This is a genomic window from Halalkalicoccus tibetensis, from assembly GCF_037996645.1.
Taxonomy (GTDB): domain Archaea; phylum Halobacteriota; class Halobacteria; order Halobacteriales; family Halalkalicoccaceae; genus Halalkalicoccus; species Halalkalicoccus tibetensis.
Window position 1 is genome coordinate 272,563 of the sequence record NZ_JBBMXV010000003.1, and the last position, 107,355, is coordinate 379,917.

The 107,355-nt window shown below is 66.9% G+C and carries 117 protein-coding genes, 4 tRNA genes and 1 pseudogene (2 of these 122 cut by a window edge); 66 read left to right on the forward strand and 56 right to left on the reverse strand.

Annotation, left to right across the window (positions count from 1 at the left end; all coding sequences use genetic code 11):
* The 4 genes and pseudogenes from WOA58_RS09875 to WOA58_RS19065 all read right to left on the reverse strand — a co-directional run.
* Window positions 1-290: the 5' end (the start) of a class I SAM-dependent methyltransferase gene (locus WOA58_RS09875; RefSeq protein WP_340604027.1), read on the reverse strand. Its footprint begins 772 nt before the window's first position; the window shows 290 of its 1,062 coding nt (coding positions 1-290); it begins with the start codon at window positions 288-290; its stop codon lies off the left edge, out of view.
* Complete coding sequence (locus WOA58_RS09880) at window positions 287-1,402, reverse strand: 60S ribosomal export protein NMD3 (RefSeq protein WP_340604028.1); 1,116 nt, start codon at window positions 1,400-1,402, stop codon at window positions 287-289. The genes WOA58_RS09875 and WOA58_RS09880 overlap by 4 nt, the downstream gene beginning before the upstream one ends.
* A gap of 41 nt (window positions 1,403-1,443) precedes the next feature.
* Window positions 1,444-2,148 carry a cupredoxin domain-containing protein gene (locus WOA58_RS09885; protein WP_340604029.1) on the reverse strand — a complete coding sequence of 235 codons (705 nt, stop codon included), beginning with the start codon at window positions 2,146-2,148 and terminating at the stop codon, window positions 1,444-1,446.
* A gap of 91 nt (window positions 2,149-2,239) precedes the next feature.
* A pseudogene (locus WOA58_RS19065) lies at window positions 2,240-3,130 on the reverse strand (NAD-dependent epimerase/dehydratase family protein).
* Window positions 3,131-3,233: 103 nt separating this feature from the next.
* Between WOA58_RS19065 and htpX the strand changes: the two are divergent.
* The 5 genes from htpX to WOA58_RS09920 all read left to right on the forward strand — a co-directional run bounded on the left by htpX (window position 3,234) and on the right by WOA58_RS09920 (window position 6,735).
* Complete coding sequence (gene htpX / locus WOA58_RS09900; RefSeq protein WP_340604032.1) at window positions 3,234-4,109, forward strand: zinc metalloprotease HtpX; 876 nt, start codon at window positions 3,234-3,236, stop codon at window positions 4,107-4,109.
* Window positions 4,110-4,163: 54 nt separating this feature from the next.
* Window positions 4,164-4,556 (forward strand): SHOCT domain-containing protein, encoded by a 393-nt coding sequence (locus WOA58_RS09905; protein ID WP_340604033.1) that lies wholly within the window; start codon window positions 4,164-4,166, stop codon window positions 4,554-4,556.
* Between the two features lie 39 nt (window positions 4,557-4,595).
* Window positions 4,596-5,201, forward strand: coding sequence for a PspA-associated protein PspAB (gene pspAB / locus WOA58_RS09910; protein ID WP_340604034.1), 606 nt, complete (start codon window positions 4,596-4,598; stop codon window positions 5,199-5,201).
* Window positions 5,202-5,322: 121 nt separating this feature from the next.
* Window positions 5,323-6,357 carry a DNA repair and recombination protein RadA gene (gene radA, locus WOA58_RS09915; RefSeq protein ID WP_340604035.1) on the forward strand — a complete coding sequence of 345 codons (1,035 nt, stop codon included), beginning with the start codon at window positions 5,323-5,325 and terminating at the stop codon, window positions 6,355-6,357.
* 60 nt (window positions 6,358-6,417) lie between these two features.
* Window positions 6,418-6,735 (forward strand): 2Fe-2S iron-sulfur cluster-binding protein, encoded by a 318-nt coding sequence (locus WOA58_RS09920; protein ID WP_340604036.1) that lies wholly within the window; start codon window positions 6,418-6,420, stop codon window positions 6,733-6,735.
* Here the strand turns inward: WOA58_RS09920 and WOA58_RS09925 are convergent.
* Together WOA58_RS09925 and WOA58_RS09930 are read right to left on the reverse strand one after the other, a co-directional pair.
* On the reverse strand, window positions 6,732-7,151 hold the full coding sequence (locus WOA58_RS09925; protein WP_340604037.1) for an iron-sulfur cluster assembly scaffold protein: 420 nt from the start codon (window positions 7,149-7,151) through the stop codon (window positions 6,732-6,734). The two genes, WOA58_RS09920 and WOA58_RS09925, sit on opposite strands and share 4 nt — an antisense overlap.
* 45 nt (window positions 7,152-7,196) lie before the next feature.
* Window positions 7,197-8,417: an outer membrane protein assembly factor BamB family protein gene (locus WOA58_RS09930; protein WP_340604038.1), complete on the reverse strand. Its 1,221-nt coding sequence runs from the start codon at window positions 8,415-8,417 to the stop codon at window positions 7,197-7,199.
* A gap of 95 nt (window positions 8,418-8,512) precedes the next feature.
* Here WOA58_RS09930 and WOA58_RS09935 point away from each other — a divergent pair, with 95 nt between their 5' ends.
* Window positions 8,513-8,707 (forward strand): hypothetical protein, encoded by a 195-nt coding sequence (locus tag WOA58_RS09935; RefSeq protein WP_340604039.1) that lies wholly within the window; start codon window positions 8,513-8,515, stop codon window positions 8,705-8,707.
* A gap of 134 nt (window positions 8,708-8,841) precedes the next feature.
* On the opposite strand, the gene WOA58_RS09940 is transcribed toward WOA58_RS09935, so the two are convergent.
* The 3 genes from WOA58_RS09940 to WOA58_RS09950 form a co-directional block, all read right to left on the reverse strand.
* Window positions 8,842-10,083, reverse strand: a complete 1,242-nt coding sequence (locus tag WOA58_RS09940; protein ID WP_340604591.1) for an aminotransferase class V-fold PLP-dependent enzyme — start codon at window positions 10,081-10,083, stop codon at window positions 8,842-8,844.
* A 74-nt stretch (window positions 10,084-10,157) separates the two neighbouring features.
* A complete protein-coding gene (locus WOA58_RS09945; RefSeq protein WP_340604040.1) occupies window positions 10,158-10,448 on the reverse strand; it encodes a DUF424 domain-containing protein in 291 nt (96 codons plus the stop codon).
* A complete protein-coding gene (locus WOA58_RS09950; RefSeq protein ID WP_340604041.1) occupies window positions 10,445-11,182 on the reverse strand; it encodes a tetratricopeptide repeat protein in 738 nt (245 codons plus the stop codon). The genes WOA58_RS09945 and WOA58_RS09950 overlap by 4 nt, the downstream gene beginning before the upstream one ends.
* A gap of 262 nt (window positions 11,183-11,444) precedes the next feature.
* Here WOA58_RS09950 and thpR point away from each other — a divergent pair, with 262 nt between their 5' ends.
* From thpR to WOA58_RS10000, 10 genes are all read left to right on the forward strand, one after another.
* Complete coding sequence (thpR, locus tag WOA58_RS09955) at window positions 11,445-11,999, forward strand: RNA 2',3'-cyclic phosphodiesterase (RefSeq protein ID WP_340604042.1); 555 nt, start codon at window positions 11,445-11,447, stop codon at window positions 11,997-11,999.
* Window positions 12,000-12,078: 79 nt separating this feature from the next.
* Window positions 12,079-12,375 carry a DUF7563 family protein gene (locus WOA58_RS09960; RefSeq protein ID WP_340604043.1) on the forward strand — a complete coding sequence of 99 codons (297 nt, stop codon included), beginning with the start codon at window positions 12,079-12,081 and terminating at the stop codon, window positions 12,373-12,375.
* Window positions 12,376-12,423: 48 nt separating this feature from the next.
* Complete coding sequence (locus WOA58_RS09965) at window positions 12,424-12,576, forward strand: 50S ribosomal protein L39e (protein ID WP_340604044.1); 153 nt, start codon at window positions 12,424-12,426, stop codon at window positions 12,574-12,576.
* Window positions 12,576-12,854 carry a 50S ribosomal protein L31e gene (locus WOA58_RS09970; protein WP_340604045.1) on the forward strand — a complete coding sequence of 93 codons (279 nt, stop codon included), beginning with the start codon at window positions 12,576-12,578 and terminating at the stop codon, window positions 12,852-12,854. Before WOA58_RS09965 ends, WOA58_RS09970 begins: the two co-directional genes overlap by 1 nt.
* On the forward strand, window positions 12,854-13,519 hold the full coding sequence (locus WOA58_RS09975; protein WP_340604046.1) for a translation initiation factor IF-6: 666 nt from the start codon (window positions 12,854-12,856) through the stop codon (window positions 13,517-13,519). The genes WOA58_RS09970 and WOA58_RS09975 overlap by 1 nt, the downstream gene beginning before the upstream one ends.
* Window positions 13,520-13,595: 76 nt before the next feature.
* The gene (gene pfdA / locus WOA58_RS09980) at window positions 13,596-14,048 is read left to right on the forward strand and encodes a prefoldin subunit alpha (RefSeq protein ID WP_390220953.1); all 453 of its coding nucleotides are present in this window, start codon (window positions 13,596-13,598) and stop codon (window positions 14,046-14,048) included.
* A gap of 4 nt (window positions 14,049-14,052) precedes the next feature.
* Complete coding sequence (gene ftsY / locus WOA58_RS09985; RefSeq protein WP_340604048.1) at window positions 14,053-15,288, forward strand: signal recognition particle-docking protein FtsY; 1,236 nt, start codon at window positions 14,053-14,055, stop codon at window positions 15,286-15,288.
* Window positions 15,289-15,374: 86 nt separating this feature from the next.
* Entirely contained in the window at window positions 15,375-16,907 is a 1,533-nt protein-coding gene (locus WOA58_RS09990; RefSeq protein ID WP_340604049.1) for a flippase, read from the forward strand.
* 90 nt (window positions 16,908-16,997) lie between these two features.
* Window positions 16,998-18,983, forward strand: a complete 1,986-nt coding sequence (locus tag WOA58_RS09995) for a polysaccharide lyase domain-containing protein (RefSeq protein WP_340604050.1) — start codon at window positions 16,998-17,000, stop codon at window positions 18,981-18,983.
* A gap of 214 nt (window positions 18,984-19,197) precedes the next feature.
* A complete protein-coding gene (locus WOA58_RS10000) occupies window positions 19,198-21,114 on the forward strand; it encodes a hypothetical protein (protein WP_340604051.1) in 1,917 nt (638 codons plus the stop codon).
* On the opposite strand, the gene WOA58_RS10005 is transcribed toward WOA58_RS10000, so the two are convergent.
* Window positions 21,095-21,688, reverse strand: coding sequence for a class I SAM-dependent methyltransferase (locus WOA58_RS10005; RefSeq protein ID WP_340604052.1), 594 nt, complete (start codon window positions 21,686-21,688; stop codon window positions 21,095-21,097). The two genes, WOA58_RS10000 and WOA58_RS10005, sit on opposite strands and share 20 nt — an antisense overlap.
* A 518-nt stretch (window positions 21,689-22,206) precedes the next feature.
* Between WOA58_RS10005 and WOA58_RS10010 the strand changes: the two genes are divergently transcribed.
* Both WOA58_RS10010 and WOA58_RS10015 read left to right on the forward strand, forming a co-directional pair.
* Window positions 22,207-23,592: a signal recognition particle protein Srp54 gene (locus tag WOA58_RS10010; protein WP_340604053.1), complete on the forward strand. Its 1,386-nt coding sequence runs from the start codon at window positions 22,207-22,209 to the stop codon at window positions 23,590-23,592.
* Between the two features lie 47 nt (window positions 23,593-23,639).
* A complete protein-coding gene (locus WOA58_RS10015; protein ID WP_340604054.1) occupies window positions 23,640-24,542 on the forward strand; it encodes an esterase/lipase family protein in 903 nt (300 codons plus the stop codon).
* 7 nt (window positions 24,543-24,549) lie between these two features.
* Here WOA58_RS10015 and WOA58_RS10020 read toward each other — a convergent pair whose 3' ends face one another.
* Both WOA58_RS10020 and WOA58_RS10025 read right to left on the reverse strand, forming a co-directional pair.
* Window positions 24,550-24,957: an RNA-binding domain-containing protein gene (locus WOA58_RS10020; protein ID WP_340604055.1), complete on the reverse strand. Its 408-nt coding sequence runs from the start codon at window positions 24,955-24,957 to the stop codon at window positions 24,550-24,552.
* On the reverse strand, window positions 24,954-25,499 hold the full coding sequence (locus WOA58_RS10025) for an AAA family ATPase (RefSeq protein WP_340604056.1): 546 nt from the start codon (window positions 25,497-25,499) through the stop codon (window positions 24,954-24,956). Before WOA58_RS10025 ends, WOA58_RS10020 begins: the two co-directional genes overlap by 4 nt.
* A 94-nt stretch (window positions 25,500-25,593) precedes the next feature.
* Here WOA58_RS10025 and WOA58_RS10030 point away from each other — a divergent pair.
* A tRNA-Arg gene (locus tag WOA58_RS10030) sits at window positions 25,594-25,697 on the forward strand.
* A gap of 291 nt (window positions 25,698-25,988) precedes the next feature.
* Here the strand turns inward: WOA58_RS10030 and WOA58_RS10035 are convergent.
* Window positions 25,989-26,651 (reverse strand): helix-hairpin-helix domain-containing protein, encoded by a 663-nt coding sequence (locus tag WOA58_RS10035; protein WP_340604057.1) that lies wholly within the window; start codon window positions 26,649-26,651, stop codon window positions 25,989-25,991.
* A 179-nt stretch (window positions 26,652-26,830) separates the two neighbouring features.
* Here WOA58_RS10035 and pyrE point away from each other — a divergent pair, with 179 nt between their 5' ends.
* The 3 genes from pyrE to WOA58_RS10050 all read left to right on the forward strand — a co-directional run bounded on the left by pyrE (window position 26,831) and on the right by WOA58_RS10050 (window position 28,443).
* Window positions 26,831-27,349, forward strand: a complete 519-nt coding sequence (gene pyrE, locus WOA58_RS10040) for an orotate phosphoribosyltransferase (RefSeq protein ID WP_340604058.1) — start codon at window positions 26,831-26,833, stop codon at window positions 27,347-27,349.
* Window positions 27,350-27,422: 73 nt separating this feature from the next.
* The gene (locus WOA58_RS10045; protein ID WP_340604059.1) at window positions 27,423-28,136 is read left to right on the forward strand and encodes a phosphoribosyltransferase family protein; all 714 of its coding nucleotides are present in this window, start codon (window positions 27,423-27,425) and stop codon (window positions 28,134-28,136) included.
* Between the two features lie 61 nt (window positions 28,137-28,197).
* Window positions 28,198-28,443 carry a glutathione S-transferase N-terminal domain-containing protein gene (locus WOA58_RS10050; protein ID WP_340604060.1) on the forward strand — a complete coding sequence of 82 codons (246 nt, stop codon included), beginning with the start codon at window positions 28,198-28,200 and terminating at the stop codon, window positions 28,441-28,443.
* Here WOA58_RS10050 and WOA58_RS10055 read toward each other — a convergent pair.
* On the reverse strand, window positions 28,440-29,408 hold the full coding sequence (locus WOA58_RS10055) for a transcriptional regulator (RefSeq protein WP_340604061.1): 969 nt from the start codon (window positions 29,406-29,408) through the stop codon (window positions 28,440-28,442). The genes WOA58_RS10050 and WOA58_RS10055 overlap by 4 nt on opposite strands.
* A 147-nt stretch (window positions 29,409-29,555) precedes the next feature.
* Between WOA58_RS10055 and WOA58_RS10060 the strand changes: the two genes are divergently transcribed.
* Complete coding sequence (locus WOA58_RS10060) at window positions 29,556-30,824, forward strand: tRNA(Ile)(2)-agmatinylcytidine synthase (RefSeq protein ID WP_340604062.1); 1,269 nt, start codon at window positions 29,556-29,558, stop codon at window positions 30,822-30,824.
* 6 nt (window positions 30,825-30,830) lie between these two features.
* Here the strand turns inward: WOA58_RS10060 and WOA58_RS10065 are convergent, their stop codons facing one another.
* Complete coding sequence (locus WOA58_RS10065) at window positions 30,831-31,145, reverse strand: hypothetical protein (RefSeq protein ID WP_340604063.1); 315 nt, start codon at window positions 31,143-31,145, stop codon at window positions 30,831-30,833.
* Between the two features lie 219 nt (window positions 31,146-31,364).
* Here WOA58_RS10065 and WOA58_RS10070 point away from each other — a divergent pair, with 219 nt between their 5' ends.
* From WOA58_RS10070 to WOA58_RS10080, 3 genes are read left to right on the forward strand one after another with little or no spacing between them, the layout of a single operon-like run.
* Complete coding sequence (locus WOA58_RS10070; protein WP_340604064.1) at window positions 31,365-32,279, forward strand: ABC transporter ATP-binding protein; 915 nt, start codon at window positions 31,365-31,367, stop codon at window positions 32,277-32,279.
* The gene (locus WOA58_RS10075; protein WP_340604065.1) at window positions 32,276-33,133 is read left to right on the forward strand and encodes an ABC transporter permease; all 858 of its coding nucleotides are present in this window, start codon (window positions 32,276-32,278) and stop codon (window positions 33,131-33,133) included. Before WOA58_RS10070 ends, WOA58_RS10075 begins: the two co-directional genes overlap by 4 nt.
* A gap of 31 nt (window positions 33,134-33,164) precedes the next feature.
* Window positions 33,165-33,344, forward strand: coding sequence for a hypothetical protein (locus WOA58_RS10080; protein ID WP_340604066.1), 180 nt, complete (start codon window positions 33,165-33,167; stop codon window positions 33,342-33,344).
* Here the strand turns inward: WOA58_RS10080 and WOA58_RS10085 are convergent.
* From WOA58_RS10085 to WOA58_RS10095, 3 genes are all read right to left on the reverse strand, one after another.
* Entirely contained in the window at window positions 33,335-34,573 is a 1,239-nt protein-coding gene (locus WOA58_RS10085; protein ID WP_340604067.1) for an NRAMP family divalent metal transporter, read from the reverse strand. The two genes, WOA58_RS10080 and WOA58_RS10085, sit on opposite strands and share 10 nt — an antisense overlap.
* A 71-nt stretch (window positions 34,574-34,644) precedes the next feature.
* Window positions 34,645-35,745 carry a threonine synthase gene (locus WOA58_RS10090; protein ID WP_340604068.1) on the reverse strand — a complete coding sequence of 367 codons (1,101 nt, stop codon included), beginning with the start codon at window positions 35,743-35,745 and terminating at the stop codon, window positions 34,645-34,647.
* Complete coding sequence (locus WOA58_RS10095; RefSeq protein ID WP_340604069.1) at window positions 35,745-36,701, reverse strand: succinylglutamate desuccinylase/aspartoacylase family protein; 957 nt, start codon at window positions 36,699-36,701, stop codon at window positions 35,745-35,747. Before WOA58_RS10095 ends, WOA58_RS10090 begins: the two co-directional genes overlap by 1 nt.
* Before the next feature lie 129 nt (window positions 36,702-36,830).
* Between WOA58_RS10095 and WOA58_RS10100 the strand changes: the two genes are divergently transcribed.
* The 7 genes from WOA58_RS10100 to WOA58_RS10130 all read left to right on the forward strand — a co-directional run bounded on the left by WOA58_RS10100 (window position 36,831) and on the right by WOA58_RS10130 (window position 40,831).
* Window positions 36,831-37,106: a DUF7536 family protein gene (locus WOA58_RS10100; protein WP_340604070.1), complete on the forward strand. Its 276-nt coding sequence runs from the start codon at window positions 36,831-36,833 to the stop codon at window positions 37,104-37,106.
* A 42-nt stretch (window positions 37,107-37,148) separates the two neighbouring features.
* Complete coding sequence (citZ, locus tag WOA58_RS10105; RefSeq protein ID WP_340604071.1) at window positions 37,149-38,285, forward strand: citrate synthase; 1,137 nt, start codon at window positions 37,149-37,151, stop codon at window positions 38,283-38,285.
* A 27-nt stretch (window positions 38,286-38,312) separates the two neighbouring features.
* Window positions 38,313-38,699 (forward strand): gamma-glutamylcyclotransferase family protein, encoded by a 387-nt coding sequence (locus WOA58_RS10110; protein WP_340604072.1) that lies wholly within the window; start codon window positions 38,313-38,315, stop codon window positions 38,697-38,699.
* Between the two features lie 193 nt (window positions 38,700-38,892).
* Window positions 38,893-40,104 carry a threonine ammonia-lyase gene (gene ilvA, locus WOA58_RS10115; protein WP_340604073.1) on the forward strand — a complete coding sequence of 404 codons (1,212 nt, stop codon included), beginning with the start codon at window positions 38,893-38,895 and terminating at the stop codon, window positions 40,102-40,104.
* Between the two features lie 31 nt (window positions 40,105-40,135).
* Window positions 40,136-40,516 (forward strand): RidA family protein, encoded by a 381-nt coding sequence (locus WOA58_RS10120; protein WP_340604074.1) that lies wholly within the window; start codon window positions 40,136-40,138, stop codon window positions 40,514-40,516.
* The gene (locus WOA58_RS10125) at window positions 40,516-40,722 is read left to right on the forward strand and encodes a hypothetical protein (RefSeq protein ID WP_340604075.1); all 207 of its coding nucleotides are present in this window, start codon (window positions 40,516-40,518) and stop codon (window positions 40,720-40,722) included. Before WOA58_RS10120 ends, WOA58_RS10125 begins: the two co-directional genes overlap by 1 nt.
* Window positions 40,723-40,749: 27 nt before the next feature.
* A tRNA-Ser gene (locus WOA58_RS10130) sits at window positions 40,750-40,831 on the forward strand.
* Between the two features lie 144 nt (window positions 40,832-40,975).
* Here the strand turns inward: WOA58_RS10130 and WOA58_RS10135 are convergent.
* On the reverse strand, window positions 40,976-41,185 hold the full coding sequence (locus tag WOA58_RS10135) for a hypothetical protein (RefSeq protein ID WP_340604076.1): 210 nt from the start codon (window positions 41,183-41,185) through the stop codon (window positions 40,976-40,978).
* Complete coding sequence (locus WOA58_RS10140) at window positions 41,178-41,345, reverse strand: hypothetical protein (protein ID WP_340604077.1); 168 nt, start codon at window positions 41,343-41,345, stop codon at window positions 41,178-41,180. The genes WOA58_RS10135 and WOA58_RS10140 overlap by 8 nt, the downstream gene beginning before the upstream one ends.
* A 299-nt stretch (window positions 41,346-41,644) precedes the next feature.
* Here WOA58_RS10140 and WOA58_RS10145 point away from each other — a divergent pair, with 299 nt between their 5' ends.
* Entirely contained in the window at window positions 41,645-44,221 is a 2,577-nt protein-coding gene (locus WOA58_RS10145; protein WP_340604078.1) for a PAS domain-containing sensor histidine kinase, read from the forward strand.
* Window positions 44,222-44,476: 255 nt separating this feature from the next.
* A complete protein-coding gene (locus WOA58_RS10150) occupies window positions 44,477-44,791 on the forward strand; it encodes a helix-turn-helix transcriptional regulator (RefSeq protein WP_340604079.1) in 315 nt (104 codons plus the stop codon).
* Window positions 44,792-44,833: 42 nt separating this feature from the next.
* On the opposite strand, the gene WOA58_RS10155 is transcribed toward WOA58_RS10150, so the two are convergent.
* The 4 genes from WOA58_RS10155 to WOA58_RS10170 form a co-directional block, all read right to left on the reverse strand.
* Entirely contained in the window at window positions 44,834-46,471 is a 1,638-nt protein-coding gene (locus WOA58_RS10155; RefSeq protein ID WP_340604592.1) for an alkaline phosphatase family protein, read from the reverse strand.
* Between the two features lie 70 nt (window positions 46,472-46,541).
* Window positions 46,542-48,545 carry a hypothetical protein gene (locus WOA58_RS10160; protein ID WP_340604080.1) on the reverse strand — a complete coding sequence of 668 codons (2,004 nt, stop codon included), beginning with the start codon at window positions 48,543-48,545 and terminating at the stop codon, window positions 46,542-46,544.
* 43 nt (window positions 48,546-48,588) lie between these two features.
* A complete protein-coding gene (locus WOA58_RS10165; protein ID WP_340604081.1) occupies window positions 48,589-49,356 on the reverse strand; it encodes a polysaccharide deacetylase family protein in 768 nt (255 codons plus the stop codon).
* Window positions 49,353-50,177 carry an LpxD N-terminal domain-containing protein gene (locus WOA58_RS10170; RefSeq protein ID WP_340604082.1) on the reverse strand — a complete coding sequence of 275 codons (825 nt, stop codon included), beginning with the start codon at window positions 50,175-50,177 and terminating at the stop codon, window positions 49,353-49,355. Before WOA58_RS10170 ends, WOA58_RS10165 begins: the two co-directional genes overlap by 4 nt.
* A gap of 170 nt (window positions 50,178-50,347) precedes the next feature.
* Between WOA58_RS10170 and WOA58_RS10175 the strand changes: the two genes are divergently transcribed.
* Window positions 50,348-51,310, forward strand: a complete 963-nt coding sequence (locus WOA58_RS10175) for a glycosyltransferase family 2 protein (protein ID WP_340604083.1) — start codon at window positions 50,348-50,350, stop codon at window positions 51,308-51,310.
* A gap of 92 nt (window positions 51,311-51,402) precedes the next feature.
* Here WOA58_RS10175 and WOA58_RS10180 read toward each other — a convergent pair whose 3' ends face one another.
* A complete protein-coding gene (locus tag WOA58_RS10180; RefSeq protein WP_340604084.1) occupies window positions 51,403-52,494 on the reverse strand; it encodes a hypothetical protein in 1,092 nt (363 codons plus the stop codon).
* A 144-nt stretch (window positions 52,495-52,638) separates the two neighbouring features.
* Window positions 52,639-53,697, reverse strand: coding sequence for a hypothetical protein (locus tag WOA58_RS10185; RefSeq protein WP_340604085.1), 1,059 nt, complete (start codon window positions 53,695-53,697; stop codon window positions 52,639-52,641).
* 206 nt (window positions 53,698-53,903) lie between these two features.
* Between WOA58_RS10185 and WOA58_RS10190 the strand changes: the two genes are divergently transcribed.
* From WOA58_RS10190 to WOA58_RS10205, 4 genes are all read left to right on the forward strand, one after another.
* Window positions 53,904-55,043 carry a polysaccharide deacetylase family protein gene (locus WOA58_RS10190; protein ID WP_340604086.1) on the forward strand — a complete coding sequence of 380 codons (1,140 nt, stop codon included), beginning with the start codon at window positions 53,904-53,906 and terminating at the stop codon, window positions 55,041-55,043.
* A gap of 94 nt (window positions 55,044-55,137) precedes the next feature.
* Window positions 55,138-56,013: a winged helix-turn-helix transcriptional regulator gene (locus tag WOA58_RS10195; RefSeq protein WP_340604087.1), complete on the forward strand. Its 876-nt coding sequence runs from the start codon at window positions 55,138-55,140 to the stop codon at window positions 56,011-56,013.
* Window positions 56,014-56,212: 199 nt separating this feature from the next.
* Complete coding sequence (locus WOA58_RS10200) at window positions 56,213-57,286, forward strand: hybrid sensor histidine kinase/response regulator (RefSeq protein WP_340604088.1); 1,074 nt, start codon at window positions 56,213-56,215, stop codon at window positions 57,284-57,286.
* A gap of 81 nt (window positions 57,287-57,367) precedes the next feature.
* Complete coding sequence (locus WOA58_RS10205; RefSeq protein WP_340604089.1) at window positions 57,368-58,603, forward strand: glycosyltransferase; 1,236 nt, start codon at window positions 57,368-57,370, stop codon at window positions 58,601-58,603.
* A 112-nt stretch (window positions 58,604-58,715) separates the two neighbouring features.
* Here WOA58_RS10205 and WOA58_RS10210 read toward each other — a convergent pair whose 3' ends face one another.
* The gene (locus WOA58_RS10210; RefSeq protein WP_340604090.1) at window positions 58,716-59,207 is read right to left on the reverse strand and encodes a hypothetical protein; all 492 of its coding nucleotides are present in this window, start codon (window positions 59,205-59,207) and stop codon (window positions 58,716-58,718) included.
* Window positions 59,208-59,543: 336 nt separating this feature from the next.
* On the opposite strand from WOA58_RS10210, the gene WOA58_RS10215 reads away from it, so the two are divergent.
* On the forward strand, window positions 59,544-60,722 hold the full coding sequence (locus WOA58_RS10215; protein ID WP_340604091.1) for a helix-turn-helix transcriptional regulator: 1,179 nt from the start codon (window positions 59,544-59,546) through the stop codon (window positions 60,720-60,722).
* A 10-nt stretch (window positions 60,723-60,732) separates the two neighbouring features.
* Here WOA58_RS10215 and WOA58_RS10220 read toward each other — a convergent pair whose 3' ends face one another.
* Window positions 60,733-61,722 carry a DUF1616 domain-containing protein gene (locus tag WOA58_RS10220; protein WP_340604092.1) on the reverse strand — a complete coding sequence of 330 codons (990 nt, stop codon included), beginning with the start codon at window positions 61,720-61,722 and terminating at the stop codon, window positions 60,733-60,735.
* 303 nt (window positions 61,723-62,025) lie between these two features.
* On the opposite strand from WOA58_RS10220, the gene WOA58_RS10225 reads away from it, so the two are divergent.
* The 10 genes from WOA58_RS10225 to glmS all read left to right on the forward strand — a co-directional run bounded on the left by WOA58_RS10225 (window position 62,026) and on the right by glmS (window position 73,008).
* Entirely contained in the window at window positions 62,026-63,114 is a 1,089-nt protein-coding gene (locus WOA58_RS10225) for a DegT/DnrJ/EryC1/StrS family aminotransferase (protein WP_340604093.1), read from the forward strand.
* Entirely contained in the window at window positions 63,107-64,084 is a 978-nt protein-coding gene (locus tag WOA58_RS10230) for a Gfo/Idh/MocA family oxidoreductase (RefSeq protein ID WP_340604094.1), read from the forward strand. Before WOA58_RS10225 ends, WOA58_RS10230 begins: the two co-directional genes overlap by 8 nt.
* Before the next feature lie 122 nt (window positions 64,085-64,206).
* Entirely contained in the window at window positions 64,207-64,800 is a 594-nt protein-coding gene (locus WOA58_RS10235; RefSeq protein WP_340604095.1) for an acyltransferase, read from the forward strand.
* A complete protein-coding gene (locus tag WOA58_RS10240; RefSeq protein ID WP_340604096.1) occupies window positions 64,793-66,184 on the forward strand; it encodes a nucleotide sugar dehydrogenase in 1,392 nt (463 codons plus the stop codon). The genes WOA58_RS10235 and WOA58_RS10240 overlap by 8 nt, the downstream gene beginning before the upstream one ends.
* Window positions 66,177-67,472, forward strand: a complete 1,296-nt coding sequence (locus WOA58_RS10245) for a nucleotide sugar dehydrogenase (RefSeq protein WP_340604097.1) — start codon at window positions 66,177-66,179, stop codon at window positions 67,470-67,472. The genes WOA58_RS10240 and WOA58_RS10245 overlap by 8 nt, the downstream gene beginning before the upstream one ends.
* Entirely contained in the window at window positions 67,453-68,502 is a 1,050-nt protein-coding gene (locus WOA58_RS10250) for a DUF354 domain-containing protein (RefSeq protein ID WP_340604098.1), read from the forward strand. Before WOA58_RS10245 ends, WOA58_RS10250 begins: the two co-directional genes overlap by 20 nt.
* Complete coding sequence (locus WOA58_RS10255; protein ID WP_340604099.1) at window positions 68,489-69,409, forward strand: glycosyltransferase; 921 nt, start codon at window positions 68,489-68,491, stop codon at window positions 69,407-69,409. Before WOA58_RS10250 ends, WOA58_RS10255 begins: the two co-directional genes overlap by 14 nt.
* Before the next feature lie 294 nt (window positions 69,410-69,703).
* Window positions 69,704-70,279: a DUF7344 domain-containing protein gene (locus tag WOA58_RS10260; protein WP_340604100.1), complete on the forward strand. Its 576-nt coding sequence runs from the start codon at window positions 69,704-69,706 to the stop codon at window positions 70,277-70,279.
* A gap of 17 nt (window positions 70,280-70,296) precedes the next feature.
* A complete protein-coding gene (locus WOA58_RS19070; RefSeq protein WP_390220879.1) occupies window positions 70,297-70,857 on the forward strand; it encodes a helix-turn-helix transcriptional regulator in 561 nt (186 codons plus the stop codon).
* 339 nt (window positions 70,858-71,196) lie between these two features.
* Window positions 71,197-73,008, forward strand: a complete 1,812-nt coding sequence (gene glmS / locus WOA58_RS10270) for a glutamine--fructose-6-phosphate transaminase (isomerizing) (RefSeq protein ID WP_340604101.1) — start codon at window positions 71,197-71,199, stop codon at window positions 73,006-73,008.
* Between the two features lie 358 nt (window positions 73,009-73,366).
* Here glmS and WOA58_RS10275 read toward each other — a convergent pair whose 3' ends face one another.
* Window positions 73,367-74,068, reverse strand: a complete 702-nt coding sequence (locus tag WOA58_RS10275) for a hypothetical protein (RefSeq protein ID WP_340604102.1) — start codon at window positions 74,066-74,068, stop codon at window positions 73,367-73,369.
* A 195-nt stretch (window positions 74,069-74,263) separates the two neighbouring features.
* On the opposite strand from WOA58_RS10275, the gene WOA58_RS10280 reads away from it, so the two are divergent.
* Window positions 74,264-75,580, forward strand: a complete 1,317-nt coding sequence (locus WOA58_RS10280; protein WP_340604103.1) for a CapA family protein — start codon at window positions 74,264-74,266, stop codon at window positions 75,578-75,580.
* A gap of 7 nt (window positions 75,581-75,587) precedes the next feature.
* Here WOA58_RS10280 and WOA58_RS10285 read toward each other — a convergent pair whose 3' ends face one another.
* The 3 genes from WOA58_RS10285 to glmM all read right to left on the reverse strand — a co-directional run bounded on the left by WOA58_RS10285 (window position 75,588) and on the right by glmM (window position 79,834).
* The gene (locus tag WOA58_RS10285; RefSeq protein WP_340604104.1) at window positions 75,588-77,186 is read right to left on the reverse strand and encodes an oligosaccharide flippase family protein; all 1,599 of its coding nucleotides are present in this window, start codon (window positions 77,184-77,186) and stop codon (window positions 75,588-75,590) included.
* Window positions 77,187-77,238: 52 nt separating this feature from the next.
* Entirely contained in the window at window positions 77,239-78,420 is a 1,182-nt protein-coding gene (gene glmU, locus WOA58_RS10290; protein ID WP_340604105.1) for a bifunctional sugar-1-phosphate nucleotidylyltransferase/acetyltransferase, read from the reverse strand.
* A gap of 79 nt (window positions 78,421-78,499) precedes the next feature.
* Complete coding sequence (gene glmM / locus WOA58_RS10295; protein ID WP_340604106.1) at window positions 78,500-79,834, reverse strand: phosphoglucosamine mutase; 1,335 nt, start codon at window positions 79,832-79,834, stop codon at window positions 78,500-78,502.
* Between the two features lie 241 nt (window positions 79,835-80,075).
* On the opposite strand from glmM, the gene WOA58_RS10300 reads away from it, so the two are divergent.
* Window positions 80,076-80,291 carry a hypothetical protein gene (locus tag WOA58_RS10300; protein WP_340604107.1) on the forward strand — a complete coding sequence of 72 codons (216 nt, stop codon included), beginning with the start codon at window positions 80,076-80,078 and terminating at the stop codon, window positions 80,289-80,291.
* A gap of 100 nt (window positions 80,292-80,391) precedes the next feature.
* Here the strand turns inward: WOA58_RS10300 and WOA58_RS10305 are convergent, their stop codons facing one another.
* The 3 genes from WOA58_RS10305 to WOA58_RS10315 form a co-directional block, all read right to left on the reverse strand.
* Complete coding sequence (locus WOA58_RS10305; RefSeq protein WP_340604108.1) at window positions 80,392-81,006, reverse strand: DUF420 domain-containing protein; 615 nt, start codon at window positions 81,004-81,006, stop codon at window positions 80,392-80,394.
* Window positions 81,007-81,075: 69 nt separating this feature from the next.
* Complete coding sequence (locus WOA58_RS10310) at window positions 81,076-81,390, reverse strand: HalOD1 output domain-containing protein (RefSeq protein WP_340604109.1); 315 nt, start codon at window positions 81,388-81,390, stop codon at window positions 81,076-81,078.
* A gap of 195 nt (window positions 81,391-81,585) precedes the next feature.
* Window positions 81,586-81,658 (reverse strand) — tRNA-Pro (locus tag WOA58_RS10315).
* 68 nt (window positions 81,659-81,726) lie between these two features.
* On the opposite strand from WOA58_RS10315, the gene WOA58_RS10320 reads away from it, so the two are divergent.
* Together WOA58_RS10320 and WOA58_RS10325 are read left to right on the forward strand one after the other, a co-directional pair.
* Complete coding sequence (locus WOA58_RS10320) at window positions 81,727-81,990, forward strand: pro-sigmaK processing inhibitor BofA family protein (RefSeq protein ID WP_340604110.1); 264 nt, start codon at window positions 81,727-81,729, stop codon at window positions 81,988-81,990.
* Between the two features lie 158 nt (window positions 81,991-82,148).
* Entirely contained in the window at window positions 82,149-82,277 is a 129-nt protein-coding gene (locus tag WOA58_RS10325) for a hypothetical protein (RefSeq protein WP_340604111.1), read from the forward strand.
* 8 nt (window positions 82,278-82,285) lie between these two features.
* On the opposite strand, the gene WOA58_RS10330 is transcribed toward WOA58_RS10325, so the two are convergent.
* Window positions 82,286-84,337 carry a DEAD/DEAH box helicase gene (locus WOA58_RS10330; protein WP_340604112.1) on the reverse strand — a complete coding sequence of 684 codons (2,052 nt, stop codon included), beginning with the start codon at window positions 84,335-84,337 and terminating at the stop codon, window positions 82,286-82,288.
* Window positions 84,338-84,381: 44 nt separating this feature from the next.
* Window positions 84,382-84,753 (reverse strand): cupin domain-containing protein, encoded by a 372-nt coding sequence (locus tag WOA58_RS10335; RefSeq protein WP_340604113.1) that lies wholly within the window; start codon window positions 84,751-84,753, stop codon window positions 84,382-84,384.
* A 78-nt stretch (window positions 84,754-84,831) separates the two neighbouring features.
* Between WOA58_RS10335 and WOA58_RS10340 the strand changes: the two genes are divergently transcribed.
* Together WOA58_RS10340 and WOA58_RS10345 are read left to right on the forward strand one after the other, a co-directional pair.
* Entirely contained in the window at window positions 84,832-85,740 is a 909-nt protein-coding gene (locus tag WOA58_RS10340; protein WP_340604115.1) for a universal stress protein, read from the forward strand.
* Window positions 85,741-85,792: 52 nt separating this feature from the next.
* The gene (locus WOA58_RS10345) at window positions 85,793-87,043 is read left to right on the forward strand and encodes a M50 family metallopeptidase (RefSeq protein WP_340604116.1); all 1,251 of its coding nucleotides are present in this window, start codon (window positions 85,793-85,795) and stop codon (window positions 87,041-87,043) included.
* Window positions 87,044-87,059: 16 nt separating this feature from the next.
* On the opposite strand, the gene WOA58_RS10350 is transcribed toward WOA58_RS10345, so the two are convergent.
* Window positions 87,060-87,491: an Hsp20/alpha crystallin family protein gene (locus WOA58_RS10350; RefSeq protein WP_340604117.1), complete on the reverse strand. Its 432-nt coding sequence runs from the start codon at window positions 87,489-87,491 to the stop codon at window positions 87,060-87,062.
* A gap of 129 nt (window positions 87,492-87,620) precedes the next feature.
* Between WOA58_RS10350 and WOA58_RS10355 the strand changes: the two genes are divergently transcribed.
* Window positions 87,621-87,749, forward strand: coding sequence for a phosphohydrolase (locus tag WOA58_RS10355; protein WP_340604118.1), 129 nt, complete (start codon window positions 87,621-87,623; stop codon window positions 87,747-87,749).
* A 95-nt stretch (window positions 87,750-87,844) separates the two neighbouring features.
* Here WOA58_RS10355 and WOA58_RS10360 read toward each other — a convergent pair whose 3' ends face one another.
* Complete coding sequence (locus WOA58_RS10360) at window positions 87,845-88,603, reverse strand: TrkA C-terminal domain-containing protein (RefSeq protein ID WP_340604119.1); 759 nt, start codon at window positions 88,601-88,603, stop codon at window positions 87,845-87,847.
* A gap of 282 nt (window positions 88,604-88,885) precedes the next feature.
* A tRNA-His gene (locus WOA58_RS10365) sits at window positions 88,886-88,958 on the reverse strand.
* Window positions 88,959-89,041: 83 nt separating this feature from the next.
* Between WOA58_RS10365 and WOA58_RS10370 the strand changes: the two genes are divergently transcribed.
* Entirely contained in the window at window positions 89,042-89,497 is a 456-nt protein-coding gene (locus WOA58_RS10370) for a DUF5814 domain-containing protein (RefSeq protein WP_340604120.1), read from the forward strand.
* Here WOA58_RS10370 and WOA58_RS10375 read toward each other — a convergent pair.
* From WOA58_RS10375 to WOA58_RS10400, 6 genes are all read right to left on the reverse strand, one after another.
* Window positions 89,494-89,910 (reverse strand): ribbon-helix-helix protein, CopG family, encoded by a 417-nt coding sequence (locus WOA58_RS10375; RefSeq protein WP_340604121.1) that lies wholly within the window; start codon window positions 89,908-89,910, stop codon window positions 89,494-89,496. The genes WOA58_RS10370 and WOA58_RS10375 overlap by 4 nt on opposite strands.
* A gap of 53 nt (window positions 89,911-89,963) precedes the next feature.
* Entirely contained in the window at window positions 89,964-90,182 is a 219-nt protein-coding gene (locus tag WOA58_RS10380; RefSeq protein WP_340604122.1) for a hypothetical protein, read from the reverse strand.
* Between the two features lie 80 nt (window positions 90,183-90,262).
* Window positions 90,263-90,880, reverse strand: coding sequence for an RPA family protein (locus tag WOA58_RS10385; protein WP_340604123.1), 618 nt, complete (start codon window positions 90,878-90,880; stop codon window positions 90,263-90,265).
* Window positions 90,881-91,810: a replication factor A gene (locus WOA58_RS10390; RefSeq protein ID WP_340604124.1), complete on the reverse strand. Its 930-nt coding sequence runs from the start codon at window positions 91,808-91,810 to the stop codon at window positions 90,881-90,883.
* A 92-nt stretch (window positions 91,811-91,902) separates the two neighbouring features.
* Window positions 91,903-92,679, reverse strand: a complete 777-nt coding sequence (locus WOA58_RS10395) for a superoxide dismutase (RefSeq protein ID WP_340604125.1) — start codon at window positions 92,677-92,679, stop codon at window positions 91,903-91,905.
* 2 nt (window positions 92,680-92,681) lie between these two features.
* A complete protein-coding gene (locus WOA58_RS10400; protein WP_340604126.1) occupies window positions 92,682-93,284 on the reverse strand; it encodes a superoxide dismutase in 603 nt (200 codons plus the stop codon).
* A 104-nt stretch (window positions 93,285-93,388) separates the two neighbouring features.
* On the opposite strand from WOA58_RS10400, the gene WOA58_RS10405 reads away from it, so the two are divergent.
* Together WOA58_RS10405 and WOA58_RS10410 are read left to right on the forward strand one after the other, a co-directional pair.
* Window positions 93,389-93,673 (forward strand): DUF7091 family protein, encoded by a 285-nt coding sequence (locus WOA58_RS10405; protein ID WP_340604127.1) that lies wholly within the window; start codon window positions 93,389-93,391, stop codon window positions 93,671-93,673.
* 495 nt (window positions 93,674-94,168) lie between these two features.
* On the forward strand, window positions 94,169-94,474 hold the full coding sequence (locus tag WOA58_RS10410; RefSeq protein ID WP_340604128.1) for a hypothetical protein: 306 nt from the start codon (window positions 94,169-94,171) through the stop codon (window positions 94,472-94,474).
* 277 nt (window positions 94,475-94,751) lie between these two features.
* On the opposite strand, the gene WOA58_RS10415 is transcribed toward WOA58_RS10410, so the two are convergent.
* The 4 genes from WOA58_RS10415 to WOA58_RS10430 all read right to left on the reverse strand — a co-directional run bounded on the left by WOA58_RS10415 (window position 94,752) and on the right by WOA58_RS10430 (window position 97,855).
* Window positions 94,752-95,558, reverse strand: coding sequence for an alpha/beta fold hydrolase (locus tag WOA58_RS10415; protein ID WP_340604129.1), 807 nt, complete (start codon window positions 95,556-95,558; stop codon window positions 94,752-94,754).
* A 163-nt stretch (window positions 95,559-95,721) separates the two neighbouring features.
* Entirely contained in the window at window positions 95,722-96,198 is a 477-nt protein-coding gene (locus tag WOA58_RS10420; protein WP_340604130.1) for a Tfx family DNA-binding protein, read from the reverse strand.
* A gap of 10 nt (window positions 96,199-96,208) precedes the next feature.
* A complete protein-coding gene (locus tag WOA58_RS10425) occupies window positions 96,209-96,679 on the reverse strand; it encodes a TRAM domain-containing protein (protein WP_340604131.1) in 471 nt (156 codons plus the stop codon).
* Between the two features lie 183 nt (window positions 96,680-96,862).
* Window positions 96,863-97,855, reverse strand: a complete 993-nt coding sequence (locus WOA58_RS10430) for a radical SAM protein (RefSeq protein WP_340604132.1) — start codon at window positions 97,853-97,855, stop codon at window positions 96,863-96,865.
* Window positions 97,856-97,990: 135 nt separating this feature from the next.
* On the opposite strand from WOA58_RS10430, the gene WOA58_RS10435 reads away from it, so the two are divergent.
* Entirely contained in the window at window positions 97,991-99,007 is a 1,017-nt protein-coding gene (locus WOA58_RS10435; protein ID WP_340604133.1) for a zinc-dependent alcohol dehydrogenase family protein, read from the forward strand.
* Between the two features lie 47 nt (window positions 99,008-99,054).
* A complete protein-coding gene (locus tag WOA58_RS10440) occupies window positions 99,055-100,140 on the forward strand; it encodes a DUF373 family protein (RefSeq protein WP_340604134.1) in 1,086 nt (361 codons plus the stop codon).
* Window positions 100,141-100,144: 4 nt separating this feature from the next.
* On the opposite strand, the gene WOA58_RS10445 is transcribed toward WOA58_RS10440, so the two are convergent.
* Window positions 100,145-100,447, reverse strand: a complete 303-nt coding sequence (locus WOA58_RS10445; protein ID WP_340604135.1) for a hypothetical protein — start codon at window positions 100,445-100,447, stop codon at window positions 100,145-100,147.
* A 57-nt stretch (window positions 100,448-100,504) separates the two neighbouring features.
* Entirely contained in the window at window positions 100,505-101,347 is an 843-nt protein-coding gene (locus tag WOA58_RS10450; protein ID WP_340604136.1) for a polyprenyl synthetase family protein, read from the reverse strand.
* A gap of 89 nt (window positions 101,348-101,436) precedes the next feature.
* On the opposite strand from WOA58_RS10450, the gene WOA58_RS10455 reads away from it, so the two are divergent.
* Complete coding sequence (locus WOA58_RS10455; RefSeq protein WP_340604137.1) at window positions 101,437-102,189, forward strand: YqjF family protein; 753 nt, start codon at window positions 101,437-101,439, stop codon at window positions 102,187-102,189.
* A 77-nt stretch (window positions 102,190-102,266) separates the two neighbouring features.
* On the opposite strand, the gene WOA58_RS10460 is transcribed toward WOA58_RS10455, so the two are convergent.
* Complete coding sequence (locus tag WOA58_RS10460; RefSeq protein ID WP_340604138.1) at window positions 102,267-102,905, reverse strand: hypothetical protein; 639 nt, start codon at window positions 102,903-102,905, stop codon at window positions 102,267-102,269.
* A gap of 86 nt (window positions 102,906-102,991) precedes the next feature.
* Here WOA58_RS10460 and WOA58_RS10465 point away from each other — a divergent pair, with 86 nt between their 5' ends.
* Window positions 102,992-104,272 (forward strand): cation:proton antiporter, encoded by a 1,281-nt coding sequence (locus WOA58_RS10465; RefSeq protein ID WP_340604139.1) that lies wholly within the window; start codon window positions 102,992-102,994, stop codon window positions 104,270-104,272.
* Window positions 104,273-104,383: 111 nt separating this feature from the next.
* Entirely contained in the window at window positions 104,384-104,941 is a 558-nt protein-coding gene (locus WOA58_RS10470; protein ID WP_340604140.1) for a cupin domain-containing protein, read from the forward strand.
* A 111-nt stretch (window positions 104,942-105,052) separates the two neighbouring features.
* Here the strand turns inward: WOA58_RS10470 and WOA58_RS10475 are convergent, their stop codons facing one another.
* The 3 genes from WOA58_RS10475 to WOA58_RS10485 all read right to left on the reverse strand — a co-directional run.
* Window positions 105,053-105,862 carry an alpha/beta fold hydrolase gene (locus tag WOA58_RS10475; protein ID WP_340604141.1) on the reverse strand — a complete coding sequence of 270 codons (810 nt, stop codon included), beginning with the start codon at window positions 105,860-105,862 and terminating at the stop codon, window positions 105,053-105,055.
* Between the two features lie 171 nt (window positions 105,863-106,033).
* Entirely contained in the window at window positions 106,034-106,987 is a 954-nt protein-coding gene (locus WOA58_RS10480) for an electron transfer flavoprotein subunit alpha/FixB family protein (protein ID WP_340604142.1), read from the reverse strand.
* A 58-nt stretch (window positions 106,988-107,045) separates the two neighbouring features.
* Window positions 107,046-107,355, reverse strand: partial view of an electron transfer flavoprotein subunit beta/FixA family protein gene (locus WOA58_RS10485; RefSeq protein WP_340604143.1) — the 3' portion only. Its footprint extends 467 nt past the window's final position; only the last 310 of its 777 coding nucleotides appear in the window; the start codon falls outside the window, past its right edge — the gene reads right to left on this strand; it ends in the stop codon at window positions 107,046-107,048.

The window sequence follows — 107,355 nt, forward strand, 5'->3', positions numbered from 1 at the left end:
CTCCCGATCACGGCCCACGAGCCGGGGACCCGTTCGATCTCCGCGTCGCTCCAGCCCTGCTCGGCGAGCAGGTCCTCCAACCCGGGCGCGCGTACCTCGGGCTCGGGCTGGCGGATCACCTCGTGGACATCGGTTTCCGTGGGGGGATGGGTCACGGGCAGGGCGAGCGCCCCCTCGCCCGCCTCGCGGACCGTCCGGGACTCGTCGTAGACTCCCTCCTCGCGGAGCGCGGCGATCGCCCGCTCGCCCTCGGGTTTGGGGACGATCGCCGCGAGCGGGTCGTCGCTCATTCCGGCCCGTCCTCGGGGACGGCGTGCAGCCCGGCGCGGCTCTTCAGCACCGAGACGGTTCCCGTCTCCGTCTCGAGGAAGTCGGGTCGGGGGATCGTTTTCGACTCGTAGGTCTCGGGGTCGAGCACCTGGACCGCCCGCTCGTCCTCGACCGAGACGAGGGTCGTTCGCTGGGCGTCGTCGATCCGGCCGAGCCGGCGCGCGTCGGGCGAGTCCCCGTCCTCGAAGCCCGACTCGTAGCGCCCGCCGGTCGCGAGCCGGCGGCCCTTCACGGTGCCCCGTGCGCTCCTGACCAGCACCGGCCCGTCGCCGTCCTCGGGGTCGATGACGTCGCCCCTGGTGAAGGGCGGCAGACGGACCGCGTAGGTAACCCGGTAGACCTCGTTGCCGTCCTCGTCCTCGGTGACGAGCGTCTCGGAGCTCTCGAAGCCCCCGCCGAAGCGGTTGACCAGTCGCTGGGAGATCTTCTTGCCGATGTTGGTGGTCGAGACCTTCACGTCGACGCCGTCGTCGGTCTCGGTGATCTCGGTGACGAAGGCGTCCCGGTCGCCCGTCGCCTCCATCTCCTCGACGACGGTATGGGAGATCTCCTTTGCGGCCTCGCGCTCCTCCTTCGTGGGCGTCCGGTCGCTCGCGCGGAGCTGGACGACGCTCGCGTAGTAGCTGCCGGCGATCCGGCCACAGCGCGTGCAGGTCTCGCGCGCGATCGTGGTCGGGACGACGACGTGTTCCTCGATCGGCTCGCCGCGAACCACACCGGTAAAGAAGGAGTGCATCCGGATCGTGTTCTGGTCGACCTGTTCGGGCTCGACCTGCCAGGCGATCGACTCGGCGTCGAGATGTACCCCCAGCGACTCGCTGACGGCGTCGATCGCCACGTCGGTGTAGTCCTCGGCGCCGACGTCGACCCAGCGGTTGCCCCGATGAACGGCGCCACACTGTGCACACACCCGGACCGTCAGCTTCTCGGGCGCGTCGACGAGCTCGAAGTCCTCGAAGTAGCAGGCGTCACAGAGCCCCGTCTCGCCGGCGGCGGGCGCGCCCGGCAGCTCCGGACGATCGCCGCCCTCGACGGGGTCGCCACAGCGAGGGCAGAAGGCTGATCGGCTCATACCCGAGCTACCCGTTTGAATCGGTTAAGCGTCGCGCTCCGTCAGGAGAGCTGTGGCAGCTTGCTCTCCGGGGCGATCTCGTCCCAGCTCACCCGCCCGCGATCGAGGACGCAGTCGGGATCGAGCGCCGGGTCGTCGAGCACCGTCGCTGCGGTGAAGATCGGCCCGCGTAGCTCCCCCGGCTCGACGTCGGCGACGGGCGTCGCGCCCGGTCCGGTCGCCGACCCGGCGACGATCCGTCCGACGTGGCCGAACGCCTCGTGTGGCCCGCAGTGGAAGTCGTAGACCCCCTCCTCCTCGAACGTGTAGAGCCAGTAGGCCCCGCCCGCGAGCACCGGCGAGGAGAACGGCGGAACGCCGTCGGGGACCCGCTGGGTCATCCCCGGCGCCGGGTGGTAGGCCGTCACCGAGCGATGGGGCGTCGTGAGGTCGAACCGGACGGTGTCGCCCGGCTCGATGGCCAGCCCCGTCGGCTCGAAGTAGAACTCCGGTATCTCCCCGCCCTCCCGGGGCCGGATCAGCGCCTCGACCGTGTGATCGACCCCGACCGGCGCCTCGACGTCCGCCTCCAGCGCGCTGAACCCGAAGACCGGATGGATGCCGTCGCCGGAGATCAGCTCGGCCGGGGGCCCCTCCTGGCCCGCCGATGCCGTGGTCCCCAGCCCCACGAGCACGGTCCTCGCCCCGAGCGCCCGCAGCACCTGTCGCCGTTCGGTTCTCCCGCCAGTCAACTGGCTGTCACACATGGCCAGAGACCTCTCTACGCGTAGTAAATCAACATTTATCACGAATGGACCACGCGTAACGTATCGGTCGAAACGGTCGTCTACCGATAGTTCACTCGACGAGCGCTATCGAGACCTCCTCGTCGGCGGCCTCGCTCCAGGAGTGCTCGGGCTCCCAGCTGAGGGTTTCGCGGGCTTTCTCCGTCGAGAAGGCCGCCTCGTCGCCCGAGAGATCGCACTGCTCGGGAAGCTCCCCGAAGAACTCCTTGATCGCCTCCGTGGTCGGGCGGTCGAGGTAGTTCTCGTCGGCGACCGCGAGGAACGCCTCGTGGCCCGAGAGGTCGCTTTCGAGCGCCGCGACGACCATTCCGGCCACGTCCCGCGCGTCGACGTACGACCAGAAGTTGCCCGCGCCGTCGGCGAGGTCACGGCCCTCCCGGCAGTGGTACTGCCCCGGAGCCTGGATCCACGAGGGGCGGATCGAGGCGACCGGGACGTCGTATCAGCGGGCGACGGACTTCCCGACCTCCTCGCCGACGACCTTCGAGAGCCCGTAAGGGTCCTCCGGGCGAAGCGGGTGTTCCTCGGTGATCGGCAGGGAGTCGGGCAGGAACGGCTCCGCCGCGAAGGGGAACCCGTAGGTGCTCTCGCTGGAGGCCCAGACGATCCTCGCGCCCACCTTTCCGGCCGCCGTGAGGGTGTGATACGTGCTCATGGCGTTCGTCTCGAAGACCCGTCCCTCGGGGTGGCGCGTCGGGGAGGGATAGGCCGCGAAGTGGACGACGGCCTCGGGGTCGAACTCGGCCATCAGGTCGAGCGCCTCGGCGCGCTCGGTCAGGTCGGCCTCGCGGAACTCGATTCCCTCTTTCCCCTGGGCCTGCCAGCCCGGATGCGAGAGGTCGACGCAGACGACTCGCCAGCCCTCGCGCGCCAGTCGGTCGACGACCCATCTCCCCGCGTGACCCAGCCCCCCGGTGACGATCGCGACGTTTCCGTTCTTCATAGTTTCCGCTTCGGGCTCCGGGGCGCCGTCACAAAGCGTTACGGACGGCGGTGTCGTGAGCGAAATACTCAACCCTTTAGATGTTCGGGACCGTAACGCGGGTATGCAGTGGCAAACGGACTGGGGTCTGCGCGGCCGAATGGTCTTCACCGGCTTCCTGCTGTTCGCCCTCTACATCGTGTTCGCGGGGCTGTTGGTCGCGTACTTCGGCAACATCGTCCCCATGCTCGTCATGCTGGGCGGGTTCTCGCTGGTGCAGTACTACTTCAGCGACACCCTCGCGCTCAAGAGCATGGGCGCGCGAACGGTGGACGAGAACGAGTATCCCGAGCTCCACGACACGATCACGCGCCTCTCGCGGCAGGCCGACCTGCCCAAGCCGACGGTTGCAGTGACGGACTCGCGGGTGCCAAACGCCTTCGCGGCCGGACGTAACCAGAAGAACGCCACCGTCTGCGTTACTACTGGTATCCTGCAGGCGCTCTCCGAGGAGGAGCTGGAGGGCGTGCTCGCCCACGAGCTGGCCCACATCAAGAACCGCGACGTGATGGTCATGACCATCGCCTCGTTCCTCTCGACGCTCGCCTTCATCGTCGTGCGCTGGGGCTGGCTGTTCAGCGGCGGCGGCGACGCGCGCAACCAGGCGCCCGTCTGGGTGGCGATCCTCGTCTCGCTGGTGGTCTGGGTGATCAGCTTCCTGCTCATTCGTGCGCTCTCGCGCTACCGTGAGTACAGCGCGGATCGGGGCGCAGCGATGATCACCGGCAAACCGAGCGCCCTCGCGAGCGCCCTGATGACCATCTCCGGGCGCATGGACAAGGTGCCAAAGGAGGACATGCGCGAGCAGGCCGAGATGAACGCGTTCTTCATCATCCCGATCCGCTCGGGCTTCATCGGCAAGATCGCGAGCACCCACCCATCGACCGAGAACCGCATCGAGAAACTCCGCGACCTCGAACGCGAGCTCGAGACGGCCTGATCGACGACGGGATCGGGAGAAACGTTTTGTTCGTCGACTGCCATCTACGTCTGGATGAGCCTCGGAACCTGGGCCAAGGAAAACCCGATCTTGGCGATCGTGGCGATCGTCTTCGGTGCCGGTATCCTCACCACGGGGATGGTGTTCGGGACCGGCCTGCTGATCGTTCTCGCGGCCGAGGCGCCGTTCGTGCTGCTCGTTCTGTTGTTCGTCGCGCTTCTGGCCGTCGGTCTCGCCGTCCGATCGGGGCTGGCGCTCGGTGGCGAGGACGAGGAGGACGAGGAACTCGATCCGTTGACCGAGCTCGAGCGACGATACGTCCGCGGCGAGATCACCGAGGAGGAGTTCGAACACCGCCTCTCGACGCTTCTGGACGCCGAGGAACGGGCGGGGCGGGACGCCGAGCTCGAAGCCGGCCACGAGTACGCGCTCGAAACCGAGCGGTAGGCCGGCGAGCCTTTGTATCGCGGGGGACATGCAGTCGACATGGGCTTCATGGACACCGTCCGCGCCATCTTCGGCAACAGCGCGGAGCACGACGCCACGCGCGAGGCCGACCCCGAGGACCTCTTCGGGATGAGCACGGCCTACATGACGATGGAGGCGGACCTCGACTACCCCAACGAGGGGACCGCCGCGCTCTGTTTCTCGAGCGTCGACAGCACCGACTTCGAGGACACCCTCCGGGAGGTCCGGGACATCCTCGAGGCCGGCGAGGCGGAGACCGGCACCGGCGCCTCGATCCGCATGGACCAACAGGGCTACCACTGGGTCGTCCTCGAGGACTCGGACCCGGAGGACCTCGTCACCAGCATCCACTTCGCGGCCGACACGTTCATCGAGCGGGGCTACGGCTCGCGGCTGCTGGCGGCGCTGTTCGCCTTCGAGAACGACTCGCGGCACGTCTACTGGGTGTACTCCTTCCGTCGCGGCGCCTACTACCCCTTCGCGCCCGAGCGCGGGCGCGAGCGCGATCAGTCGACCGAGTTCAAGCTCCAGAGCGTGCTCGACGGCGAGCTCGGCGTCGAGGACGACACCTCCTACTGGTATCCGATGTGGCCCGACTCGCCGCGCAAGCATCCCTGGGAGTGAGCGCCCCCGATACGCCTTGAACGCTCGGTCCGATCCGCATCGATCCCCACGCCCGCATGCATCTTCACTTCCACCACCCTGTTAACGAGACTTTATACGGGTATGGGAACAAGGGAGGAGTATGGCAGCAGAACCAGACCTCGAAGACCTCCCCGGCGTCGGCCCCGCAACCGCGGAGAAGCTCATCGACAACGGTTACGACTCCTACACCGGGCTCGCGGTCGCGAGCCCCGCGGAGCTCTCGAACACCGCGGACGTCGGCGAGTCGAGCGCGGCGGACATCATCCGCGCCGCCCGCGAGGCCGCGGACGTCGGCGGCTTCGAGACCGGCTCGTCGGTGCTCGAACGCCGCGAGCGCATCGGCAAGCTCTCCTGGCAGGTCCCCGAGGTCGACGAGATGCTCGGCGGCGGCGTCGAGACCCAGTCGATCACGGAGGTCTACGGGGAGTTCGGTGCCGGCAAGTCCCAGGTCACCCACCAGCTCGCGGTGAACGTCCAGCTACCCAGCGAGCAGGGCGGCCTCGAGGGCAGCGCGATCTTCATCGACAGCGAGGACACCTTCCGCCCCGAGCGGATCGACGACATGGTCCGCGGGCTCGAGGACGACGTCCTCGAGGCGATGCTCGCCGACCGCGAGATCGAGGGCGGCGCGGGCGACGAGGCCGCGCTCGACGCGCTCGTCGAGGACGTTCTGGACAAGATCCACGTCGCGAAGGCGTTCAACTCCAACCACCAGATGTTGCTGGCCGAGAAGGCAAAGGAGCTCGTCGCCGACAACGAGGACTCCGAGTGGCCCGTCCGACTGGTCTGTGTCGACTCGCTGACCGCACACTTCCGCGCGGAGTACGTCGGCCGTGGCCAGCTCGCGGAACGCCAGCAGAAGCTCAACAAACACCTCCACGACCTCTCGCGGATCGCCGACCTCTACAACACCGCGATCCTCGTGACCAACCAGGTCGCCTCGAACCCCGACTCGTTCTTCGGCGACCCGACCCAGCCCATCGGCGGGAACATCCTCGGCCACAAGTCGACCTTCCGGATGTATCTGCGCAAATCGAAGGGCAACAAGCGGATCGTCCGCCTCGTCGACGCGCCGAACCTCGCCGACGGCGAGTCGGTCATGCGCGTCGAGGGCGCCGGTCTGAAGCCCGAGTAATCCTGTTCCTTTTCCGGTCCCCGCCGACGAATACGTGAACCCGCGGCCCCTTCACGGGGTATGGCCCACGAGATCACCCTGGAGTGGCCCGACGACCGCGAGGAAGCGTTTCCGGTCGAGGAGAACGAGACGGTCCTCGAGGCCGCGGCCCGGGCGGGGATCCGGCTCCCCTACGACTGCCGGAGCGGGACCTGTGCGGAGTGTGTCGGACAGGTCTTGGAGGGACGTATCGAACACAGGGGAATGCCGCGCGCACTTGAGCGGAGCGACCTAAAGGATGGGTATGCGCTCCTGTGTATCGCCGTTCCACACGCGGACTGTCGGATCAGAACCGGCTCGCGGCTCAAGGCCGAGCTCGGGTCGAGCCCCTGGGGTTAGTCCTCGGTCGTCGTCTTATCGAGGTCCTTCTCGCCCTGATGGATCTCCGCACCGTCCTGGACCACTTTCTCGGCGAGCACCGCACACTTGATCCGCATCGGGCTGATCTCGATGCCGAGCATCTCGGTGATGTCGTCCCGATCCATCTCGGCGAGCTCCTCTAAGTTCATGCCCGGTAGTTCCTGGGTCAGCAGGCTCGCACTGGCCTGGCTGATCGCACAGCCGTCGCCGGAGAAGGCGACGTACTCGATGGTCTCGCCGTCCTCGGCGAGCACGACGTCGACCCGGATCTCGTCGCCACACATCGGGTTCTCCCCGACGTGCGAGAAGCTGGGATCCTCGAGCTCCCCGTAGTTCCGGGGGTTCTTGTAGTGATCGAGGATCTGCTCGCGGTACATGTCCGATCCCATGCTCATAGTGGAACCGAGTACGGGAGTGGCCGGCAAAAGGGTTCCGCAGGGCTATCTGAGGGCGTACAGCGAGCCGTCCGTGCTGCCGACGTAGAGGCTCCCGTCGACCACGGCCGGCGAGGAGAACGTTACCTCGCCGATCGGGACGCTCCACTCGTTGGTCCCCTCGGCGCCGTCGAGCGCGTAGACGACCCCTTCCCGATTGGCGACGAACACCCGATCGCCGGCGACGGTCGGCGAGGACCAGACCTCCGCGCCGGTCTGGAAGCGCCACTGCTCGCTCCCGTCGCCGACGTCGAGCGCGTAGACCGCCCCGTCGCGGTTCGCGCCATAGACGACCCCGTCCGCGACCGCCGGCCCCGAGCCCGTCCAGTCGCCGGTCTCGAGGCGCCAGCGCTCCGCGCCGGTTTCGGAATCGAGCGCGTGGAGCACCCCGCCCCTGTCGCCGACCAGGGCCGTCCCCTCGGAGACGGCGGCCGGCCCCTCGAACTCCCCGGCCCCGTCGACGCTCCACAGCTCCTCGCCGGTCTCGGCGTCCAGCGCGTAGAACGTCCCGTCGAAGCTCCCGACGAAGACGCGTCCCTCCGAGACGGCGGGACTGGCGACGACCTCCGCGCCGGTCTCGACCTGCCACTCGTTCTCCCCGAGCGCGTAGACGAACCCGTCGTCCGCGCCGACGTAGACGGTCCCGTCGACGATCGCCGGCGAGGAGCCCACGTCGCCGCCGGTTGCGAAGGAGCCTGCCTCCTCGCCGCTCTCGCGATCGAGCGCGTGAACCGTATCGGCGAACCCACCGACGTACGCGAACTTGCCCTCGACGGTGACCGACGAGAAGGCGTTCCCCCCGGTGTCGAACGACCAGTTCTCCTCGCCCGATCCGGCGTCGAGCGCGTAGAGCGTCTCGTCGTAACTCCCGACGTAGACGGTCCCGTCGGCGACCGTCGGCGAGGCGTAGATCGCCCCGTCCGTGTCGGACGTCCAGGCGACCTCGGGGTCGTCGGGACCGCTCGATCCGGGCTGGTGGCCCGTGTTCTCCGGGTCCGCTCGGTAGGTCGGCCAGTCCTCCATCCCTTCCCCGCCGTCTTCTTCGTCCTCTTCCTCGCCGTTATCGAGCGGCTCTTCCTCCTCGTCCCCGGGTTCGTCTTCGGATGGATCGCCGTTCTCGCCGGTAGCGTCATCCCCGTCGTCGGTACAGCCCGCGAGGCCACAGAACGCACCGGTCCCGAGCGTGTAGAGCAGCCGCCGCCGTCCCGCGTCCGGACTCCCGTCCATGGCACGGCACTCACGCCGAGCGGCCCTGAGCGTTTCGATCAGTCCGCCACACGACGAAAGGTGGACACTAAGCACTCCGGCCCTCTATCGCCGGTATGGACTCAGATATCGACTTCGCCCGTGCGAAACGCCTCAGGCGATTGGTGTTCGGGTTGGCCGCCCTGTTCCTCGTCGCCCTCACCGTCGGAACGAGCCTCGTTTTCGCGGGCTATCCGGGATTCGGCATTACGCTGGTCGCCCTCAGCCCGCTCGCGCTCGTCGCTGCCGGAGTCCTGCTGTATCGGGGCTGAGACCGACCCCTCCTGGGAACGTTCGCCTACGCGAACAGCTGGCGCGCCTCACCGGAGCGACTACGTCGCTCCGAGCGTTCGCTCGCTTCGCTCGCGAACACGTCGACCGCCGATCCCCTTTCGTGAACGTTCGCTTACGCGAACAGCTGGCGCGCGTCGTCGACCGCCTCGACCAGCCGATCGACCTCCTCGCGGGTGTTGTAGAGGTAGAAGGAGGCCCGCGCGGAGGCCGCCGTCCCGAGCTTGTCGTGCAGCGGCTGGGTGCAGTGATCGCCCGCCCGGATCGCCACGGCGTGGTCGTTCATGATCGAGGCCAGGTCGTGGGCGTGAACGCTATCGAGGTTGAAGCCGATGAGCCCGCCGCGGTTCCCCGCCTCCTTCGGCCCGTAGACCTCGATGTCGTCGAACTCCGAAAGTCGATCGAGGGCGTACTCGGTGAGCCACTCCTCGTGGGCCTGAATCCGCTCCATACCGATTTCCTCGAGGTACTCCACCGCCTGCTCGAGAGCGATCCCCTGGGCGATCAGCGGCGTGCCGGCCTCGTACTTCCAGGGGAGGTCGTTCCAGGTCGACTCCTCGTAGGTGACCTTGCGGATCATCTCGCCGCCGTAGAGGAACGGCTCCATCGCCTCGAGGATTGCCTTCTTCCCGTAGAGACAGCCGATCCCGGTGGGACCGGCCATCTTGTGGCCCGAGAAGGCGTAGAAGTCGGCGTCGATCGCCTCGACGTCGACGGGGCGGTTCGGGACGGCCTGCGCGCCGTCGACGAAGATCAGCGAGTCGTTCTCGTGGGCCAGATCGGCGAGCTCCCCGACGGGGTTGATCGTGCCGAGCGCGTTCGAGACGTGCACGACGGAGACCATCCGGGTGTCCTCGCCGATCAGCTCGCGGGCGTGGTCCATGTCGAGCTCGCCCCCCTCGGTGACCTCGATATACCTGACCTCGGCGCCCGTCCGCTTCGCGATCTGCTGCCAGGTCACCAGCGAGGCGTGGTGCTCCATCTCGGTCAGCACGACCTCGTCACCCTCTCCGAGTTCGTTCAGGCCCCAGGCGTAGGCGACGAGGTTCTCGGCCTCGGTGGTGTTCTTCGTGAACACCATCTCCTCGCGCCCGCCCGAAGCGCCGACGAACTCGGCCACGGTGTCGTGGGCCTCCTCGTAGGCGATGGAGGCCTCCTGGCTGAGGTGGTGGATCCCGCGGTGAACGTTGGCGTTGGTCTCGCGGTAGTAGTCCGCGATCGCGTCGATCACCGGCTCGGGCGTCTGCGTGGTGGCGGCGTTGTCGAGGTAGACCAGCTGGTTGCCGTCGAACTCCCGTTCGAGGATCGGGAACTCCCCCCGGATCCGTTCGACGTCGAGCGGCGCGGATTCCTGAATGCCCATTGCTAGATGGGTAGGCTTCGAGGGAGAACATTCCTTCGGTCCGCACGGGGCGGCGTAACCGCGATCCGTTACATCCGCAGGAACTGCGCGTGAGGGACCCCGTCGATGTCGAGGACGTTCGCCTCCTCGACGTGGCCCCGATCGATGGCGAGGGAGACCGATCGCTCGCCGACGAGGTTGCCCACGCTCGCGCGCGCGAGCGTCGTCGCGACCCGCTCCTCGCCGGCCTCCTCGCCGCCGTAGAACTCCTCGGTCACCGTGATCGAAACCTCGCCGTTCTCGAAGGTCTCGCCCAGGACGTCGCGATCGCAGACCGAAACCAACAGCCCTTTCGGGGTCTCGCGCTCCGTGAGGATCATCGCTCCAGCAGCTGCTGTTCGCCCTCGCTGCGCAGCTCTTCTGCCTCCTCGGCCAGCTCCTCGGCCTGTTCGTCCTCCCCGAGTTCCTCGTGGGCGCGGGCCTTCTCCTCGAGCAGGTCGGCGTTCCTGAGCCCCAGGCGCATCGCGTTGTCGAAGCAGTTGACCGCCTCCTCGGCGAGCCCGCGCTCGAGCAGGAAGAAGCCGCGGTTGTACCAGGCGTGGGGGAAGCGGTTGTCGATCTCGACGGCGCGCTCGGCGTGTTCGAGCGCCTGCTCGGTCTTGCCGGTCTCCCAGAGCGCGTACGCGAGGTTGGTCTCGGCGACCGCGGCGTGCTCGGAGTCCTCGTCGATCCGCAGCGCCTCCCGATAGGCGCCGATCGCCTCGTCGTACTCCTCCGTCTCGGCGTGGGCGACGCCCTTGTTCGCCCAGGCCTCCTGGGCCTGGGACGAGTCCTCGTCGGCGAAGCGCGCCGCGCGCTCGAAGGTCGTCGTCGCCTGCTCGTGGCGGTTGATCTCCATGTAGTTGAGCCCGACGTCGATCAACGCGTCGACGTCGATGTCGTCCCGGTCGACGTTGTGCTCGTCGAGCAGGTCGGTCAGCACCCGCGAGTCGACGGGATCGACCTTCTCGGGGTCGACCTTGAGCTCCGGGGGCTCGAGGTCGAACTCCCCGTAGGCGTCGTCGAACCCCTGACCCTCGGAGAAACGGTGGTCTCGGTCCTCTTGATCGGTCATGGACGGGGTAGGCGGGGGCGCGGGGTAAGGCTTACGTCGAAAGCCCTCGCGGCTGCTTGGCAGCAGCCGCTCGCCCTTTTCATTTCCAGCCAGGTACCGCCTAGTCGCGGTGCGCGATTGCGCACCGCTCTCGGGGACGCCAGCCCTCCCCCGTCCTTCTCGTGCGGGCGGCGAAGAGTGCCGCCCGCACTCGAACCGGCCGCCGCACCGCGACAGTCCCGCCCACCCACACCGATTAGTCGATCACCGTCCAATCCCCATCATGCGCCTGTTCGTCAGCATCGACCTCCCCGACGAGTTCGCAGAACCGATAGCCGACATCCAGGAGGAGCTCTCGGAAGCCGAGGGGATCCGCCCCACAGACCCCACCCAGACCCACGTCACGCTGAAGTTCCTCGGCGAGGTCGAGGAGGGCCGCGTCCCCGAACTCGAGGAGGCCCTCGAGACCGCCGTCGCCGAATCGGACGTCTCGCCCTTCGAGGCCGAATACGGCGGGCTGGGGGTCTTCCCCTCGCTGGAGTACATCAGCGTCGTCTGGCTCGGGGTTCGCGAGGGAGGCGAGGCGATGGCCCGACTCCACGAGGCGATCGAGCGCGAGACGGTCGATATGGGGTTCGACCCGGAGGATCACGAGTTCACGTCCCACGCGACGGTCGCGCGGATGGACCACGCCGGCGGCAAGGAACACGTCCAACGGCTCGTTCGCGAGCGCGATCCGACCGTGGGTCGAGCGGAGGTCGGGGAGATCCGCCTGACGGAAAGCGAACTCGCCTCCGACGGCCCCGTCTACTCGACCGTCGCGTCGATCCCGCTCTGATCCGTTCGGGCTCGCTGGGTGGCTATATTCATTCCGTTGATGTGATAGTTTTATTATGTTTAGGATGCTATACGTCGCTATGGTACGATGCGACCGCTGTGAAGCGTACGTTTCGCGGGACTACGCCCGCGTGTTCGGTGACAACCAGGACGCCGTCACGAGCTGCCCGAACTGCCGGGCCGGCTGGGACGAAGGCTCCGAATCGACCGATCAGGGCTCCGAGCGCAAACTGAGCTTCCGGATGAGCGAGTTCGACTCCGAGGAGCACGCGGTCGAGACCGACGACGCGAGCCCCGCCGGGGATCCGTCGGCCTCCGAGGGCGAGGACGACGGCCCGTTCGGCCGCGTCGGCCGGGCGGTATCCGGCCTGTTCTGAGCGCGAAGGGACAGGATTTTATGCGCCGGCGGGGTAACAGCGGGTACTATGGGCAAGAAATCGAAGGCGAAGAAGAAACGGCTGGCGAAGCTCGACCGCCAGAACTCGCGCATCCCCGCGTGGGTGATGCTCAAGACCGACCGCAACGTGACGCGAAACCCCCAGCGGCGAAACTGGCGCCGTAGCGACACCGACGAATAATGAGCGCCAGCGACTTCGAGGAGCGGGTTGTCACGGTGCCGCTGCGCGACGCGAAGGCCCAGGCCAGCCACGAACGCGCCGGCAAGGCCATGAAGATCGTCCGCGAGCACCTCGCGCAACACTTCTCGGTCGAGGAGGAGGCGATCCGTCTGGATCCCTCGATCAACGAGGCCGTCTGGGAGCAGGGGCGGCGTAACCCGCCGAGCAAGCTCCGCGTGCGTGCGGCCCGCTTCACCGAGGACGGCGAGGCGCTCGTCGAGGCCGAGCTCGCGCGATAGTGCTTCGCACCGCCTTTTTCGGCTCGTCGTCGGTCGGCGTCTTCGCCCGCGCGACCGACGACGCGCTCCTCGTGCGCAACGACGTCGAGGACGATCTGCGCGAGGAGTTCGAGGAGGAGCTCGGGGTCCCGTCGGTCGCGACGACCATCGGCGGCGCCAGTACCGTCGGGGCGCTATCGGTGGGCAACTCGAAGGGGCTGCTGGTCAGCAGCCGGATCACCGACGCCGAACGCGAGGCGATCGGGACGGTGAGCGACCTGCCGATCACCGAGCTCCCCGGGCGGATCAACGCCGCGGGCAACGTCGTGCTCGCCAACGACAACGGCGCGTACGTCCACCCGGACCTCCCGCGGGAGGCCGTACAGGCGGTACAGGACGGACTCGACGTTCCCGTCGAACGCGGCGAGCTCGCCGGTCTCCGCACCGTCGGGACGGCCGCGGTGGCGACGGACGACGGCGTGCTCTGTCACCCGAAGGCCACCGACGGGGAGCTCGACTTCCTCGAGGAGCATCTCGGCGTCTACGCCGACATCGGGACGATCAACTACGGCGGGCCGCTCGTGGGGTCGGGGCTGGTCGCGAACGCCTCGGGCTACGTCGCCGGTCGGGACACCACGGGCCCCGAGCTCGGGCGGATCGAGGACGCGCTGGGCTATCTCGACTAGGAAGATACTTCCGACTCGCGGGCCCAGTCATAGGCATGACGTTCGTTTCTCACAACACGGTGATCGCGCGATGAGCATGGGTGGCGGCAACCCCGAACTGCAGCAGCTCTCCGAACAGCTCCAGGAGCTCGACGCCCAGCAGGAGTCGCTCGAGGCCGAGATCGAGGAGCTACAGGACGAACAGACGGAGATCACCGACGCGGTCGACGCCCTCGAGTCCCTCGAGACGGGCTCGACGGTGCAGGTCCCCGTCGGCGGCGGCGCGTACGTCCGCGCGACGGTCGACGACATCGACGAGGTCGTCGTCGACGTCGGCGGCGGCTTCGCCGCCGAGCAGGAACAGGAGGACGCGACCGATACCCTCCAGGAGAAGCGCAACCGGCTCTCCGAGCGGATCGACGAGGTCGAGGCCGAGATGGACGAGGTCGAATCCGAGATGGACGAGGTCGAGCAGCGCGCCCAACAGGTCCAGCAGCAGGCCCAACAGCAGGCGATGCAGCAGATGCAGCAGCAACAGAACGACGAGTAGATAGATGTTCGACGGGCTGAAGGAGAAGATCGGTCGCTTCCGCGACGACGTCGAGGAGGAAGCCGAGGAGGATGAGGTCGCCGACAGCGCCGAGTCCGAGGATCGTCCCGAGGGGGCGACCGCCGAAGCAGGCGCCGCGACCGAGCCCGACACGTCGGCGTCCGCCGAGGCGGCCCCCGACGCCGAACCCGAACCGGCGGGATCGGGCGAGCCCGTCGAGCCCGAGCCGACGGCCGAACGCGACGGGGCGGCCGAACCGGCCGCCGAGCCCGTGGACGACGCGGAGCCGAGCACCGATTCCGATCCGGAACCGGAGTCCGAACCCGAGCCGGACGCGTCGGAGGGGAACTCCTCGAGCGGATTCATGCACCGGGCGCGTTCGCTCGCGACCGGCCAGATCGTCATCGACCCGGAGGTCATCGAGGAGCCCCTCGACGACCTGGAGTTCGCGCTGCTCGAGAGCGACGTCGAGTTCAGCGTCGCCCAGGAGATCGTCTCGAACCTCCGCGACGACCTCGAGAACGCGACCCGCGGGATGACCCAGACGGTCGAGGAACGGGTCGACCAGGCGCTCCGGGAGGCGCTTCTGGACGTGATCAGCGTCGGCCAGTTCGACTTCGAGCAGCGCATCGCCGAGGCCGAGAAGCCCGTCACGATCATCTTCACCGGCGTCAACGGCGTCGGCAAGACCACCTCGATCGCGAAGCTCTCGCGGTATCTCGAGGAGCGGGGCTACTCGACGGTGATGGCCAACGGCGACACCTACCGTGCGGGCGCCAACGAGCAGATCCGCGAGCACGCCGAGAACCTCGATACGAAGCTCATCTCCCACGAGCAGGGCGGCGATCCCGCGGCGGTGATCTACGACGCCGTCGAGTACGCCGAGGCCCACGACATCGACGTGGTGCTCGGCGATACCGCCGGACGCCTGCACACCAACGAGGGGCTGATGGACCAACTGGAGAAGATCGAGCGCGTCGTCGGCCCGGACATGACGCTGTTTACCGACGAGGCCGTCGCCGGCCAGGACGCCGTCCAGCGCGCGAAGAAGTTCAACGCAACCGCCGAGATCGACGGCGCGATCCTCACGAAGGCCGACGCCGACGCCAACGGCGGCGCGGCGATCTCGATCGCGTACGTGACCGGCAAGCCGATCCTCTTTCTGGGGACCGGACAGGGGTACGACGACGTCGAACGGTTCGATCCCGAGTGGCTGGCCGACCAGCTGGTCGGCGAATGAGCGTTCCGATCCCGATCGTTCACGGACGTTTACATGACGGATCCGTAACGCAATGCCTACGGCAGGGGTCACTGTAGCTACCGTCGATGGGCGATGACGACGACGAACCGTTCCGGAAGCTGTTCACCGGCGGCAGCATCGTCTTCGTCGGCGAGATGTTCGGGCTGGCGATCTCCTTTCTCTCGACGCTCGTCATCGGCCGCCTGCTCGGGCCCGACGGCTACGGCGCGATCGCGCTCGGTTCCGCGGCCCTCGCGACCGCCTCGACGCTCGTTCTGCTCGGGATGCACACCGGTGTCGGGCGGTTCCTCCCGCGCTACGACGACCCGGCACGACGCCGCGGCGTCCTCGTCTCGGCCTTCCAGCTGGTCCTCCCGCTGTCGCTGCTCGCGGGCGGGGGACTGATCGTCTTCGCCGAGCCGATCGCCGCGAGCGTCTTCAGCGACGAGGGCGTCGCGCCCGTCCTTCGGGTGTTCGGGCTCGCGATGCCGTTCGCCTCCGTCGAGAAGCTCGCGGTCGGCGGGATCCAGGGGACGAAACGCTCGACGCCGAAGGTGTTCGTCGAGAACGTCACCGCCCACATCACCCGGCTGGTCCTCGCGGTGATAATCCTCGCGCTGGGCTTCGACGCCGCCGGCGTCGCCTGGGCGTACGTCCTCGGTCACGCCGCCGCCGCGATGCTCGGGATGTACTACCTCTACCGGTATACGTCGCTGTTCACGCGGACCGAGGCCACGCCGATGCACCGCGAGCTGCTCGCCTTTTCGGCGCCGCTGATCGTTTCCTCGATCATGGTGAAGATCCTCGCCGACATCGACACGTTCCTGCTGGGCTATTTCGTCTCGACGGCCGACGTCGGGATCTACAACGTGCTCTACCCGCTGGCGACGATGCTGACGGCCGTGCTCGCGTCCTTCGGCTTCCTATTCGTTCCGATCCTCTCGGAGCTCCACGCCGAGGGCGACGTCGCGGAGATGAAGCACATGTACCAGCTGGTCACCAAGTGGATCTTCATGGTCTCGCTGCCGATCGTCCTCGTGATCGCGCTGTTCCCCGAACTGCTGCTTCGCTACACCTACGGCCCCGACTACGTGGAGGGGGCGTTCGCGCTCTCGATCCTCGCCGTCGGTTTCTTCATCCACGCGGTCGCCGGCCCCAACTACAAGACGCTGACCGCGATGGGCAACACCCGGCTGATCATGTACGACAACATCGGAGCCGCGGCGCTCAACGTCGCGCTCAACGTCGTTCTGATCCCGCGGTACTCCTATCTCGGCGCGTCGGTCGCGACCGTGATCTCCTACTTCCTGCTCAACGTCGCCTACTCGACCCAGCTCTACACCCGCACCGGGATCCACCCCTTCGGCGCGTCGCTGTTCAAGCCCGCGACGATCGCGGTCGCCTCGATCGGGACCGTCTACCTCGTCGTCACCTCGCTGGTGACGGTGACGGTCTTCGTGTTCGTCCCGCTGTTCGCGCTGTTCCTCGCGATCCACGCCGTCGTCACGCTCCGTTTCGGCGGGATCGAACGCGAGGAGGTGCTGCTCCTGCTCGACCTCGAGGAACGTCTGGGCGTCGACCTCGGTCCGGCGAAGGCCGTCGCGAAACGTCTGCTCTGATCCCGCCGCTCACCTCCCTTCGGCGGGGAACCTGCTTATTTGCGTACTTGTTTACACAAGACTTATTATTAATCTGTAGACCTAGGAAATATGCAACGTCACGGATCCACCGGCGGCTCGATGGGGCGACGGACGTATCTCACCCTCGGACTGGCCGCTGTCGCGGGGGCGTCGGTCGCCCCCACGCCGACCCGGGCCCAGGCCGACGACGATCCCGCCCCGACCGACACCGAGATCGGCGGCGGCGAGGAGTACGACCGCCACGTCAGCCCCGACGACGCCGACGTCGTCGTCTCGACTGCCGAGGAGCTGGAGGCCGCCCTCGCGGGCGGTGACGTGACGATCTACGTCGAGGACGACGCGACGATCGACCTCAGCGCCCGCCGGATCACGATCCCTGGCGGCGTGACGCTCGCCAGCGGCCGGGGCCGGGACGGCTCGCCGGGCGCGCTGATCACCGCCGATCGGCGTGCCTCGCGGCTCTTCCAGGTCTACGAGGACGACGTGCGGATCACCGGCCTGCGGTTCCGGGGTCATCGGGTCGGCTACCACGACCCCGACGGATACGTCTGGGACGACGCCTCGCTCGCGATCCGCGCGTACGGCGACTGCGAGGTCGACAACTGCGAGCTCTACGGCTGGACCCACGCCGGCGTCGGGATCGGCCAGCACGGCTCGGACCCGGTCGACAGCGCCGCCCACGTCCATCACTGCTCCTTTCACGACAACATGATGGAGGGGCTCGGCTACGGCGTCGTCGTTTACCGGGGCGACCCGCTGATCGAGTACAACTACTTCGATCGCAACCGCCACAGCATCGCCGGCGGCGGTCAGGAGGGCTGTAGCTACGAAGCCCGGTACAACATCCAGGGGCCGACGAACCTCCTGTTCGGCTTCGAGATGCACAGCCCCGGCGGCGAGCGGATCGACGTCCACCACAACACCTTCGAGCTGGTCGAGCGACGCGACGGGCAGGCGACCCCGGCGGTCGCGATCCGCGGCGTGCCGAGCGAGGGCGCACGCGTCGCGAACAACTGGTTCCACAACCCGACCGACCCCGGCGACGACCGATATCTCGGGGACGCGCCGGTCGTCCAGTACGGCGGCGACGTCTCCGGGGACGGCTGGAACGACGTGGCGCTCTCGAACAACCACTACGGCCCCGACGAGCCCGAGGCGGGGATCGGCCACCCGCGAGGGGAGGTCGAGACCGCCCAGCTCCGGGTTTACGTCCGCGAGGCCGAGGACGACGAGTACGTCGAGGGCGTGACCGTCTCGATCGAGCCCCACGAGGGAACGCCAATGGACGGCTACGACGGTCCTTATACTGCCGAGACCGTCGAGGGCGAGGAGTACTTCGGGACGTACGCCCTCTTCGAGGAGCTCCCGGTCGGCAGCTACGACCTCCGAGCGACCCATCCGGATTACGAGGTGGGCGTCTACGAGGACCTCGAGCTCGATGTCTCGGGTCGCCAGCCGCCGATCGTCCTCGAACCTCGCGAGGGCCGCACGCTGACGATCGCGGACCGGGGCGAGCCGGCCAACTACACGTTCAGCGTGACGGGAGCGGTCGAGCCGGCCGATGGCGGGGATGACGAGGGCGACTACGAGATCGACGGATCGACCGTGGTCGGCCGCCTCGAGGACGCCACCGACTCGTTCGTCTACACCGGCGAGATCGATCTCCTCGACGCCGACGCGCCGGTCGAGGTGCTCCTCGAGGGTGAGCGGGCCGAGGTCGAACCGGAGCCGGAGCCCAGCCCCGACCCCGACCCGGAGGACCCCGAACTCGACGGGCCGGTGATCACGCTCGAGGGCGGCAGCGAGACCGACCCGACCCACTACATCATCGAGACCGGCCTGGGTCTCGAGTACGCCGACGTCGAGGGGGCGACCGTCGACCCCGGGGACGGCATCGTCGGAACGATGGCCGCAGGCTCCCTCCGGGGGGGCCGCGACGCCTACCGCATCCCGGCCGGCGACACGATCACCGGGTTCATCGCGCTCGGCGACGTCACCGTCTCGATCGACGGGGCGGAGCTCGACGACGACGAGGTCGTCACGTACGACGACTGACCGTTAGTCGCCCCTTATCCGCCGCCGTCCCCCGATCGTGGGGCTCTTCGGAACGGTACCGTTTCGCCCGGGCGACCTTCCTGTCCCGTTCTACCACGCCGCCCCGTTAGCACCGACATAACAAACCCGGTGGGGAGCGGACGTGGGAGCGATGGGGCAGGGAGGGGGACCGGGGCACCGGCAGGTAGGGCTCGCGACCGAGGGGGACCGATAGATGGCCCTCGGTTCGGTTCGACGGATCGGTCCCGGAACCGCAAGCGCGCTCGTGGGACTGGTAGCCGCGGGGCTGTTGGCTCCGCTGAACCTCTATCTCACCCATATACTGGTGCGAACGGTCCCGCCGGTGCTCGCGGTCGCCTGCCTGTTGTACCTGCTCGCGGCCCGCGGCCCGCCGGTCGAGGGGGTCGGGACGCTGCCGCGGTGGGCCGTCCACGCGCTCCCGAGCGTCGTCTTCCTCGGGACCACCGGCCTGATCGCCCTCTCGATACTGCTCGGCGGGCGCGGCCCGGCGTTCTACCTGGTCACGGCGGCCCTCTCGACGCTCGTGTTCGTCCAGATCGCGTTCGTCCCCGAGCGGGACCTGTCGGTGGGGTTGTTGTTGACACAGGTTCTGGCGCTCGGGTTCGTCGTCCGTTTCGCCGGGCTCCTGGGCTCGGCGGGCTACGTCGGGATCGACGTCTGGATCCACATGTCCCAGTACGTCGAGGGGATCCTCGCGGCGGGGTCGCTCGAGGGGATGGGCGAGACCACCTACGTCGCCGCCCCGCTGTATCACCTCTCGGTCGCCGCCGCGACGCTGTTGACCGACCTCACGCCCCGGCTCGCGCTGTTCGGGTCGATCGGCGTCGCGATGGCCGTGGCGAGCCTGCTGGTCTACCTGACGGCCGCCCGGCTCGCCGACCCGCGCTGGGCGGTCTTCGCCGCGGCGGCCTACTCGATCAGCGATTTCGTCGTCGTCTGGTCGATCCACCTCATCCCGACGAGTCTGGGGCTCGTGGTCTTTCTCGCGCTCCTGTTGGTGTTCGTCCGGATCCAGCAGCTCGGGGCCCGCCCCGCCCACATCGCCCTGCTGGTCTCGCTGATGACCGCGCTGGCGCTGACCCACCAGGTCTCGTCGTTCATCATGCTCGTGCTGTTCGGCGCCGGTTCGCTGGCCCAGATCGCGCTGAACGCCGGGCAGCTCAAGGAGCGGTTCCTCTCCGACGACAGCCCCTCGATCAGCGTCCACAGCGTCCACGGCTACTCGGCGTTCGCGCTCGGACTGCTCATGCTGGTCTGGAGCATGACCCCCTGGGGCGAGCGGACGTTCACCGAGGCGGTCGTCGTCGTTCTCTGGGGCTCGATCGGCGACAGCGGGCTGTTCGACCGCAGCGACGCTACGGGCGCCGCCGAGGCCGAACAGGGTACCTTCCTCGCCGAGACGGTCATCCCGTTGATCGACCACACCGGGTTCCTGCTGTTGCTGTTCGGGACCATCGTCGGGAGCCTCTATCTGCTCGACCGCGAGCGGATCGATCAGTCGGCGCTCACGCTGATCGTCGCCGCGGCGGTCATGGCGGTCTTTACCCTCGTCCCGCCGCTGTTCGGCCTGCGGAACTTCCTTCCCGGGCGGTGGTTCGCCTTCCTCTATGCGGTGATGGCGGTCCTCACCGCGGTCGGGTTCGACCGCCTACGTCGGGACTGCTCCCCGCAGGTGCTCGCGGCCGTCGTGCTCGTCTTCGCGCTCGCCTTCTCCGGCGGGATGGTCTTCGCGACCGACGCCACCCAGGACGCCCCCGCCTTCGAGGAGGAGAACGTCCGTTACAGCTACACGCCGACGGAGATGACGGCGATGGAGACGATCGTCGAGACTACCGAGAGCGACGCCGAGGATCCGATCTTCAGCGACCACCCCTACACCACCGCCCTGAACCGCTACGACGGCGAGGAGGACCGCTTCGCCGCCGCCACCGTCGACGACGACCCGCCCGACCACGAGACGACGCTGTATCGGGACTACCAGCGCGACGGCGCGCCGCGCTTTGCGACCGACGACGGCGAGGACCACATCCGCCAGACCGACGTCGACGAGATGTGTGGCACCCGCTCGATCGGCTACGACAACGGCGACGTCACCCTCTGTGAGCGCTGAGATCGAACGTCACGGCGTAGTGATGTGGCGAGACCGAGACCGTTTCCCGGGCGTCGAACCCCGCGGGCTCGATCGCCTCGACCGTCTCCTTGGGCGTCATCCGCAGCTCCGCGGGCGGGCCGCGGGGCTCGTCGAGGACCCAGGTCTCCTCGGGGGGCGCGTCGACCCAGTTGATCACGACGAACCGCCCATCGGGCTCCAGTACGGCCGCGACCGCCTCCGCGAGCGCGCGCTTCTCGGGAACGCCGTGGAGCGTGTTCGCCAGCAGCGCACAGCCGACCGGCTCGGGAAGCAGGTCGGGGAGCGCCATCGCGTCGCCCTCGACCGTTTCGATCCGCTCCGTTTCCAAACGTGCTTCGAGCGCCTCCAGAAGTTCCGGATCGAGGTCCACGCCGTAGACGGGGCCGGAGACGAGGTCGGCGGCGGGAACCGTGAAGTGGCCGTCGCCACAGCAGATGTCCACCAAGGAGCCGCAGTCCCCGGTCCCCAGGCTCTCGAGGGTGTCCCGCGGACCGGGCCACAGGGTATCCCACCAGTCCCGATCGGGCTGAGCGGTGTTGCGAAACTCGGTCATGAACGTCGGTCGAACGGACAAAAGCTTTAGCGCTTCGAATAAATATATTGCAGTTAATATATGATAGTAAATAGAAGGCGACTACTGCAGACAATCGGTGTTTTCCTTCTGGGTGGCGTATCGGGCTGTCTCGGTAATGGCGACGAACCGGGCCGACTGGTCGTCCGAAACGACCACTCCCTCGGTCATACCATTACCGTCCGGATCGAGGATGGACCGACGACCGCACCCGAAGTCGAAAACGAGACGGCTGCGGAGATATTCGTTGATGCATCCGAAGAGCGGCAATACGATGGTGTCTTTTCGAATCCTGGACAGTACGCGTCGTTGCCCGACTCGATGCCGGAAACCAAGGAACCTCAACGACATTCGAACCGCTCGGTGTCGAGGGTAGCCACGACGGCGAGCAACTGATCATAACGGTGCTCGAAGACTACCGTCTCACTCATACCGTCAGCCGGGTGTGAGTACGTTCGGTGACAAAAGCCTTTATCGGCAGTAGAGCGTAGTCCGACCAAATGGTACTCGACGATCTCGGAACGTCCCTCAGGGGGACCTTGGAGGACCTCCGCGGGAAGTCCCGGCTCACGGAGGATGACGTGGAGGCGGTCGTCAAGGAGATCCAGCGTTCGTTGCTGCAGGCCGACGTGGACGTCTCGCTGGTGATGGAGCTCTCCGATTCGATCAAGACCCGGGCCCTCGAGGAGGAGCCGCCCGGCGGGACCACCGCACGTGACCACGTCCTGCGGATCGTCTACGAGGAGCTGGTCGCGCTGGTCGGCGACTCGACCGAGCTGCCCCTCGAGGAACAGACGATCATGCTCGCGGGCCTGCAGGGCTCGGGGAAGACGACCACCGCGGCGAAGATGGCGTGGTGGTTCTCGAAGAAGGGACTTCGCCCCGCGGTCATCCAGACCGACACCTTCCGACCGGGCGCCTACGACCAGGCCAAACAGATGTGCGAGCGCGCGGAGGTCGAATTTTATGGAGACCCCGACGCGGAGGACCCCGTCGAGATCGCCCGCCGGGGGATGGAGGAGACCGCCGACGCCGACGTCCACATCGTCGACACGGCGGGTCGCCACGCCCTCGAGGACGAGCTGATCGAGGAGATCGAGGAGATCGGCGACGTCGTCGAGCCCGATCGATCCCTGCTGGTGCTCGACGCCGCGATCGGGCAAGGAGCGAAGGAGCAGGCCCGCCGGTTCGAGGAGTCGATCGGCATCCAGGGCGTGACGATCACGAAGCTCGACGGGACCGCGAAGGGTGGCGGGGCGCTCACGGCGGTCAACGAGACCGACTCGACGATCGCTTTCTTAGGGACCGGCGAGGAGGTCGAGGACATCGAGCGCTTCGAACCCAACGGCTTCATCTCCCGGCTGCTGGGGATGGGCGACCTGAAGCAGCTCACCGAGCGCGTCGAGCGCGCGATGGCCGAGACCGGCGACGAGGAGGAGGACTGGGACCCCGAGGACATGCTCTCGGGGGAGTTCACGCTTCACGACATGCGAAAGCAGATGAACGCGATGAACCGGATGGGCCCGCTCGACCAGATCATGGACATGATCCCCGGAATGGGCGGGGGGCTGATGGACCAGCTGCCCGACGACGCCATGGACGTCACCCAGGACCGGATGCAGCGCTTCGAGTTCGTCATGGACTCGATGACCGACGCCGAGCTGGAACACCCCCGTGCGATCGGCCAGAGCCAGATCGAGCGCATCGCCCGTGGTTCGGGCACCGACGAGGAAACGGTGAGAGAGCTGCTCCAGCAGCACAAGATGATGGAGCGTACGCTGAAGCAGTTCCAGGGGATGGGTCAGGGCAACATGGACATGGAGCGCATGATGAAACAGATGGAGAACCAGGGCGGCGGTGGCGGCGGCATGGGCGGGCTGTTCTGAGGGCCGGCAAGCCGGTTCGTTATTCGTTCGGGTCGATAACCGACGGCATGGTTCGCGAGCGCGGTCCTCGGACGGTTCGCCGGCGCGACCTGCTCGCGGCGTTCGGCGGGGCCGGCATCGCGCTTGCGGCGGGCTGCCTGGACGATACTACGGACACGGACGACGAGGACGACTCCGACGGCGACGATCCCGATCCCGGCCTTCCCGGGAGCGACTCGTCGTGCTCCCGTGACCGAACCGACGACGCGGCCCTCCCGTTCGACACCGATGGATACGGCGGCTGGGGCGGCCACGCCCACCACGGGACGGACGCGGGGCTCGACGAACGCCCGATCGTCTTCGTCCACGGTAACGGCCGGGACGCGTGTGACTTCGACGAGCACGCCGCGTATCTCGTCGAGCGCGGCTACTCGGGCGACGCGCTCTGGTCGATCACGTTCGAGCGCGAGACGAGCACCCACGAGGAGATGAGCGAGCAGCTCGACTCGTTCGTCGAAGCGGTTCGCGGGGAAGCCGGCACGGAGCAGGTCGATCTCGTCGGCCACAGCCTCGGCGTGACGGGGATCCGGTACTGGCTCGCCGACCGCGATCGCTACGAGCACGTCGGGTCGCTGGTCGGGCTGGCGGGCGCGAACCACGGGACGTGGACCTGCGGGCCGGGCTGTGCGGCCGGCCCCGGCTCGACCCGGATCTGCGACTTCCTCTCGCATTCCTGTGCGGACACCCCCGGCGAGGCGCTCTACGAGCTCAACGAGCCCGACGAGACGCCCGGTTCCGTCGACTACTACACGGTCCGCGGGACCGACGACGGCTTCTTCCGGACGCGACCGACGAGCCCCGCGCTCGGCGGCGCCGAGAACGTCGCTCTGGAAGGTGTGGACCACGACGGCGTCAGAACCGACGAGACGACCAAGGAGCTGCTCTCGGAGTGGCTGGCCGACGGCTCGTGAACGCCCGTCAGGGCTCGACGGGCCGTCCCTCTTCCGTCGGCGGGGCGACGTGGTCGATGTAGCTCTCCACGTCGGGCTCGTCGACCCGCACCTCGACGTCGATCTCACCGAGCTCGTCGGTCTCGCCGACCGCGAAGTTCACCACGCCCTGGAAGGCGGCCTGTTTCTTGAGCGAGAAGGAGAAGTACTCGCCCGACTGCCGCCGGAAGAACTCGCTGCGGGCGGTGTCGAGGATCTCCTGGCGGTGCAGCAGCTCCGAGAAGTGATCCATCGAGTGGGTCGTCCCGACGAGCTCGCCCTCCCGGGCCTCGAGCTCGGCGTTGGGAAACAGGTTCGCCACGGCGTCCCGGACCCTGTCGGTGACCTCGGTGTCCTCGACGGGCGCGCGGACGGACGCCTCGATCCGGTAGATCATCGTTCGACCCTCCCGGCGAACAGCCCCTCGATCCGCTCGCGAAAGGCCTCGAGCGAGTCGGTGTTCTCGATGGTCACGTCGGCGCGTTCGATCGCCTCGCCCATCCCGAAGCCCAGCTCGCGCTCGTCGCGGGTCTCGAGGTCCTCGGTCTCGGGGTTGTCCCGACCGCGGGTTCCCAGACGCTCCTCGCGGACGTCGAACGGCGCCTCGATCGCGACGAGGGTGAACGCCTCGCCGAAGGCCTCCTCGAAGCGCTCGACCTCCGCGCCCGAGCGGAGCCCGTCGACGAGGACGAGCTCGCTTTCCTCCAGACCCTCCTCGATCAGCGGGAGGGAGCGTTCGGCAATCGCGAGGGGACCGTCCTCCTCGCGGAGCGCCTGGGCGACCTCACCGTGGTGGTCGGCGGGATCGAGTCCCCGCTCGCGACACTCCCGGCGGATGACGTCGCCCATCGTGACGACGGGGATCCCCTTCTCGCGGGCGACGGCGGCGGCCTCGCCCTTCCCGCTGCCCGGCAGGCCGACGGTTCCGATGACTCGCATTCGCCGGCGATAGACGCGGTCAGGGGTTAAGTTTGTCCTTCGGGTGGCCCGAATCCCGATAGCTTTTCAACGCGGCTCGCAAACGAGGGTTCGAGGGCACGTAGCTCAGTCCGGATAGAGCGTCGGACTTCTATCCTCGGTGCGCCAGCGTCGGGGGAAGACATCCGACGGTCGTGGGTTCAAATCCCATCGTGCCCGCTGTTCTGCGAGGAGCGAACGCGACGAGCGAACCGAGATGGGTTTGAAGCAGGGAGCAGCTCTGCTGCGACCGAGGTTCAAATCCCATCGTGCCCGTTCGCTCGCTTCGCTCACTCACGGGCACTCTTGAGTCCCACTCGCTCACTCCGTTCGCTCGTTGGACTCCCATCGTGCCCTTCGAGTGTCTAGCACGAATCGCTGTAACGACCTATCGAAAAAATCCGAATCCTCGTGAGGTCCACACCGTAGGAGGAAACGCGCCAGCGGCGGACTGCTTCGGGTGATTCTCGCTTACCGTTCGGCGGCGTCGATCCACGCTTGCGCCTGCAGTTCGGAGACCTCCGCGGCCCGTGCGACAGCGTCGGTCTGTGCGTCCGCGAGCGCCTCCATGCCGTCGATGCCCGCTTCGTTCAGGCGTTCGGCGTGGGCCTGGTTGAGGTTGCTTATCTCCTCGAACTCCTCGGTGAGCGCCTCGACGCTCTCCTCCATCGCTTCTGTCCCCTGTTCGGTGGCCGTTTCGGCATCCTCCGCGATCTCGATCACGGTCCCCTCCATTCGCTCGCTCGTGTCCGTGAACGACGCCATCGACTGCTCGAGGAACTCCTTCTGGCGCTCGGTCAGCTCCTCGTAGGCTGCGAGCCCCTCCTCGAGGCTCTCCTCGAACGCGTCCCACGTCTCCTCCTGTGCGTCCACGAGCGCGTCGAACTGCTCGTCGACCTCCTCGCGTCGGTCGCCGTCCGCACCGGCCCACATCGCCCCGGTCGAGGCGACCGCCCACTGTCGCGTGACCTCCATCCCCTGGCGCTGCATCGAGCGCTGGGCGGCCACGCCGGTTCGGATCGCCGACTCGGCGAACTGCTGCTGTGTCTCGAGACCCTGTTCGATCGCTTGCTGGCTCTGCTCGAACGTCGTTCGCTGAAGGTCGAACAGCGCTTTCATCGGTGTTGTCGTCATTGGTATCACTTATCTGGGAACTCGGCTGCGTCCGGCGTCGCTTCGTCCCCGTTCCCATCCCATAGGAGGTCCCGGAGACGGATAAGTCCGACCCCTGAATGCCGCTAGATGGTTTTTTCTACCATTCAATGGCAGCGACCGTTCCGTGCGTTTTTGCCCCGGCCGACGAGAGACGGGGTATGGCCGACCCGGAACTCATCGAGGCGCTGCGGGAGGCGAACGCGGTCCAGTACGGCGAGTTCGAGCTTTCCCATGGCGGGACGAGCGACTACTACGTGGACAAGTACCTCTTCGAGACCGACCCGCGATGCCTCTCGCTGATCGCGGCGGCGTTCGCCGAGCGGATCGACGAGCCGAAGCTCGCGGGCGTCGCTCTGGGCGCGGTACCCCTCGTCGCCGTCACCAGCGTCGAGACCGACCTCCCCTACGTCATCGCGCGCAAACGGCAGAAGGAGTACGGCACCGGCAACCTCATCGAGGGAAAGCTGGACGAGGGCGAGGAGGTCGTGGTCATCGAGGACATCGCCACGACCGGACAGAGCGCCGCCGACGCCGTCGAGGCGCTCCGGGAGGCCGGTGCGCACGTCGAGCGCGTGATCGTCGTCGTCGACCGCGAGGAGGGTGCCGACGAACTGCTCGCAGACCACGGCGTCGAGCTCGAGGCGCTGGTGACCGCGAGTGACCTCCTCGACCGGTAGTATCCGTCTCCGTGGTGGTTTCCATCCCGAGCGCTTCCGGGATGTTCAAGTTCGTGTAGGACGCTCTCCTGATATGAACAGAGCAGAGAAGGCGACCCTGCAGCTGCAGGCGGTCTCCGTCCTCGGGATGCTCAAGGAGACCCGTACCTACGACGAGCTCGCCGACCTCACGGGGCTTCCCGCGGGCGATCTCAACCGGTACGTGAACGGCCATGTCCTCCCCGGGGCCGCCCGGGCCCGCGCGGTGATCGACGGTGTCGGCCGCGAGACGCTCGCCGACGAGCTCGAGGCGCGCATCGAGCTCGACGGGGAGGGCTACGTCGACAACTCGGGGATCGTCTTCGACCAGCCCTTCCTCGATCTGGTCGCACCGGTGGCCGCCGAGTCGTTCGGCTTCGAGCGCCCCGACGTGGTGCTGACGGCCGCGACCGACGGGATCACGTTCGCGGCGGCGATGGCGCGGTACTTCGACGCGCGGTGTGCCTACGCGAAGAAGTCCAAGGAGACGGCGATCGAGGAGTTCATCGAGGCACGCGACCGGCTCGACTCGGGGATCGAACTCACCTACTACCTGCCGGCCTCGGCGCTGTCGGCCGGGGAGAGGGTGCTCGTCGTCGACGACCTCATCCGGTCGGGCGAGACCCAGGAGCTGCTCCTGGACATCGCCGACGGGGCCGGCGCCGACGTCGCCGGCGTTTTCGCGCTGATCGCCGCCGGCGACGAGGGGATCGGGCGCGCGGGCGAGCGGACCGACGCCCCGGTGGGCGCCCTCTCCCATCTCGAGTAGTCCCGCCTCGGCGGTCGCCGCCACCCGTGGGCTCTTTTGGCTCCAGGCCCTACGTCGGGTGATGGCATCCATCGAGTTCTACGAACTACAGGGCTGTCCGTTCTGTGCGAAGGTCAGGAACCGCCTCGACGAGCTGGGTCTCGAGTACGAGTCCCACCAGGTCCCGAGCAGCCACGCCGAGCGGACCGAGGTCGAGGAGCTCACGGGACAAACGGAGGTACCGGTACTCGTCGACCCGGACCACGGGGTCGAGGGGATGAACGAGAGCGACGACATCGTCGAATACCTCAACGAGACGTACGCTTAGGCTAGCTCTTCGGGGGGTGTGGTCCGCTCGCGGATCAGCTCCCGGAGCTCCTCGCCGTCGCGCGCGGATTCGGCTTCCTCGCGCTCGACGATCGCGGTGCCCTCCACCTCGTCCTTTGGCGCCTTGTCGACGAAGTAGACCGATCGGGTGAGGGTGACCTTCCCGAGCGAGCCCATGATCCGGGCGCGCTTCTCGGCGGTCTTCGTGAACGCGGAGTTGCCCGTGAGGACGTTCTCCTCCTCGCTGGTGTCCTCGCCGACGGCCTTGAACGGCGCGCGCGTCGTCGGATGCACGTCGAAGCCGGCCCGTGTGAGCACGGCGATGATCCCCTCGTCCTCGGGCTCGACGGCGGGGTCCTCGGGCATGGGATCGGCGTCGCGGACCTCCTCGGCGCCGCCCAGCACGTCGACCGGGCTGGTCAGGGGCTCCCCGAAGAGCTCCTCCAAGTCCATCGCCACCTCGATCGAGGCGTTCATGCCGTCCTCGTACTTCGAGACCGTCCGGCGCGAGACGCCGAGTTCGGAGGCGAGCTGGCCGAGGCTCCAGCCGCGTTTCTCGCGTTCGTCCGCGAGGATGTCGCTGTCGATGCTGACGTAGAGCCCGCCGGGGGCGGCGTAGATCATCGGCGGGACGTTCTCGACGAAGAAGTCCATCGCCGTATCCGGGCTGAACACCGGCACCCCGTGGCGGAAGTAGACGACGCCCGGTTTCAGCTCCTCGTCGCGGGTCCGCAGCCCGATGACGAACGGCGTCGCGTTCAGGTAGGTGCCCAGTCGGCGCATCTCCGCGCCGGTCGCGCCGTCGAACCCGTCGACGTTGCCGAGGATCTTCACGAGGATCAGGTCCTCGCCGCGGCGTGCCGCGACGTCGAAGCTCTTCGGACGGATGGCACACCGGTCGCTCACCACGAAGCCCGCGTCCTCGAGCATCGCAGTCACGTTTCCGACCAGTGCAGACCGAGACATATTCCTATATAAGTCATTCGAACCATATATGTGTTGTGTCGGATACCACCGTCCCGTCCGTCCTTCTCTCCCGGTAGGAAGCATCGGTATTTACCGGGCGCGCGCCGAGCCGAAAGCCGTTAGCCGGGTCGCCGCCAAGCGACGGCGATGACCGTCGTCGGCATCGACGATACCGACTCGCGCACGCGCGGGATGTGTACGACCTATCTCGCGAGCGAGATCGCCGGCGTGCTAGCGGAAACGGGAGCGGACGTCGATCCTCCCCTCCTGATCCGGCTCAACCCCGCCGTCGAACACAAGACCCGCGGCAACGCCGCCCTCGCGGTCCACGCCGACTGCGATCCCGAGGAGGCGTTCGACGCCGCCCGCGAACTGATCGACGACCTCGCGGAGGTGAGGGACTCGAACACCCAGCCCGGGCTCGTCGTCGCACCCAGCGACCCCGAGGAAGTCCCCGGGAAGGTCGCCGAGTTCTCCCGTCGAGCTGTTCGCGAGGAGCTCTCCCTCGACGAGGCGCTCGAGGTCGTAGAGGGGGCGGGCTACTCGCAGGAGGGCTGGGCGGGAGGACGGGGCCGGATCGGTGCGCTCGCGGCGGTCGGTGCGCGGCGGGCGTTCTCCGAGTGGACCCACGAGCTGATCGCCTACCGTGAGCGCGGGCGCTGGGGGACCGAACGGAGGGTTGACCCCGACTCCGTGTTCCGGGCCGCCGAGGCCGAGTACCCCGCCGTCTGGGACACGGTCGACCGCGAAACGGGCGATACGGTCTGTGTGCCCCACACGCCGGGACCGGTCCTCTACGGCATCCGCGGGGACGATCCCGATGCCGTACGGCGAGCCGTAGAACGCATCGAGAGCGAGCCCGTCGCGAGTAGCGCGCTGTTCCTCACGAACCAGGGCACCGACGTCCACCTGCAGGACGGCGAAATCGGATCGGTGGAGGACGGACGGGCCTACCGGCTCGACGGAGTCGTCTCCTCCGCGCCCGAGACCCGACGGGGCGGACACGTCTTCCTCGAGATCGACGACGGGGACGATCGGTTGCGGTGTGCGGCGTTCGAGCCGACGAAACGGTTTCGCGACCGCGTGCGCGCACTGCGGGAGGGCGACCGGATCACCGCCTGCGGCGAGGTCTCGGGGGGAACGCTGAAACTGGAGAAGTTCGCGCTACGCGAGCTGAACCGGATCGAGTACCGGAACCCGCGGTGTCCCGACTGCAGGCGGTCCATGGAGAGCGCCGGGCGCGAGCAGGGCTATCGCTGTCGGGACTGCTCGACGAGCGCGGAGACGAAGGAGACGATCGAGATCGACAGGGATCTCGAACCGGGTTGGTACGAAGTGCCGCCGACCGCGCGGCGGCATATCGCCAAACCCCTCGTTCGGGGCGGGTTCGACGGGCCGGTCCACCCCGAACGATAGGGTGGGCTACCAGTCGCCCGCGGATGCCGGCTCCTCGGGCGTCTCGGGAACCTTCTCGCCCCGAAGCACGAAGTAGGCGGCCGGGACGACGAGGCCCAACGGGAAGAGGAGGAACGACAGGGCGACGCCGATCGCCCACAGCGTTTCGCTGTTCCCGCGATCGGCGGCGTCCTTGTAGACCCAGTAGCCGACGGCGATCCCGATCGCCAGAAACACCAGCGTCGCGACGATCGAGATCAGCCACAGCGTCTCCATGTCGATCGGGAGCTCCTCGGGCGCCTCCGACTGCAACAGCGCCAGCGCGGAAAGCAGCCGGTCCATCTATCTCACCCCGATCGGGGCGTCGGTTCGGCCGTCGGTGCGTCGGTCGGATCGTGTCATCGTGCGAAGACACGTTCCGGGCCGCACCATATATTTCTTACTAGAAAAAGCAGAAATATTATATGTAGCTGCCTACCGACCCGGGAATATTTATTTCGTATCAGTTAATAGCGATAAAACATATGTATTGTCTTCGATAACATCGACTTGATCAAACCTGTGGCTGCAATACGATTAACGGACGTCACGAAACGATACGGCGAGGAGACGGCACTTTCGGAGCTCGACCTCGAGGTACGGGAGGGCGAGATCTACGGCTTCCTGGGCCCCAACGGCGCCGGGAAGTCGACGACGATCAACCTGCTTCTGGACTTCGTCCGCCCCACGTCGGGCGAGGTCAGCGTCTTCGGCCACGACGCCCAGGAGGAGGGCCTCGAGATCCGCCGGCGGACGGGGATCCTTCCCGAGGGCTTCGAACTCTACGACCGCCTCTCGGGCCGGAAACACCTCGAATTCGCCATCGAGTCGAAGGATGCCGACGACGATCCCGACGCGCTGTTCGAGCGGGTCGGGCTCGGCCCCGACGCCGCCGAGAAGAAGGTCGGGGGCTACTCGAAGGGGATGACCCAGCGGCTCGCGCTCGGCGCGGCGATCGCCGGCGAGCCGGACCTGCTCATCCTGGACGAGCCCTCGACCGGGCTCGATCCCGCGGGCGCCCGCGAGATGCGCGAGATCATCCGCGCCGAGCGGGACCGCGGGGCGACGGTGTTCTTCTCCTCGCACATCCTCGAACAGGTCGACGCGGTCTGCGATCGCGTGGGGATCCTCCGGGACGGCGAACTCGTCGCCGAGGACTCCGTCGAGGGGCTCCGCGAGTCGACGACCGACCAGACGACGCTGGTGGTCGAGCTCGACCGCCTGCCCGACGGCGCGACCGAGCGGGTCGCCGCCCTTGAGGGGGTCTCCGAAGTGACCACGCGGGGCTCGGTCGCGACCGTCACCTGCCGTGACGACGCCAAGACGCGGGTGCTGCGGGCGTTCGAGGACGCGGGCGCGACCGTCGAGGACTTCGAGACCGAGGAGTCCTCGCTCGAGGACCTCTTCATCGACTACACGACGGGGGCGACCGCGTGAGCGCCATCGCCATCGCGAAGAAGGACTTCCAGGACGCCGTGCGCTCGCGCGGGCTGATCGCGTTGACGCTGATCTTCGTGCTGTTCACCGTCGCCGGCGCCTACGTCGGGACGCAGATCTCGGGCGTGCTCGGCGACGAGGCCGGCGACACGCTCGACCTGGTCATCGCGCTCCAGTCGCCCGCGAGCTTTCTGGTACCCATCATCGCCCTGCTGATCGGCTACGGCGCGGTCGCCGGCGAGCGCGAGAGCGGCAGCCTGAAGTTCCTGCTCGGGCTGCCTCACACCCGTCAGGACGTCGTCCTCGGGAAGGTGCTTGGACGAACCGGCGTCGTCGTGGTCTCGATCCTGATCGGCTTCGCCGCCGGGATGGTCGCGATCTTCGCCTTCACGGGCTCGATCTCGCCCGTCGAGTATCTCGTCTTCACCCTGCTGACGGTCCTTCTGGGGTTCGTCTACGTCTGTATCGGCGTCGGGCTCTCCGCGATGACGAAGTCGACCACACGCGCCGCGGTCGGCGCGTTCGGCCTACTCGGGCTGTTCTGGCTGCTCTGGAGCGTCATCGCCCAACTCCTCCTCTATCTCACCTCGGGATCGGTCTTCCCCGAATCGGGCTATCCCGACTGGTACGTCACCTTCCTCTCGCTGCCGCCGGGTCCGGCGTACGGCTCGGCGCTCGGCGCGGCCCTCGGGGAGTCGGGGCTCGCCGTCGCCAGCACCTACGAGGCCCAGGGCCTGCTCGAGGGCGGCGTCCCGCTGGTCGCCCAGCCGAGCTTCGGGTTCGTGCTGCTCGCGGCCTGGGCGTTCGTCCCGCTCGCGATCGGCCTGCTCCGGTTCGACCGCGTCGACCTCTAAGAGTTATCCTCCTTCCCCGCCGACGCCACCCATGAACCGTTCGGCCCTCCTCGCGGCGCTGGTGATCGGGATCGTCGGGGCGACCCTCGCCCCGCGGTTCGGCCCCACCGCCGCGTTCCCGCCGGTTCTCGTCTTCCTGGTCTGCTCGCTCGGTGCGCTCGCCGGCCTCCGGATCGTCTCGTATGCCCTCGCGCTTGACGCTCAGAGGTAGTTCGCGATCGTCCCCGCGAGGTCCTGGGCGGTCAGGGCCGACCCGATGAACAGCACGATCACGACCAGGAGGAACCCGGCCTGCTCGATCCGCGAGGGATCGAAATACCGGTTGACCGCGGCGAACAGCGCGATCGCCGTGATCGGCAGCCCGATCACGCCGTTGACCGCGGGCATCGTGATCGCGAGCGAGACGGGCGTGAAGCCGGTGAAGGCCAGAAGCGGCAGCGCGAACAGCACGGAGAGACAGATCAGCGAGTGGACGACCAGCCGGAACGGGCGGTCGCCGAACATCGTCTTCCGGCCGTACGCCTGCGGGATCATGAAGCCCGCGCCGAACAGCGTGCCGGTGGCGCTGGTGAAGGAGGCGGCGCCGGCGGCGATGATGAACACGTCGAGCGCCCAGGGGCCGAGCGCGTCCGCCAGCGGCTCGCCGGGCGCCGTCAGCGTGATGTCGCCGCCGTCCGGGATCGTCATCGCCGCGACGACCATCACCGCGATGCTCAGCCCGATCACGGCGACCATCCCGAAGGTGTGATCCCGCCGGTACTTCTCGACGACGTCCCAGTCCTTCGTCCCCGACATGCTGGTCTGGATGAAGAAGTTCGGGTAGTAGACGGTCGTCCCGAGCAGCGCGATGATCATCGTGAGGTAGCCGAACTCCGAGACGAGCGTCGGGACGAAACCGGTCGTGACGTCACCCAGCGGGAGGTCCAGCCCCATGACGATGACGAGATACGAGCCGAAGATCGCGAGCACGAGCGCGGCGACCACGCCCTCGATGCGGCTGTAGAGCCGGAGCTCGACGAGCGCGATCCCCAACGCCGCCATCAGGATCGTCCCGATGTAGAGGTTCGAGAGCGGCGAGATGTAGACGAACGCCGCGCCCGCGAGCGCGTAGTTCGCGACGCTCCAGAACTGCATGATGAAGGAGATCCCGATCGCCAGGGGTTTCGCGGCGGTCTGGCCGATCCGATCGGTGATGTAGATCATCAGCGGGCGGTCCGCGGCGGCCAGCCGCGCGGACATCTCGTGCATCGCGAGGCCCGCCAGCAGCGCCAGCGGGAGCACCCACAGCAGGGCGAACCCGAAGTCGCTGCCGGCCTCCGAGAGGATGAACACGGATCCCGCGCCGAAGATGTTCGCCGCGAACAGGAGCCCGAGCCCGTAGCGATTCACGAACTGCTTCGTTCCCGACACCGAGCGTTCGAAATAGGTGCTCGTACTCATCCGGTCTATCGTAACTAAGGACAGATTATACGGATAAGGGTTGAGCTTGCGTGCGAACAGGTCGCAGCCCGTCAGCCGGGATCGGCCTTCAGGCCGCTGCCAGTGAGGGGAACGACCACGTCGTCGGCAGCGTCCAGAACGCCCCGTTCGCGATACTGCCGGAGGGCCGCGGGCGCCACGGCACACGTCGGCTCCGTGTAGAAGCCCGCGCGGTGGAGCCGGTCGAGTTCGCGTTCCGTGTCGGCCTCCCCGATCGCGATCGCGTCCCCGTTCGTTTCCTCGATCGCACCCCGGATCTCCCTCCCGCGGACGGGATCGCGGATCCGAACCCCGTCGGCCACGTCGTTTTCACCTCTTTCGCTGTCGTCGTGGAGCGCCTCGGCGATCGGCGCGTAGCCGGCCGCCTGCGCGCCCAGCAGCCGGGGAAGCGAGTCGGTCCAGCCCGCCTCCAGCAGGGCTCGAAAGCCCCGATACGCGCCCAGAAAGAGCGTGCCGTGGCCAAGCGGGAGCACGACCGCGTCGGGCACGTGCCAGTCGCGCTGGGCGGCGATCTCGAAGGCCACCGTCTGGGTGCCGGCGAAGAAGGCCGGGTTCCAGGCGTGGCTCGCGTACCAGCCCTCCCCCGCCTCGACGACCTCGATACACGCCTCGGTGACCGCCTCGCGGCTCCCCTCGACCCGCACCACCTCGCCGCCCGCCCGTTCGATGGCGGCGAGCTTCGAGGCCGTGGCCGAGGCGGGGACGTAGACCTCCGCGTCGATCCCCGCCCGGGCCGCGTAGGTCGCGATCGCCGCGCCCGCATTGCCCGAGGAGTCCTCCAGTACCCGCTCGATGCCGAGCTCGGCGGCCCGCGAGAGAACCGTCGTCGCCCCGCGGTCCTTGAAGCTGCCCGTCGGGAAGACGTACTCGAGTTTGAACTGCGCGTCCCACCCGGGCGCCTCGACCAGCGGCGTGAAGCCCTCGCCGAGCGTGACCGCGGGCTCGATCGGGAGGAACTCCGAGAACGACCATAGGCCCCGGCGAGTGTCGAGCTCGTCGAAGGCCGGGGGCGGACCCTCGGGGAGCGGTCGCTCGGCGAGTTCGAGGGGAGACCCACAGGAACAGCGCCACGGTTCGTCCGCGCCCGCGGCGTACGTCCGCTCGCAGGCCGGACAGTACAGGTCGGCGACCATCAGTACGTGTCGATCCCGGTGGCGACCGAGCAGACGTACTCGCCGGTCGCCACTTGGGGAAGCCGCCGTGAGCGCCAGAAGATCCCGTCGCCGTCGGCCGTCACCTCGGACTTGACTCGCCCGAAGGTGTCCCTGACGGTGAAGACCGTCTCGCCCCGGGAGAGCCGGTCCCCGAGGGCCTTCTCGAAGCGGACGAACCCGCCCGACGGCGAGCCGTACTGGTCGAACCCGCTCGCGCGGGTCTGGGTCTCGGGCTCGACCTCCCCGTCGAGGTAGCCGTAGTACCGCAACACGTTGAACGAGCCACGGACGCCGTACTTGATGCTGCGGTCGTCCCAGCCGACGCTGCCCCCGAGCTCGGGGTCGATCGTCGGGATCCCCTCGTCGGGGCCGACCCGCGCGAGCTGGCCGTTCGGCCCCTTCTGGTCGAGGACGTAGCCACAGCCGAAGACCTTCGCGAGCTCGAGACACTGCTCGTGGAGCCGGTGGCGGGTCCCACAGCGGACCCGGACCTCGTTGAGCATCCGGCTGGTCGAACCCTGATGGAGGTCGAGGATCCGGTCGGCGCGCTTTGCGGCCTCGAACGTCGCGTGGGAGATCCGCTCGGAGGAGGTCCCGTCGGCGTCGCCCGGATAGGTGCGGTTGGTCTTCGTGTCGTCGATCGGGTTCCGGTGTTTCGCGACCTGGAAGCCGTGATAGTTGACGATGCCGACGGCCAGCACCGTCCCGGAAAGCTCCTCGGGGTCGATCCGTGGGATCACCCGCTGGATCACGCCGATTCCGTTGAGCTCGTCGCCGTCGCTCGCGGCCTGCATGTAGAGGGTGTCGCCGTCGTCCGCGCCGTTCACCACCGCGACCGGCAGCCCGAACTCCCCGCCGTCTCGCGTCTCGCCGACGACCAGCCGCCCCGTGTCGGTCTCGCCGGGGGCGGCCGCCGCCGTTCCGAGGCTCGTCATTACCCCTAGACGACGCGGCCACGCTCTTTAGGCGTTCGATTGTGCCATCTGCCGTACCTATCGGGCCGCACCCGGGCGCGCGGTCGGCGGAACCGGGACGCCTTTCTCCCCCGGCTTCCAACCCCGACCGTGAGCGACAGTACCCCGGAGGGCCCCTCGCTCGCGGCGCTGTTCCTCGACCTCGGGGTCCGCCGTCACGCCGCCGTCGGCCTCGTCGTCGGCGTCGCGGTCGCCCTCCTCGCGTACGTCTACCGGATCGTGATCGTCGACGCCGCCCCCGGCGTCGAGAGCTCGCCGCTGTTGTTCGGCGTGCTCGCGGTGACCCTCGCCGTCTCGGTCGCGGCGCTGGTCGCGATCGTCCTGACGATCGCCTCGGCGGTCCGGCGGGCCAAACGACTCGACTAAGGAACGGTAATCCTTAACCGGGATGGTCATCAATCTCCGGGTATGGCAGACGATCTGAAAGAGGGGCTCGAAGGTGTTCTGGTCGCCGAATCCTCGCTGAGCTACATCGACGGGGAGGAGGGGCGACTCGTCTATCGGGGCTACGGGATCGAGGACCTGGCCCGCGAGGCGAGCTACGAGGAGGTCCTCTATCTCCTCTGGCACGGCGAGCTCCCGACCCGCGAGGAGCTCGAGACCTTCGACGAGGAGATGAGCGCCGAACGGACCGTCGACGCGGAGGTCCTCGATACGGTCGAGGCGCTCGCCGCCGCGGACGCGGAACCGATGGCCGCCCTCCGGACGGCCGTCTCCCAGCTCTCGAGCACCGATCCCGCGGGCCCGACCGACCCCGAGGACCACGAGGCGACCCTCGAGAAGAGCCGCCGTATCACGGCCAAGGTCCCGACGATCGTCGCCGCCTTCGCCCGCTACCGCGAGGGCGACGAGCCGGTCGAGCCCCGCGAGGAGCTGAGCCATGCCGAGAACTTCCTCTACATGCTCAACGACGAGGAGCCCGACGAGACCGCCGCAGAGACGTTCGACGCGGCGCTCGTCCTGCACGCCGACCACGGGCTCAACGCCTCGACGTTCTCGGCGATGGTCACCGCGAGCACCCTCTCGGACGTCCACAGCGCCGTCACCAGCGCGATCGGCACCCTCAAGGGCGGCCTGCACGGCGGCGCGAACCAGAACGTCATGGAGATGCTGAAGGAGGTCGACGACAGCGACAAGGACCCGGTCAAGTGGGCGAAGGACGCCCTCGACGAGGGTCGCCGCGTCGCCGGCTTCGGCCACCGCGTCTACGACGTCAAGGACCCCCGCGCGTTCATCCTCGGGGAGTTCTCCGAGTCGCTGGCCGAGGAGGCCGGCGACATGAAGTGGTACGACTACAGCATCGCCATCGAGGAGTTCATGCAGGAGGAAAAAGGGATCCCCCCGAACGTCGACTTCTACTCGGCGACCACCTACTACCAGATGGACATCCCCATCGACCTGTTCACCCCGATCTTCGCGCTCTCGCGGGTGGGCGGCTGGACGGCCCACGTCGCAGAACAGTACGACGGCAACCGGATCATGCGCCCGCGCGCCCGGTACGTCGGCCCCGAGGACCGGGAGTTCGTCCCGCTCGATGAACGGTAACGACGACAGCACCCCCTCCCATCTGCCATGGCACGCGTCTTCGTCTACGGAACGCTCACCGACCCCGACCGGGTCGAGGAACTGCTCGATCGTTACGAGCTCGGCTCGGAGGTCGTCCTGCAGGGGCTTCGCCGTGTCGAGGGCCAGTACCCGACGCTCGCCCCGGGCGGCGAGTGTGAGGGACGCCTGCTCGAAACGCCCGAGATCGACCGGCTCGACGCCTACGAGGGGGTCGAATCGGGGCTCTATCTCCGAGCCTCGGTCCCCGTCGACGACGGCGAAAGCGCCGACTGCTACGTCGGCGACCCCGAGCCGTTGGGGGCCGACGCCGAGTGGCCTGGGAGCGGCCCGTTCGAGGAGCGCGTCCGATCCTACCTCGACGCCAACGACGTCCGAATCGGCCACAAAGAATGACACCCGTGCGCCGCCCGTCTGACGCCCCTTCGGATCGCCCCCGTCGAGCGGTTTCACTTCCGCTCCGGACGGGCTGGTTTTATATAGATGGGAGACGCCCCTATAGCTGCACGTCACACGGTTCGTGCATTCCCCATCCGTCCGATTCTTTCGGAGACGAACCGTTAACCACGACCCCCGCGTAGCCGCCGGCATGCTCGACGTCCAGGACGTCTACGGGGCACGCGAGCGGGTCGAGCGGACCGCCCGCCACACCCCGCTCGACTACTCGCATACCTTCTCGGAGATGACCGGCGCCGAGGTCCACCTCAAGCTCGAGAACTTCCAGCGCACCGGCGCGTTCAAGATCCGTGGAGCGACCAACCGGATCGCGACGCTTTCGGATCGGGAGCGGGAGGCGGGCGTCGTCACCGCCAGCGCGGGCAACCACGCCCAGGGGGTCGCGCTCGCGGCCACCCGCATGGGCGTCGACGCGGTCATCGTCATGCCCGAACACGCCCCGATCTCGAAGCTCAAGGCCACACGGAACTACGGCGCCGAGGTCGTCCGCCATGGGTCTGGCTACGACGCGGCCGCCGAGCGCGCCCACGCGATCGAGCGCGAGGAGGGGCGTACCTACGTCCACGCCTTCGACGACGAGGCGGTGATGGCCGGCCAGGGGACCATCGGCCTCGAGATCGTCGAGGACTGCCCCGAGGTCGACACCGTTCTCGTCCCGATCGGCGGGGGCGGGCTGATCGCGGGGATCGCGACGGCGCTGAAGGCCCAGGAACGCGACATTCGGGTGATCGGCGTGCAGGCCGAGGGCGCCGCCAGCGCCGCCGACTCCCTCGAGAAGGGGTCGGTCCAGGAGTGGGACGCGGTCGAGACCATCGCCGACGGGATCGCGGTCGGGCGGATGGGCGATCTGACCTTCGAAGTGATCGAGGAGCGCGTCGACGAGGTGGTGACGGTCTCGGACTCGGAGATTGCCGTCGCGCTCGCGGCGCTGCTCGAGCGCTCGAAGACGCTCGTCGAAGGGGCGGGGGCGGTCCCGCTGGCGGCGCTGCTCTCGGGCGCCGTCGACTACGAGGAGGGCGAGACGATCGTCCCGGCGCTCTGTGGGGGCAACATCGACCTCAACACGTTGACGACGGTGATCATGCGCGGGCTGGTCGAGACGGGCCGGTATCTGAAGGTCCGCACGGTGCTGAAGGACCGCCCCGGTGCCCTTCGCCAGCTGATCGACGTGCTCGCGGAGAACCGCGCGAACATCTACGCGATCCAGCACGACCGGACCTCGCGGGACATCGCGATGAACGCCGCGGAGGTCGTGATCGACCTCGAGACCCGCGGCCACGACCACGTCGGGGAGCTGCTGGCGGGGATGCGCGAGCAGGGCTACGAGGTCGAGGTGCTGGTGTAGTTTTAAGAACGGCCCATCCGAGGATAGGGGTATGAAGCGAACCGTCAGCACCTCCGAGGCGCCCGACGCGATCGGCGCGTACAGCCAGGCGACGGCCACGAACGACCTGCTGTTCACCGCGGGTCAGATCGCGCTCACCCCCGACGGGGAGTTCCTCGGCGACGAATCGGTCGCGGTCCAGACCCGTCAGTGCCTCGAGAACGTGAAGGCGATCCTCGAGAGCGAGGGGCTCTCGCTCCAGCACGTCGTGAAGACGACGATCTATCTGGACGACATCGACGACTTCGACGGGATGAACGAGGCCTACGCCGAGTACTTCGCTGACAACCCGCCGGCTCGGAGCGCCCTCGAGGTCGGCTCGCTCCCGAAGGGCGCCGCCGTCGAGATCGAGACCGTCGCCACGACCGACTGATGGATCCGCGGACGAAGGCGAGCCTGCTGTGGGGGATGATCGGCGCGCTTTCCTTCCTCGTCCTGATCCAGGGTTACGAGCTGCTCACCGGCGAGCGCCTCTCGTTCGCCCTGAAGTTCGCGGTCGCGGGCTGCGTCGGGGTGGCCGCCGCCGGGTCGACGTACGCCGCCGAACCGCTCGTCCTCGGGTCGAACGGAAGGGTTTAAAGGCGAACGACGGGTAGAACACGACGAGCCGGGATGGCCGAATGGTAAAGCGCACGCCTGGAAAGCGTGTTCCCTTTTGGGATTCTGGGTTCAAATCCCAGTCCCGGCGTCCGTCTGTGGCGAGCATCGTGAGGAGCGAAGCGACGAACCGCGAGCCACGAAGTCGACACGGATACGGGATTTGAGCAGCGAACGAGCTGAGCGAAGTGAGTGAGTTCAAATCCCAGTCCCGGCGCCTCGTGCTTTCTTCGATCTATCGCGTCTCCTCGACGGAGACGTACGAGCCGCGCTCGGCGGCGATCCAGCGGCTCTCGGGCCGGCCCCGCGTGGCGTCGAACACCACGACCTCGTCGGGCGCGAACCCGAAATCGATTCCGACTCCGGCCGGGTTGAACGTATAGCGCAGCGCGAACGTCGGCCAGTCACTGGCCGGGGAGGCGTGCTCGGGGCCGACCTCACTCATACGCCCGCCCGTCGCGAAAGGAGTCCTCGAGGCGGTCGAGGAACTCGATCGCCTCCTGGAGGTACACCATCTGTTCGGCGGGGATGTCGTCGTGTTCCGCCGCCTCCTCGAGGAGCGCTTTCGCCCGCGCGACCCGTGCGGGGAACGACAGTTCGTTCATGCTCGCACCGCCCGATGGCGTCTCGTGACCGCCCCCGACGGGTCCGAACCCGTTTTCGGCGCGCGGGGGCGACCGGTGGTGTCGTCCGTCGTCCGTGATCTCGGTGTCTCTCGGTTCATGGAGTATCGCTGTCCTGTCATAGAGAAATATCTACTATCATATATATCGTCAGTAACGTCGTCGTGAACGGCCGGCTTACCGCCGGGTAACCCCACCTCGCTAGTTTGTTACAGTAAAATGGATAAGAAAGTATATATGTTATACGAGGTAACTGACGCTACCGTAACGCTTCACTACTCATGACGCCTGTTCAGGTCCTCTATCTCGGTAGCGCGGCAGACCCGATCGAGCGACTGCTCACGGCGGCCGATGGGAACCCGTCGATCGCCGTGTCGGCCGTTCCGTCGGTCACGGTGGCGGTCTCGGATCCGGTCGTCCGGCGTGCCGACTGCCTCGTCTGGGACGCGACGGGCGGTACGGATCCGGAGATCGAACGGCTGTTCTCGCTCTCGCCCGGCCTCCCGGTCGTCGTTCGGAGCTCCCGATCCGTCCCCGACAGCCTCGAGACCTACGCGCCGTCGATCACCCGCGTCGACGACGAGTCGCTCGTCGATGCGGTTCGGGCGGTTCACGACCCCGACGCCGACGCCGGCTCGCCACCGGAGGTGACGCTGTCGCTTCTGGATCAGTCGGCCGACCGGATCGCCCGGATCGATCGCGACGGGACGTACCGGTCGGTCAGCGAGGGGCTCGCCGCCGCGATCGGCAGCTGTCAGGGTGAGCTGCTCGGAACGCCCGTCACGGACTCGTCGGTGGGCGACCCCGAACCGATCCTCGAGAACGGGCGCCGCGCTATCGAATCCGGAGCGATCCAGCGCTACACCGACGGGAACCACCAGTACGTCTTCGTCCCCGTCGGCGACGAGCAATTCCAGCTCGTCGTTCAGGACGCCCAGTCGACGAACGGCTCCGAGCGGATCGAGCTCTCGAACGGCTTCATCGACACCGTGCTGGACCGGCTCTCGGACATCTTCTTCGTCTTCGATTTCGAGGGCAACTTCCTCCACTGGAACGACCGCCTCGCGGAAGTGACCGGCTACTCGAACGATGAGATCGCCTCGATGTCCCCCATGGAGTTCTTCGTCCAGGAGGACTACGACCAGGTCGATACGGCCATCTCCGAGATCGTCGAGACGGGCGACGCGACCGCGGTCGTTCGTATCCGTACCCGCGGCGGGCGGCTGATCCCCTACGAGTTCACCGGCTCGATGGTCGCCCACGACGACGGTTCGCCCCGCTATATCTGTGGTATCGCCCGGGACATCTCCCAGCGACGTCGTTCCGAGCGCGCGTTGCGCGAGCGCCAGCAGGCGCTGTCGAACCTCATCCGGAACCTCCCGGGGGTCGTCTACCGGTACCGAAACCAAGCGGGCTTCCCCGTGGAGTTCATGAGCGAGGGCTGTACGTCGCTCACCGGCCACTCCCGCGAGCGCCTCGAGTCCGGCGAGCTCTCGTGGGGGGACGTGATCCACCCCGACGACCGCCAGGAGGTCTGGGACGTCGTCCAGGACGCCATCGACCGCGGCGACCAGTACCAGACGACCTACCGCATCCGGACCGCCGACGACGAGGTCCGGTGGGTCTGGGAACAGGGCGGCGGCGTCGACGACCCCGACGGCTCCGTCGAGTACCTCGACGGCTACCTCACCGAGATCACCGACGTCGTCGAGATCGAGGAGGAACTCCGCCGCGAGAAGGCGTTCACCGAGAGCGCCCTCGACGCCCAGCCCGACGTCTTCTACGTCTTCACCCCGAGCGGCGACATCCTTCGGTGGAACGACCGCTTCAACGAGGTGACGGGGTACACCGACGAGGAGATAGAGCGCATGCACCCCACCGAGTTCGTCGCATCCGACGACGTCCCCACGATCCTCCGGGGTATCGAGCGGGTCGCGGCCGAGGGTGCGACCGTCTCGATCGAGGCGACGCTCGTGAGCAAGGACGGTGAGCGGATCCCCTACGAGTTCACGGGGTCGGTGATCGAGGACATCAGCGAGCCGATCTACGATACCGGCGACCACGATGTCTACATCTGTGGGACCGGTCGGGACATCTCCCAGCGGATCACCGCAGAACGGGAGCGCGAAGCGGCTATCGAGGAGCTCGAGCGCTCGAACGCCGAGCTCGAGCGGTTCGCCTACGTCGCCTCTCACGACCTGAAGGAGCCCCTGCGGATGATCCGTAGCTACCTCGACCTGATCCAGCGGCGCTACGAGGGCGAGCTCGACGAGGACGCCGACGAGTTCATCGGCTACGCCGTCGACGGGGCCGAGCGGATGCGAAAGATGATCGACGACCTGCTCACGTACTCCCGGATCGGCACCGACGACCTCACCCCCGAGCCCGTCGAGTGTCGCGACCTCCTCGATCGGGTCCTCGCCGGCCTCAAGATCGCCATCGAGGAGGAGGACGCCGAGATCACCGTCGATCGCCTGCCGACCGTCGAGGGCGACGCCCAGCAGCTCGCCCAGCTCTTCCAGAACCTCATCAGCAACGCTATCGCCTACTCGGGGGACACACCCCCCAGGATCCACGTCTCGGCGACGGAGCTCGAGGACGGATGGCAGTTCTCGGTCGAGGACGACGGCGTCGGAATCGACCCTGAACAGGCCGACGAGGTCTTCGAGATCTTCTCGTCGGGACCCGTCTCCTCGAGCACCGGGATCGGCCTCGCGATCTGCCAGAAGATCGTTCGTCGCCACGGCGGCGAGATCTGGGTGGAGTCCGAACCCGGGGTCGGCACGACGTTTCATTTCACGATTCCGGAGAGCAAACCGACACCCGCCGACGCCCCCTCGGAGACGCCCGATCTATGAACGCGGGATCGACTCTTGCTCTTCGAGACGCTTATTGCGGTATTAATAGGTAAAATGGAATGAAATCGGACGATGAAACGTTCCTCGTTCTCTTAATATGACCGTTATTTTCGAGCCAGGAACGCCGACAACACCGTTTAGACGGCCACTGGGCGGTACTGTGTCCCCTCGCCTCCTCTAGGGACGGTGTAATATCGTGAACCATCGCCCCGTTATATATTCATCGCAGTCTCATACTACTCCGAGGTGTACTGAATGCATGATTTAACAGGATTTCAGCGTGACCTGCTTCTGGTGATCGCTGGCCTCGACGAACCGAAAGGGCTCGACGTCAACGACGAGCTAGAACGATACTACGGCACCGAGATCCGCCACGGCCGTCTCTACCCCAACCTCGACACGCTCGTCAATAAGGGGTTGGTGAAGAAGGGGAAACACGACCTCAGGACCAACAAGTACATCCTGACCGACCGTGGCGAGCGCGAGATCGAGGCCCGCCTCGACTGGGAGCTCTCCTACATCCCCGACGAGATAAAAGGGGAACTGGAGGAGCTGCCACAGACTCAGTAACGGCCCCATGCAGACGGTCTCCACCGGGTGCGGTGGGGGGCACTACTCGAGATATCCCAGATCCGACAGCCGCTCTTCTACCTGTTCGTCCCCGTCCCCGTCGTCGCGTCCGGACGCCGGCGAGTCGTCGTAAGGGGGGTACGAAGCCGCGCCCCCGTCCCCGACGACCGGTAGGACGTGCCCGTCCATCCGGTCGCTGTACGGGATCCCGATCGCCGAGCAGATCGTCGGCGCGACGTCGAACAGATGTGCGTCCATGAGGTCCGCTTCGGCGTCGATCCCCTCGCCCGCGGCGACGAACAGTCCGTCGAGCTTGTGGTTCCACGGTTCGGTCGGCGGGCCGAACAGCCCGTCGCGGAGCTGTGCCGAGAGGAACTGCTCGAAGTCGTTCGGCACCGTGAGGACGTCGACCGCCTTCTCGGTGTACGGTCCCCAGAAGTACTCCTCACGGGGGGCGACCTCGCCGAAGACGGGCTCCCCGTCGGGCGTCTCGACCCCCGCGAGCAGCTCGATCAGCTCGTCGCGGACCTCCTCGTACTCCTCCCGCGGAACGACGCCCTCCGGCTCGCGGCCCTCGAGATTGATCCGCACCCCGAGTTCGGTTCGCGCGCGCATGTACGCCCGCGACCCGGGGAAGTCGACCTGTTCGGCGCCCGTCCGGCTCACGCCCGACGGGGCGTGCCGGCGTGCGAGCTCCCCGAGGCCGACCCGATCGAGAACGCCTACCGCCCGCGAGGGGGTCAGCCCGGCCTTCGCGGCCGTCGCAGCGAGCCGCTCGACCGTGCTCGGCTCCCACGTGGTTCGGTCGTCGCCCTCCCGGAGCTGATCGCGGATCGGGTTCCAGGAGGGCATCCCCTTTCCCCCGGTCGTCGCCTCGACGTACCCCTCGCGACGGAGGTACTCGTTGAGGCGGAACTCGTAGTTCTCGTAGGGCCCCATCCCGTGGTCGCTCGCGACGAACACCCGCTTCGGGTCACACGCCTCGAGGATCTCCCCGATCTGTTCGTCCGTGGCCTCGTAGATCCGCTGTACGTGGTCGGGGTTCCCGTCGAACTCGTGGAAGACCGTGTCGGTCTTCTGGAACTGGACGAACCCGAAGTCGGGCTCGTACTCGTCGGCGAGATATCGGAACGCCTCCCCACGCATCCGCGCCAGCGTGCAGTACTCGTCGAGCTTCTCCTCGTCGGTGTAGGAGTCGTCGCCCCGCGAGTAGTTCGGATACACCCGGTACTCCCCGATCGCCTCCCGGACCTCCTCGAGGATCCCCTTCGGGTGGGTTCCGGGGTTCTCCGGACCGATGAAGCCGGGGACCACCGCCCCATCGATTTCGTCGGGCGGGTGGGTGACGGGGGCGTTGACGATCACGCTCGAGCGGTCGTGTTCGTCGAGCAGCTCCCAGAGGGTGTGCTCGCGGACGTGGTCGGCGGTCACGACCTCCCAGTCGTAGCCGTCGAAGTCGACGAACCCATAGACGCCGTGTTTGCCGGGGTTCACGCCCGTATACAGCGAGGGCCAGGCGCTCGGCGTCCACGGCGGGATCTGGGACTCGAGAGGAGCACTTACCCCGTCCTCGATGATCGACTCAAGGTTCGGAATGCTGTCGGTCTCCGAGAGGCGATCGATCACGGGCTGGCAGGCGGCGTCGATCCCGATCAGGAAGGTGTCCATTCGGTTGCTCATTCGCTCGTGGGTCACCCTTCGTCGGTCGGCCGGTTAAAGACACCCTCTTGGAACCCGCGCTTGAGTCGCCTCAGGTGTCGCCGTCGCCCTCGAGGTCGGCGCCGACGTCCGCGTCGTCGTCGATCTCCCAGGTCGCCGTACACATCGTGACGTCGTCGTTGTCGTAGGCGTAGTGACGCTCCGCCCCACAGAGCTCGTCACGGCTCATCTCCGGGGTGCCGCTTCGCTCCTCGTCGAGCGCGAAGAAGGCCGATCCGCTGGACTGGTACTCCCGATAGATCACCGTCTCGGAGCTCTCCAACCCCTCGTCGGAGACGTCGGCTGCAACCCCGGGTCCGGGACCGGCCCGCGTGAACACAGTGTTGTAGGGGTGGTCGGTGTGGTAGACCTCGCCCGCCTCCTCGTCGACCGGACGGATCTCGCCGATGGTGTCGACCGCGCTCAGCTCGGCCTGGTTGTAGCTGTACTGGGTCTGGGCGTCGCCGAACCGCGGGTTGTCGATCGTTCCGTCGGTCGCGGCGAACGACACCAGCGGGAACGCGAGCGCGAAGACGAGCAACACGACGAGGATCACCGGCGTCGTCAGGCGCCGCGCGAGATACGCGACGCCGACCGCGGCCAGCAGCGCCAGCGGCGCCGTGAGGAACGCGTACCACCGCTGGGGGATGAACGTCCGGACGCCGAACATCGGGAACCCGAAGATGAACACGAGCATCACGACGATCGAGGCCCCGCACATCACCTTCGCGTGTGAGATGTTGCGCCGCCTGAGGACGTACAGACAGCCGACGACCGCGAGCGCGAACGGGATCAGGAACACCGCCGCGTCGATGTACTGGACCGCCTGTTCGAGCAACGACGGCTCGGTCGCTGCCTCGACACGATCACCGGTGACGTCGCCGAGCCCGGCCGATTCCTCTAGGGTCACCCGGAAGAAGCTGAAGGTGGTCGCGAGGAATGTATCGCCGTGATACGGCGTCAGCGACCACATGAACGTGATGAAGCCCAGATCGAACGCCAACAGTCCCGTCAGGCTCACCGAGTCGGAGCTCCCCGCGTTGAGCCCACGGAACCGACTGGGGGGTGCGAACAGCTCGAAACGAAGGAGGAGGTGGGCGAGCAGCCCCGCTCCCGTGAGGATGAGCATGATGAACGCCGAGATCTGGTGGGTGAGGATCGTCGCGATACTGAGGACGACGATCAGGACGAACTCGCGGCTTCCCGGGTTGACGTCGAGGACGCGGACGAGCAGGTAGAACACCCCGAGGAAGAAGACCAGACCCAGGCCGGTCGGGATGAGGTGGATCGACCACTCGACGGTGTGGGCCGAGATTCCGTAGATCGCGGCGGCGAACAGGCTCCAGCGGGCGGAGACGAACAGACGGGTCGCGATGTAGACGAACACGGGCGAGAACGCCATCCCGAACCCGACCGAGAGGAACAGTCCGTTGCGGACCGCGACGTCCCCCAGCAGGCTCGTGGCGACGACCGCCAGGTGGAACAGCGGCGATGCGTAGTACTTGTTGCCCTCGAGGAAGTCGAGCGATCCGGTCTCGAGGATCGTCACCGACCACGCGGGGACGTGCGTCCAGACGTCGATCCCGGTGTAGCCGGGCGTGGTAAGCAGCGAGACGTACCGGATGGTGAACGCGAGCACGAGGATCTGCGCCATGACGAGCCAGGGGACGAAGTCCCGCTCGCGCGTGAAGAATATCTGGAGGAAGATCGCGATCCCCACGAGCGTCGCGAGGTTGTAGAACATCGGCGTGCGCCCGCCCTGATAGATCCCCATGACGATCAGGAGGGCGGTCCCGAGCAGCACGAGGCTGGGCAGCAGCCGGCCGGCCCAGACGGGAAGGGTCGGCAGCCCCTCGGTGTTGCTCGTCCGAACCGCGAGCAGGTAGAGCGTGGCGGCGATCACCATCGCGACGGGGATCGCGACGATGTAGAAGTTCGAGGCGAGCAGCCGTAGGGGCAACAGGACGACGGCGAGGACGATCGCGAGGATCGCACCGATCACGTCGAAGCGCTGGCTCTCGAGCCAGCCGTAGACTCCACCGGCTCTACTCGCCATCCTGTCCACCTTCTCGTCCGTGGCTGTGTGGTTCGCTCATCGATTACTCCAAGCCGTACCGGAACTCGTCGACGTTGTATTTCTTTTCAACAAGTTGCTCCTGCATAAATCGTTGCGTCCGATCGAGCTCCCGGTCGACCTCCCGGCCGAGCCGCGTCTCGAAGTCGGCGTCCTCCTCGCCCCAGAGCCCGGGATGGGTGAGGATCTGGAGCTTCTCCGGCGGGTCGCCTGCCAGGGGGTGTTCCTCCCGCCAGCGCTGGTTCGAGTCACCCCGGTAGGCGATGTCGGTGAAGAAACGCTCCTCGTAGGTGCTGATGAACCCGTCGAACGACCGCCGGAAGAGCCACTCGTCGGGCCGGTGAAAGGAGACCGCCTCGCTCACCTCCCCGACCGCGCTCGAGAGCGCGTCCCGCTCGGCGAGCGCGCGCTTGGTCACCGCCTCGGCCGGGGCCTCGCCGTTCCAGTACTGATGGGTGCTGAAGTGGACGCCGATCGTGTGGCCCATCGACTGGAGCTCGCGCAGCGCACTCCTGACCGGCTTGTAGAAGACGTTGTACAGCGGACAGCTCAGTAGAACGAAGTACGTCGCCTCGATGCCCAGGTCGGCCTCGATCCGCCCCATTTCGAGCGCCTTTCGGGGCGCGAAATCGATGTCGTGGCGGACGATCATCTCCCCGGGTTCGAGGGGGTCGGCGTAGTCGGCGTCGATGTATCCCGACTCCTGTAGTTCGGCGAGGAACCGTTCGTACCAGTCGTAGGTGAACTCGACGTCTCCCGTGGGCGGCTGATCGGAGGGGCTGTGTACGGTCATTGGTCTTGGATGGGGCGTGCGGGGGTGCCGACGACCGTCGTGTCGTCCGGGACGTCCGAGAGGACGCCCGCGTTCATGCCGACTTCGGCGCCGTCGCCGACCGTCACGTCCGTCGCGACCGACACGTGCGGGTGGATCGTCGCGCGCTCGCCGACGGCCGACCCGCCGGCGAAGCCCGACCCGTAGGCCACGGTCGTCTCGCGGCCGATACGGGCCTGATGGGCGAGGTGGACCTGGCCGCTCAGTTTCGCACCGCGTTCGACGACCGTCTCGTCGAAGACGGCCCGGTCGATCGACGTGTTCGGGCCGATCTCTACGTCGTCCTCGATTATCACGCGGCCCTGATGTATCTGCCGGTGCAGCCGACCCGCCGGTTCGCGCGCGAACCCGAACCCCTCGCTGCCGAGGACGGCCCCCGCACGGACCGTACAGTCGTCGCCGACCTCGACACAGTCCTTGACGTGGACCTGCGGGCCGATGCGGGTCCGTTCGCCGATCGTCGCCCCCTCCTCGACGACCGCCGTCGGGTGGACCTGCGTCTCCGCGGGGCGCTCGACGAAGAACTCGTTTGCGGCCTTCACGAAGTCGAGCTTGGGATCGGCCGTCGGAACGAGCGTCCGGTCGTCGGCGGGCTCGAGGCCCGGCGGGCAGAGGACCACGCCGGCGTCGGAGGCCCGAAGATAGGCAGGATCGTCGTAGATACAGAACGCGAGGTCGTCCGGGCCGGCGGAATCGAGCGCGTCGACGCCGGTGACCATCGCTTCGGGGCCGACGTGTTCGGCGCCGACGAACTCGGCGATCTCCGTTGAGGTGAGCGTCACGGTGTTCCTACGCGTATTGGTTTCGGGAGGTATTTTATTATCCCGGCTCTAACGGCCGCTGTCGAAGCGAGTGCCCCGATGGCCGTTACGAGCGGGCCGTGGACCGCGTCTAGCCCCCGTATAAGGAAGTACTGCCACCGGGTCGCCCCCGACAGAGCATCCGAATATCCATGTATAACGACAAGACGATCGCCGCCGTCATCCCGGCGTACAACGAGGAGCCGTTCATCGGCGAGGTCCTCGAGACCCTCCCCGAGTTCATCGACCGCGCCTACGTGATCGACGACCGTTCGACCGACGACACGTGGGGCGAGATCCAGCGCAAGGCCGAGGCCGTGAACGACGAGGGCGAGACCACCCTCGACCGCGTGGTCCCGATCCGTCACGCTGAGAACAAGGGCGTCGGGGGCGCGATCAAGACCGGCTATCTCCACGCGCTCGACGACGAGATGGAGGTCACGACCGTCATCGCGGGCGACGGCCAGACCGAACCCGACATCGTCGAGCGAATCGTCAAGCCCGTCGCCGAGGGGAAGGCCGAGTACTCGAAGGGCAACCGTCTTCTCGGGTCCGAACGCCAGGACATGCCGCTGTTCCGCCAGGTGGGCAACTTCGTCCTGACGCTGATCACGAAGATCGCGAGCGGCTACTGGAAGATCATGGACCCCCAGAACGGCTCGACCGCGATCTCCTACGAGGCGCTGAACAACGTGGGGATCGAGGAGATGTACGAGGACTACGGCTACCCCAACGACCTCCTGGTGCGGCTCAACGCGAAAAACATGCGCGTCGCCGACATCAAGCGCCGCGCGGTCTACAAGGACGAGGAGAGCAGCATCGACTACAAGACCTACATCCCGAAGGTCTCGGGGCTCCTCCTCCGGGACTTCCTCTGGCGCCTTCGCGTGAAGTACCTCGTCCGGGACTTCCACCCGCTGGCGCTGTTCTACTACGTCGGCGCGGCCTCGGCGGGCGCCGGACTGCTGTCGGCGCTCAAGTCGGCGATCGACCGAGAGGGGACCTCCCGAGGGACCTCGCTCGTGCTGTTCGTGCTCGGGTGGCTGTTCATGCTGCTGGCGATGGTCTTCGACATGCAGGAGAGCGAGGACCTCGAGGTCTTGCTGTACGACTGAACGCGAACCCCGCGCTTCGCGGCCTCTTCTCGCTGGCGGTTACACTCCTCGGATAGCGCCGAAAAAGGAAAGCACCGGGTCGCACCCGAGCGTCAGTAGTTGAAGACTTCGTAGCGACCGTTGCCGTTGACGTCGAGGCCACTGGTGTCGACCGAGCCGGCACCCGAAACGACGGAAACGCCGTCGCGGACCGAGCTCGAGAGGTCCATGTCGACGTCGTTGATGCTCGCCGAGTCGACGCCGCCCATCACGCGGATGGCCTCGGTCTGATCGATGCTCATCTCGATGTCGACGTTCGAGACCTCGAGGTTCGAACCCCCGTCCAGCCGGATGGGGCGCTGGCCGCCGAAGCCGCTGATGTCCTCGTCGTAGACAAACGTCGAGCCGCTGATCGAACTGCCGTCGCCCGTGAGCCGCACGCCCGCGACGTTGGTGTTGACGAACCGGCCGCCCTCGACGTGGACCTGGCCGGAGCCGCCCGTACAGTAGATCCCGTTGTCCGGGAACGGACCGACGTCGATGTTCCGGAGGGTGAGGTCGCCCGAGTGGTAGTTACTGACGAGCAGTCCGGTGCCGCCACGGCCGCCGCTTACGTCCTCGCCGCCGTCCGAGAGGTCGACGTTCTCGACGGTACCGCTGCCGCCACTGTTGGCGAGGCCGGCGAGCATCGGGCCCTTGCTCGGGGTGTCGTGTTTCCCCTCGACGGTGATGTCGCCCGCGTACAGGTCGTCCGCGGCCTGGAGCTCGAAGACCCGGCCGCCGGTGTTCGATCCGGAGATGTCGGCGGTGAAGCCCTCGACGTGGAGGTCACCGATCGGGTCGTTGTAGGTTCCCAGCTTGAAGACGTAGCCGTTGGTGGGTGCGACGTCGATGGTCGCGTCGTTCCCGACCATCCCGAACTTCTCGTAGCCGGTGAGACGCACGGTATCGTCGACGAGATACTCGCCCGAGGGGAACTTCACGAGGGTGTCGTCGCCCGCGACCTGCTGGAGGGTCGACGTGATCGAGCTGTTGCCCGAGCTGTCGGCGCCCGCCTCGACGATGTCGACGACGTTCGAGTACTCCGATTCGTCCGATGCGCTCGCGATCGAACCGAGAAGCGGCGTCGCTACCAGTCCGCCAACGGCACCGAGATAACCGCGTCTGCTGACAGAACTGCGCTCTTCGTGGTCAATATCTCGCATTCCGCTCGTATCACATCAACCATCCCGTGTAACGTTTTCGAATTGAAAATAGTGGGAATGATGAGTCAAATGGGGAACGTATATGACAAATAACACTAGAACGATAGCGACCGGCGACGCTGGCAGGATACCGAGCCTCGCCGCTTACGGGGTAGGCCGGTCATCGGAACCGATCTCGACCCCATCGACGACGATATCACCCACGCAGGCCGCCCCTCCACACGCCGAGATCGCCCTACTGGACGCCCGCGCGATGACGGGGTCGGCGATCTCGACGCCGAAGGCGCCGCCGGCGAGGTCGATCCCGTGTCGGGCCCCGTCGATTCTGGGGGCGTCGATCCTCGTGTCGGTCGAGTGTGAGACCTGAAGGGCTACCCCCCGGTCGTCGGTGCTGTCGCGGGGATCGGTAATGTGGGGCTCGTCGAGGACCGTCCCCAGACAGTAGTCGATCCGGTGGCCGTACTCCCCGTAGCCCGAGACCTCACACCGTTCGAACAGGCTGTCGACACACGACTCCATACGGAGGGGGACGTCCCCGCCGACGGTCGTCACCTCCCGAAAAACGGGGCCGACGAGCGGATCGAGACGATGGATCTCGGCTCGACTCTCGTCCCCTCCCTCGTCCCCGAAGCCGGTTCTGGTGGCCCGCTCGACGACGAGCCCCGAGTCGGTCACGGACGCGACGCGCGCGATCTGGCATCCGTAACCCGATCCCGCCCGGAGGGGGTGACGACCCGACCAGCCCTCATACGGCGTTTCGATCAGCAGGTGGTCCCCCGCGGTGAACCCGGCTGTCGAGACGACGTCGATCCGCCGTTCGTCCTCCCGGATCGGGCCCGCCGCCCGGGTCGAGGTCGCCGGCGACGCGCCGTTGTAGTGGCTGCCCCGGAAGTGGAACCCGCCCGCGTCGGCGAACTCGATCGTCGCTCCCCCGCCGTCGATCGTCAGCGCCGTCCCGATCGCGTGCAGCTCCTCGAACCGGAAGATCCCGTCGCGAAACAGGACGCGGTCACCGGTTTCGGCGCGTTCGAGGACCGATCGGAACACTCCGTCACAGGGGTCCCCATCGCCGATCCCGGCGACCTCCGCGAGGGCGTCCATCTCGAACGTTCGCCGGTCGCCGTCGAACCGGTTCGCCGGTCGGCCGCTGTTCGTCGGTTCCCGTCTCGCCGGCGTCGCCATTCCGTATAACTTTCCGATCACGTCCTCTCACGCGTCGAGGAGAACCACCGACGACGTATGACTCTGAGCGGATCGACCCGTAATCGGGGCGCTTACGGTCCGGTAACCCCCACGAGGGCCGTTTAGCGATGCTCCCGCCTTGAGCGTCGCCCACCGTGATGCCAGTGAACAGCTCTCGTGATTTATCCGATATATAAATAAAGGACAGGGATCGGATAGTACGGATGATGAGAGACACCACTGGCGTCCACCCGGGCCGTCGTTCGTTCCTGCGATCGGTCGGCGCCGGCGCGGCGGCGATCGGCGCGTCCGGCTTCCTGTCGGGAGCGGGTGCCGCCCAGGAAGACGCCGAAGACGACGAACCCGCGGGCTACCTCTCGATCGTCTACGACGACAGCCCCGCCGAGGACTACGAGATGTACCAGGTCCACCGGGAGTACGACGCCCCCGGCTGTACCGCGGCCTGCCCGGGCCTGATGGACTCGAGCGAGAGCTGGCTCACCACCGAGCAGCTCCAGGAGATGCACGAGTTCGGCTGGGAGGTCATGTCCCACACCGTCGACCACCGCGCGCTCGGCGAGGTGCCGATCGAGGCCGACATCGCCGAGGGCGACGACCGGATCTACGCCCAGACCAACAACCAGGGCCGGTTCGAGGGCGACCCGATCGTCGTTATCGGCGAGGACGGCGAGGCCGAGGGCACGGTCGCGGGCAACGGCGAGGACGACACGGGTCTGTACATCGAGCTCGAGGAGCCGATCGGCGAGAGCTTCGCCGCCGACGGGGCGGTCGTCCGGTACACCGACGAGTTCACCGAGGAGATCCTCGCGGACTCACGGACCCAGCTCGAGGAGATGGTCGGCGAGGGACAGGTCACCGGTTTCATCTATCCCTACGAGCGCGACGACGGGTTCGTCGGCGAGGTCATCTCCGACTACTACGACGCCGCGCCGCGGCGCGACGGCGCCGGCGGGCTCAACTCCGAGCACGACCCCGACCCCCACGAGCTCTCACGGCGATATATGGAGACCGACCACATGGACGAAGCCGACATCGAGCAGTTCCTCGACAACGTCGCGAACGAGCCCGACTACGGGATCCTCGCGGGTCACAGCCAGTACGAGACCATGCCGCCCGAGCGACTCGAGTTCGTCCTCGAAGAGGCCCAACGGCGCGACATCGAGGTCGTCACGATCCAGGAGGCGCTCGACGTCTTCGGCGTCGTCGACGCGCCCGAAGAGGCCGAGGAAGGGGAGGAGGCGGACGACGATCCCGGGGACGAAAACGGCGGGGACGGGGCGGGCGACGACGACTCCGAGGGACTGATCGCCCGGATCCTCTCGTTCTTCCGGTCGCTGTTCGACTGAACCCACGACGATACCTCTCCCTACATATTTATTTTAATACGAAAATCGAATAGTAAATTACGGAGCAGCCCATAGGTCGATCCGGCGAGAGACGGTGACCAGCAACACAGATCGAGCACAGCGGGTCGTCGATACCGTCGACCTCATCTCGAAGAAATGGCATCCGGTGATCATCCACCGGCTCCTAGAGGACGGGCCGCTGCGGTTCAACGAGCTCAAGGAGCGCATCGAAGGCATCTCCGCGAAGGTCCTCACCGACAGCCTGGAGGACCTCACGGGGAACGAACTGGTACGGCGGACGGTGGTGAGCGAGTCGCCACTGCGCGTCGAGTACGAGCTCACCGACACGGGTCGGGAGTTACAGGGCGCGCTCGAGGCGCTTGCCCAGTGGGGCGATCAGTATCTCGACCCGGATCCGGATCCCGTCGTCCTGATCGTCGACGACGATCCCCGGCTCGTGAACATGCACGCGAGCTGGCTCGAGGCGGACCACACCGTCGAGCGGGCCTACGACGGCGAGGAGGCGTTCCGGCGGCTCGACGACTCGGTCGACGTCGTCCTGCTCGATCGCCGGATGCCCGGGGTGTCTGGCGAGGACGTCCTCGCGCGGGTCCGCGAGTGGAACCTCGACTGTGGCGTGGTGATGCTCTCGGCCGTCGAACCGGACTTCGACATCGTCGACATGGGATTCGACGCCTACGTCGCCAAACCGGCCTCCCGGGAGGACGTCCGCGAGACGGTCACCGACGTCCTCGCTCGCGAGGTCCACGACGAACCCCTCCGTCGATATCTGGCGCTCGCGGCCAAGGAGTCGATCCTTCGAAGCGAGAAGTCGGCGACCGAGCTTGAGGCCAGCGAGGACTATGATCGGCTCGAATCCCGTCTTCGGGAGCTCGAGTCCCGGCTCGACGATCCCACCGACGCGGCCGACGACGAGCGCCTCCAGGCCATCGTCGGCAACGACGCCTGATACGTGGCCGCCGATCGAATACGTCTCAACGAAATTATAAATATTTTTACTATCTACTACCTGCAATATAGTGGCGACGAATGAACTCCCCCGCCCTTTCCCCTCCAGCCGCGCCGGAACCGATCGGTCGTGATACCCACGCCGTGTCCCTCTGCACGGCCTGCGGTTCGACCGAAGCTCCTAGCATCGACTTCGCGCCATGACCGCTCCCCCTTCCTTCGAGTCGGTGCTCCTGATCGAGGACAACCTCGGCGACGCCCGCCTCATCGAGGAGATGCTACGCGAGGACCGTGAGGATCCGCCGGTCGAGTTCAGACACGCCCGGTCGCTCGAAGCGGGGCTCGATGCGCTCTCGAGCGAGGAACCCGACGTGCTCCTGCTCGACCTCCGGCTCCCCGACAGCACCGGGCTCGAAACCCTCGAAACCGTCCTCGATCGCACCGCGACGGTGCCCGTGATCGTCCTGACCGGGATGCCCGAGGCGCGACTCGGGATGGAAGCGGTCTCGCACGGCGCACAGGACTACCTGGTGAAGGACGACGTCACCCCGGAGGTGCTCACGCGCGCGATCAGATACGCCATCGAGCGAAAGAAGACCGAACGGGAACTCAGAACACGCACGCGCGAGCTCGCCATCCTCAACCAGCTCACCCGCCACGACATCAGGAACGACATCAGCCTCGTCGTCGGTCGGGCCCGTGAGGTCACCGAGTACGTCGAGCCCCGCGGACAGGACGCCGTCGACGAGATCATCCAATCGAGCAACCACATCCTCCAGCTCACCCGTACGGTGGGCGATATCGTCGAGACGGTGACCGACGACGAGGAGGTCGAACTCCATCCCGTCGTCCTCTCGCAGGTGCTCGCGACCGAGGTCGAGAAGGCCCAGGGGTTGTATCGCGACGTCGAACTCTCGATCGAGGGCGAGGTCGCGGGGCTGCGGGTACGTGCGAACGATCTGCTCTCGTCGGTCGTGGGCAACCTCATCAGCAACGCCATCTTCTACAACGACAAGGACGTTCCCGTGGTGACGATCTCGGCCGAAGCGACCGACGAAACGGTCCTCGTTCGGGTCGCGGACAACGGTCCCGGCATCCCCGACCGACGGAAGGAACGCATCTTCGCCGAGGGCGAACAGGGGGCGGCGAGTTCAGGAATGGGGATCGGCCTCTCGCTGGTCGACCGGCTCGTCACCCAGTACGACGGCACGATATGGGTCGAGGACAACGATCCGGAGGGATCGGTCTTTTGCGTCGAGCTCGACCGGGTGTAGTAGCTTACCGCACCGATAATAAGGATCGGCTCCCGAGAACTACGGAACCAATGACCGACCGACGCGACATCCGTGACGACCATGTCTGAGCGACTCGACGTCGCCTTCGTTCCCGCGGAGTGCCCGGGCAGCGACGGCACCGGCGCGACCCATAGCTCGACGATTTACATCGAGCGCCTCTCGCGGCGTCACGACCTGACGGTGTATGTCTCCTCGCAGATGGACGCCGACGACGCGACCCTCCCCGCGCAGGACCGCGTCGAGTACGTGCTCCACGACGACCTCCCGAAGCTTCCCCATCCGATCTTCACGAAGATGGATGCCCTGCACGAGGAGAGCGCGGCCCTCGAGGGCCACGACCTGGTCCACTCTTACTCCTCGGCGTTCATCCCCGTGCTCGCCGAACTCGAGATCCCGACGCTCGTCACGCTCAACTCCTATCTCCCCGTCTGTCCGAAGGCGGACATGCTCTATCACGGGGAGCGAAAGTGCTCGGGCCCCGGCCCGCTGAAGTGTGCGGCCTGCGTCCCGACGACCGCCTTCAAGCGCCGCCAGGGGATCGAGGCCGAGCTCCGCCAGGGCTACGTCTCGATGGGCCAGATCCCGTTCGTCCGCTCCTCGATGAACCACGCCGACGGGATCACGGCGTACCACGCCCTCTCGCCCCATCTGAAGGACGACTACGCGGACCTGGGCTTTCCCGAGGACTCGATCACGGTCGTCCCCCACTTCTACGACGAGGAGTTCCACCGCCCGCGTCCCGAGCCGACGGAGCTCACCGAGCCGATCTCGGCGCTGTACGTCGGTGCGCTCCAGGACATCAAGGGCGTCGAGACGCTCGTCCGTGCCCTCGCGCTGCTCCGCCGAAACGACCGGGACGTCGAGCTGCGGATCGCGGGTCGCGGTCCCCTCGAGGACACGCTACGCGAGCTGGCGGCCGACCTCGGGGTCGAGGACGCGATCACCTGGCTCGGCTACGTCGATCACGGCGAGCTGCCGGACCTCTATCGCTCCTCGGACGTGTTCGTCTATCCCGGCGTCATCGACGAGCCGTTCGGCCGGGTCATGCTCGAGGCGCTGGCGACCCACACCCCGATCGTGAGCGCCGACGTCGGCAGCATGGACTACATCGTCGGGCCGGCGGGGACGCTCTTCGAACCCGGGAACCCCGAATCGCTCGCCGAAGCCTTCGAGACGCTCCGGAGCGATTACGCCGCTCACCGCGAGGCCGTCTCGCACCAGCTCAAACGGTTCGAACCCGAGACGGTGATCGATTCGTTCTCCTCGCTGTATGCCGGCGTCGTGGACTCCACGTAGACCCGTCCGCGATAGCCCTGGCTCGCGGCCGTAGATACTGCTCGGCCAGTCAGATAGCTATCGCTCGAACGGTTGGCGCTCAAAAAACCGTGATGATCGGAAGTACCGACGTCTAAGGCGTGTCTTCTTCGTCGTCCGCGGCCGGGTCGTCCTCGTCGTCGCCGAGGCCGTCTTCCTCGTCGTCCGCGGCCGGGTCGTCCTCGTCGTCTTCGAGGCCGTCTTCCTCGTCGTCCGCGGCCGGGTCGTCCTCGTCGTCTTCGAGGCCGTCTTCCTCGTCGTCCGCGGCCGGGTCGTCTTCCATGTCGTCCTCGGCCGGATCGTCCTCAGCCGGGTCGTCCTCGGCCGGATCGTCCTCAGCCGGGTCGTCCTCGGCTGGGTCGTCCTCAGCCGGGTCGTCCTCGGCTGGGTCGTCCTCGGCCGGGTCGTCTTCCATGTCGTCCTCGGCCGGATCGTCCTCGGCCGGGTCGTCCTCGGCAGGATCCTCCTCGTCGCCTGCGGGATCCTCTTCTTCTTCTTCGCCTTCGTCGGTACATCCTGCAAGCGCGAAGACGCTCGCCGCGCCTGCTGCTTCAACGAATCGCCGTCTGCTGAGTTTTTTCTGCATTGGCTAACCCCCGTCGTTCCCTATAGGCTCGACGGGGTTTACTATACTTACTCTAAACCTTCCCGCCGATTTGAACCGGGCCTAGCTGGTTGAAAGCCTGTGAAAGAGTCTGAAAACCTCCGAATCACTTCGCGGCCGGTATATCGGTTGTGCGGCGGTTTGAGGCCTTCTACTGCCGATGAACGATTCGGCAAGCCGTATAAAACACACTTTAATCTGATGTTTTACTGAGAGTATATAAAAAAGGCCATTAGGGAGGGGGGGTTATGGGTGGACGGAGACGTATGACTCGCCCATCGCCTCGCAGTCCTTCCCGTACCCACGCCAATCCTACTCATGGGTGAGCAGGGATACCGTGTTTCCTCCCGGCTGTTCGTCGCGTTCGCCGTCCTGATCGTCCTCGGGGTCGGCACCGCCATCGCGGTTCCGATCGCGGACGACCCCAACGACGCGAGCGGCGCGACGACCGGGAACGGTGATGCTCCCGGGTTCCACGGGACCGAGATCGCCGGCGACGGCTACATCGACGACCAGGAGGCCCTGGTCTCGGATCATCCCGGCCCGGCCTACGTCTGGAGCACGGAGCCGACGACAGTGAACACCACCCTCGGGAGCGGGGCGGCCAACGAGGAGTCCGCCGTGTGCGGCGAGGTGACCGATACTGACGGCGAAGCACTTTCGGATCTCGGCTGTCAGTCCGTTACACCCACCGGCGACGGAAGCAGCGTCGAGTTCGACATCGACGAATGGCCCGACGGGTACCAGGGAGGCGCCTGGATCACGCTCGAGCTTCGGACCGACGACGGGGAGATGGAGTACTACGAGACCGTTCCCGTAACCGTGATCCACCCCGAGGGGGACTTATCGGGCGACAGGTTGACCAACGCCGACGAGGTCCGTTACGGAACCGACTTCACGGTCCCCGACACGACCGGCAACGGACTCACCGACTGGGAGGAGGTCGCCGTTCACGGGACGGATCCGCTCGCGACCGACACCAGCGGCGATGGCGTCGGCGACGCGACGGCCGTCCGTCTCGGCCTCGACCCGACGATCCCGTACCTCCCGTACGTCTACGTCGGCGCCGGCCTGCTCGTCGTCCTCCTCGTCGTCGCGGGCGGAGGGGCGCTGGGCTGGCACTTCATGCGGCGATACACCGGCAGCGAGGGGGGAGACGGGCAGGCCGAACCGACGACGACCGACGACGAACCGGCGGGGGCGGGGTCCGCGAACGATCCTCCCACCACACCGCCCCCCGTCGACCCTCCCACGGAGCCGGATCCCGACGGCGACGGCCCGCCGCTGACCAAGGAGGAGGAGATCTGTCGGATACTCGACGAACACGACGGTCGGATGAAACAGTCACGGCTCGTCGATCACACGGAGTGGTCCCAGGCGACCGTCAGCCGCCTGCTCACGAAGCTCGAACAGGAGGGGACGGTCACGAAGCTCAGATCCGGTCGGGAGAACATCGTCGAGCTCCGCGGTGTGGAGTCCGAGTCACCCGACGTGTAACCCCCTTCGATCAGTCGGTGAAGGCGAGCCGCGTGGTCTGATCGGCGTCCTCGGGTGACGGGTCGTCTGGCGCGTCACCCTCGTAGAGCAGGACCCAGACGTAGACGTCGTTGTCGGTCGTCGGGCCGATGTCATAGCCGATCTGCTCGGTCTCACCGTCCTCGACTGTCGTCTCGAACCGATCGAGCTCCGTCTCGCTTTCGACGCCTTCGACGTCCTGACCGTCGTCGCTCAGCACGACTTCCTGCTGGTAGACGACCGCGGTGTAGCTCTGTGTCTCACCCTCGTGGTTCTCGATCCCGACGGTGATCGGCGCAGTTTCGCCGCCCGAAAGGTCGGTCGGCAGGTCCGTCGTGGTCAGCTCGCCCTCCTCGTTCTCCGAGAGCAGGTAGAGCTCGGTGTGGGGTTCCTCGGCGGGCAACGACGGGGCCGCGAAGGCCATGTACGCCCCGCCGGCCACCAGCGCCAGGAGGCTGAAGACGAGGAAGACGTTCAACAGGACGTGTCGCTGGTTCTCCGGCTCGAACGGGGCGGGCGTCTCGCCACGGCGCCGTTGGTGGACCGTGAACAGACCCGCTACGGTGCCGACGGCGCGTCCCCCAACCCCATAGCGATCCTCGGGGGGCCGCCTGGCACGCCGCAGCAGCCCGATCAGGGAGAACAGGACCGTCCATGCCACGGTGGCGACGGCGATCGGCAGCAGGGTGACGCCGTACGGCGAGAAGTTCGCGACGTACGCGATCGAGGGAACGATCGCGAGGCTCAGCGCGACGGACAGGGCGATCCGCTCGAGCGTCCCGAAGCCGGCCCCGTCCTCGGTGGGTGGGTCCGGGAAGAGGGCGCTCACGAACGCGTATCCGGGTAGCAACACCACGAGCGGGAGGGCGAGCGCGACGCGGACCGGGGCGATAGTCACGTCGACTATCAGGATCCCGACCGCGGCGAGGGCACTGAAGAGGATGGTTAGCAGGAGGTCTCCCATCCACTGGTGGGCTCTCATTTCCCCGGGCTACGCGAGGTACGTTGAAAAACCCCCCGACCGTTCGTCGGAACAGGGGGGTGCTCGCCACGCTCTACCGGTAACACCAGTGACACGCCGCCCACTGTCGTTTTCGCGCCGGTTATCCGCCGCTGTCGGCGGTTAACACGTTTATAACAAAGGCGCCACCTTTCGTAAATCGAGGTGAGAACGGGCTCCGACCCGCTTACCGTCTACCATGCAACTGACATTACACTACCCTGTCCGGCCCCACGCGACGCTCGGAACCGGTCCCCTCGACGCCACCCTGCCCGGAGGGACCCGATGATCCCCATCGCGAACCCCGACATCGGCGCGGGGGAGCAGGAAGCCGTCGAGGAGGTCCTCGAATCGGGTTATATCGCCAGCGGCGACGTCGTCTCCGAGTTCGAATCCGAGTTCGCCGACTTCTGTGGCGCCGATCGCGGCGTCGCGACCGCGAACGGGACCGCCGCCCTCCATGCGGCCTGCGAGGCCCTCGACGTCAGGGGGAAGGCGGTGATCACCACTCCCTTCTCGTTCGTCGCGACCGCGAACTCGATCCGGCTGGCCGGCGGCGAGCCGGTGTTCGCCGACGTCGACCCCGAAACGTACAACCTCGACCCCGATGCCGTCGAGACCGTCCTCCGCGAGCGCGAGGACGTCGCGGCTGTCATGCCGGTCCACCTCTACGGGCTGCCCGCGGACATGGAGCGGTTCGTCGAGCTCTCGGAGGAGTACGACGTCGCGCTTATCGAGGACGCCGCACAGGCCCACGGCGCGACAGTCGGCGACCGGCCCGTGGGTTCGATCGGCGATGTCGCCTGCTTCTCGTTCTACCCGACGAAGAACATGACGACCGGCGAGGGGGGGATGGTGACGACGAACGACCCCGAGATCGAGGCGGGGGTCCGACAGTACATCAACCACGGCCGCGACGGGAGTGCCCAGTACGCCCACCCGGAGATCGGGCACAACCTGCGGCTGACGAACATCGCCGCGGCGCTCGGGCGCGTTCAGCTCGATCGCCTCCCCGCGTTCACTGAGGCCCGCCGGGAGAACGCCCGCCGCCTGACCGAGGGGCTGGCCGACGCGGACGTCGAGACGCCGACGGTCCCCGACGACCGCACCCACGTCTACCACCAGTACACGATCCGAAGCGACGACCGCGAGGCCCTCAAGGACGGTCTCGAGGAGCAGGGCGTCGGCAGCAAGGTCTACTACCCGACCTGTCTCCACGAGCTCGAGGCCTACGAGGGCTACAGTGCGGAGGTCCCCCACGCGAAACGCGCGACCGAGGAGGTGCTCTCGCTGCCGGTCCATCCGAACCTCTCGTCGGACGATGTCGATCGGATCGTTGAAGCGGTCACGAACCAAGGGGTGAAACATGTCTGAACGGCCACCCGTCCGTGTGGGCGTCATCGGCGTCGGCAGCATGGGCCAGAACCACGTCCGCGTCTTCCGGGAGCTGCCCGAAACGGAGCTCGTCGGGATCTACGACGCGGACCGGGAGCAGGCCGCGTCGGTCGCGGACGCCTTCGGCGTCGACGTCCTCGATCTCGACGACCTGCTGGACGCGGTCGACGCGGTCTCGATCGCGGTCCCGACCCAGTATCACTACGATACCGCCCGGGAGTGTATCGACGCTGGCGTCGGTGTCCTGATCGAAAAGCCGATCGTCGAGGACCTGGACAACGGCCGGCAGCTGATCGAGTTCGCGGACCAGCGCGACGTCACCCTCCAGGTCGGCCACATCGAGCGGTTCAACCCGGCCGTAATGACGCTGATGGAGCTGCTCGACGACCTCGACATCATCGCGATCGAGGCCAAACGCCTCGGACCACCGCTCGACCGGGAGATCGCCGACACGGCAGTGATGGACCTGATGATCCACGACATCGACATCATGCTCTCGATATTCGGCGAGGAGGCCGAGGACGTCCATGCCGCGGGCACGCGGGGATCGGACTACGCGACGGCGACGATCCAGACCCCCTCGGGACGGATCGGCCAGCTCACCGCGAGCCGCGTCACCCAGCAGAAGGTCCGCGAGCTGACCATCACCGCCGAGAAGTGTCGCGTCATCGTTGACTACATCGACCAGTCGATCGAGATAACCCGCCAGTCGCTGCCGGAGTACGCCAAACAGGACGGCTTCCGGTACCGCCACGAGAACATCGTCGAACAGGTGCTCGTCGAGCGCCGCGAGCCCCTGAAGAACGAGCTCTCGGCGTTCGCCGAGGCGGTCAGAACGGGCTCGGAGCCGGTCGTTACCGGCGAGGACGGGCTCCGCGCGCTCTCGCTGGCCCGCGAGATCGACGCGCTCGCGGGACGCGAGCGGAGCGCGCCGACCGACGCCGTCTGAGCCCCGTTATGGATACCATAGTAAACAGTCCGAGGAGCGACAGTCTCCTATAGCCCCCGCGCGAACGAACCGATGACTTACATGCCCACGACAGCGATCCCCCAGCCCACGGAGGTCCCCGGATGACCGAGCCGCGCCGAGAACTCGGCGAGGACTGTGTCATCGACGATCCCGACTCGGTCGGCTACCTCCACGACGAGTCGGCCGACCCCGCAGTGATCGGCGATCGAGCCCGCATCCGCAAGGGAACGATCGTCTACGCGGACGTCGAGATCGGCGACGACTTCACGACGGGCCACAACGCCCTCGTGCGCGAGGACACGACGATCGGCGACAGCGTGATCGTCGGCACGGACACCGTGATCGACGGGACCACCGAGATCGGCTCGCACGTCAGTCTCCAGACGGGCGTCTACGTTCCGACGGACACGACGATCGGCTCGAACGTCTTCGTCGGTCCGCGGGCGGTGATGACGAACGATCACTACCCCGTTCGCCAGGACGAACCGCTCGAAGGGCCGACCATCGAGGACGGCGTCTCCGTCGGCGCGAACGCGACAATCCTCCCCGGCGTGCGCGTCGGTGCGGGCTCGTTCGTCGCCGCCGGCGCGACCGTCACCGAGGACGTACCCCCACACACCCTCGCGCTCGGCACGCCGGCGCGACACCGCGACCTTCCCGATTCGTTGACGGGGGAGAACCTACTCAATGAGTGATAGCACATCACAGGGCGCTCCGGCGCTCTACGGCTCGGACGTATCGACCGACGAACAACGGGACGCGCTGACCGGCGGCGAGGTCCCGATCGCGGTCTACGGCCTCGGCAAGATGGGACTGCCGCTGGCCTCGGTCTACGCCGACGTGACGGGCAACGTCACCGGCGTCGACGTCGACCCCGCGGTCGTCGAGTCGATCTCGGCCGGCGAGAACCACATCGTCGGCGAGCCCGGGCTCTCCGACCTCGTCGAGGAGGTCGTCGACCGGGGCGCGCTCTCGGCGACGACCGAAGGCTCCACGGCCGCCGCCGACGCCCGGGTCCACGTCGTGATCGTCCCGACGCTGGTCGACGAGGACAGCAAACCGGACCTCTCGGTGGTCGAATCGGTGATGGCGGACGTCGCCGCGGGGCTTTCGGCGGGCGATCAGGTGATCCTCGAATCGACCGTCCCGCCGCGGACCTGCCGCGACGTCGTCGCGCCGACCCTCGCCGCAGAAAGCGGGCTCGATCGTGAGGAGTTCGGCGTCGCGTTCTGTCCCGAACGGACTTCGAGCGGGCGCGCGCTCGAGGACATCCGTGGCGCCTACCCGAAGATCGTCGGCGGGATCGACGACGAGAGCACCCGAGTCGCGGAGCTGCTCTACGGAGAGATCAGCTCGAACGAGATCGTTCCCGTCGCCGACGCCACGACGGCGGAGGCGGTCAAGGTGTTCGAGGGGGTCTATCGCGACGTCAACATCGCGCTCGCCAACGAGCTCACGAAACACGCAGAAGAGCTCGAGATCAGCGTGCTCGAGGCGATCGAGGCGGCCAACACCCAACCGTTCTGTGACCTCCACATCCCGGGCGCGGGCGTCGGAGGCCACTGCATCCCCTACTACCCGCACTTCCTGATCCAGATGTTCAACGCGGACTCGCGGCTGATGGAGCTCTCCCGGGAGATCAACGACACGATGCCGACCTACACCGCGGAGCTCGCCCTCTCGGGGCTGGCGAAACACGGAAAGGAGTCGGCGGGAAGCGACGTGCTCGTGCTCGGGTTGACCTACCGCGCGGGCGTCGACGAGCTGCGCGCGACGCCGGCAATGGGCGTGATCGAGCGCCTCGCGGGTGCGGGCGCGGACGTCACGGCGGTCGACCCGATCACGGACACGACGGAACCGTTCGAGGACGCCGGCGCGAACGTCGTCTCGCTCGACGACGTACGCGAAGGGAGCTACGACGCGGTCGTACTGGTGACCGCACAGGAGGCGTTCGAGGACCTCGAGATACCTGCCCTGGCGGCCGACGACCCGTTGGTGGTCGTCGACGGCCGGCAGGCCCTGACGGAGCTACAGAATGAACACGGAATCTACTACAGAGGGATCGGTATCAATGCCTGAACCGAACGGAGACACGGTCTGTATCGTTGGCCTCGGCTACGTCGGCCTACCGCTCGCGAACGCCTTCGACGAGGAGGGCCTCGACGTGATCGGCTTCGACGTCGACGAGGAGAAGGTAGCGGAGCTCGCCGCGGGGCGCGACCCGACCCATGAGATCGGCGACGAGGCGGTCTCGAAGGGCGGGATCGAGTTCACGACGGACCCGACCCCGATGGAACGTGCCGACTACGTCATCATCACCGTCCCGACGCCGGTCGACAGCATGAAGAACCCGAACCTCGAGTTCGTCGAGAGCGCGGGCCGGTCCGTCGGCCAGCAGCTCTCGGCCGGAACGACCGTCGTTCTCGAGTCGACGGTCTACCCGGGCGTCACCCGTGACCGTCTCGGGCCGGCCATCGAGGCTGCCTCGGGGCTGACCCAGGGCGAGGAGTTCCACCTGGGCTACTCGCCCGAACGCCTCGCACCGGGGACGGACAAGAGCCTGCGCGAGGTCAAGAAGATCGTCAGCGGCGACACCGAGGAGACGCTTGCGGACCTCGCGGCGCTCTACGGCACCGTCATCGACGCCGGGCTCTATCACGCCGAGACCATCGAGGCCGCGGAGGCGGCGAAAGTGATCGAGAACGTCCAGCGCGACGTGAACATCGCCGTGGTCAACGAACTCGCGCTGATCTGTGACCACATGGGCCTCGACACCCAGGAAGTGATCGACGCGGCGTCCTCGAAGTGGAACTTCCATCCCTACGAGCCCGGCCTCGTCGGCGGCCACTGTATCCCCGTCGACCCGCTGTTCCTGGTGCATGGCTCCGAGCGTGCGGGATACTCGCCGAAGCTCATCCTCCAGGCCCGCGAGGTCAACGAGTACATGCCCAAACACACCGCCGAACTCACCCTGAAGGCGCTCAACCAGTCGGGCAAGGTCCTCCAGGACAGCCGGCTGGTCGTGCTCGGGCTCGCGTACAAGCCGAACGTCGGCGACCTCCGGACCTCCGAGATCGGCGGCGTCATCACGACGCTCGCCGAGTACGGCATCGAGTGCGACGGCTATGACCCGCTGGCGCCCGACGAGAAGATCCGCGAGTCGTTCGGGATCAACCCGCTCTCGGGGATGGAGTTCGACGGTGCCGACGGGATCGTGCTGGCGACGCCACACGACGCGGTCCTCGAGGAGTTCGACCTCGAGGCCGCGGCCGAGCAGCTCGCCGATGACCCCGTGCTGGTCGACGTGAAGGGCGTGCTGGACGAGGCGGAGGCCCAGGAGGCCGGCTATGCCTACCGCAAGCTCTGAACGCGAGCGTCTGCTCATCGCGATCCAGCACCCGGCACACGTCCACTTCTATAAGCACGCGATCCGCGAGCTCGAGGGCGACTACGAGGTCTCGATCGTGGTGCGCGACTCGGAGGTCGCGACCGATCTGCTCGACGCCTACGGCTTCGAGTACGACGTGATCGGGCGATCCGCATCGGGCCTCAGGCTGCTGGCCGCCCAGGCGCTCTACGAGGCGAAGATGCTTCGTCACGCCCGCGAGTTCGAACCCACCGTGATGACCGCCATCGGCGGCTCCGCGGTCTCCCACGTCGCCCGCGCGGTCGGCGCGAAGAGCGTCGTGTTCACCGACACCGAGCATGCGGCGCTAACGAACAAGCTGATGGCGCCGTTCGCCGACGAGATCTGGACGCCCGAGTGTTTCCACGAGGAGTTCGGCGAGAAACAGGTGCGGTATCCGGGCTATCACGAGCTCGCCTACCTCCACTCCGACCGCTTCTCGCCGGACGGATCGATCCGCGAGGCGGTCGGCCTCGCGTCCGACGAGGAGTTCGTCGTCCTCCGGCTCGTCTCCTGGGACGCCTCCCACGACGCCGGCGCGGGCGGGATCGACGACGTCGGCGACGTGGTCGATCGACTCGAAGCCACCGGCACAACCGTGCTGATCACCGCCGAGGGCGACCTCCCCGCACGCGTTCGCGACCGACGAGTGGACATCGAGCCCCACAGGATGCACGACCTGCTCGCGGAGGCCTCGCTGTTCGTCGGCGAGGGCGCGACGATGGCCGCCGAGAGCGCGGTGCTCGGGACGCCCGCGGTCTACGTCAACACCCTTCGGATGGGGTATACCGACGAGATCGAGGCGCGCTACGGTCTCCTCTACAACTGTCAGGGCTCGTTCCGCCACCGGATGGGCCTCGACGTCGCCGAGGCGATCCTCTCGGGCGAGGAGACACGCGACTGGGAGGGCGCACGCGAGCGCCTCCTCGAGGAGAAGGTCGACACGACGAACGTGATCCTGGCGGCCCTCACTGGCGATGGCACCTATTGACGTCCTCCAGCTGGTGACGACCCCACGGTCGTTCTTCGACCAGCAGGTCCGGACCCTCGAGGAACGAGGCGTTCGCTGTACGGTCGTCGAAGTCCCTCGGCCCGAGGGCGGTCGGGGTCCGGAGTCGTTCGCGCGTTTCTACCGGGAAGTGCTTCGCGAGGCCGTTCTCGGCGACTACGACCTCGTTCACGCCAACTACGGGCTGGTCGGTCCGATCGCGCTCGCCCAGCCCGTTCGCCCCGTCGTCCTCTCGATCTGGGGCTCCGAGGTGATGGGCTATTCGAACCGGCTCGATCGGGTCACCCGGTTCGCCGCCCGCCACAGCGACGCGGTGATCGCGCCCTCGAAGGCGGTCTCCCGCGAGCTGGACGTCCCCCATGCGACGATCCCCTTCGGCATCGACACCGAACTGTTCCGGCCGATGGACCGCGAGCGGGCACGCGAGTATCTGGGGTGGGATCCCGACGAGCGGATCGTCCTGTTCCCGTACGACCCCGATCGTGCGGTGAAGAACTACCCTCTCGCGCGTCGCGTCGTCGAGGGGCTTTCGATGAACGCGGAGCTGCGAACGGTCTCGGGACTCGACTACGAGGAGATGCCGTACGTGATGAACGCGAGCGACGCGCTGCTCGTGACCTCCGAGCGCGAGAGCGGCCCGATGGTCGCCAAGGAGGCCGTCTCGTGCGGTTTACCAGTCGTTTCGACCGACGTCGGGTTCGTCAGCGACGTCCTCTCGGGCGTTTCGAACTGTTTCACGGGCCGATCGGAGAGGTCTCTCATCGATTCCCTCGAATACGTGCTTGAGAGCGGCCAGAGAGCCGAACCAAGCGATGCAACCGGTGGCTTAGGGCTGGATGAAATGGCGGACGATATCCTTACCCTCTACACAACCACCCTCAGGTTCTGATCCGTCTTCGCGAAAATACAATTCATACCCCAGCACAAGAATCGGGCCCTTATAGTATAATTAAGACGATACCTTCGGCCGGTGAAATCAGCTAATACGACTGGATAGTCCCATAGAGGCACTACGAGTCGATCTATCTCCGGAGGTGAAGCCAGTTTTGGAACCCGTTTATCCCATTCGTTTCGATATACTTCCGGGCGGAGCGGATCGAGAAAAACGATTCGGAACGATTCAAAACTACGTGGAACAACAGCCGGTTTATTATGCCTTGGCCGATAAGAGGGACGTGTCGAAATGATGTCGACCGTCAATGCGGAGCAGTCTCCGAACGGAGCCGGAGTTTCGGAGGTTGCTTCCCCTGAACACTCTCTCTCGAAGGACGACACCTTCCATATTCTCCAGAACGAACGTCGTCGCCGCGTGCTGCAGTACCTCTCCGACACGAAGGGTCCTGTGGACATGCGTGATATCGCGGAACAGGTCGCAGCGTGGGAGCACGATACTACTGTCCAACAGCTCACGTCGGATCAGCGCCAGCGGGTGTATATCGCGCTGTATCAGTCCCACCTGCCGAAGCTCGCCGACTTCGATCTCATAACTTACAATCGAAGTCGGGGGGTAGTGGAACGGACGCCCGTTGCCGATCAGGTGACCCAGTACCTGCGCGAGCCCGACGATCGCTCGGACGAGGGCTCCATCGGGGAAGTCGAGTGGACACGGTACTACGGCGGCGCAACGGCCGTCAGTATCTGTCTCATCGTGGTCGCATGGCTCAGTTCGCTCCCTGTCTCGGGGATCGTGCTCGCTGCCGTGATCACCACCATTTACGTGGTCGTGACGGCGGGACTGATGCGAACCACCGAGAACTGAGGCGGAGACGGTAGAGAATGGCTCTGACCACGCCACGAGCGGGTTCGACGGACGACCGCACCCCGGTTGCCGACCGACGGGTCCGGCCCGGATCGAACGCTTGCACGGGGTCGTCGGCTCGCGCCTACGCCGGCATCGGGATCGGGATCTCGGTACTGCAGTTCGACTTCGGCGCCGACTGTATGGTCGCCTTGATGGTCGGACTCCTGGGTGGGATGCTGGCGGGTATGGCGCTGACACAGTTTCACGAACCCGACGACCCCGAACCGTTGGCGGCAGCACAAACCCACGCGGCGTCGATGGCGCCGATCGAAACCACTCCACCGGACGAGGCGCTCGAGGACCCGGCGTTGACCGACGAGGAGCGGATCGTTCGCCTGTTGGCGTCGAACAACGGTCGGATGAAACAGACCCGGATCGTCGAGGAGACCGGCTGGTCGAAGGCGAAGGTCAGCCGGCTGCTCTCAGCGATGGCGGAGGACGGCGAGATAACGAAACTGACCGTCGGTAGGGAGAACATCATTTTCCTCGGGTCGCCGGACGGCGTCTACACGCCAAGCGACGGACCGCCGGGGTAGTTCGATCGACGGGGTGGACGATGCCGATCGCGGTCGCCGCCGAGTCCCGTCCGAAGACGACGGTGCCGTTCCGTCTACGGACTCGTCCGACGGGGACGCGTTATCCGCCCGTTCACTCCACGTCGTCCCGCTGCTCGTGTGTTCGTTCGGACGGAGCCGACCCGTCCGTCGCCGTTCGATGGGCTTTAGCCTGCGTATAGTAATGCATACGAGAACGGTCTATCTGACAGAAGCACAGTGTGTTCCCCGCTGTGTACGTACCTCCGATTATGACATTCAACGATGGCTCCCTCGAAACGACCCGCCGACGGACTCCCTCTCGGTATGAGGTGAACTGATATGTGTGGCATCATCGCTTGTGTCGGTTCCTCCAACGCGGTCGACACCGTTCTGACCGGACTCAAGAACCTCGAATATCGGGGCTACGACTCCGCCGGGCTCGCGATCCAGAACGGCTCGAACCTCGTAGTTCGAAAGCGCGCGGGCAAGATCAGCGATCTCACCGACGGGTTCGCCCAGGAGCTCCCGCAGGGCGTCTTGGGGATCGGCCATACCCGCTGGAGCACCCACGGCCCGCCGACCGACGAGAACGCCCACCCCCACACGAGCGCCTCGGGCACCGTCGCGGTCGTTCACAACGGCGTCATCTCCAACTACGAGGCGCTTCGAACCGAGCTCGAGGGGCTCGGCTACGCGTTCGAGAGCGACACCGACACCGAGGTCGTTCCGCACCTCATCGAACACTACCTCGAGGACGGTCTCGACAGCGATGCCGCGTTCCGCGAGGCGATCGACCGTCTCGAGGGGAGCTACGCCATCGCGGCGATGGTCGAGGGCGAGGAGACGGTGCGCGCGGCTCGACAGGGCTCGCCGCTCGTCGTCGGCATCCACGACGACGCGTACTATCTGGCGAGCGACGTCCCCGCCTTCCTCGAGTACACCGACGAGGTGATCTACCTCGAGGACGGCGACGTCGTCACCGTCGAGGACGGATCGCTCTCGATCACGGACCTGGCCGGCGAGCCGATCTCGCGCGAGACCGACGTCGTCGACTGGGACCCCGAGGAGACCGGCAAGGGTGGCTACGACCACTACATGCTCAAGGAGATCGAGAGCCAGCCCGAGTCGCTCTCGAACACGATCCGCGGACGGATCGACCCCGACGAGCCGGCCGTCCATCTCGAGGACTTCCCGCGGGGCTGCTTCGAGGACGTCACCGAGGTCCACTTCGTGGCCTGTGGCACGTCGTATCACGCGGCGCTGTACGGCGCGCGGCTGCTCGAGGAAGCGAACGTCTCGGTTCGTGCTTCGCGTGCCAGCGAGTTCTCCGGGCGGATCCCGAACCCCGACGGAACGCTCGTCGTCCCGGTCACCCAGAGCGGCGAGACCGCCGACACCCTGGGTGCGCTCAGGGCGGCGCGGGAAGCGGGCGCCCGGACGCTCGCGGTGACGAACGTCATCGGCTCGACGATCGCCCGCGAGGCCGACGAGGTGTTGTACATCCGCGCCGGCCCGGAGATCGGCGTCGCCGCCACCAAGACCTTCTCCTCGCAGGTGGTCACGCTCGTCCTGCTGGCCGAGCGGCTCCGCGAGGAGGTCGAGGGCGCCATCGCCCGCGAGGACCGCCGTGAGTTCCTCGAGGCGCTGTCGGTGCTTCCCGACCAGATCGAGGAGGTGATCCGGACCTCCCGGGCCGAGGCCCTCAGCGAGAAGTACGACGACCGCGGGGCGTACTTCTTCATCGGCCACGCCCTCCAACACCCCGTGGCGCTCGAGGGTGCGCTGAAGTTCAAGGAGATCACCTACGAGCACGCGGAGGGGTTCGCCTCCGGCGAGCTCAAACACGGCCCGCTCGCACTCGTCACGCCGGGGACCCCGATCTTCGCACTGTTCGACGGGAAGCACGACGAGAAGACCCACACGAACGCAAAGGAGGCCCAGGCCCGTGGCGCGGAGATCGTCGCGGTCACGTCCAGCGAACGGACCGCGTCGTTCGCCGACGACGTCCTGGCGATCCCCGACACCCACCCGGATCTCGTCGGGCTGCTCGCGAACGTCCAGCTCCAGTTCGTCTCCTACTACACCGCACGGTTGCTCGGCCGGCCGATCGACAAGCCACGCAACCTCGCGAAGAGTGTCACCGTCGAGTGACCGTCCTGGCATAGTTCCCTGAATGCAGCCGCTAAGTTCTCCGGGATCGCTCAGCCGATAGCGTACTCAAGGACGTTCTCAGGGACGACCCAGCGCGGCGGCATCGGTCGGACGATCGCACCCCCGTTCGAGTTCCCTCGATCGACGAGGCTCGGACGGTAGACTGAGAACGGAGAACGGTCGGCGTTCCTCGGGACCGATCGGAGTCGTGCGGTGGCGAACCGCGTGGCGCGCTTTGCCCGAGATATGGCGTACTGCCTCGGTCGGTGCTATCGACCCGCTTGTCAGGTCGTCTCGGAAGAAGCCGTGAACCCGACGAGGGAGGGGACGCCTTCGGCCCTAAATCGGGTGCCGGGGATCAGCTGCCGAAGATCGGCCCATCGTCGTCGTCATCGCCGTCTTCGTCCTCTGCTTCGTCGTCTTCGGCTTCGTCATCGTCAGTTTCGTCGGTGTCGTCGGTTTCATCGGCGTCCTCCGCATCATCGACATCGTCCGCGTCGTCGGCCCCGTCAACGTCATCGGCGCCGTCGGTGTCGTCGGTTTCATCGGCGTCGTCATCGAAGATCGGGCCGTCCTCGGCATCGTCGGTCTCGTCTGCGTCGTCAGCATCGTCAGCGTCCTCGGTCTCGTCTGCATCGTCAGCATCGTCAGCATCGTCGGTTTCGTCGGCCCGATCGGTTTCGTCGGTGTCATCGGTGTCATCGGTGTTATCGGTGTCGTCGTCGTCCTCCGAATCGTCAGCATCGCCAGCGTCGTCGGCTTCGTCTGCGTCGTCAGTATCGTCGGCGTCGTCGGTTTCGTCGACATCGCCGTCCCCTCCATCCGTGTCCTCGTCACCGTCGTCCGGCGCTTCATCTCCGCCGTCGTCCGCTCCGCCTTCCTCCGTATCCGCCGGTTCCTCGTCGGCCGCGTCGCCGACTTCGTCCGGGTCCTCGAGACCCTCCTCCTCGTCCGAGATCGGGCTCGACGTCAGGTCGCCACCCGGAAGTCCCGCCGTGATCGCGAGTCCGACGACGAAGAGGCTCACTCCAAGCACCAGCAACGCTCGCTGGACGGACACCTGATCGAACCGTCCTATCACCGGATGTGGCTTATCCGGGGTCGAGAACGGGGGCGGCGAGCGTGAAACGGCCCACATTACCGTACTGTTGTTATCCCCGATGCTTTATTATCGGTTCGGTAATGCGCGTCCCGATCGACGACCGACCGTGGACGGGCGGCAGTTAAGTCCTCGACCGCCGTACACCGTATCGAGATGGACGCCACCGACGACGTCCTTCGGCTCGTGGAGCCGGACGGGGAGACGTGGTCGCTCTACGTCGCCGGGGACTTCGTGTACGACGGCCCGACGGGCCCGTCCCCGATCGGCGACACCGTCGGGAGCCGTATCGCCTCGAGCGACCTCTCGGTCCTCAACCTCGAGGCGCCGATCCCGGCGGACGACTCGATCCCGAAAGCCGGCCCGAAGAAGGAGTCGGCGCCCGGAGTGCCGGCGCTGCTCGGTGAGACGGGCTTCGACGCCGTGACGCTCGCGAACAACCACGCGATGGACTACGGCCTCGAGGGCCTCACCGAGACCGTTGAGGCCTGCGGGGACGCCGGCCTCGAGACGCTCGGCGTCGGAACCGACCGCTCGGACGCGCTTTCCCCCCTGTACCTGACGATCGACGGCACCGAGATCGCACTCGTCAACGCCTGCCAGCGGGAGTTCGGCGTCGCGACCGGCTCGCGGCCGGGCACCGCTTGGATCGACCACCCCGACGCCGACCGCACCATCGAGCGCGCGAACGAGCGTGCCGAGGTCGTGATACTCATCGCGCACGGGGGCGTCGAGTTCGTCCCGTTGCCGCCGGTGCAGTGGCAGCGTCGCCTCCGGCGGCTGACCGAACTGGGTGCCGACCTCGTCGTCGGGCACCACCCCCACGTCCCGCAGGGCTGGGAGCGCTACGAGGGAACGCCGATCTTCTACAGTCTGGGGAACTTCCTGTTCGACCACACGGTCCGCCCGAAGGCCCAATGGGGGCTCTCGCTCGAGATCACGTTCGACGGTCCGACGCCGGCCGCCGCCGAACTCGTCCTCACCGAGGAGGTCGACGGGGGCATCCAACTCCTCGAGGAGGAGTCACGGCGCCGGGAGTGTCTCTCGCATCTCCATCGGCTCTCGGGGCTCTTCGACGACCCCGACGAGTACGCGGCCCACTGGCAGGAGATGGCCGTTCGGATCTTCAACCAGCGCTACTCGGGGTGGCTGCGGCGGGCCGCGGGCGGCAACCCGGTGACCTTTCTTCGCCAGCCGCGCGAACACCTCACCCAGGACGGGCTCTGGACCGGCGAGGCCCGCCAGGAGGAGCTCCTCCTCCTGCTGAACGTCGTCCGGAACGGCTCGCATCGATCGCTGATGGAGACGGCGCTCGCGGTTCAGTCCGGCGCCAGCGTCGATCGGCGGACCCCCGAGGTCGAGCGACGGGTCCGCGAACTCCTCTCCTGGACGGAGGACCAGCCCGTCTACGATCGACCGACGACGATCGAACGGAAGGTGAGCGACCTCTCGGAGCGGTTCCTCGGCGAGTAGCCGCGGGTCAGTTCCTGGTCTCGTCGCCCTCGCCGAAGAGGCGCTCGACCGTCGACGCGTATCGGCTCAGCGGACCCGGCATCCCGCTCAGGATCCGCGTGATCTCCGAGGGGTCGATCGCCTTCGTCGCGAGCGCCAGGATCCCGTAGGCGATCAGCCCCGCCGGGGGGATCACGACGAACGCGATCAGGGGGGCGTCGACCGGCAGCGCCGTGTCGATCAGCGGGAGCCCGAGAGTCACGAGCGGCGCCTCGATCAGCGCGTCGATCCCGATCGCCAGCGCGACGAGCATCACGCCGGTGGCCGCGACGGTGATCGAGACGCGGATCGGCCGGATGTCCCCCAACGGGTTGTAGCCGATCGCGCGCGCGCCCCAGAGATGGAACACCGGAAGCGAGAGGTAGCCAAGCGAGGTCGCGATCGCCGCCCCCTCGATCCCGAACTGGGGGATCAGCGTCAGGTTCAACAGCAGGTTCATCGCCGCCGCCGCCCCGGTCGCGAGGATCATGACCCGCATGTCCCCGCGGGCGTGGCTCACCGAGAGGATCGGCCGGGCGACGGCGAAGCCGACGGTGCCCGGCAACAACAGGAGCAGCGGTGCGATCGTCGGGCCGAACTCGGCCCCGTAGTACCGCGGGACGAACTCCGCGGCCAGTACGGCGATCCCGACGGCCATCAACGCCGTCAGCAACAGCGTATAGCGGGTCGCCTTCGAGGCCAGCGAGGTGATCTGCTCGACCTGATCGCGGTGCCACAGCTCCGAGGCCGACTGGATCATCACCGACTGGACCGCCTTGGGCGCGAGCCAGAGGAACTCCGCGAGCACGAGTGCGGCCTTGTAGTAGCCGACCTGTGCCTCGTCCGTGAACGCCTGCAGCATCAGCACGTCGACGTGATACAGCGAGGTCAGAAAGAGGATGTAGACGATCGAGAGGTTGTTGAAGTTGAGAAGCTCCCGCCGGGGGAACGATTCGGGGGTCCGCTCGAAGACCGAACGCATCGAGATCTCGCGCGCGAGGAAGAAGAAGCCGATCAGACTGGTGAGCGCGTCGGCGATGATGTGGCCCGCGAGAACGCCCGAAACCCCGTAACCGAGGTAGGCGAGCGAGATCGCGAACGTGAAGAAGAACACCTTCTGTACGACGAACAGCGGCTCGGAGATGTGTTCGAGCTTCAGGCCCAGCAGCGAGCGATGGGCGTACTCGCGCATCTGGGCCATGATCGTCACCAGCGCCAACAGCAGGAAGAAGAAGGCGTACTCCTCGCCGGGGTAGCGATCGACCAGGCCGATCTGGACCGACGCGAGCAACAGCGCGCTCGCGGCCAGCGCGAGCACCGTCGCGATCCGGAAGTAGTAGCCGAAGACGTTGTCGTGCCAGTCCTCCTCGTCGCGGTCCTCGGCGAGGTACTTGCGGGTCCCGCTGTCGACGCCCGAGCTCACGACGATCATCAGGAGGGCGAAGACCGACATCACGGTCGCGTACGTCCCGTAGCCCTCGGGGCCGAGGATACGCACGAGGATCGGCGTCATCACCGCACCGAGCATCGCGACGGCGACGTTCGCGCCGGCGATGGAGATAAACGCCGTAACGAGTGTACGTTTCATTTACTATTTTATTACGGGATGACGGCCAGCGTTATCAACGTCCTGGCTCGGCTCACCGATCGCGCAGTACCGCTTCGCCGGGCGCCGTGGTCGCGTCCCCCGAGAGAGTCACGCCGGGCGCGAGGCTCGTGTTGATCGCCGTCTTCGCGCCGTGGCCGACCACGACGCCGAACTTCCGCCGGCCGGTCGAGACCCGGTCGCCTTTGACGGTGAGCTCCACGTCGTCGCCGTCGTGGCGCAGGTTCGCGACGTTCGTCCCCGCGCCGAGGTTCACGTCCCGCCCGAGGACGCTGTCGCCGACGTAGGAGAGATGCGGGACGTTCGTCCCCTGCATGATCACGCTGTTCTTGATCTCGACCGCCTGTCCGATGTGGACGTCGCCCTCGAGCAGGGTCGCCCCGCGGACGTAGGCGTTCGGGCCGATCTCGCAGTCGGGGCCGATGTAGGCCGGTCCCTCGATCGTCACGCCCGGTCCGATCGACGCGCCCTCCTCGACGACGACCCGGCCCTCGAGGGTCGCGTCGGCGTCGACCTCGCCGTCGAGCCGGCGTCCTTCCTCGCCCAAGAGGAGTTCGTTGGCCTCGAGCAGTTCCCACGGGCGCCCGACGTCCATCCAGCGTTCGACCTCGACGGGCGTAACGTCGTGGTCCTCGATGACGCGTGCGAGGACGTCGGTGAGCTCGTGTTCGCCCCGCTCGCTCATCGGCACGTCGAGGTGGGCTTTCGCCTCCGGCGGGAACAGGTAGACGCCCGCGTTCGCGAGGTTCGTCGGCGGCTCCTCGGGCTTCTCGATGATGTCGGTCACCCGTCCGTCCGACGTCGAGAGAACGCCGTAGTTCGAGGGATCGTCGACCTCGAAGGCACCGATAGCGGGGGCGTTCGCGAACAACTCGGCGATGCTCTCGGGGTCGTAGAGGTTGTCGCCGTTGATGACGGCGAACGCCTCGTCGATGTGCTCGCGTGCCGCCCGGACGGCGTGGGCCGTCCCCAGCTGCTCCTCCTGGGTGGCATAACTGACCGGCACCCCGCGGTAGGTCTCGCCGAAGTACTCCTCGACGACGTCGCCCATGTAGCCCGTGACGAAGATCAGCTCGTCGGCGCCGCCGGCGACCGCCGCGTCGGCGACGTGGGCGGCGATCGGCCGGCCGGCGACCGATAACATCGGCTTCGGTATCGACTCCGTCAGGGGACGAAGGCGGGTTCCTTGACCCGCCGCGAGGATCACGGTTTGCATTGTCGAATCGTTTCCTGCTTGCGGGCTTTGTTATCTGCCGGTTAATGCATGGCGATCCCCTTCCACCCACGAGCAGCGTTCACACGGACTCTACGGCGTCATCGAGCAGCCCTGTCGCGACCGACCGTAGCTCCTCGGCTCGGTCCTGGTCGCGGGACTCGGCGGTCACCCGGATCAGCGGCTGGGTCCCGCTGGCTCGCAGCAGGAACCAGCCGTCGGAGAAGCCGACACGGACGCCGTCGATCGTCAGCAGGTCGGCATCGGGATAGGTCTCGGGAACGGCCGTCGCGACGCGCTCCATCACGGCCTCCTTGTGCTCGGTTTCGACGTTCTCGCGAAGCAGGTGCGGCGAGACCACGCTGTCGACGCGCTCGGAGAGCGGCGTCTCGGCCACGGTGGCCGCGAGCTTGCAGGCCGCGAGCGGACCGTCGGGACAGAGCGTCTCGTCGGGCCAGATCCACGCCCCGCTGGGCTCGCCGCCGAAGACCACGTCGGGCTCGGTCGTGCGTTCGGCGACGTGGACGTCACCCACGCGGGTGTGGGTGACCGACGCGCCGAGCTTCGCGAGCTCGTCCTCGACGACGAGGCTCGTGTCGACCGGGACCGCGACGCGGGTCCCCTCGCTTGCGGCCTCGCGCGCGAACAGCGCGAGCAGCACGTCCTTGGGGACGAACCGGCCCGTCTCGTCGACGGCCATCATGCGGTCGGCGTCGCCGTCGTGGGCGATCCCCAGGTCCGCGTCGGTCTCCGCGACCCGCCCGCAGAGCGCCTTGCAGTTCTCCGCGGTCGGCTCGGAGGGCCGGTTGGGAAAGCTGCCGTCGGGCTCGGCGTGCATCGCTTCGACCGTACAGCCCAGCCGTTCGAGCGCGTCGATCGTCACCCCGCCGGCGCCATTGCCCAGATCGACGACCACCGAGAGCCCCTCGAGCGAGCCGGGCTCGACCGCGGCCATGAGCTCCTCGACGTGGCGCTCGTTCGCGTCCTCGAGGACGGCCCGACCGCCGCCCTCATCCCAGTTCCCGAGCTCGTACTCCCCGCTCGTGATCCGCTTTTCGATCCGATCGGCCTGGGCGGCCTCGAACGCCTGTCCCGAGGGGTTCCAGAGCTTCAGCCCGTTGTCCTCGGGCGGGTTGTGCGAGGCGGTCACGACGACCCCTGCCTCGGCGCCCTCCCGACCCACCGCCCGCGCGAGCGTCGGCGTCGCTACCATGCCCGCGTCGAGGACGTCCGCGCCACACTCGCGTGCGCCCGCGCTGACGGCCTCGAGGAGCCACTCGCCGCTCTCGCGGGGATCGCGGCCCACGACGATCCGATCGGCGTCGGTCGCGACGGCCCGACCGACCGAGAGCGCGAGCTCGCCGGTTACGACGTCGCCGACCGGTCCGCGGATGCCACTCGTTCCGAAGAGACTCATATCGGCCCGTCGTCGGCCATCTTCATTACTCTACGGCTTCCCCTCCGAACGCCGCTCTCGGTTTCCCCGCTTTGCCGGCGGTTAACCGGCTTTACGAACCGAATAATCCCCTCGCCGCGGGCGAACGGAGGTTCGCTCCGGAACGGGGCCGAGCCGATCCGTGCCGGCCGCCGAACCGGACGTGGGCCTCCGTCGAACCATCGTCTGACGTTTCTATCGTGGTTAGGAGATCTATAACAAAGTGGCTGGATCGCCTATCGACGCTCGTGAGCGGACGCTCTTCGGCGATAGGGAGGAGGATGGCGTGACGGTCTTCGAAGCGTCGCTGACCTTCTTCGTGCTCGCACTCGTGACCATCCTCGCGAACGCGTGGGACGTACGGTGGCTCTCGCTGGCGCGAACCCGGTGGTTCAGCACCGCCTGTATCGTGCTGGGGATCGTCTCGTTATTGGTGTAGCTCGGACGACGTCGTGGGACCGGCGATCGGTTGTCTTCCTCTCCGATCACCATGAGCCCTGTGAAGGACGCGAACCATCGGGGACTCGTATCCCGCCCGATCAGGCCGGGGCGAACTCCGCGGCGTAGAGGTGGTTGAGCATGACGTAAGTGACGACGCCGAGGACTAGGCTGAGGATCCACGATCCGGCGGCGATCTGGCCGACCCGTGCGTGGGAGGTTTCCGCCAGCTCGGTCGGGGTGTGAGTGAGCCCGAGGACGATCGCGTAGAGCACGAGCGGCACCGCGAGCACCGAGAGGACGATGTGGATCGCGAGCATGATCAGGTAGGCGGGCTGGATCCAGTCCCACAGCGGCACCCAGGCGTACTGGCTGGCGAGGACGAAGTGTTTCTCGCCGCCGCCACCGACCTTCGGGAGGTACAGCAGGAGGAACAGCACGATCAGGGCGAACGACAGCACCATCGCGTTCCTGTGTTTCCCGACCTCGCCCTTGCGGATCCAGTACCAGCCGAGCACGAGCGAGACGGTCGTCACCGTGTTGACGATCGCGATCGCGTGCGAGAGCAGGTCGACACCCGGTTCGCCGATGTCGGGGTACAGCGGGACGACGCCGGCGAAGGTCCCGATGACGAGCGCGTAGCCAAGCGCCGTGAGCACCATCGCGGCCGCCAGTGGTCGGTTCCTCGCGCGCCGCTGTACGGTTGCCGTTGCCATTGTTCACTGTTGGTTGCCCGCCACTAAATGACCTCTCATTCGCCCGCCGCGCTCCCGACCGAGCCGCGCCTATGACTCGAAGCCGACCGGTTGGACCTCGATCTCCCCCGATCCGTAGACCGTCACTCGGTGTTCGAGGGCGACGAACTCCACGTAGGTCTCCCGGCCCGCTCCGGTCGTGGGGTCGAACAGCGCGTCCAACGAGTCCGGATCGACGTAGGTGTACAGCTGGAACTCCGACGGATCGGCCCCGGCGGCCTCAGAGACCGCCAGAACGACCGTCGTCGACAGCGGCCCCGTCTCCTCGTCGTGGCTGGTTCGATAGACACCGTCCTCGCGGGCCACGTCCTGCGTCGCCGCCGTTTCCGTATCCCTGGCGCTCATTCTCCGGGTACCTCGTCCGTCATCGTAGCTTATCCGATATATGTCTTTATCATTTCCTGAAATTTGCTGCACGGAACCGATGTACGACCGTCAGGGAACCGAGTTGGAACTCCGCTCATCCACCGCGTTCTCCTGCCTCCGGAGCCGGGCGGACGAGCGAGCCGCTCGCCACGTTCGCCTCCCGTAGAACCGCGATGGGACCGCCCGGATTTGAACCGGGGTCAACGGCACCCAAGGCCGCAAGGATACCAAGCTACCCCACGGTCCCGTACACCCGGTTTCGGTCGGCGAGGACGAAAACGTTTCGTTCTTACCGCCGGCGCTCCTATCCGTCGCATGGTCACTGGACTCGAAGTCGCGGTCCTCGTCGCCGTCGTCGTCCTCCTGCTGGGTTCGTACCGCGTCATCCACACCGTACGCCCCTTCATCGTCAACGCGGTCGTCGGCCTTCTCGCCCTCATCCTCGCGTCGATGTTCGGCTTCGGCGTCGAGATCACCCCGTTCGTCCTCCTGATCGTCGCGATCGGCGGCGTCCCAGGGGCCGTGCTCGTCGTCCTGCTCGCCTATCTGGGGATCGCATTCACGCCCGTCGCGATCTGACTCCGTACCGCTCCGTACCGTTCCGTACCGGTTCGGAACGCTACCGCACCCAAAATACAGCTCATATATTCGTTTAAGTAAGTGGGGACCGTCCTCACGGATGATGCCCGGACACGACGGTCGACCGATCGATCGCGCTCGAACGGAGGGCCACTGAGATGTGGTTGTTCCTGGCGGTCTGTTGGATCGGTGTCCTCCTCGCAGTGCTCACGCTGCTGTTCGCGGAGGGACGGCGCAGCGAGGCCGAGCCCGTGCGTGGCGAGCGAGTCGACTGGTCCCGGCCGTAGCTTCGCGTTCACTCCTCGCCGTGGAGCTCCATCGTCGCGACGATGTCCAGGGGGTCCTCGCCCTTGCGGATCCCGTCGAGGATCTTGAACGCCTCGTCGGGCGCGAGGAAGTGTCGCGTGACGGCCCGGCCCAGCGGCGTGGGGTCGAGCCCGTCGATGAACTCGTACTCCAGCAGCTTGCCGATCGCGTGGGTGGTCGGTATCTCGCCGATCATCCGGTCGTTGAGCGATTTCGCGCGCTTGCCGCCGACGACCACGTTCGCGAGCGTCTCCTCGATCGCCGCCGACTCGTCGTAGTGGGTGCGGACCGGTTCCATCTCGTCCTTCAGGAGCTTGAACGCGATCTCGTCCTCGGTGCCCTCCATGCTGTTGTGATAGGAGCAGTCGGGCTCGACCAGCAGGTAGACCGTCCCGCGGTCGTGGTAGTCGGGCCGGCCCGCCCGCCCGAGCATCTGGTGGAACTCCTGGACCGAGAGCCACTCGATGCCCATCGCCAGCGAGTCGAAGATCACCTGCGAGGCGGGGAAGTCCACCCCCGCCGCGAGCGCCGCGGTCGTCACGACCGCCGAGAGCTCCTGGTCGGCGAATCGACGCTCGACCTTCTTTCGCTGCCCGTAGTCGAGGCCCGCGTGATACGGCGCGGCGTCGTACTCGATCTTCCGGCTGATCTCGTGACAGCGCCGCCGGGAGTTGGTGAAGATTATCGTCTGGCCGCGATACCCCTTCGAGGACTCCCGGTCGAACTCGCGTTTCACGAGCCGGTTCTCGATGCGCGGTTTCTCGTCGCCGCCCGCGAAGGTGAGGTGGCGCTCGATCGGGATGGGCCGCTCCTCGAACTCGATGAGGCGCGCCTCGAGCTTTCGCGCGAGCCACTCGGGGTTGCCGACGGTCGCGGAGAGGTAGACCCATTGGGCACCTCCGTAGCCCGCTCGCCTGCCCGCGCGCTGCTCGCAGTAGTCCTTCAGCCGGGCGATCAGCCCGTCGAGGCGGTGGCCCCGCTCGTCCTCCTTGAGGGTGTGGACCTCGTCGATGACGACCGTGGCGATGTCGCCCAGGTCCCGCCCGGTGCGCAGCGCGTGGTCGATCCCCTCGTAGGTGCCGACGATCACGTCCGCGTTCGGGTCGAACCGGTTGCCGTCGTCCCGGACGCGGCTCGCGCCGACCCGCAGGGTGACGTTCGCGAGGTCGCCGTACTCGTCGCGGAAGTCCTCGTGTTTCTGGTTCGCGAGCGCCACCAGCGGGACGAGAAAGAGCATCTTCCCCTCGCCCTTCAGTACGCGGTCGATCCCCGTCATCTCGCCGACGAGGGTCTTGCCCGTCGCGGTCGCCGAGACGACGAGCTGGTCCCGGCCCTCGAAGAGGCCGTTCTCGGCGGCGAGGCTCTGGACCGGCAGCAGGTCGTCGAACCGTCCCTCCAGTAGGCCCTGCAGCTCCGGATGGAGATCGAGCGAGGAGACGGGCACCGGGTTGACCTCGTCGGTCGTGGCGCTGATCTCGTCGAACTTCGTGAGGTCGGGGTCGAGCTCGCCCTGCAGCAGGTTCGTGATCCGTTCGAGGTCCTGGACCTCCAGCAGCAGGTCCTTCAGTCGGTCCTCGGCCGCGCCGGTGACCCCACCCGCGTACGAGAGCTCGCGTTCGAGCTCGACGAAGGCACAGTCCGGACAGATCTGTTCCCGGCCCGTCTCGATCGCCGTCTCGCCCGTAATCGGCGAGAACCGCCCCGTCGATGCACAGAGCCGACAGGTCCTGACGACGCGCGCGTCGAGCTGGTAGCCCGAGAGCATCTCCCGAAGCTCCTCGCGCCCCTCCCGCGAGGTCTGCTCGGAGATCCTGATTCGATCGGCTCCGCGCGCGAACTCGACGAACTCCTCGGGGTTGCGTGGCTCCTGGGTCGAGTCGCGCTTGATGCGGAACTTCCCGGGTCGCGGACCCGCGCTCGTCTCCTTCAGCTCGAGGACGGCCTGGAACAGCCGCTCGCCGTCCCTGAGCGGCACCGCGAGGTAGTCGTCGCGGGTTCCGTGGAGGAAGAGCGTCCCGACCCGCTGGCGCTGCGTTGACACTGTCAGTACTACGGAGGCGAGGTATTTGTGCCTATCACTTCGCTTTAGGGCTCGACCAGCGAGATCGCGTCCTCGCCGTTGGGGACCGCACAGAGGAACGCCCCCGCCTCGCTCCCCTCGTTCCTGTACCAGTGGACGACGCCCGCGGGGATCAGAAGCGAGTCGCCGGCCGAAACGACGTGTTCCTCGTCGCCGATCCCGACGACGTACTCGCCCTCGAGGACGTACTGTTCGTGCTCGACCTCGTTGGTGTGTCTCGGCACCTCCGCGCCGGGCGCGAGGGTGAAGCGCCGCATCGCGAAGCTCGGCGCGCCATCGCTCTCGTCGAGCAGGACGCCCTTCGAGAGGCCCTCGGCGGCCTCGACGGGCTCGTACTCGACCGTCTCGCCCCGACGAACGACGACGTCTCCGGACATGTCGCTCCCTATGAAACGCCCTCCTATCGGTCTTTCCGTCGACTGAACGCTTTTGCCCTCTGAGTGATAACACCAACCATGGGAGAGGTCCGGTCGACATCCGAGGGCGCGGGCGGGGCCGACGGCTATCGATTGGTCGTCGCCGTCGGGAACCCGAGCTACGCGTCCCAGCTCGTGCGGACCGCCGTCGACATCGCGCGCGCGAACGACGGCGAGGTCCGGATCGTCACCGTGGTCCACAAGCCCCGCGAGTCCCCGTTCTCGGTGTTCTCCGACGAGGCGATCCGAGAGGAGTACGCGGGCGACCGCCGCGAGATCCTCGACCGGGCGCTGGAGGTCGCCGGCGACTCGGTCCCCGTCGACGGGCGGCTGGTCGTCGGCACCGATGTCGGCCGCGCGCTGCGGTCGTTCGTCCGCGAGGTCGACGCTGACGCGCTGCTGGTCGGCTGGCACGGGCGGCCCCGTCGCGACGGGATCGTCCTCGGCTCGACCATCGACGACGTCCTGCGGCGTGCACCCTGCGACGTGCTCGTCGAGCGGATCGGCCCGACCGCCGACGGCGTCGAGCGGGTGCTGCTGCCGGTCGCCGGCGGCCCGCACCTCCCGTTCGCGGCCTCGGTCGCCGACGCGATCGCGGGCGCGAACGACGCGTCCGTGAGGCTGCTGACGGTGGTCGGTCCCGGCGCGACCGACGCCGAGCGCGACGACTCGCGTGGGGTCCTCGAGGAAGCGGCTGGACTGCTCACGGCCCCGTCCGAGAGCCGCCTCGCGGAGTCGGCCTCCGTCGAGGACGCGGTCCTCGAGGCGGCCGACGACAGCGACTTGGTCGTCTTCGGGGCGACCCGCCGCGGACCGGTCCGGCGCCGGCTCATAGGGTCGGTCCCGCAGGCCGTCGGCCGACGTTCGGATCGGTCCGTGATCGTCGCGCGCCGGCGACCCGATCGGTCCGTCCTCGACCGGGTGGCGGGCCGGCTCTGGGATCGGTGACCGTCGGCCGGCGAGAAGCCTTTTATACGTCCTCCGCCCGTATCGCCCGGTAATGTTCAAGAGCTTTCGCATCGGCTCGCTTTTCGGGATCCCGATCAAGCTGGACGTCTCCTTTCTGCTGATCCTCCCGATCTTCGCGTGGCTGATCGGCGCTCAGATAGAGCTGCTCGTCGGTCCGCTGAACGCCCTCTTCGGGACGACCCTCGATACCGCGGCGCTTACGGCCGGCTACCGACCGTGGATCCTCGGGCTCACCGCGGCGATCGGTCTGTTCGGCGGCGTCGTCCTCCACGAGCTGGGCCACTCGCTGGTGGCCGTCCGCTACGGCTACCCCATCGACTCGATCACGCTGTGGCTGCTTGGCGGGCTCGCCCAGCTCACCGACCAGCCCGAGGACTGGAAACAGGAGTTCGCCATCGCCATCGCCGGCCCGATCGTCAGCGTCGCCGTCGGGATCGGCTCCTATCTCCTGTTGTTCGTCGTTCCCGCGAGCCTCGACGGCGTCGTCTTCGTGCTCGCCTATCTGGCACTGCTGAACGTCGTGCTCGCGGTCTTCAACATGCTGCCGGCGTTCCCGATGGACGGCGGGCGCGTCCTCCGGGCGCTGCTCGCGCGCAATCGCCCGTTCGCGCGCGCGACCCAGATCGCCGCCGAGGTCGGCAAGCTCTTCGCGCTGTTCATGGGACTGTTCGGCCTGCTGCAGTTCAACGTCATCCTGATCGCGCTCGCCTTCTTCGTCTACATCGCTGCCTCGGGCGAGGCACAACAGACCGTCATGAAGGCGGCCTTCGAGGGGGTCCGGGTCGACGACATCATGACCGCCGAGGGGGACGTCCACACCGTCTCGCCCGACACCTCGATCGCCGACCTCCTCGAGCGGATGTTCTCCGAGCGCCACACCGGCTACCCGGTGATGGAGAACGACCGGCTTGTCGGCGTCGTCACCCTCTCGGACGCCCGCCAGGTCGACGCCGTCGAGCGCGACGCCTTCACCGTCGAGGACGTGATGACGACCGAACTCGAGACCATCGGGCCCGACGCCGAGGCGATGGACGCGCTCAACCGGATGCAACAGGGCGGGATCGGCCGGCTGCTCGTGGTGCAGGAAGACGATCTGGTCGGCCTGATCTCGCGGACCGACCTGATGACCGCGCTCAACATCATCAAATCCAGCGGGTCGATCGAGACCGCGAAACGGGCCGCCGACGAGCGCGACCCCGATCGGATCGACCGGGGCGGGACCGATCGCTCGATGGGCTCGCGCGACCGCGACTCGAACTCCGAGAGCCGCTGGGACCACTGAGTACGAAAAACCCGATTCAGTCGATGTCGATGCGCGTTCCGTCGTCCTCGTCGTCGGCCTCCTCGCGGGTCGGGAGGTGGATCTCGAGCACCCCGTTGCGGTAGCTGGCGCCGATCTCCTCCTCGATCACGTCGCCGGGTACCGCCAGCTGCCCGTGGACGCGGCGGCTGTGGCGTCGGGTCGTGGCGCCGTCGTCCTCGCTGGTCTCGTGGGTCGCCCCGATCGAGAGGGCACCGTCCTCGAACCGGAGGTCGATCTCCTCGCGCTCGAAGCCGGGCATGTCCGCGAGGACCACGTAGCCCTCCTCGCCAGTCTCGAGGCTGAGGTTGATGTCGCTGTGCTCGCCGGCCCCGAGCGACGGGCGGCCGTCCCAGCCCTCCCACATCGAGCGGCGCATCTGTTCCATCATCCGTTCCATCTCCTCGAAGGGGTATCGTCGCATTGCCATAATGAACAGTAGTATGTTGTTTGCAGTTCTATATAAGAATTCAGAGGGGTATGATAGCACTGCTCCGAACTATTAACTCGATTCCGAATCGCAGTAACTTCTTATGGCAAGCGTCTGTATAGTGAGGTGATGCCAGAGATCACCGTCTCCGACACGCTGTACCGTCAGCTCGAGAACGCCGCGGGCGAGGAGGACTTCGAGTCGGCGCTGTGGGAGATGACCTACCTGTTCCAGCGTGGCAACGACCCCTCGGAGTAAGCCGTTTTCCCGTCCGTTCTCGCACGATATCCAGAAGAGCCACCGGCCAGGGACGTCGCCGGTCGACGAGGGCTCCCGTCGCTTCGGGGGCCAACCTATCCTTCCAGTTGACGAACCTGCGATTCGAGGTGGCGCTCGTGGTCGGCGATCGCGTCCTGGTGGGCCTGCTCGTCCCCCAGCCTGCGGGTCGATAGCTCCTGTAACCGGTGGTCCTTCCCGTAGAGGACGACCGTATCGCCGGCTTCGATCTCGGTGTCGGGTCCCGGCGCGCCGACGTACGGCCCGTCGGCCTTGTCGACGGCCAGCACCTGCACCCCTTCCGAGAAGAGGTCCAGATCGCGGAGCGTCCCGCCGGTGAGCCACGTCCCCGACTGGATATCGACCTCGGAGACCCGGTAATCGCCCTGGAGGCCGAGCATCCGCGTGTAGTCGCGGAGCTCGAGGTCCGTCGTGCGGCTGAGCGCCCACTCGATCATCGGCGTCACCGCCTTGTTGAGCCAGCGGCTCCGCGCGAACCCGAGTATCACGACGGAGCCGCCGAACAGGTACGCGAGCGTCACCAGGTCGCCGCCACCGTTCGTGAACGTCAGGACGAACGCGCCGATCCCGCTCACGACCCCGACGTTGCCGAGCAGGATGAGCGTGCTCGCGATCCGCCGCCTGCCCGGCGTCGCGACGACCCGTTCGGCCTCGTCGGTCGTATAGCCCGCCCCCGACAGCGCCGACCTGGCCTGGAAGGAGGCGATGTCGGGCGAGAGGCCGGTCATCTCGAACGCGACCGCCCCGATCCGACTGATCAGCAAGGAGAGCGCGAGAACGAGCAGAACCGCGTGTGGGGCCGATTCCACCACCATACCGACGGTAGGGGACGGATCCGTATGAGCACCACGAAACCGAAAGACGGAGAGGCCTCGATCGTCGTCGGCCGATGGGCCCACGCGGCGTTGCACGTCCCCGCTTCAGCGTTCGTTCGCGGTGCTCTCTACCGAAAGCGCGCGCTCACGAACTATCGCTCGGAAGAAGGTCCAGATGCGAGAATTGAACCTCGGTCGTTTCGCTCGCTCCGCTCGCTTCACTCCCTGCTTCGATTCTCTTCGTTTGACTTTTCGCTCCTCACGTCCGTTCGTCCCGAAAAGGTCCAGGTGCGAGAATTGAACCCGCGTCTCAGCCTCCACAAGGCTGAAGGATAGTCCACTACCCCAACCCGGACACACACGTCCGTAATCGCCCTGTGGATAAAATACGTTACGACTTCCGAACGCTTTTTCTCCACGATGGCGTACCAGTGCTCAGTGGCCATCACCGACAAGATCTACGTGAAGAACCACCGCCAGCTCGCCTCCCAGCTCGAGACCTCGATCCCGAAGGGGGCGTTCAAGGGCGCGACGCTCGACCTGCTCTTCCAGGGCGAAGGACTGGAGAAGCTCGACGAGACCTCCCGCGAGCGGGTGCTTGACTTCACGCAGGACTTCCTCGACTGCGACTGCGACACCAATCCCTACTGCGGGCACCCCGAGCAGAAGTTCATGCGGTATCTCCTCGAGCTCCGGGCGGAGGGTCTGGGCCCCGAGGCGATCGTCGACGTGATGACCGACGACTACATGGTCTATGCCTATCCGGGCGACGTGCTCTCCTTCCTCGACGACTCGGTCCGCACCCTCGAAGCGGTCGAGGCGCTCGCGAGCGTCGAGAGCAACGACGAGGTCGAGCGCTCGGCCGGCTCGAAGAAACGCGAACTCTCGGGTTAACCCAGCCTGTAAGTGTCCTCGGCCTCGCTTTTCCCGTTCTCGCGATCGAGCTCCTCTAGGTGGACGACCTCCTCGATCTCCTCGCCGTCGTCGAGCTGCTGGCGGAGCTGTGTGATGTAGCGTTTATGTTCGTCGAGCTGGTCGCGCAGGTGTTCGGCCTCGAGCTCGAGGCGCTCGTGTTCGCGAACGAAGCTCTTCGGCACCTCGACGCGCGGCGGGAACTCCTCAGTCGCGTCTGCGTCGGCCTCGTGCTCGGGGACCACCTGGACTTGGCCGTCGTGGGCAACCAGCGTATCGACGTAGTCGCGGAACACGGCCGACAGCGAGATGTCGCGCTCCTCGGCGATCTCGCGCAGCGTCTCGAAGACGTCCTCGTTGACGCGAAAGGAGATGGTCTTGTTCTTGTTGCCCATTCGCCCCCATTTCGCCTCGCAGAATACTTAAGGGTTTGTCAGACGCCGGTCGCCTACGGTCTCGCCGGGGTCTCGCGCGTCCCCTCAACGGGCTCCGGCGTCGGCGAATCCTGACTGTCGGTCCGGCGTCGTTCCTCCTCCGTCCGCTGGCTCTCCGTGGCCCCGTCCGGCGAGATCCCCATCGCGGCGTACACTGCCCGCCAGCCGCCGCTGGGCGAGGCCTCCCGGTCGGGGTCGGTACGTGCTCGTCGCTGGTTCGGGTCCGATCTCATGTCGAAGCGTCCGCTATCGGGCGGTCAGTGAACTGCTCGAACGGCCCGTATGGCCGTGATCGGTCGAAAACGGCGGTTCGTCAGGCCGTGGGCTCGGTCGCCTCTTCCTCTTCGGCCTCGCCTTCGCTCTCGCCGTCCTCGACGCTTTCGAGCGCCGAGAGCAGGTCACGCTGGTAGTTCTTGACCGGGAGGTCGTACTCCTCGCGGGCCATCGAGGCGTACTCGTTGGCCTCGTCGTCGAACGCCTCGATGCGTTCGATGGTCCGTTCCGCGGTCTCGACGACCCAGCGGTCCCGCGTCCCGACGTCGACCTCGGTGATCGACTCCGGACGGACCGAGACGTTGACGTCGCCCTCGTCGGTCTCGTAGGTCCGGGGCTTGCCGACGATCGAGACGTACGCCGGTGGCTCGGCCTCCCGCAGGAAGTTCGCGGCCTCGGGCTGGTACTGGCCGGCGTAGACGAAGAAGGTACCAGTGGGATCGACGATCCGACCCTGCCAGTACTCGCTGTCCTCGCCGACGTCGCTCTTCTCGGTCAGCGTGCCGACGATGAACACGCGGTTCGCGCGCGCGCCCGTCGGGAGCAACGCGTACAGCGGCGCGCGCTCGTCGTCGCTCTCCTTGAACGTGTAGCCGGCGTCGTTGAACTCGCTCGCGAACACGCGCTGGGCGAGCTCGCGGGTGGGTGCTTGGCTCATTTAGATCGACCTCGCTTTGATCAGCGTCTCCTCGGGATCGGTCGGCGCGCCGAGCTCCTCGACCGCGTCGGCGAGCACGTAGCGCCCGAACGTCGGGCCGCGAACCCGGTAGTACCGTCCGAGGAGTTCGCCGCGGATCTCGTCGGCGACGACCGTCGTATCGAGCGCGTCCATCGCCATCTGCTTTGCCTCCTCCAGGCCGATCCCGGCGACCTCCTCGGTGGCCTCCTGGTCGAAGATTACCTCCTGGACCTCGCGGCCGTCGTCGAGGACGCCCTTGATCCGGAGGTCGAACTCGCCCTCGACCTCGCCGTGTTCGGAACACCGGCCGTTCTGGAGGACGCGGGTGCAGCCCTCCTCGGGGCAGCGCTTGATCAGCCCCGAGCCCGACTGGACGTCGACGAACGCGCCCTCGATCTCGCTCTCGTCGTTGCCGACCTCGAGCTCCTCGTCGAGCTCGGTGATCGTGGTCGTGCGGTTGAGCTTCACCGAGAACCGACCCTCGTACTCGTCGGTGACGACGTTCTCGAGCCGGTAGACGCCGTCCTCCTCGAGCTCGGGGAGGTCGGATTTGGCCCACTTGGTGAACTTCAGGGTGCCCGACGGATCGCCCAGCAGCCCCACTTGGGCGATCGAGTCGCTTCGGGGCTCCCAGAGGTCGACGACCTTCGCGGTGAGGTCGACCCACTGTTCGGCGGCGTCGACCTCCGCGAGCTGGACGTCGTCGTTCGAGCCGCCGCCAAGCGAGTCACGATCCAATCCCGCCTCGTCGAGGTAGTGGTTCGTGACGCTCCGGCGCGCCTCCTCCGCGGGGATCTTGTACTCGGTGACGAGCGTTTCGAGCCGGGACTCGACCTCGTCGGTACTGACGTCGAGATGTTCGGAGAACTGGTCCGCTATGCTTTCCGCGTGCTGTCGCAGGTCTGTCATGGTCTCACTGTCTCCGCTTCGTTTTCAATGGGAGACATACCGCTGTTGGTGCCCGATGGTATAAAAAGTTCCGCGAGCGGGGTGAAAGTGGTCTACCAGTACGACAGCGCCGCCTCGTAGCGCTGGGCGACGTCGTCCCAGTCGACGACGTCCCACCACGAGTCGACGTACTCCCCCCGTCGGTTCTCGTACTGGAGGTAGTAGGCGTGCTCCCAGACGTCCAGCCCCAGAAGCGGCGTCGCGTCCTGATGTTCGAGGCGGTTCTGGCTCTCGACCTGGCCGACGATCAACTGGTCGGCGAGCGGCTCGTAGAACAGCCAGGCCCAGCCGTTGCTCTCGACGGCCTCGGCGGCCGCCGAGAACTCCTCGCGGAAGGCGCTGACCGAACCGAAGTCCTCGATCAGGCGGTCACAGAGCTTCCCCTCGGGTTCGCCGCCGCCCTCCGGATCCATGTTCTCCCAGAAAATGGCGTGGTTGACGTGCCCCGAGAGGTTAAAGGAGAGGTCGCGTTTCGCGCGCTTGATCCCCTCGTAGTCGTCGGCCTCGCGCATCCCCTCGAGCTCGTCGAGCGCGGCGTTCGTCCCGTCGACGTAGCCCTGGTGGTGTGCGGAGTGGTGCAGCTCCATGATCCGGGCGTCGATCGCGGGTTCCAGGGCGTCGTAGTCGTAGGGCAGTTCGGGCAGCGTGTACTCCCCGCCGCCGTACGCGCCCTCGAGATCGACGTCCGACTCCGTTTCCTCGTCCTTGTCGCGATCGTCCGCGCCGACGCCCTGGGTACCGAGTAGCGCGCCCGCGCCGGCGCCCGCGAGGCCGAGCCCCTGGAGCACCCGTCGGCGGTGTAGCTCGACGAGCGGGATGTCCCGGCTCATGGTTACTCCTGGGACCGTGCGTCGTCGTAGCGCTGGGCGACGTCGTCCCAGTCGACGACGTCCCACCACGAATCGACGTACTCGCCGCGCTCGTTCTCGTACTGGAGGTAGTAGGCGTGCTCCCAGACGTCCAGTCCGAGCAGGGGTTTCGCGCCCTGGTGGGCGAGGCGGTTCTGGCTCTCGACCTGGCCGACGATCAACTGGTCGGCGACCGGTTCGTAGAACAGCCAGGCCCAGCCGTTGCTCTCGACGGCCTCCGCCGCTGCCGAGAACTCGCTCCGGAACGCCTCGAACGAGCCGAAATCGTCCGCGATGGCGTCCGCGAGTTCGCCGCCGGGCTCGCCGCCGCCGTCGGGGCTCATGTTCTCCCAGAAGATGGCGTGGTTGACGTGTCCCGAGAGGTTAAAGGAGAGATCGCGCTTTACGTGCTTGATTCCCTCGAAATCGCCAGATTCGCGCATCTCCTCGAGCTCCTCGAGCGCGGCGTTCGCGCCGTCGACGTAGCCCTGGTGGTGTGCGGAGTGATGCAGCTCCATGATCCGGGCGTCGATCGTCGGCTCGAGCGCGTCGTAATCGTACGGAAGCTCCGGCAGTTCGTAGCTCATGTCCCACTCCTCGATTGGTCGTCCACTCACTTCACTGTGGGTGCAGGACCCTCCGCCGGCATCGGGGCGACGGGACTTTGTGTAGCGCCACGCTATCGGACGGTATGGTCGACCGACGGATGAGCCGTTTCCTGCGCTCGAAGCTCCGGGAGGCGGGCCGGCAGTACGAGGAGGCCCGCAGCTCCTACCGCGACGGCCGCGACTCCGGCCCCGAGATCGACGTCCCGCGCGACGAGTCCGGTCGTGCGCGGATCGTCTGTCGGCGCCACGCGGAGAGGCGCGCCGTCGCGCTCGACGCCGAGGACCGCCCGACCTGTTTCGAGGCGGGCCACCCCGACTGCGAGGGCTGTGTCGAGGACCTCCACGGCGGAACCATCGAGACCTGGTGACCCCTGTTCCCGATTCGGGAGGGGATCCCCTGCCGGACGAGAGATAAACCTTATGCGACGATATCGAATCGGAACGCAGTAGTTGCGAATCCCCTGAATAACAGGAACGACCTTCCAGAAATTATCCTCCCTACTCGCAGAGTCAGCTACTTTCCGCCGCTAAAATGGATAAGAAATCTTATGGCTTTTCTAATTTCCGATAAATGTCGAGAATAAATGTCGCTATCGGAGAGCTGCTGCTATCCGCTTGCAAGCACGACCGCCGTTATCCAAGTAACGTACTCAACCTCTGATCAACTATCTCCAAAAAGCGCTGAGCTGTTATCCGGGGTTTCGATCTGAACTCATCATAGATCGCTACCTGAACTAAGAAATCTACTAACAAACACATATTATAGGAAAGATTCTTGTTGGTTCTCCGGTTTCCGAACTTTTAAAAATATGTGATAGTGTTTTGTGCGAAACATATTTAGCTTGTAGAATGTATTTATACGTATGAATTGGTTCAATCCTCGCTCAAAATGGGAAGTGGCAGCGGGAATCTTTGCTGCAGTCTGGGCCATTCACACTCTGTATATTCATTGGTTCTTAGATCCTAATCTTCAAGATATACAGATCGTCCTGTGGATTAGTTTAGTGACTGCAGTTTGCCTAGGTGTTCTCATCACCTCTTTTGGTGTTGTCACTGGAAGAGTATATCAGAATACTCAACGATACCTACGGATCGGTCAAGTGCTCGGAGGGAGCGCGCTTATTATGATCGTTATTTTCGTTTCAATGGGGTTCATCACGTCCGGATGATCCAGGAAAGGGTCTACAGAGCGAATCAGTGTTCTTCTTTGCAAGTAGCTCCAACCAGAATACCGTATTCAGTATGCAGTCCTACATAGCAGATGCTTCATCTATTCTGACTATGAAATGAAGACAGTACCAACAGCTGTATACAGTGATAGAAAGTCGTGCACGTTTTCTGTCGTTCGTAACTGCAGGGCGCGGTCGTCGTTTCCTCCATCCCGAGGCGGGCCGAGAGACGCGTCTCGGCGGGTCTTCGACGGCGTAGAAGCGGTCCTCGTCATCCTCAGGCGGCGTCGTCCCGGCCGGACACCGCTTTCCGTTCGAACTGGCGTATGGCGTCGGTGAACGCCTCCGGACGATGGAGGTTGCTGATATGGCCGACGCCGTCGATCACGGCGGTGTAGGAGTCCTGACCGGCCGCGGCGTGGTCGTCCTCGCCGCGTCGCATGATCAGGTCCCGTTCCCCGTTGAGAACGAGCGTCGGTCCGGGGTAGGACGCGAGCGCGCTTCGGAAATCCGTCCCGCGGAGGTCGGGCCCGGCCTCCCCGAACTGTCTGGGGTAGATCCCGGAGTCGATGATCTCCTCTTTCGTCCCCTCGGACAGGTCACGCTTGCGGACCCAGCGCTTGCCGGCTCGCTGGACGCCGCGCTCGACGAGATCGCTTCTGGTCGCGAGACGGGAGACGCTGCCGACCGCCCGGGTGAGGAGATCCGTCCTCCCGACCGGGTTAGCGCTGGAGCCCGCGAGCACGAGCCCGTCGACCTTCTCGGGGTGGCGATTCGCGTACGCCGTCGAGACGTACCCGCCGAGCGAGAGCCCGACGAGGATCGCGTGTCCGCCGGCGGCCGACTCGACGACCTCGTCGAGCAGGTCGAGCGCCGGCTCCATGCGGAACGTTTCGTCAGCGTGCGTACCGTGGCCGGGCAGATCCAGCGCGATGACCCGGTATTCGTCCGACAGCGCGTCGAGCTGAGGGACCCACATCTTCCGGGTAAACATGGCCCCGTGGACGAACACGATCGGTTGGGCGTCCTCCGGGCCGGCCACCTCGATGCTCGATCGGTCGATTTCCTCCGTCGCTCGGCTCATGTCGTTTCGACACACGGTATGAGCCCGTTTAGCTCATTGGTACGCCGTTCCGGAACGTCGAGCGGGTCCCGGTTGGATCGGCCCCGCCTCGACACTTCTATATCGCCATTACTGGTTTATCGGGTCGGACCCGACCCCGTCCTATCGGATGGAGAATGGGGACTCAATCGAGTTCCTGGCGGCGGACGCGGACGATTCCGTCCATCGTCACGCCGACGAGTAGGTCGCGTTTGACCTCGCGACCGCTGATCGCGTCGCCCGCGGCGTCGCTGACGGACTTCATCAGCTCCGGGGCGGTCTGGTTGACCTTCACCTCGGCGTCGTCGCAGGCCGCGTAGACGCGAGAGGGGACGTCGTAGAGGTCGGTTCCCGCGGCGACCTCGATCCGAACCGGGGCGTTGAGCGCCTCGGCGAACGCGATCGTCTCGCGGGCCTTCTCGACGTTCGTTCGGGCGCTTGCCTCGATGCTCGAGACGTTCGCACGGGAGGTCCCTAAGCGCTCGGCGATGGCTGCCTGCGGGACGTCGCGCTCGCGGAGCGCCAGCACTTCTGCCTGTCGACGCGTGAGGACGTTCCGTTCGGGATCGAACCCGACCTGGTCGAGCAGGGCGTCCACGTCGTAGTCGGTCGGCTCGCTCATGGCGGGACGGCTACGCGCCCCAGAAGTTGTCGCGGCTTCCGAGCCGCTCGCGGTCCGGTTTTCTCGTCCGCTCGTCCTCTTCCTCATCCCCCTCGTCTTCGTCCCCATCGGTGTCCGCTTCGGACTCGTCCTCGTCGCTCTCGGGGTTGAGCGGGAGGCGCTCGATCTCCTCGCCCCGGGCGTGGTTCGAGCGGACCGTGGTGATCTTCACCCGGGCGCGCGCTCTGGGAAGGATCCCGTCGATCATCACGATGAACCCGTCGTCGGTCCGGCCGACGCCGGCGCCGCTCTCGTGCATGTCGTCGACCTCGACGACGACCTCCTCGCCCGGCTGGACGGGCTGCTGTTTGAGCTCACTGATCGGCTGGCCGTAGTGGTTACACCACTCGGCGCCGCCGCGGTCCCCGTAATGTTGACACCCCATCCCCGCGATGCGCTCCGAGAAGCTCGGGCACTCGTCTGCGAGCGGACAGTCCGACATACGGGAGGATAGCAAAGCAGCGGGCTAAACGCTTACGACCGACCTTTTGCGCTGCGTTCGCTCGCTGGCGCTCGCTCACTCGGCAAAAGGTCGATCAAAAGCGAGCGGACTTCCCGCTGGTCAGTCCGCTCTACCGCTCGCGCCTTCGGCGCTCGCGGAGAAACCTCTGGAGAACCGTACCGCCTACGCCAGCGGCGTTCGCTCGACCACGGTCCCGTCGTAGGTCGGGTACTGCTCGACGATCTCGCCCTCCGTCAGATCGCCCTCCTCGACCATCTCCTCGAGCAGCCACCACGCCAGTTCGACGTGCTCGGACTTCGTCCTGTAGAACTCCTCGGGCACGCCCAGGTCCCGGAGGCGCGCCTCGGGCGTCCGGGTCTTCCCGTACACCAGGGTCCCGTCGTCGGTGATCTCGTCGAACTCCCGGCGGACGTTGCGGGCCATCCGTTTCAGGCGGTTGCGGTGCTGGGCGGCGTCCTTGAAGACGCTCGTACAGAAGTAGACCTTCGGATGGTCGCCCATCTGATCGAGGATCGCCTTCGAGCCCTCGACGGCGCTCATGTGGCCGTCCTCGAGCTCGTAGCCCTCCTCCTGCATTCTCCTGTAGTTGCCGTCGCTCATCTCGAACTGGTTGATGTTACAGAAGTCGGCCGCGCCCTCGTCGAGGAACTCGAGGAACTCGGGCTCGGCGCGGATGCCGGGGATCTCGAACGCGGGAGTGAGTCCCTCCTCACGGGCGATATGCAGGATCTCCTCCCATTCGGTGCCGTGCATCTCGCCCCAGAGCTCGAGCGGCGGGTGAAAGCGGATCTCGTCGAGCCCGGCCTCGCTGAGCCGGCGCATGTTCTCGCGGCCCCCGGTGATCCCGGTGTAGAGGTGGGTGTGGTGGTCCTCGCCGAACTCCTCCTTCAGCAGGCGCAGGTACCGGCAGGTCTTCTCCATGGCCTCCTGGGGCTCGCCGCCCGTCAGCGAGGTGCCCAGCGCGTCCATCCGTTTGGCCTCCTCGATGACGTCCTCGTCGCTCTCGACGGGGCGCTCGTTGGCGTAGACCTGGGTGACGTTCTTGCGGTTCTCCCCCAAGGGACAGTAGAAGCAGTCGCGCTGGTCGCAGTAGCCGTAGACGAACAGCACCATCTTCCCCCCTTCGGCGCACTGTTCACAGCCCTTGGAGATCATTCATGGGGAGTAGCGGTCCCATCGTCAAAAGCCGACCGGTCCCGATCGGTCCCGGAAACGCTTGTGGCCTCCCGACGGGGCATATATCCCTGCCCGCCTAGCTCGCGTGTCGGCACCCCGCCGACGCGTTTCATCATGGAGGCATACGAGATCCGAGAAGTCGACGAGGAGTTCGAGGGAGTCGTTCGGACCGAGCGCGAACGCCCGACACCCGGGCCTGGCGAGGCGCTCGTCCGGATGGAGGCCGGCGCGCTCAACTACCGCGACGTCGCGATCGCGAGCACCGACTTCTCCTATCCCGGCGAGGAGCTTCCCATGATTCCTCTCTCCGACGGCGCCGGCGAGGTCGTCGAGCTGGGAGCGGGCGTCGATAGGTTCGACGAAGGCGACCGGGTCGCGACGGCGTTCTTCCCCGACTGGGTCGACGGGCCGCTGACGCCGGGGGACAACCGCCGTTCGCCGGGGGGCAACATGGACGGCACCCTCGCCGAGTACGTTTCCTACCCCGCCGAGGGGCTCGTCGAGCTGCCCGACTACCTCTCGAGCGAGGAGGCGGGCTCGCTGACCTGCGCGGCGGTCACGGCCTGGACGGCGCTGGTCGAGCACGGCGAGCTGACCGCCGGCGAGCGCGTGCTCTGTCTGGGAACGGGCGGCGTCTCGACGTTCGCCCTGCAGTTCGCCACGGCCCAGGGCGCCGAGACGATCGTGACCTCCTCGAGCGACGCGAAGCTCGAACGCGCCCGCGAGCTGGGCGCCGACCGGACCCTGAACTACGAGGAGACCCCCGACTGGGGCGAGGCGGTCCAGGAGATGACCGAGAGCGGCGTCGATCACGTGATCGAGATCGGCGGCCAGGGGACGTTGGAACGGTCGATCCGCGCGACCGGCCCGGACGGCGAGGTTCACCTCATCGGCGTGCTCACCGGGATCTCCGGCGAGGTCGATCCCGCGCCGATCCTCAACACCCCGCTGTCGGTCCGGGGCGTGAGCGTCGGCAGCCGCGGCGCCTTCGAGCGGATGCTCGCGGCCATGGAGAGCGAGGGGATCCGTCCCGAGATCGACCGGACCTTCGGCTTCGACGAGGCCCGCGAGGCCTACCGCTACGTCCGGGATGGCGCCCATCAGGGCAAGGTCGCGATCACGTTCGACTGAGGCCCGTCCCCGAAGGTCCTTATCCGCCGGTTGCGTAGCCCCACCCGATGCTGCTGGTGTTGTGTGTCGACCTCGACGACGACATCGGCCGGAAGACCGGCTTCGACACCCCGGTCGTCGGCCGCGAGGCCTGCGAGGCCGCCGCCGTCGCGCTCGCCACCGCCGACCCCGAGGACTCCGACGTCAACGTCGTCTTCCAGGGCGTTCACCTCTACGACGAGCTGGCGAGCGAGGGCGAGGCCGTCGAGGTCGCGGCCATCACCGGCAACGCGAAGGCCGACGTCAGCGCCAACCGCGAGGTCGGCGACGAGCTCGACCGCGTGCTCGCGGGCCTGGCGACCGGCGAGTCCGTCTCCGCGATCATCGTCACCGACGGCGCCCAGGACGAGAGCGTCATCCCCGTGATCCGCTCGCGGGTGCCGGTCGACGGCGTCCGCCGGGTCGTCGTCCGCCAGGCCCAGGACCTCGAGTCGATGTACTACACGATCAAGCAGGTGCTGAACGACCCCGAAACCAGGGGAACGATCCTCATTCCTCTCGGGATCCTCCTGCTGATCTACCCGCTCGTGGCCGTCGCCGACCTGCTGGGGCTGCCGGGGAGCATCCTCGGGGTGCTCTCGGCGATGCTCGGGCTCTACGTCCTGTTTCGGGGACTTGGCCTCGAGGAGACCGTCGACGAGCTCGCCGAGCGCGGTCGCCGGCTGCTCTATACGGGTCGGGTGACGCTGATCACGTACGTCGTCGCCGCGGCCCTGCTCTTCATCGGCGGCGTCGACGGGCTCGAATCGCTCGAGGCGGCCCGCGCGGAGATGTCGATGGGGGCGATCGAGGTGATCGCCGCGCTGGTCTACGGCGCGATCCAGTGGTTCGCCGCCGCCGGTATCACCTCCAGCCTCGGCCAGATCACCGACGAGTACCTCGCGGATCGCTTCGAGTGGCGCTACCTCAACGCGCCCTTTTACGTGATCTCGATCGCGGTCGTGCTGTATGCCGTCAGCGCGTTCGTGCTCGACTACCAGGACCTCCCCTACGTGGCGATCGCGCTCACGATCGGGACCCTACTGGGGCTGGCGAGCACGCTGACCTTCGCCATCGCGGAGTCGAGAATGGAACGCCGGGCCGAGCCGACCTGAGCCGTCAGGCGCGGAGGCGCAGGCGCTTCGGTCGGCGGAACCAGGCGCTGGCCGCGCGGACCCACGCGGACCACGCCCGCACCAACGGGGCTCGATCGTGGTCGTGCTCGTGCTCGTGTCCGGACTCTCGCTTGCGCTCGGTGAGCAGCGCCTCGCAGTCGGGACAGCGGTACTCGATGCTGCTCGTGTGCTCGCGGACGACCCAGTCCCCGTCGATCGGGCTCTGGTGGTCACAGGCCGGACAGAACAGCGTCGTCTTCCTGTCGGGTGGGCTATCGGGATCGATCGCGTGAACGGATCGCGTCATTGGATGGATGAAGGGGAACGACGGGTAAAAGTCCGTTGGCCCACCGGAAAAACTGGGCTATTGTTCACGAATAACGACGAACTCCGCGAGGTCGCGGAGGTACTCGTAGGCCTGTTCGTCGGCGACCTCGATCCGCGAGAGCGCCTCGAGTGCGGCCTCGGACTGGTCGTGGGCACGCTCGTTGGCCTCCTCGGGGTCGAGGTCCGTGACCCGCAGCAGCGAGGGGCGATCCATCTCGTCGTCCTGGCCCGTAGGCTTGCCCAGCTCCTCGGGGTCGGCCGTCTCGTCGAGCACGTCGTCGCGGATCTGGAAGGCGACCCCCACGCGCTCGGCGTACTCGCCGACGGCCTCGACGGTCACGCCGTCGGCGCCGGCGCCGATCGCGCCCAGCTCGGCGGCCGCCCGGAACAGCGCGCCGGTCTTCCGCCGGGCGAGCTCCATGTACTCCTCCTCGCTCCCCGGTCGGTCGGCGAGCTCGGTCGCCTCGCCCTCGCCGAGCTCGACCATCGCCTCGGTGACCGCCTGCATCGCGCGCGGATCGGCCGAGAACAGCGCGAACGCCTCGCCCAGCTGGGCGTCGCTGCCGATGATCGCCGGGCCGTAGCCGTACTTCGCCCAGGCGCTCTCGACGCCCCGTCGAACGTCCGACCGGTCGATGATGTCGTCGATCACCAGCGAGGCGTTGTGCACCAGCTCGACGCCCACCCCGAAGTCGACGGCGTCGCTCGGCTCGCCGCCGACCGCCTCGCAGACGAGGACGGTGACCGTCGGGCGGACCCGCTTGCCGCCCGACAGGGCCGTATGGCCCACCTCGTCGGCCAGCCCGTCGGGCTCGACCCCGCCGACGACGGCCTCCAGGCGCTCGTCGACGAGCGCCCGCCGACGTTCGAGATACTCCATTACCGGGTCTTCAGGGGGCTCGAGGCAAGTAGATGACGGATCGGGGACGCCGACACCGGAGTTAACCGAGCCGCTTCCGTAGGGGGCGTATGGAGTTCTCGATCCCCCTCGCCTTCGAGTGGCGCCACCTGCTGTTCGCCAACTGGCCGATCGACCCCGACCGGCTCGACGCCCACCTCCCCGACGCGCTGTCGGTCCAGACCTACGACGGGGCGGGCTGGCTGACGGTCGTCCCGTTCGTCAACGTCGACACCCGCCCCCGGGGGCTTCCCGAACGGGTCGGGATCGACCTCCCCGAGCTCAACCTGCGGACCTACGTCACCCACGAGGGCGAGCCGGGGGTCTACTTCTTCAGCCTCGACGCGCCGAGCGTCGCGGCCGTCCTCGGTGCGCGCCTGCTGCATCGCCTCCCCTACTACTACGCTCGGATGAACTGTCGGTGGACGGGCGACGAAATGGCCTTCTCGAACCGGCGACTGCATCCCGGCGACCGCCCGGCCCACTTCGAGGCGAGCTACGGCCCCGACGGCGAGCCCTTCACGCCCGAACCCGGGGGCCGCGCCGCGTTCCTGACCGAACGCCGCCGGCTCTACACGGAGGGGATGGACGGCGCGGTTCGCCATACGGACGTCGCCCACGAACCGTGGACGCTCTATCCGGCGACGATGGGGGTCGCGGAGAACACGCTGTTCGAGGCCAACGGGTTCGACCACCCCGAGGCCGATCCGGTCTGTTACTACAGCCCCGGCGTCGACGTCGTGACGACCCGGAGCAAACGACGGGACCGAAACGGCGGCCTCACGGACCGGCTGGCCGCGGTCCGCGACCGGTTCGACGGCTGAGGGGATCTGGATCCCCCGTTCCAACCCCGTCACCCGTGCCCGTCTCGTCGTCCTGACCCGTCGTTCCGCCCTCCCCCTCAGTCCGTTTCCACGGTCGTCAGCACCTTATCGCCGTATTCCGCGGCGCTGATCTCGCCCGTGGTATACTCTTCGGCCCACGTCCCCTCGATCTCGTAGGAGCCGAACGGTACGTCGGCCGGGTCGAGGATGTTCGCTTCCAGCAGCTCCGAGTCGTGGCTCGCCTCGAGGAGCGCGGCGTACGCCCCCGCGACGATCCCGATCGTCTGTACCGTTCCCTCTTCGACCTGCTCCTCGATGACGTACTCGAGCTCGACGATCGGCACCTCGACGGGCCCTTCCTCGACGTCCCCCTCGTCGATGACCTCCTCCTCGGGCTCCTCGTCGACCTCCTCGAGTGGCGCCTCGATGATGCTTTCCGTTTCAAGCACCTCCTCGACGAGAAGCCCCTGATCCACCAGATACCTCTCGAACGACTTGACGTCCTCGATCTCGGCGTCCGCCGCCTCGATACCCTCCACGATGATAGCATGCGTCCGGTCGACCGGGAGATCGGCCTCTTCCGGGCTGAGCGGGGAGTCCTCGATGAACGGCGGTTCGGCCTCTGCGTCCTCGAGCGCCTCCTCGGTACAGCCGCTTAGCGCGAGGAGTCCTCCGAGGGCGAGACCCGCCTGTTTCAACGCGTCGCGTCGATCCATACCCGATATTGGGCCCTTCTTTGGGAAAGGTGAGAGCCTTCATGCGCAAGCTATGGACACTAAACGGTCCGTCCAAAACTGCTCGCATGGTTCTGGAAATCTTCGAACTATACGATCTCGTTCTGCTACTCGTGGGTCTCGCGCTGCTCGGCGTCGCGCTCCTGCCGCGAGTCATTTCCGAGCGGCCGATCTCGGCGCCGGTTCTCTTCCTCCTCTTCGGCCTCGTCGTCTTCTCACTTCCGCTCGGTCTGCCTGAGCTCCATCCGATCGAACAGGGCCACTTCGTCGAACGACTTACCGAGCTCGGCGTGATCATCGCGCTGATGACCGCGGGGCTGAAGATCGACCGTCCGCCGAGTCTGCGCGGTTGGATGTCGACCTGGCGGCTGCTCGCCATCACGATGCCGGTGACGATCGGGCTCGTGGCGCTGGTCGGCTGGTGGGGGATCGGTCTCGCCATCCCGACGGCGATGCTGCTCGGGGCAGTGATGGCGCCGACCGATCCCGTCCTCGCCAGCGAGGTACAGGTCGAAGGGCCCGAGGGGAGTACCGAGGAGGAAGGAAAAGAGGACGCCGCCGGCGGCGAGGACGAGGTTCGATTCGCGCTCACCTCCGAGGCGGGACTCAACGACGGTTTCGCGTTTCCCTTCACGAACCTGGCGATTCTGATGGCGCTCGTCGGGGCTGCCCCCGGAAACTGGATCGGCGAATGGCTGCTGGTCGACGTGCTGTTTCGGGTGGGCATCGCGATCGTCGGCGCGATCGGCCTCGGCTGGCTGCTCGCCAGACTCGTCTTCGCGCTGCCGGTCGACGCGCCCATGGCGAAGTCGATGCTTGGGCTTGAGTCACTGGCGGTCATGTTCATCGTCTACGGCGCCATCGAGTTCGCCGGCGGCTACGGCTTCATCGGGGTGTTCATCGCCGCGGTGACTTTCCGGGACTACGAACGCCGCCATGAATTCCACGAACCGCTCCACGACATCGCAGAACAGAGCGAGCAGCTGCTGATGGCGACGATCATGATCCTTTTCGGGGGATTGATCGCGAGCGGCCTGTTCGCACCTCTCACATGGCAGGCCATCGTCGTCGCCGTCGTGATCGTGTTCGTCATCAGGCCGGTCGCCGGGATCGTCGCGTTGCTCGGGTTTGAGCGAAAGTGGACCGATCGATTGGCGATCTCTTTCTTCGGCGTTCGGGGGATCGGCACGTTCTACTACCTCGCACACGGGCTGAACTCGGCGCCCTTCAACGAGCCGTATCTCATCTGGGCGATCGCCGGCTTGGCCATCCTCGTCTCGGTCGTGGTTCATGGGCTGAGTGCGACCCCGATCGTCGAACATCGGCTAGGCGAGGGGAGTCCCAGCTAGAACCGCCCCGCCATCCTTCGGGGTGTGCCGATCGCTGAAGTCGTGTCCGTTCAGTCGATTCGGTACGGCGTCACCTACTTCTATACCGCCTCCCGGTCTACGTCGGAGGCGATGACACGCGAACGCATCGAGAACCCGGTGACGGGCGAGCGGATCGAGTTCCGTCGGGGGACCGACGCGAACGACTCGCCGATTCGGTTCGACTACTACCTCGAACCCGGCGGGTTCGCGACGGGCCGGATCGACCACGTCCACCCCCGCCAGGAGGAACGCTTCGAGGTCCGGTCGGGGCGCCTCGGCGTCCGCATCGCGGGCGACGAGTGGACGGCGACGCCGGGAACGCGGTTCTCGGTCCTCCCCGAGACCCCTCACACCGTCTGGAACGACGGCGACGACGAGGTGCATGCCGTGATCGAGATCCGCCCGGGATCCGACATCGGGGCGTTCTTCGAGACCGTCTTCGCGCTCGCGCGGGAGGGGAAGACGAACCGGTGGGGGATTCCGGGGCCGCTCGGACTGGCGGTGCTCGTCGACGAGTTCCACGAGGACATCTACTTCGACGCCGTCCCGTTTCCGATCCAGCGGGCGTTCGCGGGCGTCGTCGCCCCGGTCGGCCGGCTCGCCGGCTACCGGGCGAGCGATCCTCGCCGTAGCGAACCGGAACCGTAGGCACGGGCTCCGATGGGGGAGGAATCGACCGATCGGGACCGTCCCGGTGCGTCAGCGGCCCCCTCCGTGACCGTCTTCTCTACCGATCGGACGACCACGTCGATCCGCCCTTCATCCCCTGAGAAACGTTAGCATCCGATTCTCGAAGCTCGGCTTGTGGGTGTAGAAGACGCCGTGTTTCGCGCCCTCGATCACCGCCAGTTCGGCGCCGGGGATCGCCTCGGCGGTCTCCTCGAGGATCGCGGGCGGGAAGAAGCGATCCCGCTCGCCGCCGATCACCAGGGTTCGCGCGTCGATCCTCCCGATGCTCCTTCGTCCATCGTAGTCCAGCACCGCCTCGGTGGAGATCCAGGCGTCCGACGGGACCGCCGGCTTCGGGAGCGTGAACCGCCCGACCGACGCGGTCAGCGGCGGGTAGACGTACCGCCGCCAGTCGGGGAACATCTCCGAGGCGACCATCGCGCGGATCGACTGCCAGTCGTGGTCGTAGGCCCGCCGGCGCATCCGGTCGGTGAGCTCGCGGCCCTCCGCCGAGAGCCGGGTACCCGTGACCGAGAGGACGAGCTCCTCGACGCACTCTGGGTGTTCGACCGCGAGCTGCTGGGCGATGCAGCCCCCCATCGAGAGCCCCCAGACGGTCGCAGAGCCGAACTCCTCGCCGATCGCTCGGGCATAGTCGTCGGCCATGTCGCGGATCGTCTTGCCCGCCTCGAGCCCGCGCGGGCGGCTGATCACGTAGACGGTGTACTCGTCGGCGAACCGGTGGTAGTACCGACGGAAGAGATGGGCGGCGATCCGTGGGTAGTTCCCGTCGAACAACGGGTCGGTCACGCCCGGAACGAACACGAGGGTCCGCGGGCCGTCGCCCACCCGGACGTACGGGAACTCCTCGAGAAGCTGTCCTGTCTCTCCAGGAATCATTATGCGTACCGAGACGGGTGATCGACAAAAACCTACCGTCGAACCGACCCCGTCCCGGGGATCCCCGGCTTCCAAAACGGGCTCGGGCCGGGACCGTCGCCACCTCCTCGATCGTCGCGTTCGCACCCAGTAGCCCGCGCCCGAGCAGGACCCCGGCGACACAGGGCGGGCTTATTCGAACTCGGCGATCAGCGCCGGCACCACGTCGAAGAGGTCGTCGACGATCCCGTAGTCCGCGATGTCGAAGATCGGCGCGTTCGGGTCGGTGTTGATCGCGACGATCGTCTCCGAGCCCTTCATCCCGGCGACGTGCTGGACGGCGCCCGAGATCCCGATCGCGATGTAGACCTCGGGGGTGACGGTCTTGCCCGACTGGCCGACCTGCCTGTTGGGGGGGAGCCACTCGTTGTCGACGATCGGTCGGGAGGCCGACAGCGTCGCGTCGAGCGCGTCCGCGAGCTCCTCGATCAGCTCGATGTTCTCCTCCTCCTCGATGCCCCGGCCGACCGAGACGAGCACCTCGGCGTCCGCGATGTCGACGTCGCCGCCGGCGACCTCCTCGAAGCCCGCGACCGACGTCCGGACGGCCGACTCGTCGACCTCGAACTCGAACTCCCGGATCTCGGCGTCGCCGTTGCCGCTCGCTCCGGGCCACTCGCCGCCGCGGATCATGGCCGCTACCCGGTCGCCGCCGACCTCGACGGTCGTCTCGACCTTCGAACCGTACATCTCGCGGGTCGCGACGAGCCCGTCGTCGAAGGAGGCGTCGACCACGTCGGTCACCAGCGGCCGCCCCAGCCTGTTCGCGACCGCGGGCCCGTAGTCGAGCCCGTTGACCGAGTTGGGCATCAGCAGCACCGTCGGGTCGAGCTCCTCGATGAGCGCCTCAACGGCCTGTACGTAGACGCCGTGGTTGAACTCCTCGCCGTCGGACACCGTGTGGACGACGTCGACGCCCTCCCGGTCGAGCCGGCGGGCGAACTCCTCGACCTGCCCGCTGACGACCGCGACGTGGAGCTCGCCGCCGAGGTCGTCGGCGAGCCCGCGGCCGGCGCTGATCAGCTCGTAGCTCACGTCCCGGAGCTCGCCGCGACGGTGCTCGGCGATCGCGAGGACGTCCGTCATCGGCTCTCACCGTCCGTGAGAATGATGCAGTCGGTGCGCGCCGGGCGTGCACCGTCGGTCATTGTGCGCCCACCCCCTTTTCGCGCAGCACGCTCGCGAGCTGGACGGCGGTGTCCCCGGCGTCGCCCTCGAAGATCGTCGCGTCGCTCTCGACCTCGGGCTCGTACATCCCGGTCACCGTGAGGTCGCTCGCCACCGCCTCGATCCCCAGCTCCGCGAGCCCCTTCACGGCGATCTCCTTGCTCTGGGCCTGGCGGATCCCCCGCAGGCTCGCGTAGCGGGGCTCGTTGATCCCGGTCTGGATGGTGAGGACCGCGGGCGTCTCGACGTCGGTCAGCTCCTCGACGCCGCCCTCGAGCTCGCGGTGG

Excerpts from the sequence above, each read along its gene's own strand:
- WOA58_RS10440 (WP_340604134.1), top strand. The coding sequence starts at position 99,055 with ATGCTGCTGGTGTTGTGTGTCGACCTCGACGACGACATCGGCCGGAAG.
- WOA58_RS10255 (WP_340604099.1), top strand. The coding sequence starts at position 68,489 with ATGGCACCTATTGACGTCCTCCAGCTGGTGACGACCCCACGGTCGTTC.
- WOA58_RS10080 (WP_340604066.1), top strand. The coding sequence starts at position 33,165 with ATGAACCGTTCGGCCCTCCTCGCGGCGCTGGTGATCGGGATCGTCGGG.
- WOA58_RS10355 (WP_340604118.1), top strand. The coding sequence starts at position 87,621 with ATGCCAGAGATCACCGTCTCCGACACGCTGTACCGTCAGCTCGAGAAC.
- WOA58_RS10090 (WP_340604068.1), bottom strand. The coding sequence starts at position 35,745 with ATGGTCGCCGACCTGTACTGTCCGGCCTGCGAGCGGACGTACGCCGCG.
- WOA58_RS10260 (WP_340604100.1), top strand. The coding sequence starts at position 69,704 with ATGATGTCGACCGTCAATGCGGAGCAGTCTCCGAACGGAGCCGGAGTT.
- radA (WP_340604035.1), top strand. The coding sequence starts at position 5,323 with ATGGCAGCAGAACCAGACCTCGAAGACCTCCCCGGCGTCGGCCCCGCA.
- WOA58_RS10200 (WP_340604088.1), top strand. The coding sequence starts at position 56,213 with ATGACCGCTCCCCCTTCCTTCGAGTCGGTGCTCCTGATCGAGGACAAC.
- WOA58_RS10140 (WP_340604077.1), bottom strand. The coding sequence starts at position 41,345 with ATGAACGAACTGTCGTTCCCCGCACGGGTCGCGCGGGCGAAAGCGCTC.
- WOA58_RS10445 (WP_340604135.1), bottom strand. The coding sequence starts at position 100,447 with ATGACGCGATCCGTTCACGCGATCGATCCCGATAGCCCACCCGACAGG.
- WOA58_RS10145 (WP_340604078.1), top strand. The coding sequence starts at position 41,645 with ATGACGCCTGTTCAGGTCCTCTATCTCGGTAGCGCGGCAGACCCGATC.
- WOA58_RS10160 (WP_340604080.1), bottom strand. The coding sequence starts at position 48,545 with ATGGCGAGTAGAGCCGGTGGAGTCTACGGCTGGCTCGAGAGCCAGCGC.
- WOA58_RS09995 (WP_340604050.1), top strand. The coding sequence starts at position 16,998 with ATGCAACGTCACGGATCCACCGGCGGCTCGATGGGGCGACGGACGTAT.
- thpR (WP_340604042.1), top strand. The coding sequence starts at position 11,445 with ATGCGCCTGTTCGTCAGCATCGACCTCCCCGACGAGTTCGCAGAACCG.
- WOA58_RS10350 (WP_340604117.1), bottom strand. The coding sequence starts at position 87,491 with ATGGCAATGCGACGATACCCCTTCGAGGAGATGGAACGGATGATGGAA.
- WOA58_RS10135 (WP_340604076.1), bottom strand. The coding sequence starts at position 41,185 with ATGAGTGAGGTCGGCCCCGAGCACGCCTCCCCGGCCAGTGACTGGCCG.
- WOA58_RS10325 (WP_340604111.1), top strand. The coding sequence starts at position 82,149 with ATGTGGTTGTTCCTGGCGGTCTGTTGGATCGGTGTCCTCCTCGCAGTG.
- WOA58_RS10045 (WP_340604059.1), top strand. The coding sequence starts at position 27,423 with ATGAACAGAGCAGAGAAGGCGACCCTGCAGCTGCAGGCGGTCTCCGTC.
- WOA58_RS10480 (WP_340604142.1), bottom strand. The coding sequence starts at position 106,987 with ATGACGGACGTCCTCGCGATCGCCGAGCACCGTCGCGGCGAGCTCCGG.
- WOA58_RS10285 (WP_340604104.1), bottom strand. The coding sequence starts at position 77,186 with ATGAAACGTACACTCGTTACGGCGTTTATCTCCATCGCCGGCGCGAAC.
- WOA58_RS10345 (WP_340604116.1), top strand. The coding sequence starts at position 85,793 with ATGTTCAAGAGCTTTCGCATCGGCTCGCTTTTCGGGATCCCGATCAAG.
- citZ (WP_340604071.1), top strand. The coding sequence starts at position 37,149 with ATGGCAGACGATCTGAAAGAGGGGCTCGAAGGTGTTCTGGTCGCCGAA.
- pyrE (WP_340604058.1), top strand. The coding sequence starts at position 26,831 with ATGGCCGACCCGGAACTCATCGAGGCGCTGCGGGAGGCGAACGCGGTC.
- pspAB (WP_340604034.1), top strand. The coding sequence starts at position 4,596 with ATGGGCTTCATGGACACCGTCCGCGCCATCTTCGGCAACAGCGCGGAG.
- WOA58_RS10035 (WP_340604057.1), bottom strand. The coding sequence starts at position 26,651 with ATGACGACAACACCGATGAAAGCGCTGTTCGACCTTCAGCGAACGACG.
- glmU (WP_340604105.1), bottom strand. The coding sequence starts at position 78,420 with ATGCAAACCGTGATCCTCGCGGCGGGTCAAGGAACCCGCCTTCGTCCC.
- WOA58_RS10245 (WP_340604097.1), top strand. The coding sequence starts at position 66,177 with ATGCCTGAACCGAACGGAGACACGGTCTGTATCGTTGGCCTCGGCTAC.
- WOA58_RS10250 (WP_340604098.1), top strand. The coding sequence starts at position 67,453 with ATGCCTACCGCAAGCTCTGAACGCGAGCGTCTGCTCATCGCGATCCAG.
- WOA58_RS10460 (WP_340604138.1), bottom strand. The coding sequence starts at position 102,905 with ATGGATCGACGCGACGCGTTGAAACAGGCGGGTCTCGCCCTCGGAGGA.
- WOA58_RS10450 (WP_340604136.1), bottom strand. The coding sequence starts at position 101,347 with ATGGAGTATCTCGAACGTCGGCGGGCGCTCGTCGACGAGCGCCTGGAG.
- WOA58_RS09925 (WP_340604037.1), bottom strand. The coding sequence starts at position 7,151 with ATGAGCATGGGATCGGACATGTACCGCGAGCAGATCCTCGATCACTAC.
- WOA58_RS10125 (WP_340604075.1), top strand. The coding sequence starts at position 40,516 with ATGGATCCGCGGACGAAGGCGAGCCTGCTGTGGGGGATGATCGGCGCG.
- WOA58_RS10390 (WP_340604124.1), bottom strand. The coding sequence starts at position 91,810 with ATGACAGACCTGCGACAGCACGCGGAAAGCATAGCGGACCAGTTCTCC.
- WOA58_RS10175 (WP_340604083.1), top strand. The coding sequence starts at position 50,348 with ATGTATAACGACAAGACGATCGCCGCCGTCATCCCGGCGTACAACGAG.
- WOA58_RS10000 (WP_340604051.1), top strand. The coding sequence starts at position 19,198 with ATGGCCCTCGGTTCGGTTCGACGGATCGGTCCCGGAACCGCAAGCGCG.
- WOA58_RS10230 (WP_340604094.1), top strand. The coding sequence starts at position 63,107 with ATGTCTGAACGGCCACCCGTCCGTGTGGGCGTCATCGGCGTCGGCAGC.
- WOA58_RS09885 (WP_340604029.1), bottom strand. The coding sequence starts at position 2,148 with ATGTGTGACAGCCAGTTGACTGGCGGGAGAACCGAACGGCGACAGGTG.
- WOA58_RS10205 (WP_340604089.1), top strand. The coding sequence starts at position 57,368 with ATGTCTGAGCGACTCGACGTCGCCTTCGTTCCCGCGGAGTGCCCGGGC.
- WOA58_RS10410 (WP_340604128.1), top strand. The coding sequence starts at position 94,169 with ATGAATTGGTTCAATCCTCGCTCAAAATGGGAAGTGGCAGCGGGAATC.
- WOA58_RS09990 (WP_340604049.1), top strand. The coding sequence starts at position 15,375 with ATGGGCGATGACGACGACGAACCGTTCCGGAAGCTGTTCACCGGCGGC.
- WOA58_RS10190 (WP_340604086.1), top strand. The coding sequence starts at position 53,904 with ATGAGAGACACCACTGGCGTCCACCCGGGCCGTCGTTCGTTCCTGCGA.
- htpX (WP_340604032.1), top strand. The coding sequence starts at position 3,234 with ATGCAGTGGCAAACGGACTGGGGTCTGCGCGGCCGAATGGTCTTCACC.
- WOA58_RS10340 (WP_340604115.1), top strand. The coding sequence starts at position 84,832 with ATGGGAGAGGTCCGGTCGACATCCGAGGGCGCGGGCGGGGCCGACGGC.
- WOA58_RS19070 (WP_390220879.1), top strand. The coding sequence starts at position 70,297 with ATGGCTCTGACCACGCCACGAGCGGGTTCGACGGACGACCGCACCCCG.
- WOA58_RS10425 (WP_340604131.1), bottom strand. The coding sequence starts at position 96,679 with ATGTCGGACTGTCCGCTCGCAGACGAGTGCCCGAGCTTCTCGGAGCGC.
- WOA58_RS10240 (WP_340604096.1), top strand. The coding sequence starts at position 64,793 with ATGAGTGATAGCACATCACAGGGCGCTCCGGCGCTCTACGGCTCGGAC.
- WOA58_RS10065 (WP_340604063.1), bottom strand. The coding sequence starts at position 31,145 with ATGGACCGGCTGCTTTCCGCGCTGGCGCTGTTGCAGTCGGAGGCGCCC.
- WOA58_RS09950 (WP_340604041.1), bottom strand. The coding sequence starts at position 11,182 with ATGACCGATCAAGAGGACCGAGACCACCGTTTCTCCGAGGGTCAGGGG.
- WOA58_RS10060 (WP_340604062.1), top strand. The coding sequence starts at position 29,556 with ATGACCGTCGTCGGCATCGACGATACCGACTCGCGCACGCGCGGGATG.
- WOA58_RS09970 (WP_340604045.1), top strand. The coding sequence starts at position 12,576 with ATGAGCGCCAGCGACTTCGAGGAGCGGGTTGTCACGGTGCCGCTGCGC.
- WOA58_RS10085 (WP_340604067.1), bottom strand. The coding sequence starts at position 34,573 with ATGAGTACGAGCACCTATTTCGAACGCTCGGTGTCGGGAACGAAGCAG.
- WOA58_RS09945 (WP_340604040.1), bottom strand. The coding sequence starts at position 10,448 with ATGATCCTCACGGAGCGCGAGACCCCGAAAGGGCTGTTGGTTTCGGTC.
- WOA58_RS10215 (WP_340604091.1), top strand. The coding sequence starts at position 59,544 with ATGGGTGAGCAGGGATACCGTGTTTCCTCCCGGCTGTTCGTCGCGTTC.
- WOA58_RS10180 (WP_340604084.1), bottom strand. The coding sequence starts at position 52,494 with ATGCGAGATATTGACCACGAAGAGCGCAGTTCTGTCAGCAGACGCGGT.
- WOA58_RS10420 (WP_340604130.1), bottom strand. The coding sequence starts at position 96,198 with ATGAGCGAGCCGACCGACTACGACGTGGACGCCCTGCTCGACCAGGTC.
- ftsY (WP_340604048.1), top strand. The coding sequence starts at position 14,053 with ATGTTCGACGGGCTGAAGGAGAAGATCGGTCGCTTCCGCGACGACGTC.
- WOA58_RS10095 (WP_340604069.1), bottom strand. The coding sequence starts at position 36,701 with ATGACGAGCCTCGGAACGGCGGCGGCCGCCCCCGGCGAGACCGACACG.
- WOA58_RS10010 (WP_340604053.1), top strand. The coding sequence starts at position 22,207 with ATGGTACTCGACGATCTCGGAACGTCCCTCAGGGGGACCTTGGAGGAC.
- WOA58_RS10380 (WP_340604122.1), bottom strand. The coding sequence starts at position 90,182 with ATGAGATCGGACCCGAACCAGCGACGAGCACGTACCGACCCCGACCGG.
- WOA58_RS10405 (WP_340604127.1), top strand. The coding sequence starts at position 93,389 with ATGGTCGACCGACGGATGAGCCGTTTCCTGCGCTCGAAGCTCCGGGAG.
- WOA58_RS09880 (WP_340604028.1), bottom strand. The coding sequence starts at position 1,402 with ATGAGCCGATCAGCCTTCTGCCCTCGCTGTGGCGACCCCGTCGAGGGC.
- WOA58_RS10310 (WP_340604109.1), bottom strand. The coding sequence starts at position 81,390 with ATGAGCGCCAGGGATACGGAAACGGCGGCGACGCAGGACGTGGCCCGC.
- WOA58_RS10110 (WP_340604072.1), top strand. The coding sequence starts at position 38,313 with ATGGCACGCGTCTTCGTCTACGGAACGCTCACCGACCCCGACCGGGTC.
- WOA58_RS10005 (WP_340604052.1), bottom strand. The coding sequence starts at position 21,688 with ATGACCGAGTTTCGCAACACCGCTCAGCCCGATCGGGACTGGTGGGAT.
- WOA58_RS10465 (WP_340604139.1), top strand. The coding sequence starts at position 102,992 with ATGGTTCTGGAAATCTTCGAACTATACGATCTCGTTCTGCTACTCGTG.
- WOA58_RS10025 (WP_340604056.1), bottom strand. The coding sequence starts at position 25,499 with ATGCGAGTCATCGGAACCGTCGGCCTGCCGGGCAGCGGGAAGGGCGAG.
- WOA58_RS10020 (WP_340604055.1), bottom strand. The coding sequence starts at position 24,957 with ATGATCTACCGGATCGAGGCGTCCGTCCGCGCGCCCGTCGAGGACACC.
- WOA58_RS10385 (WP_340604123.1), bottom strand. The coding sequence starts at position 90,880 with ATGAGCCAAGCACCCACCCGCGAGCTCGCCCAGCGCGTGTTCGCGAGC.
- WOA58_RS10395 (WP_340604125.1), bottom strand. The coding sequence starts at position 92,679 with ATGAGCCGGGACATCCCGCTCGTCGAGCTACACCGCCGACGGGTGCTC.
- WOA58_RS10210 (WP_340604090.1), bottom strand. The coding sequence starts at position 59,207 with ATGCAGAAAAAACTCAGCAGACGGCGATTCGTTGAAGCAGCAGGCGCG.
- glmS (WP_340604101.1), top strand. The coding sequence starts at position 71,197 with ATGTGTGGCATCATCGCTTGTGTCGGTTCCTCCAACGCGGTCGACACC.
- WOA58_RS10150 (WP_340604079.1), top strand. The coding sequence starts at position 44,477 with ATGCATGATTTAACAGGATTTCAGCGTGACCTGCTTCTGGTGATCGCT.
- pfdA (WP_390220953.1), top strand. The coding sequence starts at position 13,596 with ATGGGTGGCGGCAACCCCGAACTGCAGCAGCTCTCCGAACAGCTCCAG.
- WOA58_RS10415 (WP_340604129.1), bottom strand. The coding sequence starts at position 95,558 with ATGAGCCGAGCGACGGAGGAAATCGACCGATCGAGCATCGAGGTGGCC.
- WOA58_RS10470 (WP_340604140.1), top strand. The coding sequence starts at position 104,384 with ATGACACGCGAACGCATCGAGAACCCGGTGACGGGCGAGCGGATCGAG.
- WOA58_RS10050 (WP_340604060.1), top strand. The coding sequence starts at position 28,198 with ATGGCATCCATCGAGTTCTACGAACTACAGGGCTGTCCGTTCTGTGCG.
- WOA58_RS09920 (WP_340604036.1), top strand. The coding sequence starts at position 6,418 with ATGGCCCACGAGATCACCCTGGAGTGGCCCGACGACCGCGAGGAAGCG.
- WOA58_RS10455 (WP_340604137.1), top strand. The coding sequence starts at position 101,437 with ATGGAGTTCTCGATCCCCCTCGCCTTCGAGTGGCGCCACCTGCTGTTC.
- WOA58_RS09965 (WP_340604044.1), top strand. The coding sequence starts at position 12,424 with ATGGGCAAGAAATCGAAGGCGAAGAAGAAACGGCTGGCGAAGCTCGAC.
- WOA58_RS09960 (WP_340604043.1), top strand. The coding sequence starts at position 12,079 with ATGGTACGATGCGACCGCTGTGAAGCGTACGTTTCGCGGGACTACGCC.
- WOA58_RS10475 (WP_340604141.1), bottom strand. The coding sequence starts at position 105,862 with ATGATTCCTGGAGAGACAGGACAGCTTCTCGAGGAGTTCCCGTACGTC.
- WOA58_RS10015 (WP_340604054.1), top strand. The coding sequence starts at position 23,640 with ATGGTTCGCGAGCGCGGTCCTCGGACGGTTCGCCGGCGCGACCTGCTC.
- WOA58_RS10225 (WP_340604093.1), top strand. The coding sequence starts at position 62,026 with ATGATCCCCATCGCGAACCCCGACATCGGCGCGGGGGAGCAGGAAGCC.
- WOA58_RS09905 (WP_340604033.1), top strand. The coding sequence starts at position 4,164 with ATGAGCCTCGGAACCTGGGCCAAGGAAAACCCGATCTTGGCGATCGTG.
- WOA58_RS10120 (WP_340604074.1), top strand. The coding sequence starts at position 40,136 with ATGAAGCGAACCGTCAGCACCTCCGAGGCGCCCGACGCGATCGGCGCG.
- WOA58_RS10375 (WP_340604121.1), bottom strand. The coding sequence starts at position 89,910 with ATGGGCAACAAGAACAAGACCATCTCCTTTCGCGTCAACGAGGACGTC.
- WOA58_RS09930 (WP_340604038.1), bottom strand. The coding sequence starts at position 8,417 with ATGGACGGGAGTCCGGACGCGGGACGGCGGCGGCTGCTCTACACGCTC.
- WOA58_RS10400 (WP_340604126.1), bottom strand. The coding sequence starts at position 93,284 with ATGAGCTACGAACTGCCGGAGCTTCCGTACGATTACGACGCGCTCGAG.
- WOA58_RS10220 (WP_340604092.1), bottom strand. The coding sequence starts at position 61,722 with ATGAGAGCCCACCAGTGGATGGGAGACCTCCTGCTAACCATCCTCTTC.
- WOA58_RS10280 (WP_340604103.1), top strand. The coding sequence starts at position 74,264 with ATGGACGCCACCGACGACGTCCTTCGGCTCGTGGAGCCGGACGGGGAG.
- WOA58_RS10235 (WP_340604095.1), top strand. The coding sequence starts at position 64,207 with ATGACCGAGCCGCGCCGAGAACTCGGCGAGGACTGTGTCATCGACGAT.
- WOA58_RS10165 (WP_340604081.1), bottom strand. The coding sequence starts at position 49,356 with ATGACCGTACACAGCCCCTCCGATCAGCCGCCCACGGGAGACGTCGAG.
- WOA58_RS10055 (WP_340604061.1), bottom strand. The coding sequence starts at position 29,408 with ATGTCTCGGTCTGCACTGGTCGGAAACGTGACTGCGATGCTCGAGGAC.
- ilvA (WP_340604073.1), top strand. The coding sequence starts at position 38,893 with ATGCTCGACGTCCAGGACGTCTACGGGGCACGCGAGCGGGTCGAGCGG.
- WOA58_RS10305 (WP_340604108.1), bottom strand. The coding sequence starts at position 81,006 with ATGGCAACGGCAACCGTACAGCGGCGCGCGAGGAACCGACCACTGGCG.
- WOA58_RS10335 (WP_340604113.1), bottom strand. The coding sequence starts at position 84,753 with ATGTCCGGAGACGTCGTCGTTCGTCGGGGCGAGACGGTCGAGTACGAG.
- WOA58_RS10155 (WP_340604592.1), bottom strand. The coding sequence starts at position 46,471 with ATGAGCAACCGAATGGACACCTTCCTGATCGGGATCGACGCCGCCTGC.
- WOA58_RS10360 (WP_340604119.1), bottom strand. The coding sequence starts at position 88,603 with ATGGTGGTGGAATCGGCCCCACACGCGGTTCTGCTCGTTCTCGCGCTC.
- WOA58_RS10435 (WP_340604133.1), top strand. The coding sequence starts at position 97,991 with ATGGAGGCATACGAGATCCGAGAAGTCGACGAGGAGTTCGAGGGAGTC.
- WOA58_RS10320 (WP_340604110.1), top strand. The coding sequence starts at position 81,727 with ATGGTCACTGGACTCGAAGTCGCGGTCCTCGTCGCCGTCGTCGTCCTC.
- WOA58_RS10430 (WP_340604132.1), bottom strand. The coding sequence starts at position 97,855 with ATGATCTCCAAGGGCTGTGAACAGTGCGCCGAAGGGGGGAAGATGGTG.
- glmM (WP_340604106.1), bottom strand. The coding sequence starts at position 79,834 with ATGAGTCTCTTCGGAACGAGTGGCATCCGCGGACCGGTCGGCGACGTC.
- WOA58_RS09935 (WP_340604039.1), top strand. The coding sequence starts at position 8,513 with ATGGACTCAGATATCGACTTCGCCCGTGCGAAACGCCTCAGGCGATTG.